The following is a 115343-nucleotide window of genomic DNA, read 5'->3' as shown; positions in this document are numbered from 1 at the left end:
GGAGAAGCCGTACTCGACATGGTAGCTGCCAACCGTCTTCGGACGCCATACGCGCTGCAGGTCGCCCGGCAGGGAGCCCGATGCACCGACGATGATGCCGTTCGGATCCATGTGCTCTTCGAGCAGACCGAGGACGCGCGTCTGCGGCAGCGTCTCGCCGACTGCCTCTTTATAGGCTTTCTCTGCAGCCTTGTAATCGAAATCATCGTCGACTTCCGGCACGAAGTTGTCGCCGAACTGGATGTGGAAGACACGCTCGACTTCCTTCGTGTAGGCTGCCTTTGCGGCTTTGATGTCCGCGGCGTAAGCATCTGATACATGGTAGCCCGTCTTGCCGAGTGCCTCGTCGAGCATCTCGAGTGCCGCACCGGCATCGCCGACGACCTGGATGCCGTCGAGCTTGTAGGCGTGGAAACGGGAGACGTTGATGTTGACGTACTGGACGTTCGGGTTCTGGAAGATCCACTTGGAGGACGTCGTGAAGTCCGTGTAGCGCGTGCCGACGCCGATGACGACATCTGCATCTTTTGCAAGCGTGTTGGCTGCGAGGCCGCCCGTCTCACCAACACCGCCCATGTTGAGCTCGTGCTCCCACGTGATCGTGCCCTTGCCGGCCTGCGTCTCGCCGAACGGGATGCCGTACTTCTCAGCGAATTTCTGGAAGACAGCCTCTGCCTCGGAGTACTTGACGCCGCCGCCGAAGATCATCAGCGGGCGCTCAGCCTTCGCGATGGCCTTGACAGCCTCTTCAATGGCGCGCTCCGTCGGTTTTACGCGGTCGATGTGATGAACGCGCTTCTGGAAGAAGTAATCCGGGTAATCCCAGGCCTCGCCTTCGACATCCTGCGGCAGAGCGATGCAGACAGCACCCGTCTCAGCCGGATCCGTCAGGACGCGCATCGCATTGATGCAGGCCGTCATGAGGATTTCAGGACGCGTGACGCGGTCCCAGTATTTGCAGACAGCGCGGAAGGCGTCGTTCGTCGTCGTCGTCAGGCTTACCGTCTGCTCCATCTGCTGGAGTACCGGATCCGGCTGGCGGTCAGCGTACGTGTCACCCGGCAGGAACAGGACTGGGATGCAGTTTGCCGTAGCCGTAGCAGCTGCCGTGACCATGTTGGCAGCGCCCGGGCCGACGGAAGACGTGCAGGCGTACATCTGCTTGCGGCGCTTCTGCTTGGCAAAGCCCATCGCTGCATGTGCCATGCCCTGCTCATTGCGGCCCATGCGCATGATCAGATGGCCCGGATCCTCTTCGAGAGCCTGGCCGATGCCGATGACATTGCCGTGGCCGAAGATGCCGAAGATGCCTTCGAACATCGGCACTTCCTTGCCGTCAAATTCTACATACTGATTATTGAGGAACTTCACGAGAGCCTGTGCTACCGTGAGTCTGATTGTCTTAGCCATTGGAATCCCCTCCACTATGCCACGTTTCACCACGTCGCGGATACGCTATCACTTCTTGTGCGGCTGCCAGATCTTCGAATCGGCATCCGGCTCGAGCAGCCAGGTGTGCTCCGGCAGGTCATTGCGCGTCTTCTTCCACGGATCGCCGTCGAGATGACGAATCATCCAGCTGTACCAGATGGCGTAGCCAGGAGCTGCGCACTGCGGATGCATGTAGCCGCCCGAGATCTCCGACCAGGTGTTGTCCTCGATCTTGAAGACGTTGTCGCCGATGAACGCACAGCCAAAGCCCTGCGGACGGTCGACTTTGTAGGTATAGACTTCCGGCTGCGGATGATTGTGCGGCGTGTAGCCCGTCCAGCAGCCCGGCGTCATGATGACTTCGCCGTTGACCATGTTGGAGTACGGCGCATTGTCGTAATCGAAGATCGTGCGGACCGTGCGCTCTGCCGTGCCCTGCCATACGCCGCCGCCGAAAACGTCAGCCTGGACATCTTTCGGACGGTAGAAGACCGGCTCAAAGTCGCGGTCGTTGAGCGTCTTCTGGATCAGGAGCTCCGATTTCTTCAGGGCCTTGACGACGACCTTGACGCCGTGCGGCACGTGCAGGCAGTACGGGTTCTCGTCGAGCAGCGACTCGCGATGCATGAGCTCTTTCTTGCCATTCCAGCAGATCTCCACATCGCCCGTCGTGATGACGAAGGCCGTCTCCTGAAGGGGATCTTCGAACTCGACGATCTCGTTCTCATCCATCTCCTGGTAACCGATATCCATGAGCATATCGCTCTCGCGCGTCGTCATTGCATTGTAGCCGTGCTTGAGCTGACCTAAGCGACCGAATCTCATAATGCTGCCTCCCAATCCAATTCCGTGATGACTTTCTCGTCTTTATGTTCCTGCATGAAAGCGTCAATCTGCTCGACCGTCTGCATGGCATCCGAGCAGCTGTGGCTTGCGACGACCATAGCGGCGTGTGCCGTGCCGTGCTGCAGAGCCTGCGGCACCGTCCAGCCTGCGAGCAGGCCATAGACAAAGGCGCTGCCATACGCATCGCCGCCGCCGAACGACTTCAGCAGCTTGATGTGGTACGACTCAACCTTGTAGGCCTTCTTGTCGGCCGTGTAAGCGATCGAGCCCTTCTTGCCGTGCTTGATGATGACAATCTTGGCACCCTGCTCGATGTACTTCTCAGCGATGACGTGATCTGCCGGCTCCGTTGCCTCCTCATCGAGACCTTCCGTGAGGTTGACCTCATCGCGCGAACCGATGATGACATCGGCCATGCTCGCGAGCAGCGAGTAGTAGATCTGGATGTCCTTCTTGCTGCGCCAGCTGTACGGGCGATAGTCGATATCGAAGATGACGCGCGTGCCATGTTTCTTGGCATACTGGACAGCCAGCAGGCATGCCTCACGCGACGGGCTCTTCGAGAGCGCCGTACCGGAGACAATCAGGATCTTGCTGTCAGCGATGTACTGCTCATCGACATCTTCCGGCGCAATCTCGAGGTCAGCGACCTGGTCGCGGTACATCAGGATGCTCGACTCCGTCGGGCTCTTGATCTCCGTGAACGTCAGGCCCATGCGCTCGCCGTTCTTGGCGCGCGTCATCTGGGACGTGTCAATGCCACGCTCATTGAAGTAATTGAGAACGAAGTCGCCGAACTGGTCGTCAGATACACAGCCGATGAAGCCGACGTTCTTGCCCAACTTGTTGATGCCGACAGCCATGTTTCCCGGCGAACCGCCGAGGTACATGGAGAAAGTCTTGACCTTGTCCAGCGTGCGGTTCAGTTCATTCGGATTGAAATCCAGCGTGACGCGGCCAATCAGGACGACATCGCGTTTCTTGTTTTCATCAAAGCTAATGAGTGCCATTTCTTTATCCTCCTCATGCCTTCTGTTCGAGCCCGAAGATGTGCATGTGTTTCTTTACATTCTCGTAGGTGCCCTGTACGATGGCATCGCTGAAATCGAAGTACTTTGCCTGCGGGTTCGCTGCAGCGACTTCCTTTATCTTCGCTGCCGAAGCGTCGTACGACGCCGTGGCGATGTTGATCTTCTGGATGCCGTTGGCAAGGCAAGTCCGGAAATCCTCTTCCGTCAGGCCCGTGCCGCCGTGCAGGACGAGCGGCGTCTTGACGGCCGCATGGATTTCCTTGAGGCGGTCGATGCGGAGCTGCGGCTTCTCCTTGTAGTTGCCATGTGCCGTTCCGATTGCGACGGCCATCGCATCGATGCCGGATTCCTCGGCAAAGCGCTTGGCTTCCTCGACGCTCGTGACGAGGACATCCACGCTCTTGTAGTCGCCCTCCGCGCCGCCGACGCGGCCGATCTCACCTTCGACGTCAGCGCCGTAGCTCCTCGCAAGCTTGACGACTTCCTGCGTGCGGGCGATGTTCTCATCGAGCGGATATTTCGAACCGTCGAACATGACGGACGTGAAGCCGAGGTCGAGCGCAAGCTTGATTGTCTCCATCGTGCTGCCGTGGTCGAGATGAACGGCCGTCGGCATCGAGCACTTCTTGGCGGCCGCGATCATCACGGGGCCAAGCAGGTCGAGCGGCGAGTAGCGCAGGCGGCCTTCTGCAATCTGCAGGATCAGCGGAGCATGGAGCTCTTCTGCCGCCTTGATGGCACCCATGGCCATCTCCATATCCGAGACATTGAACGCGCCAATTGCGTATGTGTTGTCTGGCTTGCTTATGAGGTCTGTCAAATGTACGAGTGGCATGACCACCCCTCCTATTCTATCATGCGGGTTCTTGCGAAATCAGAAGAGTTCCTTGTAGATCTCGATGAGCTGTTCCTTCGTCGGGATGCGCATCGTGTTCTGCGGGCTGCCGCTCTCGAGCGCATCGGAAGCCATCTTGTCGAGCTGTGCGAGGAAGTCTTCCTTCTTGAAGCCGCGCTGCTCGAGCAGGGACTCTGCCGACGGGATGCCGACTTCCTTGCAGAAGCGCGTGACCTCTGCGACGAATGCCTCAGCTGCATCGTGGTCCGGCGTAGCGTCATCCGCAACACCCATGACGCGTGCAATCGTGGCAAAGCGTGCCGTGTTCTCCTCGATGGCGAACTTCATGCAGGCCGGCAGCAGGATGGCATTCGAGACGCCATGTGCGATGTGGAACAGAGCGCCGATCGGGCGGCTCATGCCATGGACGATCGTGACGGAGGCATTGTTGAAGGCGATGCCGGCTTCCGTTGCCGCGATGCTCATCTGCAGGCGGGCTTCGACGTTCTTGCCATCCTTGTAGCAGATCGGCAGGTTCTTGTGGATCTTCTTGATGGCCGAGAGTGCGAACGTATCGGTCAGCGGCTGTGCCTTGCGGCTCGTGTAAGCCTCGATCGAATGGCAGAGCGCATCGATACCCGTTGCAGCCGTGACAGATGGCGGAGCCGTCATCGTGAAGGTCGGATCGACAACAGCGAGAGCCGGGATGATGGACGGGCCGCCGAGCAGCATCTTGACGTTGTTCTCCGTATCAGCGATGATTGTGTTCTTCGTGACCTCAGAGCCCGTGCCAGCCGTCGTCGGGATGGCGACGAGATACGGGACCGGCATGTCGATGTTGACATGCATGAACTCGTTGATCTTCTTGCCTTCCGGCTGTGTCGACATGAACATGATGGCCTTTGCCGTATCCATGGGGCTGCCACCGCCGAGAGCAACGAGGAAGTCGCAGCCTTCTTCACGGTATACCTTCAGGCCGGCATCGACGATCTTGTCCGTCGGCTCCGAATTGGCACCAGCGAAGGTGACGTACGGGATATTCGCCTTGGCGAGTGCATTCTCGACTTTCGCCGCATTGCCAAACTTCACCATGAACTGATCCGTGACGATCAGGGCCTTCGTGCCCTTGCCCTGGATGTGCTGGCCGAGTTCTTCAATGACATTCGTGCCCGAGATGATCTTTGCCGGAACCATAAACGTATAACCCATGTTGTCCACTCTCCTATTCTGATGATAGTATCAACGCTGTTGTTGATAACCTTTTGATTACCTTATGGCTATAATTTAATACTTTTACATCACGTTGTCAATACTGTTTTGAGCTTTTTGGCAAGATTTTGCGGAATTTTATTTTTTCTGATAATCATGAGTAATCATGATTGCTCTATATGATAAGTGTTGCTTAAGACTTGCCGTTCCCGCACCGTCCAGTCCATGAAAAATGGTACTTTTTTCTGTTTTCTCTTGTTTCTTACCGACAATTCGCTTATAATGAAAGTAAACGAACCTACTCATAAATTGGTTATTTCTTGAATGTCTGTTGGCGTATGTTGTGTAATGATTCGACACCCCATGTGCCTCAGGCGCAGAAGCAGGTGATCTCTCATGAAAATCGATCGAATCAACCGCATCCATGAATTGTTGAAGAGTGTGCACAACATATCTATCAACGATCTCTGTGATACGTTCCAGGTCTCTAAGAACACCATACGCCGCGATATCGCAGAGCTCGAACAGCAGGGCCTCATCAAGAAGGTCTACGGCGGCATTGTCCTCGCCGAGCCGTCCGGCAGCCCGGAACCTTTCGCCTCGCGCGAGAGCCGCAATGCCGATGCCAAAAAGCAGATTGCCCGCATGGCAGCAGACTTCGTCCACGACGGCGATGTCATCTACATCGACTCCGGCACGACCACGATGCACATGATCCCGTACCTGACGGAGAAGCACCGCCTGACCATCGTCACGGCGAGTGTCCACGTCATCAATGCTGCATCCAACTACAGCAACCTCAATGTCCTCGCGACGGGCGGTTCGCTCTTCACCCCGTCCAAGGCGTTCGTCGGACCGCAGGTCATCCAGGTCCTGCGCCGCTATAATATATCGAAGGTCTTCCTCGCGAGCACGGGCATCTCGCTCGAGCACGGCGCGACGAACGCCTCGCCGCTCGAATGCGAGATCAAGCGCTGCCTCGTCGAGAAGGACTGCGAGCACTTCCTGCTCGTCGATGATTCAAAATTCGACATCTCCTCCCTGATGAGCTACTGTACGCTCAAGGAGATGCAGTACATCGTGACCAACAAGATGCCGCCTGAAAAGTACATCTCGTACTGCACGGCCAACCACATCCAACTCATCACGCCGGACACGATACGCGAAGAGGAATTCGAGAAGATCGCAACGATGCGTTGATCCACAGCAAAAGCGTTTAGGAGGTATTCCCATGAAAGAACAGCCCTTGTACATCGGCGGTCAGGAAGTCATGACCGAGAAGACCGTCCCTGTCTACAATAAAGAGACGAACGAAACCATTGCCGAGATTGCCGTCGCTGGCGAGGCAGAATGCCGTGCGGCCGTCGACGCAGCCGAGAAGGCCTTCCGCGAGGTCAAGCTCTCTGCCTACGAGCGCTACGAGATCATCCTCAAGGCCGCCAACCTCATGCGCGAGCGCACCGAGGAATTCGCCGCAGCACTGTCGGCTGAAGCGGGCAAGCCCCTGCGCGATGCCCGTGGCGAGATTGGGCGCGCCTACCAGACGCTGATCCTCTCGGCAGAAGAAGCCAAGCGCCTCAAGGGAGAGACGATCCCGCTTGCCGGTGCCCCGGGCTGCCAGAACAAGCTCGCCTTCACCATCCGCCAACCGCTCGGCGTCGTCTGCGCCATCACGCCGTTTAACTTCCCGGTAAATCTCGCTGCCCACAAGATCGGACCGGCGCTCGCGGCCGGCAACACCGTCATCTACAAGCCTGCATCGGCCACGCCTCTGACCGCCGCGCTCCTCTGTGACGTCTTCCGTGAAGCGGGGCTGCCGGCAGGCTGCCTCAACCTGCTGACCGGCCCCGGTGCGCTCGTCGGCAAATACCTGACAAAGGATGCACGCATCCGCATGTTCTCCTTCACCGGCAGCGTCCCCGTCGGCAAATCCCTGCAGGAAGCCGCCGGATTCCGCCGCGTGGCACTCGAGCTCGGCTCGAACTCCGCCAACGTCGTGCACGAGGACGTCAAGGACGTCAAGAAGGTCGCCGAGCTCTGTGCCAAGTACGCCTTCCTCAACGCCGGCCAGGTCTGCATCTCCTGCCAGCGCGTCTACGTCTCGCGCAGCATCTACCAAGAGTTCTGTGACTACGCCGTCGCCTTTGCCAAGAACTTCAAGGGTGGCAAGCTCAGCGACGAATCGACCTGCCTCGGCCCGATGATTGCGGAGAAAGAAGCCGTCCGCATCGAGGGCTGGGTCAAGGATGCCGCAGCAGCCGGCGCCAAGGTACTGACCGGCGGCCACCGCCGCGGTGCTTTCTACGAGCCGACCATCCTTACCGATGTAACGCCCGACATGGATGTCGTCAAGAATGAAGCATTCGCACCGATCTTCTCGATCATCCCCTATGACACGATTGAAGAAGCCATCGCCGGCGTCAACAACTCCCGCTACGGCCTGCAGGCTGGCGTCTTCACGAGCTCGCTCGCCATCGCCCACTACGCAGCCGAGCATATCGAAGCCGGTGGCGTCGTCATCAACGACGGGTCCAGCTTCCGCATGGATAACATGCCCTACGGCGGCGTAAAAGACAGCGGCATGGGCAAAGAAGGCCCGGAATACGCCATCCGCGAGCTCACGGAAGAAAAGACCATCATCATGAATTTTGATTAAGCTGCATATAGCGATCCGGCTGCATGGATTTCCATGCAGCCGGATTTTTTTGTTTGTGCACGTCCTACGGGGCGCGGGGACCTGTTTCGGCTTCGGCGTTCTGCTGGATGCGTCTCAGCACAAAAAAGAGGACAGGAGTTCCTGTCCTCGTAAAAAAGGTGGAAAGGTCTTCAACCATGGATGACGTCGGTGTATTCGGGATAGTCGCGCAGGCGGTCGACCGGCGGGAAGCCGACGGCTCCAGTGAAGCGGCCGCGCTCCCAGTCGGGGCGCGTTGACCAGAACATGTCGGTGAAGTCGCGCCCGTTTTCCGCCACGACCTGATATGAGAGAAGCTCCGGCACGAACGTGCCGTCGGGACCGACTTCTGCCGCGAATTCCGTCACGATGCGCAGATACTGCGCCTCTGGCAGGTTCGAGATGTCGACGTAATTCGTGCCGTCCTTTAGATTGATTGGACGGCTCGCCTTGACCGTCGCCATGTCATCCGACACCTCCACACGCGCGCGCAGGCTGGCCTGCAACGGCAGATGCGTCTTGGCCTTGAGCTGCTTGAAACGCCAATACTTCTTCTGCGTCTTGAAAGCCGGATCGTAGATGGCCGGATGGCGCCACTCTGTCGTGTGCGTACCGACCTTGAGAATGCTGTGGAAGTCGAGCCAGACCGCGAGGTCATCGCGCTCGGGGCCTTCTGCCTCGGGATGCTCGTAAATCTCCCGATTCTCCTCCGCCGTCAGTCCTTTCTTGTAGAAGCGGACCTGGCTGATGCGGCCGGGCAGATGCGTGAAGTACTTCGGCCGGCCGATCTCAGGGATGACATGGCCGATGTAGGAATAGCCGACAAAGATTGGCTGATCGTCCCACTGGCGTATCTCGCTGTCATCCGAGATGCCCGCCACATGCGCCAGCGGCTTGCCGTCACAGTACGAATCGCCGCCTGCCTTCTTGTCGAAGGTCATCGTGTACTGCGCCCATTCGCCGATCTTTGCCTCGCCGCCCTGCCACGAATACTCCGTGATATCATGGCAGATGCCCCATTTGAGACCGCCGGCGCGCTCTACGACCATGCGCAGGCAGTACGTCGCTCCCCAGCCCACGGACTTGCCGCGGACCATCAGCGGGTTGTGGCCCATCTCGCTCGGCCTTGCCAGGCGGTCGATGTCTGCCCAGACCATGCCGGTGAAGCCCTGCGGCGCGCGAAGATCGCGGCTCGCCGGTATCTCGATGTAATCGCCATACTGCTCGAGCGCGACTTCCATGTGGCCGTCGACTTCACGGACCTTCGGCGAGCCGTGCAGCAGGGCCGTATGGCCGTGCCCCGACTTGTCGAGGATGCGCGGGATGATGCGGATGCCGCCTTCAATCGAGACTTCCTTCGGCAGCTGGTCGGCAATGCTGACCTGATATTCGCCGCCCTGCTGGAACTTGTAGTGGAACTCAATATAGCGCTTCTCATGGCCGCGGAAGAACAGGCTCTTCGTCTCGGCGATGCGCTGATTGATGTAGAGCGGTACCGAGACGAAGATCTCGTGGTCGAGGTTGTTCGTCGCCTCAATGCCTGCGATCATGCAGTCAGCAGCCTCGCCCTGTCCGGCGCGCACGCGCATGTGCGCGAAAGAGAGCTGCGTCGGCTCAAAGGCGACGAGCTTCAGTTCCGTCTCGCCGACGCGCAGCGTGTGCTCACCGGGCTGCACGGCCTGATAGACGGCTGCGAGCTTGCGCTTCTCCCCCGGTTCGAGCACGGCGACCTGGCTATTCTCCTCACTGCCGAAGAGATTGATGGCATGCTCACACTTGTTGTCGAGCAGGTGGATGACAGCTTCTGCCATGGCCGTTCCCTTGTTCTCGGCCAGCGCCCGGACTTCGACATTGCCGTTGTTATCCAAGCGGCGCAGCTCGATATCCGTGAACTCGACGTCGGGCTCATCGTGCGTCAGATGGATCGTGTCGACGAGTTTCGTACTGCCATCTTTCTCAAAGCCGTAGAGCCGGTAGTCAAGCGCCTCTTCCGTCACGTCGAGAATGCCGTAATTGCTGCGTCCCGTAGCGGTGATTTCCGGGAATTCGCTGAGCAGGCGCTTATCCTCGCGGGCCGCCGTGTACTCGGCCTCCGGATCCTGCGCACTGCCCTCGCAGACGTATACCGTGCGGGCACCGACTTTCGGGTCGACGGAGACCGACTTGATGTAGTAGTGGAGATGGCCGCCAAGCACGAGCTGTGCCTGGCAGCGCTCCGCAATCGGCACGATGTAGCGGTTGTTGAACGGGTCCGTGTACGGGTGATGCATCATGAGGATGCGCCACTTCGCCTTCTTAGCCGCCGGGCTCGTCAGGTCTTCCTCAATCCACTTGAGTGTATCATCAATGCGCTTGCGCGTCTCCCGGTCAAGCGGCATCTCGGAATTGACGGCATTCATCTCAAAGAGGCCCCAGGGATTGCTGTCAATCATCGTAAAATGTGCAGGCCCGTAATCGAACGAGAATGTGTTGCCGCCGTCGGCCGTGTGGACTGTGCGCCCCTGCGTCGCCGTGAAGAACGCGTCGTAGTAAGGGCCGTCATCGTGATTGCCGTGGATGTAGTAGGCCGGGATGCGCGCGAGGACATCGGGAATCTTGTGGAACCAGTTGTCCTGATACTGATCGTGCTGATAGCCCGTACCGAAAGAAATGTCACCGCCGTGCAGGATGAACTCCGGTGCTTCCTGTACGGCAATCTTCTTGAAGAACGAACTGTTGTGAAAGAGATGCGAGTCTGACAGCGTCAACAGATGAAGGTGCTTTGGTGCCTCTGCCAGCGTCTGAAACGACGCAGCTGAAACCTCGCCGCCGCCCATGACCGTGTATGCATATTCCGTCGCCGGTTCCAGTCCCTTGATGACCGCCGTGTAGACACAGGCCCCTTTCGGGTACTCCTGGCAGGGTTCCTCGCGCTCATACACAACATCGCCGAAGTACTCCGCACCGTCTGCACTGCTCGCCGTCACCTTGAAATCCGTCGGCTCGACGGTCTCCCAAGCGACTGTGATCTGCGTGGCACGCGGGTCCAGAAGATAGGGCCCATTGATGATATTCTTGTTCATAGTATCTTCCTTCCGAGACCTGACGTAATCCTTGCTTCAACTGCAGCCGAAAAACAGGACACCAAGGGACCGCGGTCATATTCGTACTCTGATTTCCTTAATGCAAATCATTCTTTCTCTATATCAGTATAATAGTAGAGAAAGAATGATCCTGCAAATCTTTTGTTATGCTTCTTCGTCTGCTTCTTTGTGCTTCTTAGCCCAGAGCGTCGGCACGATGAGCAGTGTCATGATGACGACCGAGGCAATCCAGAAGTTCGTGATCGTCTCGAAATGATACGTCGTGACACCGTCGACAACGACCTTTGCCGAATCCATCAGGATGCCGTTGACGATATCCTGCAGGGCTGCGCCGCCGTAAGCGAGCAGACCGATGACGCCCATCGCGGCACCAGTTGCCTTGCGCGGGCAGAGGTCAACGGCGAGCAGACCGCCGACGAAGCAGAGGATGACGCCGAGACCGAAGCCGAAGATGGCAACACAGGCAGCTGCGAGCGTCGGATCACCAGCCGGCACGTAGCAGACACCGGTAATGCCGATCAGCATGACAATGCCGAAGACAATCGTCGTGACGGAGTGATGCGAATGGAAGATCTTATCGGAGATGATGCCGGAGAAAAAGGAGCCGACACCGCCGAGAATCGGGGAGAGCGACATGATACTGCCGGCCGTCACGAGGTCAAAGCCCTTCGCTTCCTGCAGGAAGATGACGCCCCAGCTCGAGATGGAATAACGGGAAATGCCGAGGCAGATTGCCGCAGCGGCGAGCAGCCATACGTACGGGTTCTTGATGACCATGAGCTGTGCTTCCTTCGTGGAAACCTGCTGCTCTTTCTTTTCCTGAGCGACCTCGCCCTCAAACTCATTGGCAGACGGCAGGCCGTACGTCTCTGGCCGATCGCGCATGAAGCGGTACATGATGAATGCGAGCACGATGCAGGCGACGCCCGGTACGAAGAAGGCGGCATGCCAGCCGAGAGCAACGATGATCATCGAGGTGCCGAGATACGTAGCACCTTCACCGACGTAATGTGCGATACTGAAGACACCGTAGTATGTAGCGAGCTGACTCTTGGCAAACCATTGTGACAGGGAGACGATACACGGTGCCGAGCCCATGCTCTGGAACACGCCGTTGACCGCCCAGAGCACGATGAAGACCCAGGTCGTATTGCTCATACCGAGGATGGCATTGACGATAGCTGCGCCGAGCAAGCCGAGCGGCACGATTTTCTTGATATTGCAGTGGTCGGCGATAAAGCCGTTTGCGCATTTGCCGATGGCGATGGCGACGAGCATGCCTGCGCCCATCATGCCGAGTTCCGTCGGCGTAAAGCCGTCCTGGAGCATCGGCTTCTTCGCGACGCCCAGCGTCATGCGCATGACATAGTACATGCCATAGCCGAGGATCATGGCCGTGACGGCCTGAATGCGCGCTGTATGATACATCTTCTTGACCACAGCCTTGTCTTGGATGCGAGGCTTATCCGGTCCAGTCAGGAACCATTTCAGCATTTTCTACACCTTACCTTTCTCATGAAAAGCAACTTTGATTATTCCTTTTTCTCCAGGCTCTCCGGAAAAGACTGGATTTTTTGTGATATATCAGTATAATAATAGATATGAAGGTTATATTCTCAAAAGGCAACCATCAAATCATCATCAACTGATTTTTCTGGAATCCATTATACCGAAATGCTGGCATGTATTTCTCCGTTTTCTTGTTCGGCATTTTGCGAAAACTTATAATTTTTGTTTTAAATTCGCATTTATCCGTGTTCTGGCGCAGAAAGGTCGAAAGATATGTCTATCCTACCATTTGGCAGTCCGAAACAATCGCGATTCGAGCTCAGCAGGCGTCCTCACCTCGAGTCCATCGAGAACCTCGCCGCTACCACACCGTTCGGCACCTTGAAATCACATCATGACGTCGCAGAGATCCTCTTCGTCGAGAAGGGGCATTGCCGCATGCGCCTCAAAGAGGGCAGCCAGCAGCTGCGCACTGAAGATCTCGTCTTGATCAACAGCGATACGCTGCACGACTTCAAGACGAGCAGCTCCTTCATGGGCTTCACGATGCGCATCGGTGCGCTGCATCTCTGCGGCCTGGCCCCCGGCCACCTCACCAAACATGACACACCGCTCGTGCTGCATCTCAGCAAAGAAGGGAGGCATGCCTTCTTGCGCGATCTGCTGCGCGAGATGAAACTCCTGGCAGCGCTCAACGGCGAGGACGATGAGCGCCGCGAGATTGGCGCCGCCTTGACGCAGGCCATCGTCGTCGCGGTCACTGCATTGGCCGAGGCAAAGGCGACGAGTGAGGAGAACCCTTCCTACACCATGGGCACGCGCATCAAGGAGTACATCGATGCCCATTACCTCGAGGACCTCAAGCTCCCCGACATCGCCGAGGCGCTCCACATCAACCTCTACTACCTCTCCCACACGTTCAAGGACCTGACGGGTTCTTCGCCGATGCAGTACATCATCCGCAAGCGCATCGAAGAAGCGCAGACGCTGCTGCTCACGACGAACATGACGATTACCGATATCGCCATGCAGTGTGGCTACAACAACTCCAACTACTTCCAGTCCGTCTTCAGCAACATCGTCGGCATGCCGCCCGGCAAGTACCGCAAGACCTGGGCACAATAGAACTGCAAAAACAGAGCCGTCCGCAAAATCGCATGCGGACGGCTTTTTTATGTGTTATACTATAACAAATAACAATTCTCGATAACAGATTGGAGTATCACATGCCTATGGAACATAAATTGCACATCGGCTGCCACCTGTCCTCAGCCAAGGGGTTCCTCGCCATGGGGCGTGAGGCGTCGCGGCTCGATGCGGACACGTTTGCCTTTTTCACGCGCAATCCGCGCGGCGGCCGAGCCAATGAACTCGACCTTGCGGATGTCGAGGCGTTCCTGCACTACAAGGACGAGCACGGTATCGGCACGCTTGTCGCCCATGCTCCCTACACGATGAATGCCTGTGCTGCTAAGGAAAATCTGCGGCGCTTTGCACATGAGGCGATGGCCGATGACCTGCAGCGCCTCGAGCACCTGCCCGGCAATTTCTACAATTTCCACCCTGGCAGTCACGTCGGGCAGAGTGCCGAGAAAGGCATTGAGCTCATCGCGCAACAGCTCAACGATGTGCTCACGCCGGACCAGCAGACGACCGTGCTCTTGGAAACCATGGCGGGCAAGGGCACCGAAGTCGGTCGCACGTTCGAAGAGCTGCGCGCCATCATCGACCGCGTCGAGCTCGATGACAAGCTCGGCGTCTGCCTCGACACCTGCCACGTCTGGGACGGCGGCTACGACATACGCGAGCATCTCGACGAGGTGCTGACGGAGTTCGACCTCGTCATCGGCCTCGCACGCCTCAAGGCCATCCATCTCAACGACAGCCAGAACGAGCGCGGCAGCCACAAGGACCGCCACGCCCGCATCGGCGAAGGCCATATCGGACTCGAGGCGCTCGTGCGCGTCGTCCGTCACCCGGCGCTCAAAGACCTGCCCTTCATCCTCGAGACGCCAAATGATGCTGCAGGCTACGCAAGAGAAATCGCTTTGCTGCGCGAAAAAGCAGCACCGTGACGCTACCCCATCAAAAAAACCTGACCAGAAACGGTCAGGTTTTTTGGCATCCGATCATCAGGGATGGAAACGGAACGTGTAGCGTCCGTGCGTGTTGACGGGTTCATCATAATCATTGCGCGCAGGACTGTAGGTGAAGTTCACGATAGCCGCAAGAGCCGCTGCATCCATCTCCGGATAGCCGGAGGATGCTTCAATCTGCGGGCTCTCGACGCCGCCTGAGGCATTGATGATGTAATTGACGGTGACGGTGCCGACCGCTTTCTTCGCCTGCAGGGAAACCGGGTAGGCCGGCTGCGCGGTGCTGAGCTGCTGTGCGTGCACCTTGACGTGCTTGACGTGAGCCGGATCGCGGGCCGGGCCGGCCTTTGGCTTGTCTGCATCGCCGCCCGGCTTGCCGTTCGGCGAGCCCTTGGCATTCGGCTTCGCATCAGCAGCAGGATGCTTGGCGGACGGATCCGCTGCATCCGCCTGCTTCTTCTCTGGCTGTTCCTTCTCGTCCTTCCGCTCAGTCTCGATTTCCGGAACGGCGACACTCTGGTCGACGACGATCGGATCTGGCTGAGGCGCATCCGGCTCCGATTCGGCCGGCGCCGCCTCTGCCTCTGAATTGTCATCCGACGGCTGCTCATCCTCTGTCACATTGTCGTAAATCTCGACATCGACGGGATGGCTTTCGGATGAAACGGCCTGGAAGAGGCCCGTCGCGGCCACGATCATCAGGATGATGATATGGACACCGCAGGAAATCCCCCAGCCGGCTGCATTCTCTTTATCTTCTCGAAGCATCCTCTGCCTCACTTTCCGCCGGCATCAGCCGCGAGTCCGAACCGGCTGATGCCAGCTTTGCGGAAGTGATCGAGGAGGTCGACAACCTCGCCGTAATCGATGCCCTCATCGGCGCGCACGACAATCGCAAAGTGATTGTTGCTGCGGTTTTCCTGCTGCGCCTGCTTGATGAGCGCCTTCTCTTCGATGGGCTGGTCCTCAAGGTACAGGGTACCGTCCTTCTTGAGCGTGACGAGATACGTCACGTTCATCTGCGTCTGAGCACTGGCCGCCTTCGGCATATTGACGTCAACCGTCTTGAGGTTGACCATGTAAAGCGTGCTGATCATGAAAAAGACCAGCAGGAAGAACATGATGTCGATCATCGGGATGATCATGACTTCCGGCTTCGTAAAGCTCCTTCTGTCCCGAAGTCTCATCAGGCTGCCTCCTCTTTGTTCATGCCATCGCACTCAGCGGCAGCCGTCTCGACCATCGAGAAGCACTGCTCCATATCCGTGACGATGTTCTCGATGCGCTGCGAGAAGTAAGCATGAACCGTGAGCGAGATGATGGCGACGCAGAGGCCCATGGCCGTCGCAATGAGCGCCTCGCCGACGCCACCCGTGATGGCCGTAGCCTGTCCCGATTCCAGATTGAAGACCGAGAAGGAGGTGATCATGCCGCTAATCGTGCCGAGCAGGCCGAGCAGCGGTGCCATCGTGACGATGACGCTGAGGTAGTAGAGGCGCTTGCGCATTTTCGCGAGCGCGATGCCGGACTGGATTTCCATGTAAGCAGACGGATTCTTGCGGGCTTCCGGCTTTTTCGTGATGACCGCGAACAGGATGTCAGCCAGGGCGCCACGCGCATGGTCGGCGAGCTGCTCGGCCTTCTGCCACTTGTTGTTGGCCAGGGCCAGGTAAAAGTCACGGGCAAACGCGCGGCCAGAATCCATGCGCCGGAAGTACATCGCGCGCTCAATGCCGATTGAGAACACAAAAAGCGAACAGAGCAGCAGTACGTACATGACAATGCCGCCCTTCTGGAAAAACGTGATTCCTGTCGTCAAAAGTTCCATTATGATCTCCTTTTATACCTTTCTATACGATTCATGACAGGTCCCCAGGATCTGTCTTCTATCCTTGACCGCTGTCACGGCTGTCCGCCGAGCCAGTCTTTGAGATTGGCGATTGCCAGTTCTTTCGCGATGAGTCCGTGCGCATTCCAGATGACAGAATCGACCTCTAAGAGGTGATTCTCACGGACAGCTGGCAGCGTCTGCCAGAGCGGGTCTTCCCGGAGCTCCTCATACCGCTTTTCCGCCGTTTCTGTGCTGCCAGCGCTGCTCGCACCGTAGCCGCTCGAAAGGACGAGATAATCCGCCTGGAGATCCGGCAGGGATTCCATCGAGATGGCGAGATTGTTCTTCGTGCGGTCGAGCGCTACGACCATCGGGTCCGGCCTGAGGTTGAGCAGTTCATACATGAACCGGTTCGTCGCATTGGCGGAGTACGGATAGAGGCGGATCTCTTTCTGCATGATGCGCAGATACGCCACCGTCGCATCGCCGATATGGTTCTTGATGGCGAGTCTTGCCTGCTTCACCGTATCGTAATAGGCGCGCAGGCGCGCCTCCCCCCTTTCGCTCTGCCCGATGGCCCGCGCTGCAGCGAGCTCTGTGACCTCTTCTTTCTGCAGGTCGAGCGGCACGACGGGAGCGATCTTGGACAGGGCGCGGTACGTATTCCTGTCATAGCTGTCGCGCAGGAGGATGATGTCCGGGCTTGCCTGCTGCACGGCTTCCAGGTTGACCGTCTTCGTCTCCACATTGATGGGGATATTCTCGATGCCCTGCTCCTTCATCGTGTCATAGAGATACGACGAAGGGGCAAGGTGTGCTGCCGCGATGGGGATACCGAGAGACACCGCCGTATCCTCCAGGCCGACGACTACGATGCGCTGCGGATTCTCCGGAAGGACCGTCCTGCCGTATTTATGGGTGATGACGGTGCGGCCATCTTCTTCCGAAAACATCTTATCGGAGGCATTCTTCGTCTGGATAAATCGATTGGCAAGCTCGGCATCAATCGCCTCCGGCGCATCCGACCGCGGCACATCGGGATCAAAGAGCGCCGTGCTCTTGGCACTGCCGGAAGAAGCCTGGCTGCCGCAGCCGGCCAGCACCGCACTCAGCGCAATGAGCAGTGCGAAAAAGCCCGCGCTCAGAAGCCGGTTACGCATAGGCCTTCTCCTCTTTCGATGCGCTGCCTGCCGGGCGCTCACGGTTCACGTAGGGGATGCAGTACGGCCGGCCGGTGCGCGGATCGCGCAGCAGCTCGGCATCGATCCCGAAGACATCGGCGAGCATCTCCCTCGTGAAGACTTCATCCGGCGTCCCCTCATAGAGGAGTGTGCCGTGCCGCATGGCGAGCAGGTAATCGGCAAAGCGCGCCGCTTCATTGATCTCATGGATGACCATGACAATGGTCTTTCCATAAGCCGTATTGAGGTGGCGCACGAGCGTCAGCACATCCATCTGATGTGCCACATCGAGGAAACTCGTCGGTTCATCGAGGAACAGGATCTCTGTGTCCTGCGCGATGGCCATCGCGATCCAGGCGCGCTGGCGCTGGCCGCCCGACAAGGCCTCCACCGGCCGGTCCGCAAAGGCCGTCATATCGGTCTCCTGCAGGGCCCATTCGACCATGCGCTTATCTTCCTGCGTCGTGCGCGCAAAGAAGCGCGAACGATGCGGAGCGCGGCCGTAGTTGACGAGTTCCCGCACCGTGAGCCCCGCAGGGGCCATCGGGTTCTGCGGCAGTATGGCGACCTTTTTGGCCAGTTCCCGGCTGTCTTCCGAGAAGATCGAGCGGCCATCCAGGAGCACCTCGCCGCCGAGCGGCGGCTGAATGCGGCAGAGCGTCTTCAAAAGCGTCGACTTGCCGCAACCATTCGCCCCGATGAGCGCCGTCACCTTGTGCGCCGGCACATCGAGGTTCATGTTTTCTATGATCACATTCTTGTCGTAGCCGGCCTTCAGATGCCTGGCTGAAAGTTCCATGGATTCCATCCTTCCTTTTTAAGTGATTCCACCGTGCCGTCAGCCCCTGCTGCGCACGAGGATGTACAGGAAATACGGCGCGCCGATCAGCGAGACGATCAGGCCGACGAGCATCTCATCCGGCGCGATGATCACACGGGCTGTGTAATCCGCCGCCACGAGCAGCACGCCGCCCAAAAGAGCCGTCACTGGAAGATAGCGCTTGTGCGCCACGCCGACGAGCCGCCTTGCGATATGCGGGCAGATGAGCCCGATAAACCCGATGCTGCCGCCTACAGCTACACAGGATGAGGCCAGCACGACAGCAGCCATCAGGAACAGGAAGCGCGTCCGGTTCACCCGGATGCCCAGGCCCAGCGCGTTCTCCTCGCGCAGGGCCAGGAGGTCGAGTGTCTCATGGCTCGCCAGGAAAAAGAACGTGATGAGGAGCACGACGAGAAACAGGATGTCCACATGCGTCCAGCTGTTGCCGAAAATGCTGCCGATCAGCCAGGTATTGATCTGCTGGAAGCGCGTCGGATCCAGGCCGACGATCAGCAGGATCTGCAGCGCGTGCAGGCCGGCCGTGACGGCAATGCCGTTGAGGACGAGTTTATAGGTAGAGGTCATGCGGCCGCGCTGGTGCGAGAGGAAAAAGACAAGACCCGCAGCCAGGCCGCCGCCGATGACAGCGGCAAGCGGCTGCTCCCAGATGCCGAGGCCCGTCGCCTGGGGCGTCCCGTAGATGAGCAGCATGACGCCCAGCGCAGCACCGGCATTGACGCCCAAGAGGCTCGGGCTCGCCAGCTCATTCTTGGAGATGGTCTGGAATACGGCACCAGAGACGGCCAGCCCCATGCCGATGAGGACGGCCAGGATGGACCGCACCATGCGGAAGTCAAAGACCGTCAGGACCTCCTCCGGTGTTCCGCCTCCCAAAAGCACACCAATCAGATGCGCTTTCGTGAAATAGTGGAATCCTGTCGCCAAGTGCAGGAAGAAGAGCCCCGTGAGCAGTGCTGCCAGTGTGAGTAGCGTGGCGAGATAGCGCCTGTTTCCCATCAGCCCCGCACCTCCTTCCGGTTGGCGAGGTAGAGGAAGAACGGCACGCCGACGAGCGCCGTCACAGCGCCGAGCGGGATCTCAAATGGCGGAAAGACCGTCCTGGCCACGATGTCGGCAACCAGGACGAGCAGTGCGCCAAAGAGCGCCGAGAACGGCACGACGAGGCGGTAGTCAATGCCCACGATGCGCCGCGTGATGTGCGGCACGACGAGTCCGACAAAGCCGACCGGCCCCGCCACCGCCACGGCCGACCCTGCGAGGATCAGCACGGCAAGGCCTGCCCGCAGGCGGATGCGCGAAAGCTTTCCGCCGAGCCCGATGGCCATATCCTCTCCGAAGGAGAGCAGCGTTACCGAGCGGGAGACCGATACGGCAAGGAGGAGTCCCAGGATGGTCCATGGCATGACGCCCAGAATCGAGGCCATCCGGATCCCGCCAATGCCGCCGGCCGTCCAGTAGCTGAGTTCCTGTGCAACGTCAAAGAAGACGACGAGGACCTGCGTGACGGCCATGAATACCGCGCTGACCGCCGTGCCCGCCAGGGCAATGTAGACGGGCGTCAGGCCGTGCTTGAGCGAAGCCAGGACGAGGATAAAGGCGGTCGCGAGCGCCGCGCCGAAAAACGCACTGATGATCGTCACCTGCAGCGAAGCCGCCGGCAGGACGATCATCGCGAGCGCCAGGCCAAAGCTCGCACCGGCGTTGATGCCGAGGATGGACGGGCTGGCCAGCGGATTATTCGTCACGCCCTGCATGAGCGCGCCCGCCACTGCAAAACTCAGACCGCAGACAAGCGCTGCCAGCAGGCGCGGCAGGCGCAGCGTCCAGGCCACGAGGTCAGAAGGATCCTGGCTGCTGCCAGCCTGCAGCGCATGCATGACGCCAGACAGCGGGATTTCCCGCATGCCTGTCGTCAGGAAGAAAAGGGAAAGCACGGCCAGCAGTACAAGCAGAAGGACCGCCAGCAGAGATGCATTCCTTGTGGATGCCATTACGATATCTCCCCTCGTCAGAAGTCTGCCGTCAGGGACAGCATGAACGTTCTCGACTTGCCGAGGAAGATGCCGTTGTTCTGGAGCGCGCGCCAGTAGTTGCGGTTCGTGACGTTGTAGACATCACCGCGCAGCGTGAGCGGCACACCGCCTGACTTGAATTTATAGCGCGCACCGAGATCCCAGGTCGCCCACGGCGAAACGCGGAAGCTGTTGGCTTCATTGATGTACGACGAGCTGTTGTAGGTGAGATTCGTCGTCAGCGTCAGGCCCGGAACCGAAGCGATGTCCTGCTCAAGGCCCATGACAGCATTCCAGCGCGACGTCGCGGCGACGCGGTTGCCGTCGTAGAGGCCGCCTTCCGTATTACGGTACGTCGCGTCGAGGAACATCAGGCCGCCCATGAGGCGCGTGCCCTTGCGCGGCTCACCGAAGACATTCCACTCAAGGCCGCGGTGGCGCACCTCGCCGTTCGGCGAATAGATCTTCGTAGCCGAATTCTCGAGGAGCGTCGGGGATTTGATGTCAAAGGCAGAGAGCGTCGATGCCCATTTGCCGAAGTCGTATTTCACGCCGACCTCATACTGCTTCGTCTTGAACGGCGCAAAGGCTTCGCCGTAATTCGCTGCATCCGTATCTGTGACGAGAGAATCACCGGCATCGAGGCCCTGCATGTAGTTAGCGTAGAGTGAGACGTTCTTCTGCGGCTTGTAGACGAGTGCAAAGGCCGGCGTGAAGACCGACTCATCGTAATGCGTCTTGACCGCGCCCGTCGTCGTATTGTAGGTATCCACCTTGACGCGCTGCTCGCGGCCGCCGAGCACGAACTGCCACTTGTCATTCGGCGTCGTGATCGAGTCCGTCAGAGCCACGCCCGTGAACGTGTTCTCATCATTTTTCGGTGCGGACCAGCTGTACGGATTCTCGGGCGTCTGGAAGACGATATTCCAGATATTCGTCTTGAGGCCCGATGCCACCGTGCGGTTGTTCATGTAGCGCGTGTAGTGGATGCGGTTCGCCGCCACCGTGAGCTCATGCTTGAGGTCGCCCGTGAAGAATTTGCCGCGCACGCCGGCCTCGGCCGAATCCGCCTTGTTGATCTGATTGTTGTACGAGTATTTCATCGTCGCCGCGCCGCTAAGGCCAGAGAGCGAGAAGTTGTTGTAGAAGTACTCCATCTTCGTGTTGCGCAGGCCATAGGAGAAGTATCCCGTCCAGTCCTTGCTGAGGTCGTACTCGCCGTGCAGCATGCCGTACTGCTCGTGGATGGAGCGGTAACCGCCGTCAGCGCCGAACTTCGTGCCGCGCGGCACCTTGAACATACTCGACATCGTCTTGAGTGCGCCGCTGCCGATCGTCACCTGATACTACTGGTCCGATACCTTGTTGTAGACATAGCCGTAATCAAAGCCGAGACGGTAGCGGTCGCCCTTGTAGTCTGCACCGACCGTGATGGAGTCCGTGCGCATATGCTCATCAAACGAAGTGTCGCCGTTGCGGTTCAGGACATTGACGCGCAGGCCGGCCTTGCCGTCATCTGTGCGCCTGCCGAAATCGACCTGCTGCGTGAAGACCCCGCCGTTGCCGTACGAGATCTTGACGCGGTTCAACGGCTCACTGCCGGCACGCTTCGTGATGTAGTTGATCGTGCCGCCCAGGGAACCGTTCGGCGCGATGCCGGCAAGAATGGCACTCGGTCCCTTGAGCACGTCGACGCGGTCCACACCCTCAACGCCGCCGTAAAAGCGCGGCGCGATGCCGTAGAGGCCGTTGAGCTGGACATCCTGCTGCTGTGCCTTGAAGCCGCGGATATTCCAGGCGCTGGAGACGCCCGAGAGCGTCTGGTCGCTGACCGACGGATCGTGGACGATGACATCATCGACAGTCGAGACCTGATTGTCTTCCATCATCTTGTCCGTGTAACCCGTGATGTTGAATGGCACATCGAGCGTCGGGTGGTCGCCGAGCACGCCGAGCTGTACCTCTGTCGCCACCTGGCCGCCCGGATACGCCTTCTCGGGCGCCGGTTCTTCCGTCGATTCCGCTACCGGTTCCACAGATGCTGGAGCTTGTTCCGCTTCTGCAGGCTCCACCGGCTCTGCCGACTTCTCTGCATAGATATCGCTCGAGCCGAAATCGTAGATTTCATCCTGAGCTGCCGCCATGGCCGACTGAGCCACGAACGGGGAAACGATGGCCAGGCTGGCCAGAGCCAGTGCAATCCTGCTGTACAAAATACGTTCCTTCATGCTACACCTCTTGATCCTATCTTCCTCCGGCTATCATTTGATACTCATTCTCTTTGATAAACCTTTTCGTATTGTATAGCCTATGATAGTGATTGTCAATATACATTGCAAAAACTAATCTGTTTCCAACCGGTATCCAATCGGGCGCGGAAAAAGGGTTACAGAACACAAAGAGCCGCAGCTCCAAAGAGGAGCTGCGGCTCTTCACTGTATATCGTAGAGAGAGTTATGAGGGAAAACTAGGTCCAATCACCAGCGACCTGCATCAGTCGGTAATGGCGATCGTATGAGAGGGTTCTGTCTTTTCCGTCTGCTTCGGCAGGCAAACCGTCAGGACGCCGTCCTTATAATCAGCCGTAACCTTTGCCTCATCGACGTTGTCGATGTAGAACGAGCGGCTCATCGAACTCGAGCGGCGCTCGCGGCGGACGTAATTGCCCTTCTCGTCTTTCTCATCATTGTCTTCGGATTTCTTCGTGGCAATCGTCAGGTAATGGTCCTCATACGTCAGGGAGATATCCTCTTTCTTGAGGCCCGGCAGTTCAGCCGTGAGCTCATAGCTCGTACCATTATCCTTGACATCGACCTTGAAGTCCGGAGCCTTGAAGTTCGTCAGGAACGGCTCATCGAAGACATCAAACAGACGATCAAAATCATTTTCTTCTTTTGCGAGATCATGACGCGATGCAAATGGAACCAAACCAAACATAAAGCAAATCCCCTTTCTGCAACTTGCCGGAGTGGCACGCGGACGCGTGTTGCTGTCCGGGAACTTTTGAACAATTCGATGAAGTCTCGGGCGCGCGCCCCTTCAGATCTCTCGATCTCTTCTCCGGGGCTCTCTCCCTCGCTTCAATTATTATTGTACCACTATTGGTCAAAATGTCAATAGGTCAAATGGTAAAAATTAAAATTTATTTTCTGGTGCCTCGCTGGCATCTCCCTTGGAAAACATCTATAATGAAATAAAACTATATGATTTATGTAACATTATGGTAAATAGAAGGGATCATCCTCATGGCATACACACACGATGCACCTTCAGGCAAACATCCAGTGCTCACAGACCTGCCTCCCATGCAAGTCTTCTTTGAGGCTGCCCAGGAGCAGCTCGAGCAGGAATGGGAGCATCTGCATGCACTGCGCTCCTGTCCTGTCTTCTTCAATATCACGAATTTTCATCTCTACAATGCAACCTACGGCATTGAGCAGGGCGACCGCTGCCTGCACCGCATCGCTGAAATCCTCCAGAAGAATTTCCCTGGCAGGCTACTGACGCATCTCGGCGCCGATCACTTTGCCGTGCTCGCCGATACAGCAGATGTGACAAATCGCATCGAAGCAGCCTGCCACGAGGTCCAGGGCTTCATCGCCAACACGAACATCGACCTCAAGGCGGGCATCCGCTACCTGAGCCAGCCGCCTGCCGATGCGCCGCTGAACCTGGCCTTCGACAACGAAGCGGCGCTCGCCTGCAAATCGATCCAGAAAGACGCGACACGCCACTACGCCGTCTACACGAATGAGATGGGCCGCCTGCATCACCTCCAGAACTACGTGCGCGAGAATCTCAACAGTGCGCTCGCGAGCCGTCACATCAAGGTGTACTACCAGCCCATCATCCACGCACTCAGCGGCAAGGTCTGCGGGTTTGAGGCACTGGCGCGCTGGGAGTCGCCCGACTACGGCCTGCTCTCGCCCGCTGTTTTCATCCCTGTACTGGAGGAGGCAAGGCTCATCGACAAGCTCGACCGCTATATCGTCGAACGCGTCGCCGAAAACCTCCACGACCACATCAAACAGGGGCAAAATCTCCTGCCCATCTCCGTCAATCTCTCAAGAATCGACTTCCAGCTCTTCGATCCCGTGGCATTCCTGGAGGACGTCCTGCACCGCTATCAGCTGGCCCGCCATCTCCTCTGCCTGGAGATCACGGAAAATGCACTCGTGCTCCAGGACGATGCCATACGCCAGGGACTGCGCCACCTCCAGCAGGAAGGCTGCAAGGTCTGGCTCGACGACTTCGGCAGCGGCTATTCCTCGCTCAACGTGCTCAAGGACTACCGCTTCCACACGCTCAAGCTCGACATGGCATTCCTCCATCCCTTCACAAAGGAGAGCCGCACCATCGTGACCTCGATCATACGCATGGCCAAGGAACTCGGCATCCACACGCTCGCCGAGGGCGTCGAGACGAAGGAGCAGGCCGAGTTCCTGCGGGATATCGGCTGCGAGAAACTGCAGGGCTTCTACTACGGCCGCCCCCTTCCCGGCAGAGACTGCTACGCATACTGCCGGGAGCGAGGCATGGAGTTCGAGACGATGCAGGAGGTCCTGCTGCTCAGCCAGGCCGGCCTCATCGACGTCAGCCAGCCGACCCCCATCAGCATCATCTACGATGATTCGGTTGACCTGCAGTTCCTGCAGGTCAACCAGGCGTACCTCAAGGCACTGCAGAGCATGGGCACGAAGACAATGACGGACAGCAACCACTTCCTGCAGGCCCCGGATTATCCCATGCACCGGAAGTTCCGCCGCTTTGCCGACCAGGCAATCAAGAGCGGCAGGACCGAGACGATGACGTACGTCGACAACGGCCAGTACATGCGCGTCAATCTCCGAACCATCGCGCGCGTCGGTCACCACTACATCCATCGCGCAGAGCTCTACAACATCAGCCTCGACGAGGCCGTCAAGGACAAGAGCGCTCATCATTTCGACAATATCCTGCGCAACATCCTGCTGATGTTCGAGGGAATCTGGTACCTCGACACGGAGCACGAGACACTGGAAATCATCGAGCCGCTGACGGATGACCGGAGGGAGCGGAGCACAAACAGGGACATCGCCGGAACACTCCATCACTTTGCCGATTACTACGTCCATCCCAAGGACCGCGAGCGCTTCCTGCGCTTCACGGATTACAGGGACTTCCATCAGCGCGCAGCCGAATCGCAGAGCGCAACCATCACAGAGCCCTTCCGGCTGCTGCGCTCCAACGGCAATTTCGACTGGTTCTTCATCACGGGGCTCGCGCTCCTCAAATCGCCCGCCAAGGGCATCCTCTTCTGTATCGCCAGGCCGCGCATCACCACCCCGGAAGAGATCCAGCCGCAGCTCTTCGAGATGCTCGAGAGCTGCGGCATCACCTCAGCGTCGTTTGCTGTCGTACAGGAGGACGTCTCTCATGCCCTCTGGCAGGCTTTCCTGAAACACAGCCATGAGAAAATCATCTGGCAGGACCGCTCGCACTGCATTCTCGGCGTGAGCCAGTCCATTATCGACTGGCTCGGCATCCCGGAAGATGCGCTCATCGGCAAGACGCCGCAGGAGCTCAGCTACTGCGTGGACCGCCAGGAACTATACGCGATGGACGAGCGCGTCATGAGCACGGGAACGACGCTCCGGGACGCCTATCTCCACCTCGTCATCGGCCAGATGCCGCACCTGGCGCGCGCCGAGAAGTTCCCGCTCTACCGGAACGACAGGATTGCGGGCCTCATCACCATCCTGCACGATGTCGACGTGGAACAGCACGAAAAGATGCGCGATGTGAGCGCCTCCGTCACCGACGAAGAGACGGGCTTTCTCAACTACCGCGGCATGGTCATGGTAGGGCTTCGCTATGCCGATGACTTCCGCCTCAACGGCGACGATTACGCGGCGACGCTCATCGATGTGCCGGAATTCGATTCCATCGGCCTGACATACGGCGAGGAATTCCGCTCGCATCTCCTGCAGCAAATCTGTTCGATCCTGCGAACGATGCTGCCGCAGACCGTCACGATCTCTCATATCGGTAGCTGTTGTTTCCTGCTGTTCCAGAAGGCCACCCTCATCGCCTCCCTGCAGAAATCGTATATCGAGATTGCCGATGCCATCCATGCCATCCAGAGCGTCGACGGCTGCCCCTGCACGCTCTACATGCACTACGCTACGGTGCGCGGCTCGGAGGGCCGCAGCCTCGACAGCCTCCTGCAGCTCCTGGTCAAGCGCATGCACGAGTCGGAAGAAGAGCAGTACGGCCAGGCCATCTACACGAGCGACCGCTTCATCTTCGACCGCGAGGCATTCGATCACGCCCAGCTCGGGGTCATCGTCTCTGACCCCGAAACGTACGAACTCCTCTACTGCAACCCTTACATGCGCAAGAAGCTCGGCATCGCGCAGAACGAGACGCTGGCGGGCAGGAAGTGCTACGAGCTGCTCGCGGGCATTTCTACGCCGTGCAGCGACTGCTGCCTGCCGCAGCTGAGCCGCAATCGTTTCATCTCGCGCGTCTTCCACAATCCGGTCGCCGGCGTGGACTTCCTGCTGCACGACACGCTGATCCCCTGGCACGGCAAGAACAGCCACTACTGCTCCTGCCTGGATCTCGACTACTACCTGTCTAGAGACGTCCGCGTCAATGAAATGCTGTTCCAGGAGGCTTCCATCAACGACGCCGTCCGCCTCGGCATGTACGAGACGGACCCCGTACATGGCATCCGCCAGATGATGGCGCGCATCGGCCGGCAGCTCGAAGCCGACCGCATCGTCCTGGCCGAAGAACAGGGCGATTTCCTCCATCTCACCTATCGGTGGAATGCCGAGGGAATCCTGCCGCTCGGCGACGACTTCCAGCCTGTCCCAAGGTCCGACATGCGCCCCGTCTTCGCCCGCTTTGTCAAGGAGAGCAGCTTCAGCATCCCCGACATGGATATCTACTGGCAGGAGAATCCAGATGTCTCCCCGCACATCCCGGGTCTGAAGCGCGTCGCGCTCGCCCGCCTCGCGCTCGACGGCGAACCGCTCGGCTACATCGAAGCCATCAATCCGTCGGACCAAAAATTCCATTACGCATCCGATCTGCTGGCCTCGCTGACGCGCTTCTTCGCAATCCTGCTGCGCAACCGCGACATGATGAAGCGCCTCGACCGCCTGAGCAAATCCGACCAGCTCACAGGGCTGCTGAACCGGCGCGGCTTCAAGGAGTCGCTCGCGTCCCTGCCCGCCGGAAGGTGCATCGCCTTTATCTTCGGCGACCTCAACGGGCTCAAGGAGACGAATGACACGCTCGGCCACGAAGCCGGCGACCAGCTCATCTGCGCCGCAGCCGAAGTCTTCCGCCACGTCGGTCATGAGGGATCCATCTTCCGCATGGGCGGCGATGAATTCCTCATGATGCAGGAAATCGAACGAGAGGAAGATGCCGCACCTCTGCTGGAACGGCTGCAGGCGCACTTCGAGGCGTCAAAGATCAGCATTGCACTCGGCTGTACCACAGCTGTCACGCCGATCGACAACATCGATGATGTGCTGAAGCAGGCCGATGCTCTGATGTACCGCCAGAAACTCGAGCAGCATCGCCAGAAGAACGACTTCTAGAGCGTCCTGCGGGCAAAGCAAAGAGCCGCAATCCTTTTGGATTGCGGCTCTTTTGCTGCCTGAGAGCACCCTTTTGAGCGCCCTCTCTATGCAAGTTTCCCGTCAGCGGGAATTATTTGTTCATTGCTTCCTGTACAGCAACAGCGACAGCGACCGTCATGCCGACCATCGGGTTGTTGCCTGCACCGATGAGGCCCATCATGTCGACGTGTGCCGGAACGGAGGAAGAACCTGCGAACTGAGCATCGCCGTGCATGCGGCCCATCGTATCCGTCATACCATAGGAAGCCGGGCCGGCTGCCATGTTATCCGGATGGAGCGTACGGCCCGTGCCGCCGCCCGAAGCGACCGAGAAGTACTTCTTGCCCTTCTCGATGCAGGCCTTCTTGTAGCAGCCAGCGACCGGATGCTGGAAGCGCGTCGGGTTCGTGGAGTTACCCGTGATGGAGATATCGACATCTTCGTGCTCCATGATGGCAACGCCTTCCTGGACGGAGTCAGCGCCGTAGCACTTGACCTTTGCGCGCTCCGGATCGGAACCGTACTTGATCTCCTCGACGATGTTGAGCTTGCCCGTCTTGAAGTCGTAATCCGTTACGACATACGTGAAGCCGTTGATGCGGCTGATGATCTGAGCAGCATCCTTGCCGAGGCCGTTGAGGATGACGCGCAGCGGGTTCTTGCGGACCTTGTTGGCCGTCTTGGCGATGCCGATAGCACCCTCAGCAGCTGCGAAGGACTCGTGGCCTGCGAGGAATGCGAAGCAGCCAGCATCCTCGGAGAGGAGCATAGCGCCGAGGTTGCCGTGGCCGAGGCCTACCTTGCGGTGGTCAGCAACAGAACCCGGTACGCAGAAAGCCTGGAGGCCTTCGCCGATAGCCTTAGCGGCGTCAGCAGCCTTCGTGCAGCCCTTCTTGATTGCGATTGCAGCGCCGAGCGTGTAAGCCCACTTTGCATTCTCGAATGCGATCGGCTGCAGGTCCTCTACGATCTGATACGGGTTGATGCCCTTCTCGTCGCAGACCTTCTTGGCATCCTCGATGGAAGCAAGACCATACTGTTTGCAGACTTCGTTGATTTGATCAATACGGCGCTCATAGCCTTCGAATAATGACATTCTATTCATTCCTTCCTTTTACCTTGAAACTCGGAAATCATCAAGCGGGGAGATTACTCTTCGCGCGGATCGATGAACTTGACGCCGTCAGCGAAGCGGCCCTTCGTGCTCGTGTTGGCCTTGATTGCCTCATTGGCATCCTTGCCAGCGCGGACAGCTTCGAGGACTTTGCCGACCTGTACGACTTCGTAACCGATGATGCGGCCTTCGTTGTCGAGAGCGAGCTTCGTGACGTAGCCTTCTGCGAGTTCGAGGTAACGCGGGCCCTTCTTGAGCGTGCCGTAGAGCGTACCGACCTGGCTGCGCAGGCCCTTGCCGAGGTCATCGAGACCAGCGCCGACCGGCAGGCCGTTGTCGGAGAATGCCGTCTGGCTGCGGCCGTAAGCGATCTGCAGGAAGAGCTCACGCATAGCCGTGTTGATGGCATCGCAGACGAGGTCCGTGTTGAGTGCTTCGAGGACCGTCAGGCCCGGAAGGATTTCGGCAGCCATAGCAGCGGAATGCGTCATGCCCGAGCAGCCGATCGTCTCAACGAGGGCTTCCTGGATGATGCCGTCTTTGACGTTGAGCGTCAGCTTGCAGGCACCCTGCTGCGGAGCGCACCAGCCAACACCGTGCGTCAGGCCGCTGATGTCCTGGACGTTCTTGGATTTTACCCATTTGCCTTCTTCAGGAATCGGGGCAGCACCGTGATGTACTTCCTGTGCTACGCATGCCATATCTTCCACTTTCTGTGAATAAGCAATCATTGTTCGTATTCCTCTCTTTTCTAAAATATAATACTGAGGTGCATTCTCTCTGGGGCCAGCATTGAGGGCAGTGGCCCCTGCCCTTCCTTGCTCAAGGGAATGCTGCCTCTATCTCGCTATCAAAGCTCTACGAGGTTCTTGCCCGTCATTTCTTCCGGGATGTCAAGACCAGCGAGCGTCAGGAGCGTCGGTGCGATGTCACAGAGAGCGCCGTCCTTGACGGATTTGACGCGGTCCGAAACGACGATGAACGGCACAGCGTTCGTCGTGTGCTTCGTGAACGGCTGGTTGTTGACGTAGTCCATCATCTTATCGGCATTGCCGTGATCTGCCGTGATGCAGACCTCGCCGCCGACTTCCTTGATGGCTGCAACGAAGCGGCCGACGCAGGAGTCAACCGTCTCAACGGCCTTGACGACTGCCGGGAAGACACCCGTATGGCCGACCATGTCGCAGTTCGCGTAGTTGAGGATGATGAAGTCGTACTTCTCGGAGCGGATAGCCTCGCAGACCTTGTCCGTGACTTCAACCGCACTCATCTCCGGCTTGAGGTCGTAAGTAGCGACTTTCGGGCTCGGGACGAGGATGCGATCCTCGCCCTTGTACGGCTCCTCGACACCACCGTTGAAGAAGAACGTGACGTGCGCGTACTTCTCCGTCTCTGCGATGCGGAGCTGCGTGAGGCCGTGATCCTGGATGATCTCGCCGAGCGTCTTGTCGATGTGCTCCGGCGGAAAGGCGACAGCTGCATTCATGCCGTCTTCATACTGGGAGAACGTGGCGAACGGGACCTTGAGGTTCTCGTCGCGCTCAAAGCCGTCGAATTTCTCATCGACGAATGCATGCGTGAGCTGGCGCGCGCGGTCCGGGCGGAAGTTGAAGAAGATGGCGCCGTCGCCGTTCTTCATGCCCTCGTAGCCCTTGACGACGAACGGCACGACGAACTCGTCGTTGACGCCATTCTCGTAGCTTGCCTTGAGGCCTGCTACCGGGTCATCTGCTACGACGCCCTCTGCATGGGCGATGGCCTCATAGGCCTTCTGCTCGCGGTCCCAGCGGTTGTCGCGGTCCATGGCGTAGTAGCGGCCAGCAACCGTCGCGATCGTGCCGACGCCGATCTCCTTGCACTTCGCCTCGAGCTCCTCGAGGTACGGCTGTGCGCTCTGCGGCGGCACATCACGGCCATCGAGGAAGGCGTGGACGTAAACGTCCTTGACGCCCTGCTGCTTTGCCATCTCGAGAAGTGCGTAGAGGTGGCCCTGGTGGCTGTGTACGCCGCCCGGGGAAACGAGGCCGAGCAGGTGGACTGCACCGCCATTTGCCTTGGCATCCTGCATGATCTTGACGAGGACTTCGTTCTTGAAGAAGTCGCCGTTCTTGATGTCACGCGTGATGCGCGTGAGCTGCTGGTAGACGAGGCGGCCGGCGCCGATATTCGTGTGACCGACTTCCGAGTTGCCCATCTGACCGTCCGGCAGGCCGACGAATTCGCCAGAAGCCTGCAGGTGGCTCGTGTTGTAGTTTGCCATGAGGCCGTCGAGGACAGGCGTCTTCGCAGCTTCTACGGCATTGCTCTTGTCGAGCTTGCCACCGAGACCGCAGCCATCCATGATGATGAGTGCGACCGGTGCGTGTTTGATCTTTGCCATTGTGGATTATTACTCCTTCTAACTCCGAAAGGATGAAGAATCAATCAGAAGTTGACGATCTCGCTGAAGTCCTTAGCCTTGAGCGATGCGCCGCCAACGAGAGCGCCGTCGACATTCGGCTGCTTCATGAGGTCTTTGATCGTAGCCGGCTTGACGCTGCCGCCGTACTGGATGCGGATGCCGTCAGCTGCTTCCTGGCCGAATTCTGCAGCAACCGTCTTGCGGATGTGCGAGCAGACTTCCTCAGCCTGCTCGAAGGAAGCCGTCTTGCCCGTGCCGATAGCCCAGATCGGCTCGTAAGCGATGACGAGCTTTGCTACCTCTTCCGGCTGGAAGCCAGCGAGGGCAGCCTTGACCTGGCCTGCGACGAAGTCGAGGTAAACGCCAGCTTCGCGCTGCTCGAGGGACTCACCGCAGCAGATGATCGGCGTGATGCCAGCAGCGAAAGCAGCATGAGCGCGCTTGTTGACGCCCTCATCCGTCTCGCCAAAGTAGCCGCGGCGCTCGCTGTGACCGAGTACGCAGTAATCTACGCCGATCTCGTTGAGCATGCCCGTGGAGATCTCGCCCGTGAAGGCACCATGGCTTTCCCAATGGACGTTCTGTGCACCGACGTGGATGTTCGTGCCGAGTGCTGCGTCAGCGACAGCTGCGAGAGCCGTAGCCGTCGGGCAGACGACAACCGTCACCTTGGCATCCTTGACGAGCGGAGCCAGGCCACGGACGAGGTTCTTGCCCTCGACGATCGTGTTGTTCATCTTCCAGTTGCCTGCAATGATTGGAGTTCTTGCCATTTTTGAAATACCCCCTGAATTCTTATCTGCACTTCCGAAGGCCCGCTTCGCGCAGGCCCCGGAATAAAAACCGTCTTATTTGTCAGCCAGAGCTGCGATGCCCGGCATCTCTTTGCCTTCGAGGAACTCGAGCGTAGCACCGCCGCCCGTCGAGACGTGCGAGATCTTGTCCGTCAGGCCCGTCTTCTTGAGGGCTGCAACGGAATCGCCGCCGCCGACGATAGAGATAGCACCGTTGTCCGTAGCCTTGGCAACAGCCTCAGCGACAGCCAGCGTGCCATGTGCGAACTTGTCGAACTCGAATACGCCCATCGGTCCGTTCCAGATGACCGTCTTAGCGCCTTCGAGAGCCTTCTGGTACTCTTTCGACGTCTTCACGCCGGAGTCGAGGGCCATCCAGCCATCCGGTACCTTGTCGACGTCGACCGTCTGCGTGTTGGCATCAGCAGCAAACTTGTCGGCGATGACGAGATCGACCGGCAGGACAACCTTGACGCCCTTGTCAGCAGCCTTCTTGAGCAGCTCGCGGGCGAGGTCGTACTTGTCCGGCTCGCAGAGGGACGTGCCGATTGGCAGGCCCTTGGCTGCGTCGAACGTGTGAGCCATGCCGCCGCCGATGATGATCGTGTCAACCTTGTCGATCATGTTGCTGATGACGCCGATCTTATCGGAGACCTTTGCGCCGCCGATGATGGCAACGAACGGATGCTGCGGGTTCTCAAGCGTCTTGCCGATGTAGTTGATTTCCTTTTCCATCAGGAAGCCTGCGACCGTCTCGATGTACTTCGGAACACCTGCGTTCGAAGCATGAGCGCGGTGAGAAACGCCGAATGCATCATCGACTGCGAGGTCGCAGCCGGAAGCGAGCTGTTTTGCGAACTCAGGATCGTTCTTCTTCTCTTCCTTGTGGTAGCGGAGGTTCTCAAGCAGCAGGACATCGCCCGGCTTCAGCGCAGCTTTTGCAGCATCTGCCTCTGCGCCGACGCAGTCGGAAGCCCACTTGACATCGCGGCCGAGCAGCTCGGAGAGGTGCTTGACGAGGTACTTCGTAGAGAACTTGTCCTCGCGAGCCTCGGTCGGACGGCCGATGTGGCAGGCGATGACGAGAGCTGCACCGTGGTCGAGCAGGTAGTTCAGAGTCGGCAGCGTGCGGACCATGCGCGTGTCGTTCGTGATGTTCATCTTGTCGTCGAACGGGACGTTGTAGTCGACGCGGACAAATACCTTTTTGCCGTTGACGTCAACATCTTTGATGGTTTTCTTGTTCATCGTAAAACCTCCAAGGTCATTTTCTCATAAAAAATGAGGCCCGGCCCAAACAAACGGCCGGACCTCAAGAGATCTTCTACTGTATTCAGTTGAGAACTCTTAATTCAATTACTTTACTTCCTCAGCGAAGTACTTGATCGTGCGAACCATCTGGCTCGTGTAGGAGTTCTCGTTGTCGTACCAGGAAACAACCTGTACGAGGGAGTTGCCGTCGCCCGTGTGGGAAACCATCGTCTGCGTAGCATCGAACAGGGAGCCATAACGCATGCCGACGATATCCTTCGAAACGATCTCGTCTTCGTTGTAGCCGAAGGACTCCGTAGCAGCAGCCTTCATAGCAGCGTTGATGCCCTCAACCGTGACTTCACCCTCAACAACAGCGTAGAGCAGCGTCGTGGAGCCCGTCGGGGTCGGAACGCGCTGTGCAGCACCGATGAGCTTGCCGTTCAGGTCCGGCAGAACGAGGCCGATAGCTTTAGCAGCACCCGAGGAAGCCGGAACGATGTTCTCGGAAGCAGCACGGCTGCGGCGGAGGTTACCCTTGCGCTGCGGGCCATCGAGGACCATCTGGTCGCCCGTGAAAGCGTGGATCGTCTGCATGATGCCGCTCTTGATCGGAGCGAACTTGTTCAGAGCGTCAGCCATCGGAGCGAGGCAGTTCGTCGTGCAGGATGCAGCGGAGATAACTTTCGTGCCAGCCGGGATCGTCTTGTGGTTCGTGTTGAAAACGATCGTCGGGAGGTCGTTACCAGCCGGAGCGGAGATAACAACTTTCTTAGCGCCTGCTGCGAGGTGAGCGGAAGCCTTCTCCTTGGACGTGTAGAAGCCCGTGCACTCGAGAACGACATCTACATCGTGCTTAGCCCAAGGAATGTCTTTTGCATCGCGCTCAGCATAGATCTTGATCGTCTTGCCTTTGACCGTGATCGTGCCAGCTTCGTCATCAGCGGAGACCGTGTCAGCATACTCGTATCTGCCCTGGGAAGAATCGTACTTCAGCAGGTATGCGAGCATGGACGGCTTCGTGAGATCGTTGATTGCAACGACTTCATAACCCTCAGCATCGAACATCTGACGGAATGCGAGACGACCGATACGGCCAAAACCATTGATAGCAACTTTTACTGCCATTTGAAAATTACCCCCTAAATAGTCTTAGAAGTTTCAGTTCTTACAGCTCTAATGATACAATAAACGCCGTCCAAATGTCAATGGTTTTGTCATAAATTGAAGCAATTACAGTCGCGGTAAAAATGTATATTGTCAGAATATTTTGCTCTTAATTTCCAACAAGAATTTTCTCCCTTGTGACGGTCGAGAACACTGATAAACAATAGGAAGTCAACCCTTTCCATAGAAAAGCTGACAAGCATTTTTGCTTGTCAGCTTTTCTATTATACATAAATTATATTAATACTTCAGGGAAATATCATTCCCCATCCGCAGTCGTCTGCTCCTCTTTCTCCATCTTCTCGAGGGCCAGCAATGCCTGCACGAGGATGGCGCACTCGAGGCGCTTTTTCTGGATCTCGCAGCCGACTTCGTACGGCTTGCGGATATCGCCGTGGAAGAGGTCGGCATTGGCGTGGCAGCCGCCCGAACAGAAGAAGCGCGCCCAGCAGTCGCGGCACTTCTCTTTGTTGAGCACGTGGCTCTCGCGGAAGTACTGAGGAAGCTCCGTGTTCGTGATGCCCTCGTAGATGTCGCCGAGCTTGTAGCCCTCGCGGCCGACGAACTGGTGGCACGGGTAGAGGTCGCCGTTTTCGGACACGGCGACGTACTCATGGCCGGCGCCGCAGCCCGAGAGGCGCTTGGCGACACACGGCCCGTTCGAGAGGTCCATGTTGAAGTGGAAGAACCAGAAGCCCCTGCCCTCGCGGTGGCGCTTCATGTAGGCCTCCGTCAGGCGGTCGTACTCCTCGCGGATGCGCGGCAGGTCCTCCTCCGTGAAGCCGAGCGGGCTGTCCTTCATGACGACCGGCTCGACCGAGAGGATGTTGAAGCCCTCGTCGACCATCGAGAGGACATCCTTCGTGAAGTCCATGTTGTTGTGGGTGTAGGTGCCGCGCAGATACGTGTAGACGCCGCGGTAATCCCAGTCGCCGCCCTTGCGGCTCGCGATGCACTTCTTGAAGTTCTTGACAATGCGGTCGTAAGTGCCGTGGCCGCCCGCGTCCGGGCGCATGGCATCGTTGACTTCCTTGCGGCCGTCGAGCGAGAGCACGAGCGAGAAGTCGTTGTCGTTGAGCCACTTGATGTTCTCGTCGTTCAGCAGCATGCCGTTCGTCGTCATCGTGAGCTTGAACTTCTTGCCCGTCTCCTTCTCGCGCTGGCGGGCGTACTCCGTCACAGCCTTGACTGTCTTCATGTTCATCAGCGGCTCGCCGCCGAAGAAGTCGACCTCGCAGTGCTTGCGCGGGCCGCAGCTCTCGATGAGGAAGTCGATGGCGCGCTTGCCGACCTCCGGCGTCATGACGGCGCGCTCCTGGCCGTAGCTGCCGCCGTCGCCGAAGCAATACTTGCAGCGCAGGTTGCAGTCCTGGGCGACCATGAGGCAGATGGACTTGATGAGTCCCTTCTGCTTGAACGTCGGCGGCACATCGATGTCCGGCGCGAAGAGCTCGCCCATCTCCATGAGCTCATGGAGTTCCCCGAGCGCCTCGCGCAGATCCGCTTCCGGATACGCATCCTTGAGGGCCGCCACGACTGCCTCGTCATTCGCGCCGTCGAACGTGTCCATCATGTCGTAGATCATCTTGTCGATGACGTGGACGGCTCCGCTGTTGATGTCGAGCAGGATGTAGTGGCCGCCCTGCTCGAATTTATGGATTTTCGCTTTCATCAGTTACTCCTTGATAGAAAAAAGCCTTCCCAGATGGGAAGGCTCTTCACGAAACATTATTTCTCGCAAACCTGGTTGCCTACCGTGCAGGAAGTCTTGCAAGCAGACTGGCAGGATGCCTGGCACTCGCCGCAGCCGCCCGTCTTGAGCGAAGCCTGCATCGAAGGTTTGTTGACCGTCTTGATGTGTTTCATCGTCAGCCCTCCTAACTAGATAAAATCATATCTTCTTTTATTTTATCTGTTTTCGCCTGTATTCGCAAGAATTTATTTTGTGCAGGGCACCATGCGGCGCTCGGCAAACGTCACGAGCCCGAGGCCGACCATCGCGGCGAGCTCCTCGGCCGCGCCGAAGTTCGCGGCGATGGCATCGGCCGTGTGCGCGTCCGAGCCGAGTGTCACATAGCGGCCGCCGAGCTCCCGGTAGCGCGTGTAGACGGGCACGAGTTCCTTGCAGGCCGTGCGGCTCCCGAGGCGGCGCGTATTGAGCTCGAGGACGGTGTCCGTCTCGACGGCCGCGCGCAGGATCCTGTCGATATCCTCCTGGAATGCCCCGTAGGAGACTTCTGGATCATCATAGGGTGCATAGCGCGAGATGTAATCGATATGACCGAGCACATCGATGTGGGCGCCGTAGCGGCGGACGTTCTCTGCCATGAGCTCGTAATAACGATGAAACGCTGCTTCTTTGCTCTTGCCCTCGTAATAGGCCGGGTAGTAGATGTCCTGGCCGTCAACGATGTGCTGGGAGCCGATGACGAGGTCGAAGGGCTCCTGCTCGAGGAAGTGCAGGTTGCCCTCGAGGATGGCCTCATTCATGCCGATCTCGATGCCGAGGCGCAGATTGTCGCCGCGGTACGGCTCATAGGCCTGCCAGTACGCCTGCGGGTCAAAGGAAAAATCCATCTCGCCCGGGTAGTCGAGGTCGAGGTGCTCGGTGAAGACAAGCCCTACGCCGGCCTTCTCGGCCATCGCAATGGCGTCAGCCGCCTTCATCTCGGAGTCGGCCGAGAAGGCCGTGTGGCTGTGACTGTCAAAGATCATGGTCCATCAGCCTTTCTCTTCTTCGATAGCCGGGACCTTCACGCGGATGATGACCATCGCGATGGCCAGGCAGATGATGCCCGTCAAGAGGCCGAGCCAGCCGTTCTCCGTCAGGCCGTCCACGATGTAGCCGAAGAAGCTGCAGGTCGCGACGACGCCGACGTACGGCAGCTGCGTGCTGACGTGGTCGATGTGGTGGCACTGTGCGCCGGCCGACGCGAGGATCGTCGTGTCAGAGATTGGCGAGGCGTGGTCGCCGCAGACAGCGCCCGAGAGGACGGCCGCCACGCAGACGACGAGCATGCTCGGGTCATTCATGCCGAGCACGGCAATGGCGATCGGGATCAAGATGCCGAACGTGCCCCACGACGTGCCCGTCGCAAAGGCAAGGCCCGCCGCCACGAGGAAGAAGATCGGCGGCAGGAACATGATGATGGAGGCATGGGCGCTGACGATTGCGCCGACGAAGCCGCCGAGGTTCAGGTAGTCCTTGCTGCAGATGCCCGAGAGCGTCCAGGCGAGGCAGAGGATGAAGATGGCCGGCGTCATCGCCTTGAAGCCCCAGCCAAAGCTGTCGCAGAAGGCGTTGAACGTGATGATGCGGCGCGGCAGGTAGAGGACGCCCGTGAAGACGAAGGCGATGAAGGAGCCGAGCACGAGCGACTTGGCCGAATCGCAGTTCGCAAATGCCTCCGCAATCGTCTTGCCCTCGTGGATGCCGCCCGTGTAGAGCATGCCGTAGACGCAAGCTGCGATGAGCACGAGGAGCGGCAGGATGAGGTCGATGATCTTGCCGTGGCCGAGCTCCATGTCGGCCGACTTCTGCTCGGCGTCAGCGTACTCCTTCGGGATGACAAACTTCTTGCTGTTCGCGCGGATGCTCTCACCCATCGCCGCGAAGTCGCGGGCCGTCCAGATGATGAAGAGCATGAAGAGGATCGTCAGCCAAGCGTAGAGGTTAAACGGGATCGTCTGCAGGAAGAGACTGAAGCCATCAATCGTGCTGTCTTCCGGCAGCGAGGAACCGACGGCGGCGGCCCAGCTCGAGACTGGCGCGATGATGCAGATTGGCGCCGCCGTCGCATCGATGATGTAGGCGAGCTTCGTGCGCGCGACCTTGAGCTTGTCCGTGACCGGGCGCATGACGGTGCCGACAGTCAGGCAGTTGAAGTAATCGTCGATGAAGATGACGATGCCTAAGAGTGCCGTCAAGAGGAGCGCACTGCGCTGTCCCTTGATGGTCTTCGAGGCCCATTCACCGTAGGCGCGCGTCGCGCCCGAGCGGCTGATGGCCGCGACGAGGATGCCGAGGATGACGAGGAATACGAGGATGTTGACGTTGCTGCCGACTTTGTCGGACATGACGGTGAACATCGTGAGGATGGATTCGAGGATGTTGCCGCCCGTGAACAGCAGGGCACCGGAGAAGATGCCGATGATCAGGGACATGTACACCTCTTTTGTCCAGAGAGCCAGCACGATCGTGATGATCGGCGGCAGGACGGACCAGGCTGTTGCTGCCATTATCATACCTACTTTCTTATATATGGTTTGCTTATTGATACAGACATATTCTATAACAAGATTGTCATAGTAGCAAATACTTTATGCATTTTCCTGCACAGAAAAGGCGTCGGCAAGGCGACCGAATTCTTCAAGCGTCAAGGTCTCGCCGCGGCGCGTCGGATCGATGCCCGACTTCTCGAGCGCATCGCGCACGGCCTCCTTCTGGAAGCCGCCGCCCTTCAGGGCGTTCATGAGCGTCTTGCGGCGCTGGCCGAAGGCAGCCTTGACGACGCGGAAGAAGAGCTTCTCGTCCCGCACGGCCACGGCCGGCTCCTTGCGCACGCGGCACGAGACGACGACACTCATGACCTCCGGTGCGGGGATGAAGGAGCGCGGCGGCACGTCGAGCACGATCTCGGGCTCCGTGTAGTACTGGACGGCGACCGAGAGCGCGCCGTAGATGCGCGAGCCCGGCTTGGCCGTCATGCGCTCCGCCACTTCCTTCTGGACCATCGTGACCATGTGCGTAATGGGCAGATGGCGCTCGAGGAGCGCCATGAGAATCGGCGTTGTGATGTAGTACGGCAGATTGGCCGCGACCTTGAACGGCGCCTCGCCCATGATCTCGGGGATATTGACCTTGAGGATGTCGCCCGGCACGATGCGCACGTTGTCGTACGCCTTGAGCGTCTCCTTGAGAACGGCCGGCAGCTTCTTGTCGAGCTCGACGGCCGTGACATCGGCGCCGGCCTCGGCGAGGCCCTGCGTCAGCGTGCCAATGCCGGGGCCGATCTCCAGGACGCGGTCGCCCGGCTTGACCTCAGCGGCATCGACGATGCCCTGCACGATGCGCGCATCGATGAGGAAGTTCTGGCCGAGCTTCTTGCTCATGCGCAGGCCGAACGCCTTGAGAATGTGCATCGTGACCTCGCGGCTCGCGATCTTCGGCTGCAGTACCTTCTCGTCTTCTTTATTCATGACTCTCCTCCTGCTCTCTGTTCTCACGCTCCATATCCTCGAGGGCGCGGTCAAATTCTTCTCGCGACACGCCGTAGTGGTTGAGGCGCGTCAGGAACGTCTTGGCGTTGGCAAAGCCGAGTCCGAGCTTCTCGCCGAGGCGCGCGCGGCGCACCGAGGCATCCGCAGCGCCTGAAAGGCCGTGGATGATGAGGTCGGCACCCGTGAACGTCTTCTTGGGCTCCCAGTCCAGCGTGCGGACCTTGGCGAGCGCCTTGCGGATGGCGTCAGGCTTCGCCTGTTCGATGCCGATGTCGTCGTTATCCGTCGCCTCTTCGACGGGCACGAAAGCGTGCTTGGCCTCGGGGAAGCGGCGCGAGAGGTACTTGCGGATGCGCTCGCCGGCCGAATCGGGGTCCGTCATGATGATGATGCCGCGCTTCTTGTAGGCCTGCTCGATATTCTTGAGCGCCTGCGGCTTGAGGTTGAATCCCTCCGTGATGATGCAGTCGGCCTCGACTGCCTTGTCGATGGCGACGACATCCATCTTGCCCTCGACCACCAGAACTTCTTTGATCATAGTATTCCTTTCTCGGGCCCTTCCATATCCGGGCCTTGTCCTCTCTTCATTCCATACCTTCGAGCAGCGGCATAATGGCCGCGTAGACATCGGCGTGGATGGCCTCGACGGCGCGCGGCTCGCCGTGCTCGCTGCAGGCGACGCGTGTCCAGCCGTATTTCTTGGCCAGCTCCTCGTAAGCCGCATGGCAGCGGTGCAGGTATTCTTTGTCGCGCTCGTGGATGTCCCTCTCCTGCGCCTGCGCCGCGGCTCGCGCCGCAATCAGTTGGTCGGCCACCTCAGGATCCATGTCGAGGAAGACGACCTTGTCGGGCACCGGAAGGCCGAGCTTGTTGAACTCGAAGTCCCAGAGCCAGTCGAGGAACGATTCGCGCTCCTCCCTGTCCGTCAGCTTGACGGCCTGATGGACCATGTTCGACGTCGTGTAGCGGTCGGCGAGGATGATCGCGCCTGCCTCGTACGCCTTCTTCCACTTCATGCGGTACGAGGCGTAGCGGTCGACGGCGAAGAATGTCGAGGCCGCATAGGCGTTGACATCCTCCGCATGGCCGCCGAAGTCGCCGCGCAAGTACATGCGCACGAGCATCGAGGAATCCGCCGCGTAGTCGGGGAACTCGACGCGGTGCACGCGGTAGCCCTCGCGGCAGAGGTGCTCGTAAAGCGCCTTCGTCTGCGTGGCCTTGCCTGAGCCGTCGCCAGCCTCGATGATGATGAGTTTGCCTTTTTTCTCCATGTGCGTTTCCCCCTCTGCTCACTTGACGACCTGAATACGCCCGAGCGATGCGTCGCGCGGGCCGACGACCTTGAGGCCGAGCGCCTGCATCGCCTCGATGTAGCGCAGGCTCGCCGCATCGATGACATCGCCGGGGCACAGGATCGGGATGCCTGGCGGGTAGAACATGACCTGTTCCGCCGCGATATGCCCCTCTGCCTCGGAAAAGGCCACACTGCCCTTCGGTGCAAAGAACGCCTCGCGCGGCGTCATGCCCTGCGCGGGGACGGCGGGCAGGGCCATTTGGGTGGCCTTGTCTGCCGCATGCTCCCTGCGGTGATCCTTCGCCAGCTGCCGCAACGCCTCCAGCAGGTAGTCCGCCTGCTCTTCTGTGTCTGCATACGAGAGGATGAAGAGCAGGTTGCGCGCATCGGAGAGCTCGCACTGGACCTTATACCGATGGCGCAGGATGGACTCAGCTTCGACGCCGCTGAGGCCGAGCCCCGTGACCTGCACGGTGATCTTCGTCGCATCGAGCCCTGTCGCACCAGGATAACATGTGTATTCCGGGCCAAACGACCAGAGGCCATCAATCGCGTTGATGGCACTGCGCAGCCTGCCCGCGAGGCGCACGGCCCGGCCGACCGTCTCGCGGCCATTCTCCGCCATCTGCAGCCGCGCGATGTCGAGCGACGCCAGCAGAAGCTGGTTCGGACTCGTCGACTGCAACAGGCTCGCGGCCTCGCGCACGCGCTCGCGGTCGACGCGCACTCCGTTGACGAGCAGCATCGAAGCCTGCGTCATCGCGCCGAGTATCTTGTGGGTGCTCTGCGCCGCCATGTCGGCGCCGCAGTCGATGGCCTGCGGCGGCAGGGCCTCCGAGAAGCGCAGGTGCGGGCCGTGCGCCTCGTCGACGAGCAGCAGCATATCGCGCGCATGGACGAGCGCTGCGATGCGCGCAAGGTCAAAGGTCACGCCGTAGTACGTCGGGTAGACGCAGGCCAGTGCCTTGGCCTCAGGATGCGCTGCAATGGCCCGGGCCACTGTCTCCTCCGTCAAGCCCATCGCGATGCCGAGGCGCTCGTCGACCTCCGGCTGCAAAAAGACGGGGTGCGCGCCCGCGAGGATGATGCCGCCGATCATCGAGCGGTGCGCATTGCGCGGCACGAGCACCGCATCGCCCGGGCGCAGCGCGCCCATGAGCATCGTGTGGATAGCCCCCGTCGTGCCGTTGATCATGAAGTACGCCTGATTGGCGCCGTAGAGCGCGGCCGCCATTTCCTGCGCCTCCTTGATGCACATCGTCGGCTCGTGCAGGTCGTCGAGCTCCTCCATCAGCGAGACTTCCTCGCGAAGGCCTTCTTCCGTCACGAGCGCCTTCAAGAGAGGATGCGCGCCGAGTCCCTGCTTGTGGCCCGGCGTATGATAGGCACGCGCGCCGTCCGCCGCATAGGCACGCATGGCCTCGGCAATCGGTGCCCGCAGGATGTCATCCCTGTGCTGCTCCATATCATTCTTTCCCCTTTCGATCACTTATCCACCGTCCCTGTTAAAAATGTGCATAAAAATGTGGATAACTACGCCAAAAAACGCCAAGTTATCCACAGACTGCATCCTTATCGTTATCGTTTTTTCTGCCGCCGCGCGAACAGGATGGCCAGGAAGATGACCACCGCGCCGATGACGATAGCGATGTCATTCTTGCCGAAGAGAGCCTCCGAGCCGCTATCCTCTACCTTTGCGCAGAATGCCAGTCCGACGAGCACGACGACGAGGAGATTCGATACCTTCCTGAGTGTTGAACGGTTCATTTCTTGCCCTTGCGCTCCTTGGCACGCTCCTTCGCAGCCTTCTCCTTCGCCTTGACCTTGTCGTCGAGCTTCTTCTGCTGCTGGTGCTTCGCGTAGTCGACGCCCATGCTCGCCAGCTTGTGCTTGACGCTCATCATCGGATGACGCAGGAACATGCGCTTGCTCGTCGAGTCCATGATCTTGAGGAACTCCTGCGTCTGCTTCGCGCCGAAGCACGGGCGCTCGCAGCGGTCGCAGATCGGCTTCGTGATGCCGTACGGGCAGCGGTTCATCTTCGTCATGACCGTCGCCAGGAGTGCCGTGCACTTCGGGCAGAGCTTGTCGCCCGACGTGCCGTGATGGCTGTGGCAGTAGATGCCGAACGCCTTGCGGATATTCGCCTTCTCCTTCGGGATATTATTCTTGATCTCTACTGGTTTCTTCTTCGGCAGGAAACGCGAGAAAATACTCATGTCAATCACCCTTCACTGTGGTTTCAAAAGATAAATACTACTCTATTGTAAGGTCAACGGCAAAGAAAAGCAAGGCCGCACTCACTTGAAGAGCTCGAAGAGCTGCTTGCCGATGAGCACCGTCGTCATGACGATGAAGAGCGGACGCACATAGCCCGCGCCCTTCGAGAGCGCCACTCGCGCACCGCACCAGGCACCGACGATCATCGCGAGGCCCATCGGAATGGCGTGTGCGAAATCGACGATGCCGAAGTAGCTGAAAAGGACAGCTGCCGAGATATTGCTCGCAAAGTTCAGCGCGCGCGCATTGGCCGCAGCACCGAGGAAGTCGAAGCCGACCATCAGGAAAGCGAAGAGCAGGAAGGAGCCCGTGCCCGGACCGAAGAAGCCGTCGTAGAAGCCGAAGGTGAAGGCCACGAGACACGAGAGCGCGAGCAGCTTTGCGCTCATGCCCTGATACGTCGACTCCTTGCCCCAGTCCTTCTTGCAGATGCTGTAGATCAACACGAGGACCAGCATGACGACGACGAGCGGCCGCAAAAACTCCGACGGGATCAGGCGCACCGTCACGACGCCGACACCAGAGCCGATCAGGGAGATCGGAAAGAGCCGGCGGATGAGCCAGCCGTCGACCTTGCCGGAACGTACGAACGTCACGAAGCTCGTGAAGGCCCCCATGACGGCCGCTACCTTGTTGGTGCCGAGCACTGTGAGAGGCGGCAGACCCGTCCACATCAGCGCGGGGATTGAGATGAGGCCGCCACCGCCGACGACGGAGTCGATGAACGCCGCCATGAAACCGAAGAATACGAGGAATGCGAGTGTGTTCACATCCAATAATTCCATAAAATAACGCCCTTTCTTGCATGATATCTCTCATCATTATAGCATAAATCCGCACACAACAAGAAAAAAGAAAAGCCCCGCAGCAGTGCTGCAGGACTTTCGAGTCAATCCTTATTCTTCGAATTGCGAGCCGAGTGCGCGCAGACGCGCAATCGAGCGGCGCAGTGCGAGTTCGGCGCGGTCGATATCGACGTCCTTGCCCTCAGGCGTGCCCTGATGGAAGGCGGCGATGCGGGCCTTGGCGCGGGCCATGGCCTCCTTCGCGCGGTTGATGTCGATGTCGATTGGCTGCTCAGCAGCCGTCGCGAGGACCGTGATCTTCTCCGGCGTGACTTCCATGAAGCCGCCCGCAACCGCGATGAGCTGCTCATCGCGGTCTGCGCCGAGGCGGATGCGCATGGCATGCGGCACGAGACCCGCGACGAGCGGGGCATGGTGCGGCAGGATGCCGAGCTCACCGCCCGTCGAGCGGACGATCAGCATGCTGATGTCATTCTCGTAGACCACTTTATCCGGTGAGACAATCTCCAGCTTGATAGTCGCCATCGATTATCCCTCCTCTTCTTTGATCTTCCGTGCTTTCTCCACTGCCTCATCGATCGTGCCGACCATGTAGAAGGCATTCTCCGGCAGGTCATCGTACTTGCCCTCGAGGATCTCCTTGAAGCCGCGTACCGTCTCCTTGAGCGGCACGTACTTGCCCGGCGAACCCGTGAACACCTCTGCGACGAAGAACGGCTGCGAGAGGAAGCGCTGGATCTTGCGCGCACGCGAGACAGTCAGCTTATCCTCATCGGAGAGCTCTTCCATGCCGAGGATGGCGATGATGTCCTGGAGTTCCTTGTACTTCTGGAGCACGGCCTGGACACCACGGGCAACTTCGTAATGCTCCTCGCCGAGGACTTCGGCGTTGAGGATGCGGCTCGTCGAATCGAGCGGATCGACGGCCGGGTAGATGCCGAGCTCGGCAATCTGACGCGAGAGGACCGTCGTGGCATCGAGGTGCGTGAACGTACCAGCCGGTGCCGGGTCCGTCAGGTCATCGGCCGGGACATAGACTGCCTGAACCGACGTGATGGAACCATTCTTCGTCGAGGTGATGCGCTCCTGCAGAGCACCGATATCCGTGGACAGCGTCGGCTGATAACCGACGGCCGACGGCATGCGGCCGAGCAGTGCCGAAACCTCAGAACCAGCCTGGATGAAGCGGAAGATGTTGTCGATGAAGAGCAGCACGTCCTGATGCTGGACATCGCGGAAGTACTCTGCCATCGTCAGGCCCGTCAGGGCGACGCGCATACGTGCTCCTGGCGGCTCGTTCATCTGGCCGTAGACGAGTGCCGTCTTGTCGATGACGCCCGACTCAGTCATCTCGCCCCAGAGGTCGTTGCCCTCACGGGTGCGCTCGCCGACGCCGGCGAAGACGGAGTAACCGCCGTGCTCCGTCGCGATGTTGTGGATGAGCTCCATGATGAGGACCGTCTTGCCGACGCCTGCGCCGCCGAAGAGGCCCGTCTTGCCGCCCTTGGAGTACGGAGCGATGAGGTCAACGACCTTGATGCCCGTCTCGAGGACCTGCGCGCTCGTCTCCTGCTCGTCGAACTTCGGAGCCGGGCGATGAATCGGCCAGGACTCCTTGTTGCCGACAGGAGCCGGGTTGTGGTCAACCGTCTGACCGAGTACGTTGAAGACGCGGCCGAGGCACTCCGTGCCGACCGGGACCATGATCGGGTTGCCCGTGTCGACTGCTTCCATGCCGCGCGTCAGACCGTCCGTCGAGCTCATGGCGATGCAGCGCGTGACGCTGTCGCCAAGATGCTGCATGACCTCGACGACGAGGTCGATGTCAATGCTCGTCTTGCCCTTGATGGTGACGGCATTGAGGATTGCCGGCAGCTCGCCCGCCGGGAATTCAATATCTACGACAGGTCCGATGACCTGTACGACTTTACCTTTTGCCAATGGTAAACCTCCTTATATGCCCTCACTTAAGGGCTTCGGCGCCGCCGACAATCTCAGTGATCTCACGGGTAATGCCAGCCTGACGTACTTTGTTGTAATGCAGATTGAGTTTATCCATGAGGTCTTCTGCGTTGTCCGTCGCGTTGCTCATCGCGTTCATGCGCGAGGAGAGCTCGCTGGCTGCCGACTGCAGAAGCGCTGCATAAACGACCGTGAAGAGATACTGCGGCAGTATGAAACCGAGCACCGTAGCGGCATCTGGCTCATAGATGTACTCGACGTTCAGGTCGTCCTGGTCCTCTGCCTTCAGCGGGGCGAACGGGAGCAGCGCCCCCGATTTCGGCTCGCAGCTGATGGCCGAGACGAACTTCGTGTAGACCATGTCGATCTCGCGGTACTCGCCCGTCTTGTAGAGCCGGATGAGCTCGAGAGCGATGTCCCGCGCCGCCTCAGAAGACGGGTGCTCGCTGATGCCGATGAACTCCTTGATGACCTTGTGGCCGCGGGTCTTGAAGTGGCCCACGCCCTTGCGGCCGACGATGACGAAGTCCGTATCGTCCGCTTTCTCGATGAGGGCCTCTGCCGCCTTGCAGGCATTCGACGAATACGCACCTGCCAGTCCCTTGTCCGAGGTGATCAGGAAGACGAGCTTCCTGCCATCCTCGTGCTTCTCGAGCAGTGGGTGCGAGAAGTCCATGCCTGCATTCTTGGCGATGGCGTGGACGACCTCGCTGACCTTCTGTGCATAGGGACGGTTCGCGGTTGCAGCCTCTTTGGCATGGCGCAGACGGCTCGTAGCGACCATGTTCATGGCACTCGTGATCTGCTTGGTACTCTTTACGCTCTTGATGCGATGGCGAATATCCTGTAAACTAGCCAAAAAGAATCACCTCGCCTTACGCCATTTTATACGGTACAGTTTCCTTGAACTCCACGATCGCGTTCTTGAGCTCCGTCTCCAGAGCATCATCGAGTTTCTTCTGGTCAATGATCTTCTGTGCGACTTCCGGATGCTGCGTGCGCATGAACTTCAGGAAGTCCGTCTGGAACTCGACGACCTTCTCGACCGGGATATCAACGAGATAGCCCTTGGCGGCCGTGTAGATGACCATGACCTGTTCCTGGACGAGCAGCGGGCTGTACTGCGGCTGCTTCAGCGTCTCGACCATGCGGATACCGCGGTCGAGCTGTGCCTTCGTCTCCTTGTCGAGGTCCGAGGCGAACTGCGAGAACGCTGCGAGCTCGCGGTACTGCGCGAGGTCGAGGCGCAGGGTACCTGCTACCTGCTTCATGGCCTTGATCTGAGCCGAACCGCCGACACGCGATACGGAGAGGCCGACGTTGATGGCCGGGCGGATACCAGAATAGAAGGAGTCCGTCTCGAGCATGATCTGGCCGTCCGTGATGGAGATGACGTTCGTCGGGATGTAGGCCGAGAGGTCGCCGGCCTGCGTCTCGATGATCGGCAGAGCCGTGATGGAGCCGCCGCCGAGCTCATCGTTGAGCTTCGCTGCGCGCTCGAGCAGGCGGGAATGCAAGTAGAAGACATCGCCCGGATATGCTTCACGTCCTGGCGGTCTGCGGAGCAGCAGGGACATGGCGCGGTAAGCAGCTGCGTGCTTCGTGAGGTCATCGTAGACGCAGAGGCAGGCCTTGCCCTGATACATGAAGTGCTCAGCCATAGCGACACCGGCATACGGTGCGAGGTACTGCAGCGGCGAGCTGTCAGCAGCCGTAGCAGCGACGACGATCGTGTAGTCCATGGCGCCGCGCTCTTCGAGCGTCTTGACGACGCGCGCGACCGTCGAGGCCTTCTGGCCGATGGCGACGTAGACGCAGATGCAGTTCTGGTCGTGCTGGTTGAGGATCGTGTCGATGGCGATGGCCGTCTTGCCGATGCCGCGGTCACCGATGATGAGCTCGCGCTGGCCGCGGCCGATCGGTACGAGGGCGTCGATGGCCTTGATGCCCGTCTGCAGCGGCTCCTTGACCGGCTTGCGGTCTGCGATGCCCGGTGCCGGGTACTCGACCGGACGCGTCTCCGTCGTCTCGATCTTGCCCTTGCCGTCGATTGGACGGCCGAGGGCATCGACGACGCGGCCGATCATGGCCTCACCGACAGGAACCTGCATGATGCGGCCCGTGCGCTTGACCTGCGAGCCCTCTTTGATTTTCGTCTCGCCGCCTAAGATAACGGCACCGACGTTGTCCTGCTCAAGGTTCAGGACCAGACCATAAATATCATTGCCGAAATCGAGCAGCTCGCCCGCCATAGCCTTATCGAGGCCATGGATATGCGCGATGCCGTCACCGATCTCGATAACGGAACCAACATCATCAACATTGAGGTCCACATCGTAATTCTTGATCTGGTCCTTGATGATGGCCGTTATTTCTTCCGGATTCATTTTCATAACTTCGCTGTCACCCCAGTTTCATCACTCGTTAGCCAGTAATTTTCTCTTCATCGTCTCGAGACGGCCAGCGACACTGCCATCGATGCGGCGGTCACCGATCTTGACGACGACGCCGCCGATAAGGGACTTGTCCTCGTGGAGGCGGAGCTCCACCTTCTTGCCCGTTATCTGTTCCAATTTGTCTGCGATGGCCTTCTGCTGCTTCTTCGAGGCAGGCGCGACCGTCGTCACGTCCGCGATCAGGATGCCCCTGGCTTCATTCGAGAGCACGCGGTACTCATCCACTATTGCCGGGAACAGCACGAAGCGGTGCTTGTCGACCAGCAGCAGCAGGAAATGGTACACGTTCTTCGAGAGCTCTTTCTTGAAGCATTTCTGCAGGAGCTCCTTCTTCTGCTTCGGATCAACCTGCGGATTGGAGAAGAACTCCATCGCCTGCGGCACGGACTCGATGCCCTCGCGCGCAGCCTTGAGTTCATCGCCATACTCCACGAGCTTTTCCTCTTCCTGCGCAATCTCGAAGATTGCCTTGGCGTATTTCCGTACAAGCTGTAAGTTTAGCATGGCAGATCACCAATCTTGTCCTTGTCGAGTTCCTTGACGAAATCCGAGATCAGCGCTTCGTTCTCGGACTTGTCCATGTTCTTAGCAACGATCTTACCGGCGGCTGCCATGGACAGCGTAATCATCTCGGTGCGCAGCTGCTGGACCGCATGCTCGCGCTCACGGTCGATCTCAGCCTTTGCTGCCTTGCGCATCTGTTCAATCTCGCGCTTGACTTCAGCGCGCTTTGCCTCGCGCTCCTCACTTGCACGCTTCTCGGCCATCAGGACGATGTTCTCCGCCTTGACGTTCGCCTCCGCAAGTTTTGCCTTGTACTCAGCCAGGAGCTTGTCGGCTTCCTCAGCATCTGCATCCGCCTTGTCGAGGCTTTCCTGGATGCGGTCCTGACGAGCTTTGAGCATCCGCACGACCGGTTTATAGGCAACAGCACGAAGGAGACCAGCCAAGATCAAGAAGTTCAAGATCTGAGCGATCAATGTGGCATTGATATCTATCAATTGCTATGCCCCCCTTTTACGTTCTTCATCAAAATGGAATTATTTGATGAGCGGGTTCGCATAGAGCATGATCAGGGCAACGACCGTTGCGATGATTGCCATGGACTCGATGAGGCCGACGGAGATCAGCGTATTCGTGAAGAGCTTGCTCTGTGCTTCCGGCTGACGCGTGATACCTTCGATAAAGCGGCTCGTGACAAGACCATCACCGAGGCCAGCGCCGACTGCAGCCAAACCCATGCAAAGACCTGCACCTACGAGAGCTGCTGCGACCATGATTGCGTTTTCCATGAAAAGATCCTCCTTGATTCAACAATTAAAAACAGAATACGGAATGAACAATGCTTTTTTACACCATGCGACAGACATCACGACTCTTCTTCATCTTCCTTGACTGCATTCGCAAGGTAAGCCATCGACAGCATCGTGAAGATGAACGCCTGGACTCCGCCGACAAAGATACTGAATGCCAGCCAGATGACTGACGGGATCGGCATCCAGATCGGCATCAGCTTGAGCAGGATGATGATCAAGATCTCACCTGCCAGGATGTTGCCGAATAGACGGAACGACAGCGTGATTGGCTTGGCAATCTCTTCGATCGCGTTGATGATGACAAATACCGGCGTCGGCTTGAAGAAATGCGCGATATAATGACCGCCCTTCATGTGGACACCCAGTACGTGTACCAGTACGACGACGAGCAGCGCCAGCCCCAAGGTGGTGTTCAAGTCATTCGTCGGCGAAGACAACGTCGGGATGAGTCCCAGCCAGTTTGACGTCAGCAGGAACATGAACAGCGACATGATGAACGGCGCCAGGAACAGTCCCCGCTTGCCCATCATGGAGCTCACCTGCGTGTCGAGCCACGAGACGAGGATCTCCACCACATTCTGCCAGCCCGTCGGAATCATCTTGAGGTTCCGCGTTGCCAGCCATGAGATCAGGATGACGATCGCCATCGTGAGCCAAGTCATGCAAAGGGTCTCCCAGTTGAATGTCAACCCGGCGAAATGCACTACTTCGCGAACACCAATTTCATGCATAACCTATACCTCCCTCCTAGGTAAAACCCAAATTATTTTTTACCGAGGTTCATGTGGATCAGCAGGAACAGGGCGAGTCCATAGCAGACGAGAAAACCGAGCGCCGTGACGAGGAATACCGGTACGGAGATCGTCACCGCGACGAGCAGGACGAGGAAGAGCACGAGCATCCGGAGCACCATGCCCCAGAGCATCTGCCTCTTGCCGCCACTCTGCATGTACGTCAGGCGCCAGAGGCGCCAGGCCATGTTCCAGACAAATACCAGCGCCGCGAAATAGCCGAGGAAGAGTGCGCCGATGAGCTGCCCTTCTCCTCTCGCGAGCAGAAGGCTGCCGATCATCAGCGCCGCAAGCCCAAGGACAATCGCGAGGCGCTTCATGAAGACCGATAAAATCTGTTTCATATTCCTCCTCTGACGACGGCAGGCGCCGTCTTTGATGAATATCATGTGGATGCGAGGAAGCCAAGGTCTCCTCTTTCTTCTTCCAATTCGACATGCGTGACAAGAATCCTGCCATCTGCAAAAAGAAAGCATCGATGTTTTCTATTATCACGGACAATATCGATAAGAAGTATTTATAGTAGGATAAATCATCGGTATTGTTTACTATTGATTTATCGCAATGACTATTATATGCGATAGGCACCCAGATGGCAAGCTTTTTTTCACCAAACAAAAAAGTCTTGCGATTGCGACAGTAAGATGCCTGACTTCCCTCAGACAATCCCGTTCTGCTTGAGCTGACGGAACAGGGTGTAGAAGGCGCCGGGGAAGCCGACGAGGATGCCCGTGAGCTTGCCTGCATAGCCGCCGCCCAAGAGATACGTGTCCGCCAGATTCCCGAGGAACAGACAGATGCCGACGAAGACGGCGAGGTAGATGCCGACGCCACTCAAGACAGCGAAAGCCTTGATGGCCTGGCGCAGGCCCGTGCGCAGCATCTCATGCGTCGTGTCCTTGTTTTTCTCGTCCATTTGAACCCCTCTTTTCATTCTACCATGCACCTTGCAGATTCGATAAAAACCGACAGGCACATAAAAGAATTTCATCGTACTGCAAAATCGGATTTATGGTGCGCTTGTACCAAAAAAGCCCTCCCATAGGGAGGGCTTATATCGCTTAGCCTTCAAAGACATCCGGTCGGCCGTCTGCCAGTCCGTAGTGGTAGAGGATGGCCTGGATGATGCGCGCGGCTGCCTTGCCGTCGCCGTACGGATTGACCGATTCAGCCATGCGGCTGTACTCCGCCTCGTCCGTCAAGAGCTTCTTCGCCTCTTCGTAGACGCGCTCGCGGTCCGTGCCGATGAGCTTGACCGTACCGGCATCGACTGCCTCCGGGCGCTCCGTCGTATCACGCAGCACGAGGACCGGCTTACCGAGCGCCGGCGCCTCCTCCTGGACGCCGCCCGAATCCGTGAGGATCAGGTGCGCCTTGTGCATGAGGTTGGCAAACGGCTCGTAGTCGAGCGGATCGATGAGGTGGACCTTCGCGAGCCCGCCGAGTTCTTCGTTGACGACTTCGCGGACCTTCGGGTTCTTGTGGACGGGGAAGACGACCTCGACGTCGTCGAACTCCTCCGTCAGCTGCTTGAGCGCCTTGTAGACATGGCGCATCGGCTCGCCGAGGTTCTCGCGGCGGTGCGTCGTGACGAGGATGATGCGCTTGTTTTGGAAGTCGACGTCCTTGAGGGCTTCCTCCTGGAAGTCAAAGTCATCGCGCACCGTGTGGTGCAACGCATCGATGACTGTGTTGCCCGTGACGAAGATGGACTCGGGCGGCACATTCTCTGCGAGCAGATTAGCCTCCGACGTGCTCGTCGGCGCGAAGTTGAGGTCGGCGATGCAGCCTGTCAGTCGGCGGTTCATCTCCTCGGGGAACGGCGAGTACTTGTTGTGGGTGCGCAAGCCCGCCTCGACGTGGCCGACGGCCGTCTGATGGTAATAGGCAGCGAGTGCGCCGGCGAATGTCGTCGTCGTGTCGCCGTGGACGAGCACGATGTCCGGCTTCTCCTCCGTCAGGACCTTGTCGAGGCCCATCATGGCTCGCGTCGTGATGTCAAAAAGTGTCTGGCCGGCCGCCATGATGTTGAGATCATGGTCCGGTTTGATCTGGAAGAGATTGAGTACCTGATCGAGCATCTCGCGATGCTGTGCCGTGACGGCCACGACCGGCAGGATGGTGTCCGGATGCTTCTGGAGCTCGAGCACGATTGGTGCCATCTTGATTGCCTCCGGGCGCGTGCCGAAGACCGTCATGACCTTGATCTTCTTCTTTTCCACTGCAAGACCTCCTCTTTTCAGTGCTGGTGTGCAGAATCCTTCATATGGAAGATCCCGAGTTTCTTGGCGCCGATGAGCACGACGGCCACAACGACGCAGACAATCGCGATGGCGATCTGGCTGCTGACTTCCGTCAGGGCCACAGCGCTGAGACCCAAGAGCGCGCTGATGACGTACATCAGCAGGACGGCCTGGCGCTGCGAGAAACCGAGATCGAGCAGACGGTGATGGAGATGTCCCTTATCCGGCTTGAAGATCGGCACGCCGCCGCGGTAGCGGCGCACGATGGCGAACGTCGTGTCGAGGATCGGCAGGCCGAGCGCCAGGATTGGCACGATCAGCGCGATCGTCGCGGCGCTCTTGACGGCGCCGATGACCGAGATGCCCGCGAGCATGAAGCCGAGGAACTGGCTGCCCGAATCGCCCATGAAGATCTTAGCCGGATTGAAGTTGTAGTACAGAAAGCCGAACGCTGCGCCGGCAAGCGCGGCCGTCAGCACGGCGACGAGGATGATGCCCTGCTGCAGTGCCACGAGGAAGATCGTGATGGACGCGATCGTCGAGACGCCTGCGGCGAGGCCGTCGAGGCCGTCGATGAGGTTGACCGTATTCGTCAGGCCGACGAGCCAGAAGATCGTCGCCGGGATGGCGAGGAACTCGAGGTAGATGTAGTCGCCGAACGGATCCGTGATGAAATCGATGCGGACATCAAAGGCAAAGACGAGCACGCAGGCCGCGATGATCTGGCCCAGGAGCTTCACCTTGGCCGGCAGGTTGACGTAGTCGTCGATGAGGCCGACGATGAAGATGATCGAGCCGCCGACCAGGAGGCCAATGATCTCATAGAGCACCTCCGGCGAAACCTCGGTGAACGCCAGGACGCTGAGGATTGCCACCATGAAGGCGACGTAGATGCCGATACCGCCGATGCGCGGGATTGGCTTCTTGTGGACCTTTCTCGCATCCGGGGCATCCATGGCTCCCGTCTTCCCCGCAAGGCAGATGACACCAGGCGTCACCAGCAGTGCCACACCGGCAGCGATGATGAACGCCAACATATAGACTGGCATACAAGCGCACTCCTTTTTCTCGAATACACAGCTGCACTCCTGCGATGCCGCAGGGCATCCAGGGTGCCATCCATTATAACAAACCTATTTTAACGCAAGGCCATGACACTGTCAATCATTTGTCAGTCGTGGATCTCGTCGGGGCGGCAGCTCACGATGCTGCCATCCGTCTCGTAGTAGACAACCCTGGCAAGCTTCGCATTGCGCAGCATGCGGCGGCAGAGCAGGCACGGCTTGCCCGACGCGAGGCTGCCGTCGGCGTTGACGCCGACGATGTAGATCGTCGCGCCCTCCATCGCGGCGGAATCGGCGTTGATGATGGCATTCTGCTCGGCATGGACAGCGACGCAGAGCTCGTAGTTCTGCCCCTTCGGCACGTGGAGGCGCTCGCGCTCGCAGTTGCCCGTATCGATGCAGTTGGCCTCACCGCGCGGCGCGCCATTGTAGCCCGTGCTGATGATGATCTTGTCCTTGACGATGATTGCGCCGTAACGGCGTCGCAGGCAGGTCGCGCGGCGGCCGACGGCCTTGGCGATGTCGAGGAAGTATTCCGTCCAGTCGGGACGCTGCTGTTTCTCATTCATGATGGTAGTCTCCTTTTTGTTCGATGCTTTCTATATAGCGTGATGCGAGGATGACGGCGACGAAGTCGTCGACAGGCTCTGGCGGTACCTGCATGGTCACCGGCAGCAGCCGCCTCCAACCGCGCGGCGGCTTGGCCCTCCAGTACGCCTTCTTGGCGAGGTCCGTCGTCCGGTACTCGTCGATAACCTCGATGCGAAGGTCTGGCAGGGCCTCCTTGAGGCGCGCGCGCGCCTCGCGGCTCGTCGTGCCATTGCCCTCGACAAGCACAGAGAAGCCGTACGACTGCTGCGCCGCCCTGACTTCCTGCTCGAGCTTCGCCGTCTCGATGACGCGCTGCAGGAGGACGCTGCCGTCCAGCGTGAGCACAGCAAAGCCGCACTTCTCGCGTCCGGGATCGAGTGCCGCGATCCGTTCCCGTTCCATGGTGTCCATCGTATCTACAGTATCCACGGTGCATTTCCTTTCTTGATTCTCTCTGCTCTTGCTGCCTCGACTGTGCGCCGGACAGCAAAAGGGGCCCTGCACAGGCTGTCGGCCTTGCAGAGCCCTGCTTATCTTCACGGCTGATCTGGCATCTGTTCTTCCTTGATGATCAGGCGCAGCGGTCCGAGCGCGTCCGTATCGCCCTTAGCGTAGGCGGAGAGCACGACCGTGCCGTGCATGCCGTTGATGGCGTTGACGACCTCGTAGAACTGCGCGCCGTCCATGACGCCGATGGAGCCGCGGATCGGATCGGGCAGGATACCCTTGGCCGATGCCGCCGCATTGACCTCCTTGAGGAAGCTCATGACAGCCTGCTCAGCGCCACCGCTGCCGGTGCCCTTGAGCGCGATTGGACGCGCGAGGATGAACTCGCGGTCCTTGTAGATGATGCTGTTCTTGTAGAGCTCGAGCGAGGCGCGCACTTCCTCGCCGCGCACGAGGTTGCCGGCCGCCACGATGCGCACGACCATGTCCTGCGGACTGCTCGCGATGGCCTGTACGGCCGAATTGTACTCCGGCTTGTAGATCCAGACGTCCTTGTCGGAGACATTGCGGCCAAGGCGCGACGAGACATTGCGGCTCGCAAGCTGCGCCAGTGACTGGAGGTCCTTGTCGACCTCGGCTGCCGGGCGGTTGCCGCGGATGACGCCGCTCGCGATGACCTCGCCGGCGCGGAAGACGATGTCGCCCTCGCGGATCGTCAAGAGTCCGTTGCGCAGATCCTGGTTGCGCGTCTCGAGGTCCTTGTTGTCGGCCGTCAGGCTCGCGTTCTTGCCCGTGAGCTCCTCATTCTTGCCGGTCAGCAGCGAATTCTGGCCCTGCAGTGCGGTGTTGGCAGAAGAAAGTGAGCTGTTCTGCTGCCCGAGCTGGTCGTTCTGCGCGACGAGCGCGTCGTTGCGCTGCATGAGTTCAGCCTTTGCGAGCTCCAGGAGGCGATTGCCCTCCTGCAGGCGCTGCGACTCTGCCTCGAGCTCCTGCTGCTGTGCCTTGAGCGTCTCGACATCCTTGCGCGACTGGTCGAGCGCGTCGTTCGCTTCCTGCTGCTGCTGCTGTGCCGCCTGCAGGTCCTCCGTGGCCTGGTTGAGGCTTGCCTGCGTCGTCTTCATCTTCTGGTTGAGCTTCTCCATGCCGAAGAGCGCCGTGCGCACATTCTGCGAAGCAGCCGCCATGACGCCGAAGGTCAGGGTCGTGATGCATACCCCCGTGAAGATTGTCACGATGATGGATGTATGCCGCGGGCGCAGGCCAAAGATCGACAGCTTCTTCTTGCCAACCTTCGAGCCCAGGCGGTCGCCGATGAAGGCGATGGCTCCGCCCGTGATGATGAGTACGACGATGAGTAGGACACCATACATCCTGTATTTACCACCTTTCCTTGATCTTGGAGCTTGATGATGCGCTTTGGGTCAGCGCGAAGCCCTGCGTATGAGGATGAAGCCCGCGATGAGCCCGACGATGTTCGGGATCCAGACGGCGAGCATCGGCGCGACGGCGCCGCTGCGTGCCAGAGCATTGCCCATCGTCATCAGCGCGTAGTAGAAGAAGATGATGATGACGCTCATCGCGAAGCCCGCCGACGAGCTGTTGCGCGTCGGCTGCAGCCCGAGCGGCACGCCGATGAGGGCGAAGATCAGGCTGGCCATCGGCACGGTGATGCGCTGGTAGAGCTCAGCCTCGAGCTTGTTGGTGTCGACGTACTGCGTCTTCATGATGTTGATCTGCGCGCGCAGCTCCTTCATCGTGAGCTCCTCTGGATCCTTCTGCTCGCGCACGATCTGCTTTGGGTTGGCCTTGATGGGCAGGACCTGCGTGTCAAAGCGCATGCTGTGCTCGCTCTGGCCCTCCGAGATGTCGTAGAGCATGCCGTTGTGCATGATCCACTTGTTCATGCTGTACTCAGCGTACTCCGCGTTCTCGACGTGGCTGACCTTGCCATCTTCATTGAAGTCCTGCATGGTCACGCCCTGCAAGGTCTGCGTGTCGCCGTCATAGCGGCGCGCGTAGACGAGGCGCTGGATCTTGCCGTCCTGGATATCCTTGAGGATGATGTGCTCCTGCGACTTCATGCCGTTGTTGCCCTGGATCTCGTAGTAGAGCACGTTGCGGTAGGCCGTGTTGGCCCACGGCACGACGTACTCGTTGAAGGCGATCGCGCAGATGCTGACGATGAGGCCCATGAGCACGGCCGGTGCCGCGATGCGGTAAAAGCCGATGCCGCACGACTTCATCGCCGTGATCTCGCTCGAGCTCGAGAGGCGCCCGAACGTCAAGAGCGTCGCTAGCAGCATGGACATTGGGAAGGTCCACATGATGACCGACGGCAGGCCGAAGATGAAAATCTTGATGACGGCCGAAAGAGATGCGCCGTAGTCTGTGATGTACTTGGCGATCTTGAAGAGCGTACCCGAACCGATGAAGACAGCAGAGAATGCGCAGATGCCGAAGATGAAGGCCTTGAAGACCTCCCGGAATATGTATTTGTCTAAGATTCTGATGTGCATTTGCTGACTCCCCGTTACAGTGTGAAATTATCGCCGAGGTAGAACTTCTTGGCAACCGGGCTGTTCGCGATCGTCTGGCTGTCGCCCTCCAAGAGGATCTTGCCGCTATTGAGGATGTAGGCACGGTCGACGATCTGCAGCGTCTCGCGGACGTTGTGGTCGGTGATCAGGATGCCCATGCCGCGTTCCTTGAGGTACTGGACGATCTCCTGGATGTCGGCGACGGCCAGCGGGTCGACGCCGGCGAACGGCTCGTCGAGCAGGATGAACTGCGGCTCGAGCGCCAGGCAGCGCGCGATTTCCACACGGCGGCGCTCGCCGCCTGAGAGCTCCGTCCCCTTGCGCTCGCGCACGTGGCCGATGTGGAACTCCTCGAGCAGTTCCTCGAACTTGTCCTTCTGCTCGGCCTTCGAGAGCTTCGTCGTCTCGAGGATGGCCATGATGTTCTCCTCGACCGTGAGCTTGCGGAAGATCGAGGCCTCCTGCGTGAGGTAGCTGATGCCGAGCGCGGCCCGGTGGTACATCGGCTCATCCGTGATGTTGATGTCCGAGAGGAACACCTCGCCGGACGTCGGGCGCTCGAGTCCGACGATCATGTAGAACGTCGTCGTCTTGCCCGCGCCGTTCGGCCCGAGCAGGCCGACGATCTCCCCCTTGTCCACGCGCAGGGAAACGCGGTCGACGACCGTGCGCTTCTTGAATGTCTTTACCAGATTCCTTGCCTCGATATGCAAAATCGTGCCCTCCAACATACTGCAGCCAGGCGCCGCAGCATCCTCGCTCATCGCTCTATCTTCTCTTGTACCTTTATTTACCTTTATTGCCTTATTTTACCTTAGCTGACCCGTCGTCGGCAAGATAAATCGTCATGCGGTTGCTACGCATCGTGTTATTTTCCTGTACGGCCCAGGCATTGCCCGTGATGACGGCCTTGCCCTGCTCCTTGCCGTAGTAGTCCATCTGGTCGCCGCCGGCCTCCATCGCGCGCGACGGGCTCACGACATGCGCATTGCCCTCGCCGATGTAGTGCTCGTCCTTGAGCCAGCCGTAGATGCGGTCCGCCGTGAACGTGTCGTCACCGCTCGTGAGCTGGCCGCCGCGGTCGATGACGATGTAGTCATTCTGCTGCGGGAAATAGTCGACCTGCTCACCGGAGAACGTCTTGTCGTCGCGCGAGCCGCGGACATTGCCCTGGGCCATCATGTGCTCCTGGCCGTCCGACATCAAATAGTCGCAGGTCAGACGCGTGCCCTGATAGACGGCGATGACATTGCCCTCGACCGTCGCGGCCTGCGTCTTCGAGTTGTAGGTCGCGCGATTGCCCGTGACGTGCGAGTCGCCGCGCGTCAGGAGCACGTAGCCCGTCGCCGTGGCCTCGCCCGTGCGCATGTCGTATTCGAGCGTGTCGGCATCGAGCGATGCAGGCACTCCCTCTGCTGCGTAGAGCGTGCCCATGTGCAGGGACAGGATGGCTGCAACTGCTGCGAGCATGCCCTTCATTTTCTTGTTCTTCATTTCTGTTCTGCCCCCTCCATGAGTTTCTCGATGTGTGCCTTGCCGGAGATCTTGATCTTGTTGAAGCCGTCCGTGCTGTCGATGCGCTCGCCCCAGGCACGGATCGTGTCATTCGACACCTTCGCCTGGCCGATGGCCGAGAGCATGCCCTGCTCTGCTGTCCATAAGAGCTCATCGCTCGTCAGCTCCGCGCCGTCGCTCGTCGTGATCTGGACGTTGCCGTCGATCTTGATGTCCTTCGTCTCATTGTCGTACGAGCCGTGGTCAGCCTTGACCTCAGCCGAGCGGCCATCTTTCTGGTAGAAGTGGCCCGTCAGGCCTGTCAGCTCTGCATTGCGCGAGTCGATGTCGACATCGATGTGGTCCGCCGTGAGGTCCCAGATCTTGACGCCGTCCTTCTCCTCGCTGATCGTGTTGTTGTCGTACGACATGATGCGCGGCTGATCGTCATCGGAATGGTCGATCTTCGGCGTCTCCGGCACCGTCCGCACGGCCCAGATGACCACGCAGGCAAAGAACAGGATGCCGAGTGCGACCAATGTCTTCTGCTTGCCATTCATTTCTGCTCGTCCTGCCCCCTTACCGTGTGATGCTTGCCCGTCTTCTGCTGCTCAGGCTTCGTGTTCCAGCGCTTCTGGAACCAGAGCCACTGTGTCGGATTGTCGCGGATGATCTGCTCGACGACCTTCGTCATGCGGGCGGTGAAGTCGAAGAGATCCTTGTCCGTGTCGCCCGTGTCCTCATAGCGCATGACCTCGCCGACGACGACCTTATGCTTGCCGTTCGGCTGGCGCAGGATGAAGGCCGGCACGACGGGGGAATTGAACTTGCGCGCGAATACAGCCGGGCCCATCGGCGTCGCCGCGATGCGGCCGAGGAACGGCAGGAATGCGCCGCCCGGGCCGGCATCCTGGTCGACGAGGAAGCCGAGGATCTTGCCGCTCTTCAAAGCGCGTGCCGCCGCGATGAGCTCACTCGTGCCGCGCGAGAAAATCTCGACGTGGATTGTCTTGCGCAGGTCGTTGAGCGCGTACGTGTACTGCATGTTCGGCTGCGGCTTGGCGATGGCCGTGACCGGCAGGCCGTTCAATGTGAAGGCGGCCGACAGCCACTCCCACGTGCCGATGTGGCCCGTGACGATGGCAACGCCGTGCCCCTCTGCCAGCGCGTCCGTCAGCCGCTCAAGATGGTCGATCTCGATGTACTCGCCGAAATTCTTCTCGCTCAGATGCGGCATGTAGAGGATTTCCAAGACATTGCGGGCAAGGTTGATGAAGGACAGCCGCACGAGATGGCGGGCTTCCGGCTCCTCGATGCCGAGCGCTGGCATCATCTGCGATACGGCGCGTTCGCGCTCCTTCTTGATCAGGAGATAGTAGAGATTGCCGAGCACCCAGCCGACGGCCATCAGCAGCCGGTATGGCGTGTGGCAGGCCACTTTGCTCAAGAACATCACGAGTTTATACTGCATGAAAAAATGCCTCCAATGCCTTCTGTCTTATGTCTTCGTCTTCGCATACTCACTGGGCAAGGCCGTCCATGCTCGTCTTCGCCTGGAAACCTCTGACCAAACCTTGCCACTTGCCCTGCGCCTTGAGGATGAACTCGATGAGCTGGCGCACGGCACCGTGCCCACCCGGATAGTCCGACTGCAGGACGGCGGCCTCGCGCACTTCCTGCACGGCGTCGCCGACAGCTGCGGGGAAACCGACCTGCCCCATGATGGGCAGGTCGACGAGGTCGTCGCCGAAATACGCGATCTCCTCGTCCGCAAGCCCCAGCTTCGCCTTGAGGTCTCTGTAGGCCTCGCGCTTGTCGAGATTGCCCTGGTAGACCTCGGTGATGTGCAGCTCCTTGGCGCGGTAGCGGAGGTGCTCCGACTGGCGCCCCGTGATGATGGCCGTCTTCAGGCCCGCGCGGCGCGCGAGCGTGATGCCCAGGCCATCGCGGCAGAAGAAGGGCTTGAAGAGCTCGCCATCAGCTCCGATGTAGATGCCGCCGTCCGTCAGGACACCGTCGACATCGAAGATGATGAGCTTGACTCGTTTTGCGCGCTCCAGCGCGTCTTCTTGAAATTCCATATCAGACTACTCCCTGGCGCAGGAGGTCGGTCAGGTGGACGATGCCGACTGGTGCGCCCTTCTCATCGATGACCGGCAGGACCGTGACAGGGCGTGGCTTGTGCTTCTCCATGACAGAGAGCGCGGCGGCCGCCATCTGCTGCGGTGCGATCGTCAGCGGCTCCGTGAACATGATCTTCTCCACAGCCTCATCGAGGAACTTGTAGTCCTTCGCGAGGGCGCGGCGGATGATGCCGTCGGTGATGAGCCCGACGAATTTGCCCGAATCGTCGACAACCGAGACGGCGCCGAGTCCCTTGTCCGTCATGACGAACAGCGCGTCCTTGACCGTCTTGCCGCAGTGGATCAGCGGGTTGTCCTTGCCTGTGTGCATGACGTTCTCGACCTTCAGCAGCAGGCGGCGTCCGAGCGCTCCGCCCGGATGGAACATCGCAAAATCCTGGCTCGTGAAGTTGCGCTCCGCCATCAGGGCCATGGCGATGGCATCGCCCATGGCGAGCGTCGCCGTCGTGCTGGCCGTCGGCGCGAGCCCCAGAGGGCACGCCTCGCGCTCGACACTGATGTCGATGAAGTGGTCGCTGAACTTGCCGAGCTGCGACTCGCGGCGGCCGCACATCGCGACGATCGTCGCGCCGATGCGGCGGATGATCGGCAGGATGTTGACGATCTCCGTCGACTCGCCGCTGTTGGAGATGGCGATGACGACGTCGTTCTCCGTCACCATGCCGAGATCACCGTGGAACGCCTCGGCCGGGTGCAGGAAGAAGGCGGGCGTGCCGGTGCTCGCGAGCGTCGCCGCGATCTTGCGGCCGACATGGCCCGATTTGCCCATGCCCGTGACGACGACGCGCGCCGGGCAGTTGAGGATGCAGTTAACAACGGCGACGAACTCATCGCCGATACGGTCCTTGAGTGCGAGGACCGCCTTGCCCTCGATATCCAATGTCTCGATTGCTGTCTCTTTGATCTTGCTCACGCTATTTCCTCCTCATGCCTGGCGATGGACAATCTTGTGGATGGCCAGGGCATCCGTCAGCAGGCCCTCAAGCTTGTCGAGGTAGACCATGTTGGCGCCGTCCGACAGCGCTTCCTCCGGGTTGTCGTGGACCTCGAGGAAGAGTGCGTCGATGCCGGCACCTGCGGCCGCGCGCACGAGGTACTCGACGTACTCGCGGTTGCCAGAGGACGTCGTGCCATTGCCGCCCGGCAGCTGGACACTGTGCGTGCCGTCAAAGACGACAGGATAGCCGAGGCTGCGCATGATCGGCAGGCTGCGCATGTCGACGACGAGGTTGTGGTAGCCAAACGAAGCGCCGCGCTCCGTCAAGAGCATCTGCTCACAGCCGCACTCGTGCAGCTTGTCGACGACATTGCGCATGTCCTCCGGCGCGAGGAACTGGCCCTTCTTGACGTTGACGACGCGGCCCGTCTGGGCAGCGGCGTGCAGTAGGTCCGTCTGGCGGCAGAGGAAGGCCGGGATCTGCAAGATGTCGGCCACCTTAGAGACAGGCTCTGCCTGCGTCGTCTCGTGGATGTCCGTCACGATGGGCACATCGAGCGTCTCCTTGATCTCCTGCAGCATCTCGAGTCCCTTCTTGAGTCCGGGGCCGCGGAAGCTGTGGTACGAGGAGCGGTTTGCCTTATCGAACGAAGCCTTGAACACGTAGTTGATGCCGAGACGGCCGCAGATTTCCTTGATCGTGCGCCCGATCAGCAGGCAGCGATCCATGCCCTCAAGGACACAGGGACCTGCGAGCAGTGCGAGGGGCTCTCCCTCGCCGATCATGAAATTTCCAACCTTGACCTTATTCATGCGTTTCACCTTCCACTTTCTGTTCTGATTGCCATGTGTAAAAGTTCCATACCGGCAGGCATTATCCCTGCATCATCTGGCGATAGATTGCATTGACCTTCTCGAGGTCCTCCGCCGTGTCCACGCCGACAAAGCGGTACGGCGTCTTGATGACCTTGATGCGATAGCCGTTCTCGAGGGCGCGCAGCTGCTCGAGGCTCTCCGCGTGCTCCAAGGGCGTCTCCGCCATCTTGGCATACGCGAGCAAGAAGTCACGCTTGTAGGCGTAGATGCCGATGTGCTTGTAGACGGGCGTGCCCTCGTGACGCGGGTACGGCAGCAACGAGCGCGAGAAGTAGAGCGCATAGCCCTGCTTGTCCATGACGACCTTGACGTTGTTGGGATTCTGCTGCTCGGACTCATCCGTGATCTCAGTGCAGACCGTCGCCATCTGCAGGTCCGCGTCCCCGTCAAAGGCAGCGGCCAGCTCATCAATGAGCTTAGGCTCGATGAGCGGCTCGTCGCCCTGAACGTTGATGATGAGGTCGACGTCCTGGTACTTCTCGGCGACTTCGGCGAGGCGGTCCGTGCCCGTCGGATGATCCTTGCGCGTCATGACGGCCTTGCCGCCATGCTGCAGGACAGCGTCGTAGATGCGGCTGTCGTCCGTAGCGACGATGGCTGCCGCGACGCGCGAAGCCTTGGCGGCGCGCTCGTAGACGCGGCAGATCATGGGTTTGCCGGCAATGTCTTTGAGCGGCTTGCCGGGCAGGCGCGTCGATGCGTAGCGCGCCGGGATGACACAGAGAACATTCATGGGTTTCCTGTCCTTTCTTCTAGTGCACAAGCAGAGATCAGTGGCCAAGGCGCTCGGCCAGGCGCTTCTTCAAGAGATCCGCGAGGCCTTCGCTGCCCTTCTGGAAGTTGACTTCCACGCAGATGACGTAGATCGGGATGGACCACTTCTCGCGGGCCACATCCGCCGGGATCTTGACGGCATCCTTCTCCGTGATGACGATGGCCTCCGCGCCGGCATTCTCAGCCTGCTGGAAGATGTCCGTCATCTCGGACATCGCGTAGTCGTGATGGTCCGGATAGCGCAGGCTCTCGATGATCACCGCACCGAGGTCGGAAAGCGTCTGCTCGAAGGAGGCGGGGTTGCCGATGGCCGAGACGGCCATGATGCGCTTGCCGCGCATCTGCGCGATGTCGATGCCTTGGCTCGCGATGTTGACGTACCACTCCGTCAGCGGGATGAAGCAGCGCGGCTGATGGATGCTCTCGACGATGCGCGCCTCCGGATTGTAGCGGTGCACCGTCTCGCGGATGTAGTCGCAGGAGCCGGCCGCCGCCTGGTCGACCTTCGTCATCAGGCAGATGTCGGCGCGGCTGATGTGCGAGATCGGCTCGCGCAAGGTGCCGCGCGGCAGGATGTAGCCGTTGCCGAAGACGTTGACGGCATCGACGAGCAGGATGTCGAGATCGCGCTCGAGTTGCCAATGCTGGTAGCCGTCGTCGAGGATGGCTACCTCCGCCCCGAAGTGCTCCATCGCGTAGCGGCCCGTCTTGGCGCGCTCCGCGCCGATGAGCACGGGGACCTCCGGCAGGTGCTTGGCGAGCATGTACGCCTCATCGCCGGCCTCCGCCGCATCCATGTGCAGGCGCTTGCCGTCGGAGACGATGCCGACCTCCCCGTGCCACTTGGCGCGGTAGCCGCGGTTGAGGATGACGACGCGGTAGCCCATGTCGCGGATGTCACGCGCGAGGCGCTGCGCCGTTGGCGTCTTGCCCGTGCCGCCGACCGTCACGTTGCCGAGGCTGATGACGAAGCAGTCGAGCTTCTGTTTCTGGAAGATGCCGTACTTGTAGCCGGCCAGCTTGATGTTGACGAGCAGGCCGTAGATCAGCGAGAAGATGTAGAGGATGCCCATGATGAGGTGCGGGAAGAGCCCGTCCACCTCTTTACTATGGACAAGGTCGATGAAATAGGTCTGGAAGTTCGTGATCTTCTGGGTAGAGCGCACGTGATGGCGGTTCTCGGGACTGCTCTCATAGCTCTCGAGCATCTGGTGGAGCAGGATGGCCGACTTGCGCGAAGCGCCCTTGTTCTCGCGCACGATGGCGCGCGTCTCTTCCTCCATGCGGTGGCGGTGCTCCGGCTCGTCGAAGAGGCGCGTGACCTGCTTCGCGAGTTCCTCGCCGTTCTTCACGGTCAGGCAGGCGTCGCGGTTCTTGAAGAGCGCGTAGGTGTCCTTGAAGTTGAACATGTGCGAGCCGACGATGATGGCTTTGCCGTGCGCGGCCGGCTCGAGGATGTTGTGGCCGCCGTGCGGCACGAGGCTGCCGCCGACGAAGACGACATCGCCGATGCTGTAGACCTTGCCGAGCTCACCGATCGTGTCGAGGATGACGATGTCCTCATCCTGCGGCGCTTCGTTCTGGAGCTTCGTGCGCGTCGTGACCGAAAAGCCTGCCTTGCGGCAGAGGTGGACGACCTCCATCGTGCGCAGGAGCTCGCGCGGCGCGATGACGAGGCGTGCGTGCGGATGCGTCTCGCGCACGGCCTTGAATGCCTGCAGCACGGCCTCCTCCTCGCCGCGGTGCGTCGAGCCGGCGAGGAAGATGCCATCGTTCTTGGAAAGGCCCATTTCCTCGATAATCTTCTGCTTCTCCTCGGGACTGACATCGGTGTACGTCTGGTCGAACTTCGTGTTGCCCGTGACAGTCACGAGCTCCTGCGGTGCGCCGAGGCGCATGATGTACTCCGCATCGATAGGCGACTGCATCGCGAAGAGCTTGACCGTCCCAATCATGTTGCGCAGCAGGCTGTGCAGGTGCTTGTACTGCTTGACGCTCTTGTCACTGATGCGGCCGTTGACCATCATGACCGGCACGTGGATCTTGCGCGCCGTGCGCAGGAAGTTCGGCCAGAGCTCCGTCTCGACCGGCAGGAAGACGCGCGGGCGGATGCGCCGCAGCACGTGGCCGGCCAGCCACGGCAGGTCGAGCGGGAAGTAGATGATCGCATCAGCATCCTTGATGATGCGGTTGGCCATCTCGTAACCGCTCGTCGTGACGACAGAGACGAGGATGGGGCTCTTCGGGAACTCCTTGCGGAACTCCTTGATGAGCGGACTCGTCGCGACGATCTCGCCGACAGAGGCCGCATGAACCCAGATGCAGTCCTTCTTCTCCACCTTGTCGAGAGCGTGTTCGGGGAAGAAGCCCAGGCTCTGCCGGATGCGTTCGACAAAGCCTTTCTCACGCACCGAGCGGACCATGAACATCGGGATGATCAGGATCACGATGATGATGGCCGCTATATTATAGAGTAGTTGCATATCCTCTTCCCCTTCTTACGCGTTTTTCTTGTTGAACTGGATATTGTAGAGATAACTGTAGAGGCCACCCATCTTGAGCAGTTCCTCGTGAGTGCCGTGCTCCTTGATGTGACCGTTGTCGATGACGTAAATCTGGTCGGCGTTGAAGATCGTCGAGAGGCGGTGTGCGATGACGAAGGAAGTGCGGCCGACCATGAGCTTGTCGAGGGCCGCCTGCACGATCTTCTCGCTCTCCGTGTCGAGCGCCGACGTCGCCTCGTCGAGGATCAGGATCTGCGGGTTCTTGAGGATGGCGCGCGCGATGGCCATGCGCTGGCGCTGGCCGCCCGAGAGGTTGAGGCCGCGCTCGCCGATCTTCGTGTCGTAGCCGTTCGGCAGTTCGCGGATGAAGCCGTCGGCATTGGCGGCCTTCGCCGCTTGCTCGACTTCCTCGTCCGTCGCATCGAGGCGGCCGTAGCGGATGTTCTCGCGCACCGTCGTCGAGAAGAGCATTGTCTCCTGCGGCACGATGCCGATCTGCCCGCGCAGCGACGAGACGGTGACATCGCGAATGTCAAAGCCGTCGATGGAGATACTGCCTGACGTCACTTCGTAAAAGCGCGGGATCAGGTTGGCGATCGTCGACTTGCCGGCGCCGCTCGGGCCGACAAAGGCAATCATCTGGCCGGGCTTCACTTCGAGGCTGACGTCGGAGAGTGCCGGCACGCCCTTCTTGTACTCGAAAGAGACGTGGTCGAAGACGACGTGCCCCTTGACCTTCGGCAGTTCCTTGGCGTCCGGCTTGTCCGCGATCGTCTCCTTGAGGTCGATGACGGCGAAGACGCGGTCGACGGCGGCCATCGCGCGCTGCAGGTTGCCGTAGACGCGCGAGAGGCGCTTGACCGGGTTTGCGAGGTTGACAGCGTACGTCAGGAAGGCGACGAGTGCACCGGCCGTCATCTCGCCGTTGACGACCTCGTAGCCGCCGAACCAGATGATGACCGTGACCGAGATGGCCGCGAGGAACTCGACGGACGGCGTCAAGAGGCTCGTGAGCTGGACGTTCTTCATCGCCGCCTGGAAGTTGAGCTCATTCTGGCGGCAGAAGCGCTTGATCTCGTAGTTCTCGCGCACGAACGACTTGACGACGCGGATAGACGAGACGCTCTCCTGCAGGAGCGAGGTGATGTCGGCCATGCGCTCCTGGATGACCGTGCCGTTGCGCTTGATCTTGCGCCCGAAGATCTTCATGGCCTGGCCGACGAGCGGGATGATGACGAGCGTCAGGATGGAGAGCTTCCAGTCGAGCACGATCATCATGACGAGCGAGCCGATGAGGATGGATCCCTCCGTGACCATCTCGATGAGCTGGTCGACGAGTGCCGACTGGATGGCCGCGACATCGTTCGTGATGTAGCTCATGACCTCGCCCGTCTGATGGCGGTCGAAGTAGGCCATCGGCATGCGCTGGAACTTGCGGAACATGACCTCGCGCACATCGATGATGACCTTCTGGCCGATGAACGAGACGAGGTACGACTGCCCGTAGAAGAAGATGCCGCGCAGGAGGAAGACGACGATGATGCCGACGCAGATGATGTTGAGCATCACCATGTCCTTCTCGGCCAGCACCTTATCGATCATGTCCTTGATGATCCAGGGCAGGTAGAGGTTGGCCGCCGCCGCCATGATGATGCAGAAGATGGCCAGTATGAGCTGCTTGACATATGGCCGCATGTATTGGAGCAGCCGCTTGTAATTCTTCATGTTATTCTCCTGAATGTCGTTTGTCGTGTGCCGCCTCGAGTATCTTCGCCGCCACGCGGCCCGCAGCGCCCGGCGGGCCGAGCCGCTTGCAGGCCTCGATCAGCTTTGCGCATGTCTTCTCCCTGGCGCTCTCGCCGCGGTAAAGGCGCGAGAGCTCGCGGGCGATGCGGTGCGGCTCTACTTCATCCTGCAGGAGCTCCGGCTGGATCGTCTCGCCGAGCAGGATGTTCGGCAGAGTGAAGTGATCGACGTGGACGAGCATGCGCCCGATCATGTAGTTGAGCGGCGCGAGCCGGTAGAGCGAGACGCACGGCAGGCCCATGAGGGCTGCCTCCATGACGACCGTGCCCGAGGCCGCTGCCGCCACATCCGCAAGCCCCATGAGCGCATAGCGGTTCTCGTGCGTGAGCTGGACTTCTGCGCCGTGCTCTGCCACGAGCTGCTCGATGAGCGGCTCATACGAGGCGGCCGCGACAGGCAGGAAGAATTTCGTCCCGGGGCGCTTGGCCGCGAGCAGTTTCGCCGCCTCGAGCATGGCGGGCAGCAGCATCTCGATCTCCTGGCGGCGGCTGCCCGGCATCAGGAGCACGGCGTGGTCACCCGGCGCGATGCCAAAGAATGCGCGCGCCTCCGCCTCGGGGATCTCTGCCTTGACCGTATCGACGAGCGGGTTCCCGAGGAACGAGATGTTGGCGCCGGCTGCCTCGTAGACGGGCAGCTCGTGTGGGAAGATCGCGACGAAGGTGTCGGCGAGCGCCGCGCACTTCTTCGCGCGGCCCTTGCGCCAGGCCCAGGCCGACGGCGGGATGTACGAGAAGACGGGGATGCCGAGCTTCTTGGCGCGCTTCGCGAGGCGCCAGTTGAAGTCCGGGTAATCGATGAGGACGAGGAGGTCCGGGCGCTCCTCCTCCATGTACGCCGTCAGGTCGTCGAGGAGCCTGAGGATGCGCCTGAGGTTCTTGATGACCTCCCAGACGCCCATGACATTGTAGTCCGCGAAATTGCGGAAGAGCTTCACACCCGCGCGCTCCATGCGCGCTCCGCCAAAGCCGATGAGCTCGGTATCGGGTGCCTGCTCGAGCACGGCGCGCGCGAGGCGCTCCCCGTGCAGGTCGCCCGACACCTCGCCGGCTGACATCATGATCTTCATCCACAAACCTCCTCAGTCCCACACCCATAAGAAAAGCCGAAAAGACGCGAGGATACCAGCATTCCTGGTTCCGCCGCGTCTCACAATCACACACTTAGATGGCTGCAATCGTTATGTTATTGGCCTCTGCCAGTGCGAGCATCTCCTCACGCTCGACGAGGAGCGTCTTGTCGGCCTCGATTGCCAGAGCCGTCGCCCCGACATCCACCATGCTCTGGATGGTCGCGAGTCCGACAGTCGGCACATCGAAGCGGTCATCCTGCTGCGGCTTGGCGACCTTGGCAACGACTGCGCCGCCGCGCGCGAGCTGACCGCCGCGGTGGATGCAGGCATCCGTGCCTTCGATGGCCTCGAGCGCCATGACGGCCATGTTCTTGACTACGGCCGTCTGGCCGACATCGAGGCGGCCGATCTCCTTGGCCATGCGGAAGCCGAACTCCATGTCCTTGCGTTCCTCAGCCGTCGGCTCGCGCTTCGTGATGACGCCGCGGTGCGGCATCAGGCGGCGTATGAGCGCCGTCTGGTCAAAGGCCTGGATGCCGGCCTTGGCGAGTTCCCGCACGAACATCATCATGATCGTGTCGTCCTTGCGGTCCGGCAGCTCCATGATGAGCTTCAGCATGCGAGCGTCCGGCTGCACCTTGCCCGAGAACAGCAGCTCCTTCGTGACCTTGCCGATCATCGTGACCTTGCTGACCTGGTGTTCCTTGAGATAGTTCAGCACGGCATCGAGATGCGCGATGCTGATGGACTGGCAGTCCGCCGTGCATTCCTTGAGCTCTGCGTCCGTCTCCGGCAGCAGAGCGACGGCATAGACCTCATAACCGAGGAGCTTTGCCGCCTTCGCACACTCAACTGGCAGTTTGCCGGCGCCGGCCAGCAATCCGATTCTTTCCATAACGATTCCCCCGAAATTCCTACTCCCTCATCTCAGTCCTGAGCGCTTTCAGTCGCGCTCTCTGCGCTCGCGGCAGATGCCGCGCTCTGCATTGCGCAGGAAGCGCAGGAAATGCTCGACCTCTTCGCAGGAATCGACTTCCTGCTCGATGACGGCGATTGCCTGCTGCAAGCTCAGGCCCGAGCGATAGAGCAGCTTGTATGCCTTCTTGATGTTGCGGCGCGCCTCTAACTGGATGCCGGCGCGCGAGATGCCGACGGCGTTGAGGCCGACAACCTTGGCCGGCTGGCCATCGACGATCGTGTACGGCACGACATCCTGCGTGAGCTTTGACATGCCTCCGACCATCGCATTGCGGCCGATCTTGACGAACTGGTGGACACCAGCCATGCCGCCGATGACAGCGCGGTCCTCGACGACAGCGTGGCCCGCGAGGCTCGCGAGGTTCGACATGATGACGTGGTTGCCGACGACGCAGTTGTGCGCAACATGCGTGAGCGCCATGAGCAGACAGTCGTTGCCGACGCGCGTCTCCTCACCCTCACCCGTCGCGCGGTGGATTGTCGCACCCTCGCGGATCGTCGTGCGGTCGCCGATGACCGTGTAGCTCTTCTCCCCGCGGAACTTGAGGTCCTGCGGCTCCTCGCCGATGGACGCTCCCTGGAAGATGCGGCAGTCCCTGCCGATCTGGGTCCAGCCGTGGATGACGACGTGCGGGCCGATCTTCGTGCCCTCGCCGATCTCGACATTCTCGCCGATGACCGAGTAAGGCCCGATCTCGACATTCTCTGCGATCTTTGCACCTGGCGCGACCACAGCTGTTGTGTGTATATTTGCAGTGACCTTGTTGTCCGTATTCATCTGCTCCAACTCCTTAACCTTCCTCCAATGCCGGTCCTGGCCGGCCAGTTTGCTCTGTCCTTTTCTATATACTCCTGAATACCCTCATCATTCCTGTATCTCATTTGACTGCAAATCTGGGCGTTTTTCGAGTTGAACAAAGACTACATGCGTTTAGGCAATTGATAGAGGCAGAAATCAAAGATCTACGCCCTTTTTCAATGCAAACTTGAAATCTGCCGAAGCAGCGAGTTCGCCGTCGACATAGCCATCGCAGTGGAGCAGGCCGAAGTCACCGCGCGTGCGCACGAGCTGTGCCTTCGTGACGAGCTGGTCGCCCGGCACGACCTGGCGCTTGAACTTGACGTGCTCCATGCCGCCGAACAGCGCGATCTTGCCGCGGTGCTCTTCTGGATAGAGCATGGCGACGCCGCCGACCTGTGCCATCGCTTCGAGGATCAGGACGCCCGGCATGATCGGGTGGCCCGGGAAGTGGCCCAGGAAGTGCGGCTCATTCATCGTGACATTCTTGATGCCCGTCGCCGACTTGAACGGCTCGAGCTCGATGATGCGGTCGACGAGCAGCATCGGCGGGCGATGCGGCAGGATCTTCTGGATCTCGTTGATATCTAATTCCATGATTTCTCCCTCTTCCTTTAAAACGTTGTCAGGATGTGTTTCTTACCGATTTGCATAAGCAGCGGCGATCTTCTTCGCCAGCTGTGTGTTGAGCGCGTGGCCCGATGCCGCGGCGATCACATGGCCGCGGATGATGCCGGCGAGGCGCAGGTCACCGATGACGTCGAGGATCTTGTGGCGCACGAGCTCATCCTCGAAGTGGAGCGGATTGAGCCAGCCCTCATCGTTGTAGACGATGACGTTCTCGAGCGAGCCGCCGAGGCCGAGGCCCATCTCGCGCAGCGCCTGGATCTCCTTCTCGTAGGCGATCGTGCGGGCCGGGGCGATCTCCTTGTGGTAGACCGCCTCATCGATGTGGAAATCCTCGTACTGGACACCGATCAGTTTGTGCGGGTTCAGGGATGTGAAGCTCACACGGAAGCCGTCGTACGGCAGGACCATGACGAAGCGGCCCGTCTTCTCGTCGTCGATGCGGTAGACCTTGTCGATGACGATCTCCTTGCGGTCCTTCGCCTGCTCTGCGATGCCGGCCTTTGCCATGAGCTCGAAGAAGACAAGCGAGGCACCGTCAGCCACCGGGGGCTCTTCCGAGTCGAGCTCGACATAGGCATTGTCGATGCGGTGCGCGTGGAAGGCGCTCATGAGGTGCTCGATCGTGAATACCTTGTGGCCGTCCTCCTCCACCGTCGTCGCGCGCAGCGTCGACGTGACATTCTCCGCCTTCGCGTGGATCTGCGGTGCCCCCGGAAGGTCCGTGCGCACGAAGACAATGCCCGTGTCCTCCGGTGCCGGCTTCAGCGTCGCATGGACCTCACGGCCGGAATGCAGCCCGATGCCCGTATAAGAGATTTCCGTCTTCAATGTTCTCTGTTTCTGCAAAATCATACCTCCTGCCGTAATGTGCCTCTTTATATTGTACAAAACAATTGTCTGCGATGCAAGTCACGATGCAGGTCAGTATTCTTCCCGCATGGACTTCCAGCGGTCGTGCAGCCAGAACCATTCCTCCGGGTAGCGGCGCACATGGTCCTCGATGCACTTCGTCAGGACCTGCGTCGTCCTGCGGATGTCCTCGCGCTTGTCCTTCGTCTTCTCGACAAAGACGGGGTCCTGCACGATCAGTGTGTGGAAGCCGTGCTCGTCGCGGTGCATGAAGGCCGGGAAGATCGGCACGCCCTGGAAGCGCGCCATCGAGGCAGCCCCCGGCACACAGTTCGTCGGCTTGCCGAAGAAGTCAAGCACGATGCCGCTGCGGCGGTTCGTGTCCTGGTCCATGATGAGGCCGATGGCCCAGCCCTTCTGCAGCATCGCGAACATCTCGCGCACGCCCGTCTTGTAGGTGATGTGCATGCCGATGAGCGTGCGATACTCGTTGATGAAGCGGTCGGCACCCGTCGACTTCTGTTTCATCGCGACGCCGACGAGCGGGATGCCGGCCTGCGCGAAGGCGCCGCCCATGAGTTCCCAGTTGCCGCTGTGCGCCGCTGCGATAATGCAGCCCTTGCCGAGAGCGAGGCCGCGCTCGAGCTTGTCGAGGCCCTCGATGCGCACGTAGTCCGCGATGTGCTTGCGGATGACAGGGAAGCGCAGGACCTCCATGAGCATCGGGCCGAAGCGGACGCTGCTCGCCTTTGCGAGGCGCTCCGCCTCCTGCTCGCCGACGCCGAGGCACATCATGATCTGGTCCTTCGCGAGCTTCTTGCGACGCTTCGGCACGAAAATCCAGGCAAAGGCGCCCAGGGCCCGGCCGATGGTCTCACAGGCTCCGCGCGGCAGCAGGCAGCAGATCTTGCTCGCCGCCTTCAACAGATAATATGACAACATCCTTTTCCCCTCTTTCAGCAAGAAAGCCTTCCCTGTCCCGGAAAGGCTTTCTTCGCGCACGATGCGTTATTTCGACTCATACTTGGCCAGCTTCTTCTCGAGCTGGCGGAACTTCTTGTACATCTCCGGCAGGTGCTTCATCGAAGCCTGCATGCGCAGCCACTCCGCATGGCTCTGGACCGGGAAGCCGGCGCAGAAGACACCCTCCGGCATATCGCCGATGATGCCCGAGCGCGCGGCGTAGATCGAGTTGGCCCCGATATTGATGTGGCCGACCGTGCCGACCTGGCCGCCGAACGTGACGTTGTGGCCGACCGTCGTCGAGCCCGAGATGCCCGTCTGCGCGACAATCAGGCAGTTCGGCCCGATCTTGCAGTTGTGGCCGATGTGCACGAGGTTATCGATCTTCGTGCCGTGGCCGATGACCGTCGAGCCCATGGCCGCGCGGTCGATTCCGTCGTGTGCGCCGATCTCGACATCATCCTCGAGGACGACGTTGCCGACCTGCGGCACCTTCGTGTGCACGCCCTCGTGCGTCGTGAAGCCGAAGCCGTCCGAGCCGATGACAGCGGAGCAGTGGATGACGCAGCGCTTGCCGACGTGGCAGTGCTCGCGGACCGTCGCGCTCGAGTAGATGACCGTGTTCTCCTCGATCTCCGCGTACTGGCCGATGTAGGTGTGCGGGTAGAGCGTCACGCGGTCCCCGATGACAGCGTGGTCATCGACGACGGCGAACGGCATGATGACGACATCCTTGCCGAGCTTGACATCCTTGCCGATGTGCGCCTGCTCGCTGACGCCCGCGGGGAACTGGAGCTTCGGCGTGAAGAGCTCGAGGAGGCGCGCAAAGGCTGCGCGCGGCTCCTCGACGTAGAGTGCCGTCTTCGGGAAGTCCGCGACGCCCTCCGGCAGCATGACGGCTGCCGCACGGCACGTCTTGGCCTCCTCGATATGCGGATCGACGGCAAACGTCAAATCGTGCTCACCGGCACCCTCGATGTTGTCGAGGCCGCTGATGACGATCGATGCATCGCCAACGATGCGGCCGCCCACGTATTCTGCAATTTCCTGCAAGGTCTTTTTCATGTCAAATCACATCCTTACTGCAGCTTGGCAATGACGTCATCCGTCACATCGACACAGCCCATCAGAGCCGTCGGCTGCTCCTTCTCGCTGTCCACGACGACATCGAGCTTTTTCTCCTTCGCGATGTCCTGCAGGGCCGCGCTGACCTTCTGCTGCAGCTGCATCTGGTACGACTGGTTCAGGCTGGCCATCTTGCGCTGTGCATCGGCCTGTGCCTTCTGCGCGTCCTCCTGGCTCATGTCCGGGTTGTCCTGCAGCGACTTCTGTGCTTCCTCGCGGGCCTCGTTGATCTTCTGGTTGCCTTCTTCGACGAGAGACTTGACCTGCGGCGCTTCCTGCATGACGCGGGAACCTTCGATGTAGCCGATCTTGACCTGGCCGCAGCCACTCATGAGCATCGTCGCAGCAAAGGCGGCTGCCAGAAGACCTACGGTTTTCTTACGTAATTTCATATCGTGATTCGCTTCTTTCTGTGATTGGTTGGGTGATGGATAAGATGATATCTATGAATCCTCAGACGAGCCGTCCGCATCGTCTTTGCTCTCTAACGTGCTGACTTCGCTGACGAGCTCGTCCGTGACATCCTCGGTGTCACTGCCGACAACAGGCATGAAGCGCTCCGGCTTCATACTCGCGGGCAGGTCCATGGGCAGCTTGAACGCGAGGTCCTCGGCGGGATTCGCGAGGACCATCGTGAAGTGATGCAGGATGGCAATCTTGGCCGCCTTGCCCGCAATGTCGTTGCGGATGTGCGTGTCGAGTGCCTGGATCTCCTCGGCCTTCTGCGCCATCATCTCCTTGATCTGAGCGCGCTGCTGGAGCCGCTCGGCCGCCGTCATCTGCATCTCCTGCTGCATCGCCGCGGTGTCGCGCTGCTGCACTTCCGACTGCTTGCGCACAGATTCCGACTTCTGCTGGTCGAGCGCCGTCTTGGCCTGCTCGTGCCACTTGGCGAGCTTCGGCCCCATGACGGACTGCACGTATGCGTTCACCTCGCGCTCCCAGGCCTTGGCGAGCTCCTGCTGGCGCATGCCGCGCTCTTCCTTGAGAAGCTCGCGCTGGTTCTCCCAGCCCGCCTTCTCCTCATCGAGCTCCTGCTGCTTCGTCCAAGGGTGATGCATGGCCTTCTGGTTGTCGATCTTGATGTTGAGGTTGAGGATCGCGTTCTGGTAATCCTCGTCGACAGCCTTGCGGCGGCTCTCATACTCGGCCTCGTGGGCCTCGCGGTACGCCTTCTCGACCTTCTTGGCCTCGCGCTCGAGTTCCGAGCGGCCGCCGATGACGGTCTGGGCATTCTTCTGCCAGACGGAATCGTCGAACGGCTTTGCATCGACAGTCGGCGGCTCCACCTTCATCTCGGGCAACTTCTCTGTGTCCTTGAGCGAGAGCTCCAGGCTCTTGTACTCCTTCTGGAGCGTCTCAAGCTTCTCGTAGTCGGGGTGTGCCTCCATGACCTTCTGCATGTCGACGAGGCCGATGCTCGCGGCCGCCGTCTGTTTGACGGGTTCATGCCCCGGCATCAGCGCGCGGATGCCCCAGGCCCCGAGGAAGACGAGGCCGAGCGCGATGGCGCTGCCCATGAGTATCTCCTTGCGCTTCTTCTGCCAGAGGCTCTTCCCTCCAGGAGCAGCGCCCGGCTTCTCTGGCGTTCTATCGGGATTGTCCAACGGCCCTGCCCTCCTTACAAGTAGTACCGAGCGTAAAATCCGCTCGGTACTCGACGCTCCATATGACCCTCAGAGGATTACTTGCTGAGCTTTTTGATGACATCCTGCGTGATATCCTGGCCGCCGTAGACAACCGAGCTCTTCTCGAGGACGACAGACAGGCCCTTAGCCTCTGCTACGCTCTTGACGGAATCCTCGATGCTCTTCTGGAACGGCTCCATGAGTTCCTGATTCTTCTGGGCAAGGCGCTGCTGCGTCTGCTGATAGTAGTCGTTCTTCTCCTGGTCGCTCATGTTTGCGGACTTCTCCTCAAACTCCTTCTGGGCGTCCTGGACTTCTTTCTGCATCTGGGACTGGATATCCTGGAGCTGCGAGCTCTGCTGTGCGATCTGGCGGTAGTCGACGACGCCGACATTCGAGCTTGCTGCGCTTGCGATACCCGAGCCAGACTGCGTCAAGGCGAGGGCGACAACAGAACCGACAAAGACGAGTGCGATGAGGACACTGATGATCTTGACCTGTTTTTTCTGTAATGTAACCATTTTATCTTCTCCTTCTTGGATTCCAAAGAAACACGTTTATTATAGCAGACTTCGCAGGGGTCTACAAGGATTTCCCCTGCGGAGCATTCAGAAATTCCCGATGAGGCGGAGCCAGCCCTGCGTCTTGTCGAGGACGTACTCGACCCCGAGGAAATCGTGGACCTGATAGAGGAGCCCTGCCTCGCCGAGATGGTCGGTGAAGCGGTATTCGTAGCGGAGCTGCCAGCGCGGCGCGAGCGCCTGCCTGGCGCCGAACACGAAGCGCTTCTCGCGCATGTCGTAGCGGATCTCTGGCCGCGTGCCCATGCCGATGCGGTGGTTATAGCCCATCGCCCAGCCCCAGTCGACCTTCTGCGGCATGAAGTCGACCTGCGCGAAGAGCTCGTCGCGCGCCGTCATCATGCACCCGGTGTGGAGCCTCATGCGCAGGCTGTCCACCTCGCGCTCATACTTGCGCTCCTTGCGCCCCATGTCGACCCAGCCCGTCAGCCGCGCGCGGTAGCGCGAGGAGTCCGAGCGGCTCATGACCGTCATGCGCTCTTGCGGCGCGATCGTCACGGTCGTCTTCATGCGAAGCGCCCGGAAGTCGCGCTGCGCGTCGAGGCGCTCCGAGAAGAGGTGCTCGAAGTCGTGCTGATGGCGCGCGACAAAGGCGACGGGAACCCCGACGAGCATATCGGCCTGCTCCTGCATGAGCTCGCGGTGGTTGAGCAGCGTGAGGTTCGGAATGGTGCTCGAGCGCATCGAGAGGTCCGCCGTGCGGACGACGGGCAGGCGCGGGTAGACCGTCAGGCTGACTTCCGCCGCGCTGCCATCCGTCTCGACCTCGAAGTCGCCGCGGAACTCCGGCAGGTGCTCCGCGAGATAAGCTTCGAGATGGTGCTTGAGGACGCCGTTCGTCCAGTCGGTCGCCGCGACCGGCAGGCCGTAGAGCGCATCCGAGAAGACGGCGCTGACATCCGCGAGGTCCTCGCGCACGAGGCGCTCCACCTCAGGCGGCATGCCCTCGACATGCGTCTCGACCGAGATTGTGCGGATCTGGTCGGCCCACGGCGAGAGCTCGACCGTGACCTCGGCCGTATCGCCGAGCTGGAGACTGACATCGCGCACAGTATAGCCGACAAGGACCTTGTCGAAGACCTGGCGGATAATCTCGCTCTTCGCTGCAGCATCTGCGGCGTGCAGGTCATCGCCGAGCAACAGCTGCTCAGAGATGACCTGCACGCTCGTCTCCATGCGCTGCTGCACGAGCGGCGGCAGGCCGTCAGGTGCAGTGACATGAGCCGTCACTGCCTCGACCCGCCCGGCGGCCTGCGCCGCAGAGCAGGCAAAGACGCCGATAGCGGCGAGTGATAGGAGGCAGGCCAGGAATACCTGCCCGACGGCTCCCCGCCCAAGCTGTATCGTCAATAAGCATCCCTTCTTTTCTCAGGCAACTCTTCTCGCCACGCGCCCATCAGAACGAGCTGCCGACGCTGAAGTGGACGCGGCCGCCGTCATCGCCCCAGCCGTAGTCGAAGCGCAGCGGACCGATCGGCGTCGTCAGCGAGATGCCGACACCGATGCTGCCGTGCAGGTCATCGGGCGTCAGGCCGCTGTCCCAGGCACCGCCCCAATCCGTGAAGATGGCGCCCTGCACCTTCTTCACGACGGGGAAGCGGTACTCGATCGTGCCGAGGAACTCGCGGTCGCCGCGGAACTGGTCCTCACGGTAGCCGCGCAGCGAGCCCTGGCCGCCGATACGGTACTGGTTGAACTCCGAGATGTCGCCCGTGCCAACGCCGTAGCGGCCGCGCAGCGCGAAGACCTGCGAGCGGCCGGCGCGGATGTAGTGCTGGCCGTCGAACGTGTACTTCTGGAAGTCGAAGTCGCCGCCAAAGCCGGCGAACTCGCTCGAGAAGCTCACGCGGCTGCCGCTCATCGGGTTGTAGACATTGTCGCGCGTATCCGTGACGTGCTCGAGCGTGATGCTGCGCGTCGTGCCGAAGTTGTCGTCGAGCCACTTCGTATCATGGCTGCGGTCGCCCATATTGCCGTCATCGACATGGCGCACATACGAGTCCTTGCGGTTGCGCAGCGTCACGTAGTTCGTCGTGTACTCCGTGACAGGGCGGCCAAACGTCAGCTCTCCGCCGGTATACTTGCGCATGTACGTCTCCTTGAGGTCGCCGTCCGTGTCGTAATCGTCGTACTCGTACGTGCGGTTGTAGATGCGGAACGTGCCGACCGTCTCCTTGCTGTCGAGCCACGGGCGGCGGTAGGAGAAGGTGTAGCCGTGCGCATCCGTGTCGTCGCCGCTCTTCTCATACGTCAGGCTGATCGCATCGCCCGTGCCGCGGAAGTTCGTGTCGCCGATCGAGACCATGCCGAGGACGCCGTCCTCGCTCGAGTAGCCGGCACCGATGCCGAACGAGCCCGTGCGCTTCTCCGTGACATCGAGCTCCATGACGACAGCATTCGGGTCGACGCCCGGATTCATCTTGATGTTGACATCCTCGAAGAAGCCGAGGTTGTAGACGCGCTGCATGCTGCGGCGCGCGAGCTTCGAGTTGAACGGCTCGCCCGGCTTCTGGCGCATCTCGCGCAGGATGACGCGCTCCTTCGTCTTCGTGTTGCCCTTGACCTTGTAGCCCTCGAGGATGCCCTCGTTGACCTTGAGGTTCAAGATGCCGTTCTTGTCGATGTTCATGTCCGTGATCTTCGCGAGGATGTAGCCGTCGCGGCGGTACTGCTCCTGGATGGCCATGACATCCTTGTTGAGCTCGCGGCTGTTGAGGATCTCGCCCGTCTTCATGGTGATGAGCCCCTGGAGCGTCTCTGTGCTCTCGACCGTGTTGCCGCTGAGGTTGACGCCTTTCAAGATCGGGTTCTCCAGCACGTGGTACGTGACGACGACGCCCTCCGGCACCTTCTCGAAGCTCGGGTAGATGTCGTAGAAGTAGCCCGTGTTGTAGATCTTGTCGCGGTCGGCATCGAGGCCCTTGACGGTGAACATGTCACCGGCCTTCATCGAGATGGCGGCCTTCGCCGTGCCCTCCGTCAGGGAAGAAGTGCCGTCAAACACCGTCTCGACGACAGTCTGCCCCTCGTACTTCTTCATGCTGTCCGCGATGGCCGTCTCCTGCGGGCGCACCTTGGCCCAGTTCTGCGTGCGCTCGTCCACCGTGCTCGTCGCAACGGCATCCGCCTGTGCGGCAGCCGAATGGTCAGCGGCAGTATCTTTCGTCTCAGCGGCCTTTTCCTCTGCCGGAGCAGCTGCGGCATCCGCCTTGACATTGGCAGCTTCCGGAACTGCCGGAGCCGCGGAAGAAGACGTGGGCTGCGCACTTGCAGCAGGCGCCTCAGCTGCCCAGGACGTGCCCGGCACAGCCGCACAGCTGACGGCAATTGCCACAGCGTAAGCGAGGGATCTGTAGTTCTGTTTCTTCAAAGGTCAAACCTCCTATGCAATACCTTCCTGATGCGGAGGGGATATCTATCATTTCCGCAGCGCCTTGCCTGCGGTCTGCATCAATTTCTGCATCCCGTCATCGGGGACGCGCGGTGCGGACTCTCGCGGAGGCGCAGCCGGCTGCGCCTCCGAGGGCGCTGCCGCCTGCGCAGGTACCGGCTCAGGCGAAGGCGCCGGAGCAGCCTGAGCGGGCGCTGCCGCCGGCTGTGCCTGCTCGGGGATCTCGATTGGGGCCAGCGGCGGCTCGTCGGCAGTCTCTGCGGGCAGGGCGGGCGAAGGCTCAGGCGCCTCCGTCTCCACCGGGGCAGGCACCGCTGCATTGTGCGGCAGCTGCGCCTGCCAGAGCGCATAGCCGCCGCCCGCGAGGAAGATCGCCGCAAGTGCCGGCAGGATGCGCATGGACCACTTCTTGACAAAGCGATGGCCCGGCGTGCCTTCCACCCGGGCCAGTTCTGCCTTGGCCAACATGACCTTGAGCTCACCGCGGACTCTGTGGTTCTCCGCGAGTGAGTGCTCCGCCTCCCCGAGCCACTGCCTTGCCGCCCGGATGTGACGGCGCTGTTTCTGATTCCGTTCCTTCATGACACACCCCCTGCCCGATTTCAAAGACTTTTTCAAAGACTTATTCCTATAATCCGAGGCGGTCACTCCGTATCGGCATGCCGTATCGCGCGATATGCGCAGATGCCATGCGACCATCTGCTGTTTTCCAGTGTTTTCTGGCCATTTTCACTCAATTGCTCGCCTTTCACCAGTAATGCATGAAACGCGAGAGCATGCCGCGGATGCGGCGGATGCCCGTCTTCTGCAGGCGGTAGATGTGCGAGGAGCTGACGTGCAGGGCATCGGCCATGCCCGCTGCGTCCTCGCGGCAGAGGTACATGCCCTCGAGCACAGCCCGCTCCTTGTCCGGCAGCCGCGCCATCGCCTGGTGGAGATGGCGCGCGAGCTCGTGGCTCTCCGCCTGCTCCGGCACCGACGCCGCCGTGTCGACGAGGTTCTCCTTGAGGCTGCCGCCCTCGAGATTCTCCTCTAGGCAGGCGACGTCGACCTGTCCCTCGCGCCGCAGGAAATCCATCATGCGGCCGCGGATGCGGTGCACGGCAAACAGGCTGAAGGCTACTCCGCGCGTGTGGTCGTAGCGTTCTGCGGCCTCGATGAGGCCAACCGTGCCCTCCTGGATGAGGTCGAGCACGCAGTCGAGCTGCGCAAATGGCGCCGCCTGCTTGAAGACGAGCGGCTGATACGATTCGATGAGCCGCTGGCGCGCCTCTTCGTCGCCGCGTTCCTTGAACGCGGCCCAGAGCTTTGCTTCCTGCGCGCGATCGAGTGTCTTGACCTTGCGCAGTTCCTTCATGTACTCACTGAGCTGCATGCGGCTCACCTCCTCTCATTGCTGCGATCATTGCTCAGAGGACTGCTATCAGAAATGGATGCGGGCTTCGAGGCCCACAATGAACCTCTGAGCTTCCTTCTCCAGCGACAGTCCGAAGCGGTCGTTCATGTCGTACTGCAGGCCGAAGCGGTGCGTGTCGTCGCCGCCGATCTGCTGCGTGTACTTGAACATGACCTTGTCTGAGATGTACTTGCCCATCTCGACGTGATAGACATCGATGGCCTTGTTCGACTCCTCGTCGTGCGTGTCAAAGGCAGAGCCGCTGCCGCGCGCAATCGTGAAGCGGTCAAGCCAGAGCATGTTGCGCATGACGTCCTCGACCTCCGACAGGAAGCTCATCTGCAGGCCGACAATCAGGAGGTCGCCGGCATCGAGGTTGGCCTGTCCGGCCTTGTAGGCGTCGCGCAGTGTCAGCAGTCGGATGATCTCCGACTGGCTCATCTCCGGCGTCGACTTCAGCGTAAACGTCATGTTGTCGAGCGGGCCCGTGATGGAGAGGAATACCTTGGCCTGCGTCAGGCGCGTGTCCGCCAGGAACGTGATGCTCGGCAGGAACGAATCGACCTGGTTGAAGTAGGCCGTGCCCTCACGGACATTGAACTCCGTCTTGAGGTAGTTGATCGTGCCGCCGCGCTTGACCGACACCGAGCCCGACGTCTTCGGATGGCGCGTCGTGCCGCCGAAGTGGACATTCCCTGTCAGGTACATGTCGTAGAGGTACGAGCTGTAGGCATGGACCCTGTCGCCGACATTGACGTCAGCGTCGAGGATGATGTCCGGCAGCTCGCCATCGCTGTCGGGGATGGCCGGCACAGAGATTGTGCAGTCCGCAAGGTCGATCTGACCCGAGATCTTCGGCAGTTCCAAGCCAAAGAACTTGTCGTTGTTGACGCGCAGCTGACCGCTCAGAGGCCCCTTGAAGAAGTCACTCTCGATGTCGAGCTTGTCCGCCGTCAGCGAGAAATCGTACGAAGCAGGTGTCAGTCCGTTCATCTTGAGCGTGCCCTGCCCCGCATACGTACCTTCGCCCATTTTACCAGAAAAATCGCGGACTGTCATGGTGTCGCCATTAAAATCGACCTGGGCCGCCATGGCCGTGACGGGCACAGTGAGCGGCTTGAACTTGACCGCACCATCCGACAGCGAGACGCTGCCCTTGACGAGCGGGTGCGCCGGCGTACCCGTGATCTCGAGCTTGCCCTTCGTCGGGCCGAGCGCCCAGTCAATCTGGTCGGAGACAAACGGCAGGATGGAGAGGTCGGCCTGGTCGAGGCTGACTGTGAGCTTGATGCGCTCGTAGTCATTGAGCTCTTCTTCCCGATTGGCAAAAAGCGCCTTTAAAGGCACGATGCCCTTGGCCGAAGCCATGTAATCCTTGCCGTTGATGGACTTTTCCACCGAAAAGTCCTTGACATCGACGAGGCCATTCTTGAGGTGGAACTCACCATCCAGCGCATCAAAGGTCGAGCCCTGGAAGCCGCCGTTGTTGGCCGCGATCGTGACATCGGCAGACGGATTGCCCGTCGTGCCGCCAAACGCGGCCTCGATGTTGGCCGTGCCGTGCACCTTGCGCTCGAGGCCGGCCGACTTCGTGAACATGCCGAGCGCGAGTTTCTGCGCCGAGAAGTGTGCGGCAATCGGGCCGCCGATCGTCACCGTGCCGCCCGCTTCGAAGCTGCCGTCCGTGCCCTGCTGGCCCATGAGCTTGTCGATGTAGATGACGTGGTCCAGGAGGTGGAGGTTGATATCGACATCGTGGACATCATAGCCAGAGATCTTGCCGGCGTCCAGCCGGCCGATGACGGTGAGCTCCGGGTTGTCGTATGTGCCGCCGACCTGGATGTCGCTGCTGAGCTTGCCGGTGACGATGTCGTTCTTGAAGTTGCCGATTGCCGTGATGGCATTGATGTCGCCGTCCTGGACCTTGATGGTGCCATCCGCGTCGTGCGTGTCGACGTTGATGGAGAGCGCCGCCTGATAGCTGCCGCCGCCCTGGCGGAAGCCGAACTGACTAACGCTGACGACGCTGTCTTCGTAATCGACCATGCCGCGGATGTCCGTGATCGTCTGGTCGTTGAGCGTGATGGAGGGAGACGTCAGGATGCCGTGGAACGTCGGGGCCATCAGTGTGCCGCCGATCTCGCCGGCGAAGGTGCCCTTGCCGCTGACCGGGTACGGGAACTTGTTTGCAAAGCGCTCCATGTTGATCTCGTGGACGCTCGCGACCATGTCGAGGTTCCAGTTGCGGTCGACCGTGCCGTTGAGGTCCATGTCGACCATCGGTGAGAAGACGTGGAAGTCCTGCAGGCGCGTGAAGCCGTCCTCCATGAAGTAGTCGCCGTCCATGCCCGAGAGCAGGATACCGTTGTAGCTGCCGCGGTAGAAGTGGATGTAGCCGACGGCATTCGGGTGGTCGAGCGTGCCCGTGATCTTGATCGTATTGTCGACGTTGCCTGTGATCGGCTGGTCGGGGAAAGCAAAGGCCGCGATGTCCTCCATGCGCGCGCCGACCGTGTCGATGCGCATGTCGATGCGCCGCTCGCCCGTCAGGCCGACGGAGCCGTCGACGTACCAGGTCTGCTTGCCATCCTTGACGAGCGAGAACTCCTCAATCGTCACGCCGTCGAGGCTGCCGCCGGCGTTGAACTTCAGGCTGTCGTACGGCTGCTTGAAGAGGCTGCCGTTCATCGCCGTGAACTTGAAGTTCACGGCCGGATCTGTGATGTCGCCCTGTACCGTGCCCTCGAAATCGCCGAAGCCCGTGACATCGGCCTCAGGGATCAATGTCCGCACGAGCGAGAGGTCGACATGGCCGCCGTAGAACGCGAGGTCGAGACTGCTGCCATCCTTCACCTTGCCCTCGATGCCGAGAGTCGAGCGGTGCGGCAGATTGAGGCTCGCGTAGTCTATCGTGATGTCCTTGCCCTGCGCGAAGAACGAGGCCGCGAGGCTCTCAATGGGCAGGTCCTTGTAGGAGCCATTCTTCAGCTCCGCACTGCCGTACGCCTGCAAATCGCTCGTGTCCGAGCCCTTGCCGGAGATGCCCATGTTGCAGGAGATGCGGCCCGTGAGGTCCGCGAGCTCCGGGACGTAGGCAGCTGCCTGCTGCACATCGATGTCACTGGCCGCGAGGTGTGCCGTGTACGTGAGGTCTGCCGGCGAGAAGACGCCCTCGCCGCGCGCCGTGCCGCCAAAGGCATTGAGCGCAACATCCTGAAGCGAGACGCGGTCGTCCTCGTAGCGGACGTGCGCGCGCGCATTCGCGAACGGGATGCCCGCCGCCGTGCCGGAAGCGACACGGACCGTGCCGTCGACGACAGGGTCAGCCGCCGTGCCCGTGACATGCGCCTTGACCGCTGCCGCGCCCTCGTAGGGGATGTCCTTGAGGACCTTTGAAGGATCAAAGGAATCCGAAGCGACGTGAAGGTCGAGATACGGCGCCCCCGTGTCGTAGCGGACCTTGCCGTTGACATGGGCCTGCTGGCCGGCCGCCTCTGCATCGGCAGAGAACAGCGCCTCCGCATCCGTGAAGGAAATAAAGCCGTGGATGTCGTCGACCTGCGTCTCCTTGACCTTGACGGAGCCGCCCTCGTACTCAGCCTGCCCCGAGAAGGAGAGCTGGCTGCCCATGTACTGGCCCGCGACCTTGGCCTTCGTCACCGTGCCGCCGAGGACCTCGATGCCGTCCGGCAGCGTGCCGTCCGGCAGCAGCGGCAGGACGTTCATGACGTCGAGCCCCGAGAGCTCCGCGTTGAAGATCTGGCGCTCCTTGCGGTAGGTGCCCGAGACTTCTACAGAAGAACCGAGGCAGTTCGCCTTGGCTGAGAGCTTCAGCACGGGGTAATCCGAGAAGTCAAGCGAGCCCTCGATGGCGCTGGCTGTGACCTCGCGGCCCTGCGCTGTGACCGTTGCCTCGCCGTCCTCCACCTTGACCGTGCCGAAGAACGAGCCCTCGCCCGAACTCTTCGTCTCGATGTCCTCGACATTCCAAGTGCCGTCCTCACGCTGGACGAGGCTGGCCTTGACATGTGAGAGCGTGACCGACTGGACGGCGTGCGCGGGGTCGCGATATGCAGAAAGCAGGCGCAGCTCCACCCGGGCCGTGTCGGCCTGGGCGATGCATTCCGCCTGCTTATCATAGATGGCAAGGTCATGGATCTCGAGATCATGAAGCGAATTCACCTTGATGGAGCCGACGGAGACGGGCACGCCGAGCGCCTCACTGGCAGCAGTGGCAGCCGTGCTCTCTACCTTGTCCATGAACGCACTGGTCTGTATGTAATACCAGATGCCGCCCAGTACCAGCATCAGCACGCCCATGAGCACGCCGACACCTATCCCGATGGTTTTCCGTTTCATGACAATCTCCCCAAAATTCACTTCCGAAACTCTTGCGACTTCTTGCTATGGAATTGATGTATGGACTTTGGTCCGAGGCTCAGTGCGCCATATCCGAGGCGACGGCCTCACTCGTGACCGTCGCGGCCGAAGGATGCTCTGCCGCATCGGCCGACTTCTGAACGGTCTGAGCCGCCTGATCCGTATCCTGCACCGTAGCGGCCTCAGCGGCTGCGTTGGCCTGCTCGAGCTTCTGCAGCTGCTCCATCTCAAAGATGGCATCATCCTTGAGCTTGGCCGCCTCGCGGGCCTTCGGAGCCGTCGCGCCCGCCTGCTCTGCTTCCGTGTACTTGACGACATCGAGGTCAACAGGGATGCCCATCGCCTTGTCGAGCGATGCCTTGCTCGTATTGTAGTTGTAGAGGGCCGTGTAGTAGTTCGTGCGGGCCGTCGTCAGCTTCTCGTTGGCGTCCATGACGTCGAGGTTCGTGCCGACACCGGCGCTGTAGCGGACCTGGGCGATCTTGTAGTCTTCCTCGGCGCGCGTCACGGCGACGGACGTCGTCTGGATGTTCTTCTCGGCTGCCTGCAGGCCGAGATAGGCCTTGCGCACGTCGAGGCGGATCTGGTCATCCGTCTGAGCCGCCTCTTCCTGTGCCTTGGCGAGCGCCATGTTGGCCGACTTGACGGAAGCCTGCGTCAGGCCGTTGTCAAAGACATTCCAGGAGGCATTGACGCCAGCCGACCAGCTGTCACTACTCGTATGGTCATGACGGAACGGTTTCTCGCCGCCGATGGACTTGTTGACGACAGCATTGACTGTCGGCTGATAGCCGGCCTTGGCCGTCTCGACGCTGGCTTCTGCGGCCTTGACGGCATAGCGCGCCGCTGCGCCGTCCGCGCGGTTGTCGAGCGCGTAATTCGTGCAGTCATCCTGCGTCAAGTCGTACTTCGTGTACTTGAGCTGGTCGCGGATGTCGAGCACCGTGTCCGTCGGCAGGCCGATGACGTTGTTGAGCGTCGAGACGGCGATGTCGTAGTTGTTCTGTGCCGTCACGAGGGCCTGCTGCGCATTGGCGAGCTGGACCTGCGAGGCGAGCACGTCCGACTTGGCGACCGTGCCGACGCGGTACTGCGCATTGACGTTGTCGAGGTGCTCCTGCAGCGTGTTGACCGACTCCTGCTCGACATCGATGAGGTTGCGGCACTGCAGGATGTTGTAGTAGTCCGACGTCGCCTGCAGGCGGATGGCCTGCTTCGTCTCCTCGAGCGCGAGGTCCTGCGCATTGAGGCCATAGCGCGCCTGCTTGATCTGGCCCTTGACCGAGCCATTGTAGAGCGGCATCACGCCCTGTGCCGTATTCGTCCAAGAATAATCATAGGCCGACCCCTTGCCAAGCGCATGTGCAGTATGAGCCGTATCCAGCGAATCACCGCCGATGCGGTTTGCACCAGAAGTCCAGGTCACGGTCGGACCCATCGTGCGGCGCGCTTTCGAAAGCGTCCACTTGGCCGTGTCGACGTCCGTCAGGACCTGGCGGATCGTGCGGTTGTTCTCGAGCGCCATCTGCACGCTGTCGTGCAGGTCGAGCTGAACGGTGTCAGCGGCGAGAGCCGTGCCTGAGACAGCGGCCGTCATCAGCCCCGTGGCGATGAGGGCAGTCAGTTTCTTGTAGAAGCGGTTTTTCTTATTCACAGTCAGTTCCTCCTCAGAGAAAATGTAGCATGTCTTTCTTAAATCTTCATTCGAGCATCATTACAAAGAATGTGTACCCGTATGTCAGAACGACTGGCGCAAGCCGACGTAGGCGGCGCGCTTGTCGCTGTCGTTGACATCATTCCACTGGCCCATGAGCCAGGTGCCGGCGTCATTGAGCTCGTACTGCGCACCGAGGCGCAGCGACGGGTCATTCGGGTCCATGGCGTCGACCGAGAAGACGAAGCGCTTGCCGGCATAGGCGTCGAGGCCGACTCCGACATCGCCGTTGATGACGCCGCCGCGCACGGCATAGCGCTCCGAGCGGCGGCCTACTTCGAAGTTCCCGCGGTTGCCGTCCCCGATGTCATCGAGTCCGGCCCGCAGAAAATTTCCCGTCTCTGGCCCCAGATCCACGTTGAAGTTCGCCTGCCAGTCATCCTTCGCCCCGCTGTAGAGCAGGTCGGCCGATGGCTTGACTTTGATATCTTCGAGCTTGCCCATCATATTTCCTGCTTTCTCGGACATCTGCCGCGCATTGCGGATCGTCGTCTTGATGTCCTCAGCCGTCTGCGGGTCGCCGACGGCGCCGTCCATATTCTCGGCGATGTGCGCGATGCGGTCGCTCGTGTCCTTGATGTTCGCGAGCGTCAGGCGCAAATTCTCCGCCGTCTGCGGGTCAGCGCCGACCGTGGCGAGATTCGTCATCATCGCCTCGACCTGGTTCATCGTGCGGTTGAGGCCGGCAGATGCCGCATTGAGATTCGAGAGCATGCCCGTGATGTTGCCCTGATTCTCGCGCATCGTCTGCTCCATCGCCGCGACGAGGCCGTCCATGTGCGCCGTCATGTCGCGTATGTTGACGGCCATCTGCAGGAAGTTCTTCTGGAAGTCCGGATTGCCCATGACCTGGTTCATCGAGTCGAGCAGTGCTTGGACCTGGTCCAGCACGCCGCCCGCCTTATCCATCAGGGAATCGAGCCCCTCTTCCTCCTGGCCAATCAGGTAGTCGCCGTCGCCGAGGTAGATGCCCTGGTCCTTGCTCGGCAGGATGTTGATGAACTTCTCACCCATGACACCCGCCGAGGCGACTGTGACGGCAGAGCCCTTCGGAATCTTGGCATTCCCGTCGATGTCGAGGGAGACAGTCACGCCGCCGCCGTCGTTGCGGATGCTCTTGACCTTGCCGACCGGCACGCCAGAGAGGCGCACGACCGACTGCGGCTCGACGCCGATGACCTGCTTGAAGCCCGCGTAGAGCGTATAGCCCTTATGTCCCGACAGGGAAACGCCGGAGAGCAGCATGGCCACCGCCACGAAGAGCACGACACCCACAACGGTGAACGCGCCTACTTTTGCCTCTGTCGTCATATTTTATCCTCCTTTTCGGTCTTGACGGTGCGCAGCGTGCGGAAGAATGCCTGCACGCGCGCATCCTGTATCTTCTTGAAACGCTCGACTGTGTCGATGGCGATGAGCTCGCCCTCGTAGATCATCGCAATGCGGTCCGAGATGCGGCAGGCGCTGGCCATGTCGTGCGTGACGACAATGCTCGTCACCGAAAGAGCCTTCTGTGTGTTGATGATGAGCTCGTCGATCTTCTCGGTCATCAGCGGGTCGAGGCCTGAGCTCGGCTCATCGTAGCAGATGATCGAGGGCTCGACCGCGATGGCCCGCGCGAGGCTCACGCGCTTCTTCATGCCGCCCGAGAGTTCGTTCGGCATCATGTTCTCGACGCCGTCGAGCCCGACGAGGTGCAGCTTCTCGCGGACGATCTCTTTGATGTCCGCGTCGCTGAGCTTCGTGTGCTCGCGCAGGCCGAAGGCGACGTTCTCACCGACGGTCATCGAGTCGAAGAGCGCCGAATACTGGAAGACCATGCCCATCTTGAGACGTACCTTGTTGAGTTCCGCCTCGCTCATCGGCACGATGTTCTGCCCGTCGATGAGGATCTGGCCACTTGTTGGCTTGATGAGGCCGATGAGCAGGCGCAGGAATGTGCTCTTGCCAGAGCCGGAGCCGCCGATGACGGCGAGCGTCTCGCCGTCCTGTATCGTCAGGCTGATGTGCTTGAGCGCTTCCTTATCGTCGAAGCGCATGCACACGTCTTTGAATTCAATCATACTCCATCCTCCCCATCAGTACAGCAGGAACGTCAGCACGGCGTTCAAGAGGAAGATGACGATGATCGAGGCGACGACCGTCTTCGTCGTCGCCCGGCCGACACCCTCCGCGCCGTCGGGGCAGTGCAGGCCGTAGTAGCAGCCGAGCACCGCGATGACATTGCCGAAGAAGATGGCCTTGATGACGCCGCCCGTCATGTCAAAGAGTTCCGCAAAGATGTGGATGGAATTCATGTAACTGTACGTCGTCAGCCCCTTGTAGAACACGGCGATGAGCCAGCCGCCGAAGACGCCGATGACGTCGCCGAAGACCGTGAGGATCGGCACGACGATCATGCAGGCGAGCATGCGCGGCACCAAGAGGTAGTCGACAGGGCTCACGGCCATGACGCGCAGCGCGTCGATCTGTTCCGTGACCTTCATCGTCGCGATCTCCGCCGTGATGGCAGAGCCGACGCGGCCGGCGCAGACGACGGCGACGAGCACCGGGCCGAGCTCGCGGCCAATCGCGATCGTGACGATGCCGCCGAGCGTGCCCTGCGCGCCGAAGCGTATGAGGACGTCGGCCGTCTGCAGTGAGATGACGACGCCCGTGAAGAGCAGTGTCAGGCTGACGATCATCAGCGAATCGACGCCGAGATGCGACATCTGTGCGAGGATGTGGCGCAGGCGCGGCTTGTGGCGCAGCGCGCGGATCGTCTCGCCGTAGAGCATGATGATCGTGCCGAGCTCCTCAAAGCGCCGCAGCACAAAAGCGCCGATGGCGCTGAGTATGCGAAGCAGCATGAAGCTCCCCCTTCCTTTCTCATTTCTTCTTTCCCTGTGGAGTACTTGTGCATAAAGCTCCATAATTACGATTGTAGCAAGCAATCCAGAAATAGTAAAGAAAAGTTTACTATTTGAACGGCAAAATTTTGATTCTTTTCTATGCAAAAATCTCTTATAATAAAAGAAATCACCGATTGGGAGGACATCATGCAGAAAAAAGTATATGCCGTACGTGTCGGCCGCACCTGCGGGCTCTTCACGAACTGGCCGGAATGTCAGAAACAGGTGGCAGGATTCCCCGGGGCCCGCTACAAGAGCTTCACGAGTGCACAGGAAGCGCTCGCCTGGCTTGCAGGCAGCGATGTCCCGCATAAAGAGCCGGCGCATCCGGCACGGCCTCTCGTCAAGCCGACCTGCCCGCGCCCTGCGGCCGTCCAGATGCCGCTCCGCCCCGACAGCGAACAGGACTTCGTCATCTACACCGACGGCTCCTGCCTGCGCAACCCCGACGGCCCCGGCGGCTGGGCCGCCGTCATCCGCGAGGTCGCGACCGGCAAGGTCACGGAGCTCCACGAGGGCAGCCCCGCGACGACGAACAACCGCATGGAGCTCTCAGCTGCCATTGCGGCTCTTGCCTTCCCCAAGACCCCCGCGAAGGTCGCGCTCTACACCGACAGCCAGTACCTAAAGAACGGCATCACGAAGTGGATGGCGGGCTGGAAGCGCCGCGGCTGGAAGAAGGCCGACGGCCAGCCCGTGCTCAACCAGGACCTCTGGCAGGAGCTCGACGCGCTCTACAGCCGCCACGACGTGACCTTCCACTGGGTCAAGGGCCACGTCGGCGTCGAGCTCAACGAGCGCTGCGACCGGCTCGCCAAGCGCGAGGCCATGCATTACCGCTGAACCAAAAAATGCTGCACGCATCGCGTGCAGCATTTTGCTATCTCATTCCGGCTTCTTGATGACTTCGACGCCGCCCATGTACGGTACGAGGACCTTCGGGATGCGGACGGAGCCGTCTTCCTGCTGGTAGTTCTCGAGGATCGCGGCGACCGTGCGGCCGACAGCGAGACCCGAGCCGTTGAGCGTGTGGACGAATTCCGGCTTGCTCTTGGCATCGCGGCGGAACTTGATGTTCGCGCGGCGCGCCTGGTAGTCCGTGCAGTTCGAGCACGAGGAAATCTCGCGGTACTTGTTCTGCGCCGGGAACCAGACTTCAAGGTCGTACGTCGTCGCCGACGTGAAGCTCATGTCGCCCGTGCAGAGCTTGACGACGTGGTACGGCAGCTCCAGGAGGCGCAGGACGTCCTCAGCAGCGTCGACCATCGTGTCGAGTTCATGCCAGCTCGTCTCCGGCTTGACGAACTTGATGAGCTCGACCTTGTTGAACTGGTGCTGGCGGATCAGGCCGCGCGTGTCGCGGCCGGCGCTGCCAGCCTCGGCGCGGAAGCACGCCGTGTAGCAGCTGTAGTACTCCGGCAGCTTGCTGCCGTCGAGGATCTCATCGCGGTGGTAGTTCGTCGTCGGCACCTCAGCCGTCGGCACGAGGTAGTAGTCGAGGCCCTCGAGCTTGAACATGTCATCGGCAAACTTCGGCAGCTGGCCCGTACCCGTCATGCTCGCCTTGTTGGCGATGTACGGTGCGAGCATCTCCGTGTAGCCGTGCTTGTTGGCGTGCAGGTCCATCATGAAGTTGATGCAGGCGCGCTCGAGGCGGGCGCCGAGTCCCTTGTAGAACGTGAAGCGCGCGCCCGTGACCTTGGCAGCGCGGTCGGCATCGAGGATGTCGAGCTCCGTGCCGAGGTCCCAGTGCGCCTTCGGCTCGAAGTCGAACTTCGTCGGCTCCCCCCACTTGCGGACCTCCGGGTTCTCCGTGTCGTCCTTGCCGATTGGCACGTCTTCGCGCGGCATGTTCGGGATGTGGAGCATGATGTCGCGGAGCTGGGCCTCGACGTCCTTGAGCTCCTTGTCGAGCTCCGAGATCTTGGCGCCGACGGCGCGCATCTCGAGGATCTTCGCCTCGGCATCTTCCTTGTTCTTCTTCATGACACTGATCTCCTTCGAGACCGTGTTGCGCTGGCTCTTGAGCGCCTCAGACTCCTGCAGGAGATCGCGGCGCTTCTTGTCGAGGCCTTCAAAATCATCGAGGTTCAGCGGGTTGCAGCGGTTCTTGAGCATCTGACGGACTTCGTCGAGATGTTCGCGCACAAATTTGATATCCAACAATGTTCTCACACTCCATTATGATTCCAACGACGGCACCGACCGGCCCGGCGCAGGTTTTCGTGATTCATGATTTCTTCTAAAGTATCATTATATCAGCTTTCGGAAAGCGTGACAAATCTCCGCCACCAAAAAAAGGTTCCCGAAGGAACCTCTTTCCGTTTGTCATGCCCTCATGTCACGCCTTGTGCGGCAGATGCGAGATGACCTTGGCGCCGGCCTTCTGCACAGCAGCCTCGGCGAGCACTTCCGTCGCATCGATGAAATTGCCCTCAAGGTGATACATCTCCACGGCCACCGGCACTTCCGTGCAGCCGAGCACGAAGGCCTCGCAGCCATCCTTCGCCATCTGGGCGAGCGCCTCACGCACCGCCGTCGTGTCGAAGTCCGGATTGCTCGCCTTGACGCCGTCGTAGATCATCGCATGGACGGCCTCTTCGGCCGCGCCCTGGGGCTGTACCGCCTCGACGCCGGCCTCGGCGAGCGCACGCTGGTAGATGCCCGACTTGCAGGTGCCGGCCGATGCGAGCAGGCCGACCTTCTTGAAGCCCTCGCGCGCACAGAAGGACGCCGTCTCCTCGATCATGTTGACGAACGGCACCTTGAGGTGCGGCATCATGCGCGGCAGGAAGTAATGCGCCGTGTTGCAGCCCATGATCAGGAAGTCCGCGCCGCCCGCCGTCAGGCGGTCCGCCGACTTTAAAAGCTCCGGCAGCGGGTCTTCTCCCTCACCGAGGATGGCCGCCGTGCGATCGGGGATATTCGTATTGTTGTCGACGAGGATGGGGATGTGCTCCTGGTCCTCGCGTGCATCCGTCGCCAGGATGACCTTCTTCATGAGATCCACCGTCGCCATCGGGCCCATGCCGCCGATAATACCGATTGTCTTCTTCATCGTGACCACTCCTCTATGCTGCAGCGCCCTCGCGCCCGCTCGTCTTAAACGTTTCTTCTTGTGAATAGCATAGCATTGTGGTAGCCTATAAACAAATACATATAAGTGTATATTACCTATTCAAATATTTTATGGTATATTAGGGAGTTTGATTCACATGCAAGGAATGGATTACGTCTACGCAGTCTGGCAGGAAAAGAGCTTCTCCGCAGCCGCCCGCAAGCTCTTCGTGTCGCAGCCCGCCCTCTCGGCCTCCGTGCGCAAGGTCGAGCGCGAGCTCGGCCTGCCGATCTTCAACCGCAGCACCACGCCGCTGCAGCTGACAGATGCCGGCCGCGCCTACATCGACGCGGCCGAGCGGATCTTCCGCATCAAGCGGGACCTCAAGAGCTACTGCGATGACCTCGCCGGACTCGAGAGCGGCACCCTGCGGCTCGGCGGGACGAACTTCTTCGCGTCCTGCTTCCTGCCGCCGATGATCGAGGCCTTCAGCAGCCGCCATCCGCACATCGCGCTCTCCGTCACCGAATCCGATTCCGCCGACCTCTTCAACAAGCTCGCAACCGAAGAACTCGACATCATCGTCGACAGCGGCATCTACGACGCGGCGCTCTACGAGGCCATCCCTTTCTACCAGGATCACCTGCTGCTGTCCGTGCCGGCCTTCCTGCCCATCAACAGGGAATTCGCCTCGTATCTGCTGACGCAGCAGGACATCATGCTCGGCCGCCACCTGCGCCCCGACGTGCCGGCCGTACCCCTCTCAGCCTTCCAGGACACGGACTTCCTGATCCTCGGCAAGGGGAACGACATGTTCCGGCGCTCGCGCAAGCTCTTCCAGAACAACAGCATGACGCCGCACGTCCGCCTCTACCTCAATCAGCTCATGACAGCCTACCACATGGCACGCCAGGGCCTCGGCGCGACCTTCCTGACGGATACGCTCGTGCGCCTGTCTGCGCCCAACGAGGCGCTCGTCTACTACAAGCTCGACGACCCGAACGCCCAACGCCAGATCTTTCTCGCCCTGCAGCGCAGGGGCTACCGCACCAATGCCATGCAGGGCTTCATCAAGAGCAGCCTCAATCTCTACCAGGATGCACCCGCCTGACAAGCTGCCGCCAGCTCAAAGCAAGAACGCTGCCGTACCAGACAAAAATCTGGCGCAGCAGCGTTCTTGCTATATGATGGATGCGATGTGAATCGGGCTCAGAGCAGATGAGCGCGCAGCTCTTCTCCACTCTGCTCACAAAGATAAGCCGGAGCGATATCAAGAACCGTACGGCATCCCGTCTGGCCTTCCTTTGCCAGACGATAGGCAGCCCGTGCGTAAGCAACGAGGACACTCGTCGTGAATTCCGGATTGGAATCGAGCTTCAGCGAGAACTCGATGATATGGTTATGCTCCTTCTCATGGCCCGTGCGTCCCGAACGGATGACGAACCCGCCGTGAGCCAGGCCGCTGTGGTTCTTCTTGAGTTCTTCCTCACTGATGAAATGTACCGTCGTATCGTACTCATCGAAGTAGTTCGGCATCGTCTTGATGGCGTTCTCGACATAGGCGGCATCAGCGCCGTCCTCGAGCACGACGAAGCACTCACGCGTGTGCTTCTCCCGCGTCGTGAGCTCCGGGTTTGCGCCCGAACGGACGGCCTCGAGAGCACTCTCAACCGGCACAGTGTACTGCTTTGCGTCCTTGACGCCCTTGATGCGGCGGATGGCGTCGCTGTGGCCCTGGCTGACGCCCTTGCCCCAGAACGTGTAGTCCTTGCCGTCCGGCAGGATCGCATTGCTGTAGACGCGCGCGAGCGAGAACAGGCCCGGGTCCCAGCCGACCGAGATGATGCCGAGGTGGCCGCTCTCCTTCGCCGCCTTGTCGACGTCGGCGAAGTGCTCCGGGATGCGCGCATGCGTGTCAAAGCTGTCGATGACGTTGAAGTACTTCGCGTACTCCGGCGTCTGCTTCGGCAGGTCCGTCGCGCTGCCGCCGCAGAGGATCATGACATCGATCTTGTCCTGCCACGCTGCCACATCCTTGACATTGACGACCGGCACGCCCTGCGACCAGATCTTGACGGAAGAGGGATCGCGGCGCGTGAAGACTGCGACGAGCTCCATATCCGGATTCTCTTCGACTGCACACTCAACGCCGCGGCCCAGATTGCCGTAACCAAGGATACCAATGCGAATGCTCATAGAAACACCTTCCTGTTCAAACTAGATGAAATCCTTAAAACCTTCCACATCCTAGTATACTACGCGAGCAATCGCGCCGCAAACAGAACAGAGTCCGATGGAACGGATTCGCCAACAGGGCTCAAAGGTCATCAACAAGTGCCGTGCTCTTGGCGTAGGCCGTGCTGCGGCCCTCGATGAAATCCGTCTTGATGAAGTTCGGGTTGGCGTACTGACTGACCCAGCGCATCGAGGACGGCTCTTCCTCATAGCCCTCGTAGAGCGCGCCGAGGCCGATGCTCTCCGCGCGCGCATTGCCGAGGTAGCGCACGTAGTCCTCGATCATCTTCTCGTTGAGGCCCTCGACCTCGTTGCCGATGGCGTACTTGCCCCAGGCGATTTCCTGGCGCACGCCCTCGCGGATCATCTCGCGCATCATCTCCTCGTTCTCCGCCGTGAAGAGGGCCGGCTCCTCCGCGCGCAGGTCGCGCAGGATGTTGCGGAACAGCCAGAGGTGCGTGTTCTCGTCGCGGTTGATGTAGCGGATCTCCTGCACCGAGCCCGGCATGCGGCCGATGCGGCCGAGGTTGTAGAAGAACATGAATCCCGAGTAGAAGTAGATGCCCTCGAGGATGTAATTGGCGACGAGCACGCGCAGGAAGTTCTCGCGCGACTGCTCCTGCTGGAACTCGTTGTAGAGGTCGCCGATGAAGGTGTTGCGCGCGAGCAGGTGCTCGTCATCCTTCCACTGGAAGATGATCTCCTGGCGCTCGTCGGGGCTCGCGATCGTGTCGAGCATGTAGCTGTAGCTCTGCGAGTGCACGCACTCCTGGAACGACTGGATCGTCAGGCAAAGGTCGACCTCGTTGGCCGTGATGTAGGCCGAGATGTTCGGCAGGTTCGCGCTCTGCACGGAGTCGAGGAAGACGAGGAACGAGAGGATCTTGTCGTAGGCGCGCCGCTCCGCCTCCGGCAGCTGCCGGTAGTCCTTGACGTCCTGGCCGAGGTTGATCTCCTCGGGAATCCAGAAGTTGTTCATCGCCTGGCGGTACCAGTCCGAAGTCCACGTGTACTTGAGGTTGTTGAAGTCATTCATGTTCGTCGTGTTGCCGCCGATGAGGCGGCGCTGCGTGACGTCGATATCGCCCTCGGGGTTGAAGAGAGGGCGCTTTCTGAGTGATGCCATATTGCATATCCTTTCTAGCTCTAGCGGTCTGACAGAGGTCTGTGGCAGATGCCATCACGAGGAGCAGCTCTCGCACTCCTCGACCTCGAGCGACTTGCTGCGCACGTAGTAGATGGTCTTGACGCCCTCCTCGTAGGCCTTGATGTAGAGGGCCAGCACCTGGCGGAAGGTGAAGTCGTTCGTGATGTAGAGGTTGACGCTCTGCGCCTGGTCGATATGGCGCTGGCGCACGCCGGCCGCGCGCACCGACCAGTTCTGGTCGACCGTATGCGCGCTCTTGTAGTACCAGAACGTCTTCATGGAAAGGTCCGGCGCGATGCGCGGCAGGATGGCGCCCTTCTTCTCCTCGAGGAAGAAGCGCTTCATGATGGGGTCAACGCCGGCCGTCGTGCCGACGAGGATGGACGTCGAACTCGTCGGCGCCACGGCGAGGAGATACGCATTGCGCATGCCCTGCGCGCGGACCTTCGCGGCGAGTTCCTGCCACGCTTCCGACCCGTAGCCGCGCTTCCTGAAGTAGTCACCCGTCTGCCAGTCGCTGCCCGCAAAGCAGCCGTACGAGCCCTTCTCCGCCGCAAGGTCGCTGCTCGCCTCGATGGCCGCGTAGTTGATGCGGGAGAATACGTCATCGACGAAGGCGAGGTGTTCCTCGCTCTCCCAGCGGACGGCGTTCTTGGCGAGCATGTGGTGGTAGCCCGAGACGCCGAGGCCGATGCTCCTGTACTTTCCGTTCGTCAGGCGCGCGTAGGCGAGCGGCGCCTCATTGAGATCGATGACATTGTCGAGCGCGCGCACCGCCGTGCGCACGACAGAGCGCAGTTCCTCGTGCGACGTCACGTCGATGCGGCCGAGATTGAGGCTCGCGAGATTGCAGACGACGAAATCGCCCGGCCGCGTCGTGACCTGCACGACCGTGTCGCCCGCCTCCGTCTTGATCTCCGTGCGGACCGACTCGACAGCCGACATGTTCTGCGCGATCTCCGTGCAGAGATTCGAGCAGTAGATCATGCCGGCCTGCGGATTGGGGTTGAGGCGGTTGACCGTGTCGCGGTAGAAGGCAAACGGCGTGCCCGTCTCGACGACGGACTTCAGGATCAGGCGGACGATCTCCTTGACCGAGATCACGCGCTTGTCGATGCGCGGCTCGGCGACACAGGCGCGGTAGCGCTTCTCCCACTCCTCACCCCAGAAGTCCTCGAGCGCGTAGCCCATGACCATCTCGATCTCGTGCGGGTCCATGAGGAACCACGGCGCGTCAAGATCCTCCTTCGCGAGTTTCCAGAAGAGGTCCGGGTAGCAGACGGCCGGGAAGATGTCATGCGCCTTCATGCGGTCGTCGCCATTGTTGGTGCGCAGCTGCAGGAACTCCGGCAGGTCCTTGTGCCAGGCATCGAGGTAGACGGCGCAGGCCCCCTGGCGCACGCCGAGCTGGTCGACGGCCACAGCCGTGTCATTGACGAGGCGGATCCAGCGGATGACACCGCCCGCCGCGCCCTCGAAGCCGCGGATGGCCGCGCCTGTCGCGCGGACCTTGCCGAAGTAGAGGCCCATGCCGCCGCCCCACTTGCTGACCTTGGCAAACGAGTCGAGGCTGCGGTAGATGCCGTCGAGAGAGTCCGGCACCGTGTCGATGAAGCAGCTCGAGAGCTGGTGATACGGCTTTCTCGCGTTGGCGAGTGTCGGCGTCGCCATCGTGACCTGCTGCAGGCTCAGCATGTCGTAGAAGCGGCGCACCCAGTCCATGCGCACCGAAGGCTCCTCGAGCATCGCGAGGTGCAGTGCGATGCCGAGGTACATCTCCTGCGGGGACTCGAGCGCCACGCCGTGATGCGTGTGGATGACGTAGCGCGAGAGCAGGAGGTCGAGGCCCGCGTACGAGTAGAGGTGATTGCGCTCCGCCACGATGAAGCGTGAAGCCGCGCGGAGCTCCTGCTCCGTGTAGTTCTCGAGGATGTAACTGCCGTAGAGCTCCTTGGCCGTCAGGTAGCGCAGCTTGGCCACGAAGTTCGTGATGCCGCGCTTCGCCTCCGACTCCGCCAGATGGCGCGCAAAGTCAAGATAGCGCAGGCGCGCCGCGATCTTGTCCCAGTGCGGCGCCTCCGCCGAGGCGAGTTCCACCGCCGCACGGATGAGCGCCTGCAGCTTCTCATCCAGGTCAAGCGAGGGCTTGCCGAACACCTCATATTTCTCGGCAAGCGCTGGGAAGTCCCCCGTATGCTCGCCAAAGTCACGTTCCACACCGGCCAGGCAGGCAGCGAGGCCCGGCACAGGACAAGCCTGCAGCAAATGCTGCAGAACCGGCGATTTGACAGTACGATCCATCTTTTTACTCCTAGATACAGTAGATTATTTCAAGAAAAGTTATCTCTAACCACTACATATTGATTACTGAACCAGTATAGCAAATGGAAAGAAGGGCTGTCAACGAATCACGTCCCATTCAAAAAAACTTGCTTTTCCATTACTTTCCACTATAATAAAGATAAGAGGATTCATATATCGAAAAGGAAGGACAACACGATATGATCACGAAAGAACTCATCGCCCGCATCAATGAGCTTTCCCGCAAGAAACGCAGCAGCGGCCTCAGTGAAGATGAGCGCATCGAGCAGCAGGCACTGCGCCGTGAATACCTCGCCGGCATCCGCGAGCAGGTCCGCAACATGCTGGAACAAGTCGAGATCATCGACACACCGCTCGAGCAAGAGAGCACCATGCATGTCAAAGAAGTTGCTTTCTCGCTGCGTCCGAGCCACAAGCTCCATTGATCGATCCCTATCATCCGCAATCATCACCGCACGAGAATCACGCCATCATAAAGGCCCCGGCATCTGCCGGGGCCCTTTTGTCGTATTCATTTCGCACTTGTCTCGCTGCAAAAATCCTCTTTCTCTATGTAATGTGCACGCCATTCCGACGGAAACAGCAGTCCGCATCTTCCTCTGAGTGTACGCACCAAAGATAAACACGCGGTAAACAGCGCCTAAAAAACAGTACAAGAAAGCCGCCAGCTCAGAGCTGGCGGCTTTTGCCATACGGCTCGGCTCAATAGTGTGGATGTAAGCGAACATACTCGACCGGGCGGCTCCAGTCAACGCTGACGTTCGTCGCGCCCCAGAGGCGGGTCAGAGCAGTCTGCAGGCTCTTGAGGTCGGCCAGCGGGTCGATCGTCTCATGCGTGAAGTCCATGAGCGTCTCGTGCGGGATGTTGATCTCGTGCGTCGTATTGAGGTAATCCTCGACTTTCTTCTTGCCCTCTTCGTTGGCCAGGTTGACGACAGCCGTCTTGGCCGCTTCGTCATAATCAATCCAGCCGAGGTCGTTCTTGTAACTGATTGCTACGCTGTAGGTAATTGCCATTCTTTTATCCCCTTTGAATGATATCGGCGCAATCTGCGCGCCCGCGCGGTGCGGGTCATCTATCGTTTTTCCTCAACTTACAGGGTACCCCCTATCTTTTCATTATAAGGGATTTCTATCTTTTCCACAACCTGCCTTCTTTATTGATTTGTCAAGACTTGCACGCGTGTTTTTTTTATGCTATGATACACGTAAAGAAGGACAAGCCTGGGATGTACGTGAGCTTTAGAAGTGTCTAACCTACATTTTTCCTAGGGAGCTTGATTTGATTCCGGCAGATGCCCGCCTCGGCGACTGCAGAAACCGGACTTAAGGCACCCACCTGCTAGCCGCAGGTTTTAGGCATTTAAAGCGAACGGCACCCTGGACCCCTGCTTTGAAGAGGGATTGCTGCGTTAGGTCTGCAGTCCCTCTTCGCGTATACAAAATGAAGAATCCCTGTCTGAAACATCTGTTTCGGACAGGGATTTTTTTACGGTCAATCCCGCATCGCTCAGCCGCTCAGGAAATCCTGAGGCTGTGGAAGGCGCTGGCTTTGTGCAGGCGGTTCATGATGGCGAGGCCAAGCCCCTTCTCCGTCGTTCCTTCGCCGAGCAGCGCGTCGGCCTCTGTGTCGTTGAAGGCGATGAGTTCCTCGTAGATATGGGCGGCGATTGCCAAGAGGTCGCCCTGCGGGCCGTAGTCCTTCAGGAGCTCTGCAGGCACGAGGCCCTGCAGGGCCTCGCAGACCTCATGGCTGGCGAGCACGCCGACCGTACGGCCCTCGCCCTGCAGGCGGCGGACCTGGCGGTGGAAGGCAGCGGCCATCTTCGAAGGCTCGCCCTCGAGCAGTGTCAAGGGGGCCTTCGGCGCGTAGTGCTTGTATTTCATGCCCGGCGCGCGCGGCACAGTGTCCGCGCCGACGAGCGCGGGGTCGAGCTTGCAGCCGCCGAGCACTTCGGTGAGCATCTCGCGCGTGATGGCCCCCGGGCGCAGGATGACGGCCACAGGGCCCGTGCAGTCGACGATGGTCGACTCGACGCCGAAGCGGCAGGGGCCGCCGTCGAGGATCAAGGGGATGCGCCCTTTCATGTCGCGCAGGACAGAGGCCGCCGTCGTCGGGCTCGGACGGCCCGAGATGTTGGCAGACGGCGCCGCGACCGGCACGCCGGCCGCGCGGATCATCGCGCGGGCCACAGGATGCTCCGGCATGCGGATGCCGACTGTGTCGAGGCCGCCCGTGATGCGGTCCGGCACGATGGCCTTGCGGTGCAGGATCAGCGTGATGGGCCCCGGCATGAACGCCGCGAGGAGTTTCTCCGCCATCGGTGTGACCTCCGCCGCCACCATCTCGACCATCGCGCGGTCTGAGACATGCAGGATCAGCGGATTGTCCGACGGGCGCCCCTTCGCCTCGTAGATGCGCGCACAGGCATCCGCATCGAGCCCGTTCGCGCCGAGCCCGTAGACCGTCTCCGTCGGAAAGGCCACCAGCCCCCCGCCGCGCAGCACCTTCCCCGCGCGCGCGAGATCTGCCTGCTGCGCCTTCACATCGGTTATCGTGATAATCTCTGTCTGCATGTGTTACTACCTCTCTATATAATAGCGATACATCCCGTCAGGTCTTCCTCCACCCCACGACGACGCGGTCGATGCCGGCGTAGTCGGGCAGGATCTCGGTGCGGGCGATCAGGGGATTGGCCTTGGCGAGTGCGGCGACGGGCTCGGCCTGATGGATGCCGACTTCAAAGGCCATGAAGCCGCCGGGCACGAGCATGGCGGGGGCTTCTTTTGCCAGGCGGCGGTAGAAGTCGAGCCCGTCCCTGCCGCCAGAGAGCGCTGTGTGCGGCTCCTTGAGGCGCACTTCCGGCGCGAGCCCTGCGATGTCGGCCTCCGGGATGTAGGGCGGATTCGACAGGATAGCGGCAAACGTCATGCCGCGCAGCGGCTGTAAAAGGTCCCCCGTGTGGAATGTGACGCGGTCCGCGAGGCCGAGGCTTGCGGCATTCTCCTCTGCGACGGCGCGCGCCTCAGGCGAGATGTCGACCGTGTCGGCCGCGGTGTCCGCCAGATAGTGCAGCACCGAAAGGCAGATGGCGCCCGAGCCCGTGCCGATATCGGCAATGCGCAGCGGCTCCTGACTCACATCGACCGCCGCCTCATCTCGATTGGCAGCCGATGAAGCTTCTTCTCCATCTGCAAGAACTTCATCCTCAGGCGTCTTTGCCTCGCCCTTCATCGCCTTCAGCCGCTCGACAGCGGCCTGCACGAGGATTTCGGTGTCGGGGCGCGGCACGAGCGTGTCGGCCGTGACCTTGAAGGTCAGCCCCATGAACTCTTTCTCGCCGAGAATCTGCGCGACAGGCACGCGCAGGACGCGCTGCTTGATCATCTCGCGGTAAGCGGCGAGCTCAGCAGGCTGCAGCGGCTCGTCAAAGTGCACGTAGAGGTAGATGCGCTGCTTCTCGAGCACGTGCGCGAGCAGCACTTCCGCGTCGAGGCGCGGCGATTCGATGCCCTTGTCCTTGAAGTACTGCTCCGTCCACTTCAGGATGCGGCCGATAGTCCAGATCTTGTCGTTCATTTCGCGTCCACCTTCTTCAGTCGTTCTGCCTGGTCCGCCGTTATGAGCGCGGCGAGCAGTTCATCGAGATCGCCGTCGAGGATGGCGTCGATCTTGTGCAGCGTCAGGCCGATGCGGTGGTCCGTCACACGGCCCTGTGGGAAATTGTAGGTGCGGATGCGCTCGCTGCGGTCGCCCGAGCCGACCTGGCTCCGGCGGTCGGCTGCGACAGCCGCCTCCTGCTCCTGGCGAGCCTTGTCGAGAATGCGCGCGCGCAGGACCTTCATGGCCTTTTCCTTGTTCTTGAGCTGCGACTTCTCGTCCTGGCACTGCACGACAATGCCCGTCGGCAGGTGCGTGATGCGGATGGCCGTCTCCGTGCGGTTGACGTACTGGCCGCCCGCACCAGACGCGCAGTACGTGTCGATGCGCAGGTCCGCAGGATTGATGGCGACATCGACGTCCTCAGCCTCCGGCAGCACGGCGACAGTCGCCGCCGACGTGTGGATGCGGCCGCCCGACTCCGTCACCGGCACGCGCTGGACGCGGTGCGTGCCGCTCTCGTACTTGAGATACGAATACGCGCCAGAGCCCGTGACCATGAAGGTGACTTCCTTGAAGCCGCCGATCTCCGTCGGATTTGCGTCCATGAGCTCGACCTTCCAGCCCTTCTTCTCCGCATAGCGCGAGTACATGCGGAAGAGATCGCCCGCAAAGAGCGCCGCCTCTTCGCCGCCGACACCGCCGCGAATCTCGACGATGACATTCTTCTCGTCATTCGGGTCCTTCGGCAGGAGGAGGATCGGCAGCTCCTTGTCGAGCTGCCCCTTCTTCTCCATGAGGTCCGCGAGCTCTCCTTCGACAAAGGCATGCATCTCATGGTCAAGCGATTCGCCGAGCATCGACTTGGCCTCCTCGATGCCCTTGACGACCTCTTTATAGCGCCGGAATTTCGTGACGATCGGCGTCAGCGCGGCGTGTTCCTTCGTGTACGCCTGCCACTTCGCCATGTCCGCCATGGTCTCGGGGTCGCTGATCAGCGACTCGAGCTCCCGGTATTTATCTTCGACGGCTTGGAGCTTCTCCAGCACAGATTTCACCTCTCAACAGTAATGTATCCCATGCCTGCGGCATGCGTCAGGGGACGAGTTCGACAGGCTTTGGCTGCGGCGCTGCCGCATGGCGGTAGTCCGCTGTCCCCGGGGCAATCTCCTCCTCCGGCAGCACAGCCTTGAGCGACTCGATGGCCACGGCCACCATATCGTCCTCCGGCGGGCGCGTCGTCAGGTACTGCAGCCAGAGGCCCGGCTTGATGGCCGTCTGGATGATCTTGTTCTCGCTGCGGCCCGCGAGGCGGATGATCTCATACGAGATGCCGGCGACGACCGGCAGCAGCACGATGCGCGAGGCGATGCGCTCGCCGAGGCTCGGCCAACCGAGGAAGGCAAAGACGAAGATCGAGACGAGCATGACGATCAAGAGGAAATTCGTGCCGCAGCGCGGGTGAAGGCGCGAGAATTTCTGCACGTTCTCGACCGTCAGCGGCAGCCCCGCCTCATAGCAGTGGATCGTCTTGTGCTCCGCCCCGTGGTACTGGAAGACGCGGCGGATATCCTTCATGCGCGAAATGCCCCAGATGTAGCCGAGGAAGATCGCGAGGCGCAGGAAGCCTTCCATGAGATTGAGGAAGAACGGGTCTTCCGTGATGAAGTGGAAGAGACGTGCCGCGCCCGTCGGGATGGCGATGAAGAGGATGCTCGCGAGTACGAGCGCGAAGACAATCGTGCCGGCCATCTCCCTGTCGGTGAGCTGCTCGTCTTCTTCACCGGCCATCTTGGCCGAATACGAGAGCGAGCGGATGCCGATGACGAGTGACTCCACGAGCGATACCGAGCCGCGCAGCAGCGGCTTCTTGAGGATGGGATAGCGGTCTGAGATGGAATGCACGTCCTTCGTCTCGACCTGGATCTGGCCGTTCGGATCGCGCACCGCCGTCGCCGTGAGTTTCGGCCCGCGCATCATGACACCCTCGATGACGGCCTGGCCGCCCACCATCAAATGTAAATGATTGCCCATAATGGGACCTCCTATTATATGTAAGACAAAATTTCCTTCTGCAACTATAGCCTACGGCAGTCTGCTGTATTTTGTCTGGAACCTTTCCTATACAAAATAAAGCAGAGCGAGATTGCTCTGCTCTGCTTCATCATGCTGCATCTTATTTCTTGCCGTAGCGCTTGTTGAACTTCTCGATGCGGCCGCCTGCCTGTACGTCACGCTGACGACCCGTGAAGAACGGATGGCACTTGGAGCAGACATCGACGCGGAGTTCCGGCTTCGTGGAACCCGTCTTGAACGTGTTGCCGCAGCCGCAAGTTACCGTAGCTTCGTAGTACTTCGGATGAATACCCTGCTTCATTATCGATACACCTCACTTTCCCCCCAGGAACTGGGAATGGATACAAGCTCACTATGCGCGAACTTGGTTTAGACCTAGCTCCCCTTCTTCGGGGGAAAGCCAGTCAATTTTTGGCTTGGAAACAGACGTCAATACGTCCATTACCGGTCTATTATAGCACAGAGCCCCCGCGCTTGCAAGGAAGCTATACAAAATCTGCTTGAAAAAAACGGCACGATAGAGGATAATGTTGTTTACAGGGATAATCCAGAACGAATCATCTGCCGCACATACATCACACAGAAAGGATGTTTCTACATGGCAAACGATAAAAAAGACGAACACGTCATAAAACAGCGCTGCAGCTTCTGCAAGCGCGAAGTCGAGATTCACGACTCACTTGACATGCCGATCTACGACCCGGCCACGGGCTTCGGCATCTGCAAGAACTGCATCAAGGAGCTAGCCCACTACATCGAGCTCCACGAAGAGGACACGGCTAAACAGCAGGCGCCGGACTTCGCCGCCCAGCTCGACGAGATCCTCAAGAAAAACAAGCCGCACATCATCAAGCAGTACCTCGATGAGTACATCATCAACCAGGACCGCGCGAAGAAGATCCTCTCCGTCGCCGTCTACAACCACTACAAGCGCATGAAGTACGGCTACACGAACGACGACGGCACGGAAATCGAGAAGTCGAACGTCATCATGCTCGGCCCGTCCGGCTGCGGCAAGACGGCGCTGCTCTCCCACCTCTCGAAGCTCCTCGACGTGCCATTCGCCGTCACGGATGCCTCGAGCCTCACGGAGGCCGGCTTCGTCGGCGCCGATGTCGAAGTCGCCGTCCGCAACCTCTACTACGCGGCCGACAAGGACATCCAGAAGGCCGAGCACGGCATCATCTACCTCGATGAGTTCGACAAAATCGCCCGCAAGTCCGGTGCCAACAACTCCATCACGGCCGACCCGGGCCACGAGGGCGTCCAGCAGGCTCTCCTCAAGATGCTCGAGGGCAACGTCGTCGAGTTCACGGCGCGCGGCCAGCGCAAGCACCCGGAGGCCCCGACCATCAAGGTCGACACGAAGAACATCCTCTTCATCGTCGGCGGCGCCTTCGTCGGCATCGACGATGTCATCGCCAAGCGCCTCCAGAAAGCCGACTCGTCGATCGGCTTCGGCGCCGAGGTCACGAGCAAAAGCGAGAAGCCGACTTTCGACGAGCTCATCCACCAGGTCCGCCCGGAAGACCTCATGCAGTACGGCATCATCCCCGAGATCATCGGCCGCCTGCCCATCATCTGCACGCTCGAGACGCTCGACGAGGACGCCCTGCTACGCATCCTGACCGAGCCGAAGAACGCCCCGGTCAAGCAGTACGAGAAGCTGCTCGCCATGGACAACGTCAAGCTCGAGTTCGCTGAGGACGCGCTGCGCGCCGTCGCCAAGAAGGCCATCGAGCGCAAGACCGGCGCCCGTTCCCTCAAGGGCATCATCGAGGACGTCATGCTCGACGTCATGTACGACATCCCGAAGTCAGACGAGCCACGCAAGGTCATCATCACGAAGGCCTGCATCGACGAAGGCAAGAAGCCAGAAGTCATCGCACTCGACAAGTAAGACCATAAAAAAGGCATCTGTCATCGACAGATGCCTTTTTTGCATGCTTGTGAAGCCTATTCAGGGGTTGGCCCGCACGACAGGGAAGCTGCCGAGGTCCTTGAGCCACTTGCTCTTCCTCGCGACCGCCGCCACCGCCTCACGCAGGGCCGCTTCATTGTCCGCGACCTCGAGGTCGAAGAAGAAGATGTAGGCGCCGAGCTCCGTGCGCGCGGGGCGCGACTCGATGCGCGTCATGTTGACGCCGCGGTCTGCGAACTCCTTGAGCACATCGTAGAGCGCGCCGGCCTTCTGGCCGTCGATCTCGCAGATGACGAGCATCTTCTCAGCAGGGCCGACGGGCTTGTGCGGCGCCGCCGTCACACGGCAGAGCTCGAAGAAGCGCGTCGCATTCGCCATGTTGTCCTGGATCTCCTTCGCAACCGTGACGAGGCCGTTGAGCTCGCCACCGCGCTCCGTGCAGATGGCTGCCGCGCCCATACCGCGCGGCTCCTTGGCGACAATCTCTGCTGCCCGCGCCGTGCTCGCCACCTTGATGAGCTCCGCCTCCGGATAGTGCTGCTGCAGATAGCCGCGGCACTGCGAGATCGGCTGCGGGTGCGAGTAGATGCGGCAGATCTTCTGCGTGCCCGGCCTTGCCATGAGCTGGTTGTGTACCGGCCAGATCAGCTCGCTCGCGACGAAGAGGTCATCGCTGCGCGCGAGCGTGTCGAGCGTGATGTTGATCGCGCCCTCGAGCGAGTTCTCCACCGGCACGAGGCAGCTGTCCACCTCACCGTCCTCCACGGCCTGGATCACCGCAAAGATATCCGGATAAACGAGAAGCTCCGGCCTTTCCGGCAGGAGCCTCGAAAGATACTGTGCGGCAGCTTCGCTGTGTGTTCCCAAAGGGCCAAGAACGCCCATTTTCTTCATATTCGACATCCTTTCCCTCAGAGGTCCTTCTGGAGTTTCGCGAGCTCCGGGCAGAGATCCCCGATAGAGCTTGCGAGATCGTCCTTCGGCTGCAGGATCTCGAGCACCGGCTTCATCGTCTCCTTGAACTTTGCATCGTCCTGCATGAGCGTCAGGATGGCGCTCGTGTTGATCGCATCCGCCAGCGCCGTGTGCTGCGTGCCCTCGAACTTGTGGTCCATCGCCCCGAGCGCATGCTTGAGCGCGAGGCTGTTGTGCAGGCCCAGGCGATCATCGAATTCCTGCTGCAGGTCGACCCAGCGCGCGTTGAGCCATTCGATGTCAAAATCCGGCAGCTTGTAGCGGCACTCGCTGCGCAGCTGCTTGATGTCCGACATGCTCCACGAGTAAATCTTCGTCTCTTCCTCGCCAACCCAGTCCACAAAATCCTGGAAGCACGCGGCATACGTCTTCTTGTCGGCGACCATCGCCTGCGTGATGCCCGTCAGACTCGTGATGTGCTTCTTGATGGGGCCGTACTCCGGCTTCACGTAACACTGAAACTCCGCTTCCTGCTGGAAATTCTCGTCGAGGCGCACGGCACCGATCTCGATGACTTCCTCATTGAGCTTGCGGCGCACCTCGCGGAACTCCCGGCTGACCGGATTCATCTCCAGGTCTACGACGACATGTTTCATCTATTTTCAACTTCCCTTCATTCGAAGATAGCCTTACCTTTCTATTCTACGGTATCTGCACATTTTCTTCAACAAAAATATATGCTATCATAAACATAGTACTGCAGATTCGCGCCAAATGTCCATCCGGGCATCATGCGCATCCGCACAAGCCGTTACAAGCCATTCATGAAAGGAGCGCCACCCTTGGATTACCGCCTCTACCTCTTCGATTTCGACTACACGCTCGTCAATTCCGAGCCCGCCATCGTCAAGTGCTTCCACATCACCTTGCAGAAGCTCGGCTATCCCGATGTGCCCGACGAGCGCATCAAGAAGACCATCGGCCTGCCCATGGTCGAGGCCGTCAAGCGCATCGTCGGCACCGCGGACGACGCCGAGGCCGAGCGCTTCGTCGACGCCTACCGCCCCGAGGCCGACCGCTACATGACGCCCGGCACGACCTTCTTCCCCGGTGCCGTCGAGACCCTGCGCGCCATCAAGGCCACAGGCGCCAAAGTCGGCATCATCTCCAACAAGACGCACCGCCGCATCCAGGAGAAATTCGACGTCGACCACGTGCCCGAGCTCATCGACCTCATCATCGGCAGCAACGACGTCAAGAGCCACAAGCCAGAGCCCACAGGCCTGCTGCGCGCCATCGACCACTTCCACATGGCCAAAGACGACGTCCTCTACACCGGCGACAGCTACATCGACGCCGAGACCGCCCGCAATGCCGGAGTCGACTTCCTCGCCATCACCACCGGCACCACCAGCGCCGAGACCTTCGCCCGCTATCCCCACATCGCCATCCTGCCCGCCATCGCCGCGCTCAAAGACGAACTTGCAAAAAACCGCGAATAATGGTAAAATAATTGAGTCAGCGGTGACGCGGGCATAGTTCATCGGTAGAATGGAAGCTTCCCAAGCTTTAGAGGGCGGTTCGATTCCGCTTGCCCGCTCCATAAGAAACACAACGGCTGCCAGAATCCCAGATTCCGGCAGCCGTTTTTTATTTTGCATGTTTCTCAGCCCGCCAGATGGCGCCAGAGGTTGCTCAGGGCGATCATCAAGCGGTGCGGCAGGATGGACGTGACGACGCGGTGCAGGGTCGAGACGAGGTCCGGCGTAAAGACGGTGAAGCCGTGCTCCGCGGCCCAGAGGGAACGGCGGGCGACGGTCTTCTGATCCGTCGCGAGCGGAAAGCCCCGGAAGAGGCCGCGCCGGTCCGTCTTCTTGGCCTCGTGGATGAACTCCGTGTCGCGGATCCAGTACGGGCAGATAGCCGTGACCGTGATGCCGCGCGCTGCGACCTCCGCTGCCAGCGCGCGGCTGTAGCGCAGGAGGAAGGCTTTCGTCGCCGCATACGCCGCGAGGTACGGGATGGGCTGGAATGCCGCGCACGAGGCGATCTCGAGCACCTGGCTGCCCCGCTCCATGTACGGCAGCACCCGCTCCGTGAGCTCCGCCGCCGCGCGGCAGTTCAGCGCAATCATGCGCCCCGTCGTCGCCGCCCCGATGTCCGCCGCCATACCAATGCGGCCAAAACCAGCCGCATTGACGAGCCATCGCACCGTCACCGGCTCCGCCGAAAGCGCCGCCGAGAGCGCCTCCAGCGACGATTCCTGCGTCAAGTCCAGCGCAAAGACGCGGCACGGCAAAACCACCTCCGCCGCCAGCTCCTGCAGCCGCTCCTCACGCCGCGCCACGAGCCAGAGCTCATCGACCGCCTCATGCGCCAGGAGCCGTGCAAACTCCCGTCCCAACCCGCTCGAAGCACCCGTGACGAGTGCTATGCGCTTTTTATCCGGCATCCCTATCACCTCTCTTCTTACCGCGAGAACAGCTTCATCCATGGCTGTGACAGACCGTATTGGCGCAAGTCATGCATCTCAGTCCTTATAGTAGTCCTTATACCATGCCGCGAACTTGCCCAACCCCTCTTCAATCGTCGTCGCCGGCTTGAAGTCAAAGTCGCGCTCCAATTCGCTCACATCGGCATACGTCTGGTAGACATCGCCCGGCTGCATGGGCAGGAACTCCTTCTTCGCCGTCTTACCGATGGCCTGTTCCAGCACCTCAATGAAGTGCATGAGCTTCTCCGGCTTGTTGTTGCCGATGTTGTAGACCTTGTAGCGGTCGCCGAACTCATTCGCCTTCGGCGGATTGCAGAGCATGTGCTCGATGCCCGTGACGATGTCGTCGACATAGGTGAAGTCGCGGTACATATCGCCGTTATTGTAGATCTGGATGGCCTCGCCCCTGCGGATCTTGTTGGTGAACTTGAAATACGCCATATCCGGGCGGCCGAAGGGCCCGTAAACCGTGAAGAAGCGCAATCCCGTCGCCGGAATCCCGTAGAGATGGCTGTAGGTGTACGCCATGAGCTCATCCGACTTCTTCGTCGCCGCATAGAGGCTGATCGGATGGTCGACATTGTCCGTCGTCGAGAACGGCGTCTTCTGCTGGTTGCCGTAGACCGACGAGCTCGAAGCAAAGAGCAGATGCTCCACCTCATGATGGCGGCACGCCTCGAGAATGTTGAAGAAGCCGATGATGTTCGAGTCGATATACGAGCGCGGATGGTCGATGCTGTACCGCACGCCAGCCTGCGCCGCGAGATTGACGACAATGTCCGGCTGATACTTCTCGAACAGCGCCGTGACCGCCGCCTCATCCGCCAAGTCACCCTTGATAAACGTGAATGCCGGATACTGACGCAGGATCTCCAACCGGCTCTCCTTCAAGCGGACATCGTAGTAGTCATTGACATTATCAAAGCCGATCACCGTCGCCCCAAGCCCCAGCAGCCGCTTCGACAAATGAAAGCCGATAAATCCCGCAGCACCGGTGATTAAGACCTTTTTCGTCGCATCAAATGGTAAATAAGACATATCCGTCCATCCTTTCTGCATTTCAGATTCAGTCGCGGTCAAAGAGATCGCGTGTGTAGACCTTTTCCTTGACATCCGCCAAAACGTCATCCCAACGATTCGTGATGATGACATCGCTGACACGCTTGAACTCAGCCAAATCGCGGATGACGCGCGAACGATAGAAGTCCGGCTGATCCAGCGTCGGCTCATAGACCACAACGGGTATGCCCTTCGCCTTGATGCGCTTCATGATGCCCTGGATGGCAGAGGCGCGGAAGTTATCCGAGTTGCTCTTCATCGTCAGGCGGTAGACACCGACGACCTTCGGGTTCTTCTCAATGATCATGTCCGAGATGTGGTCCTTGCGCGTGCGGTTCGCCTCAACAATCGCCGAAATCAGATTCTGCGGCACATCATGGTAGTTCGCCAGCAGCTGCTTCGTATCCTTCGGCAGGCAATAGCCACCATAGCCAAAGGAAGGATTGTTGTAGAAATCGCCGATACGCGGGTCAAGGCAGACACCCTTGATGATGTCGCCTGTATTGAGCCCGCGAATCTCAGCATACGAGTCGAGCTCATTGAAGTACGCCACGCGCAGCGCCAGATACGTATTCGCAAAGAGCTTGATGGCCTCCGCTTCCGTCGAGCCCGTGAAAATCATCGGGATATCCTTCTTGACCGCGCCCTCTGCCAACAGATTGGCAAAGACATGTGCCCGCTCCGACTTCTCGCCGACCACGATGCGCGACGGATGCAGGTTGTCGTAGAGAGCCTTGCCCTCACGCAGAAATTCCGGTGAGAACATGATCTGCTCCGTATGGTACTTCTCCTTCACATGCTCCGTATACCCGACCGGCACCGTCGACTTGATGACCATCACCGCCTGCGGATTGATGGCCAGCACCTCCTCAATGACCGTCTCCACCGACGAAGTATCAAAGAAATTCTTCTTCGGATCATAGTTCGTCGGCGTCGAGATGATGACAAAATCAGCATCCGAGAAGGCTTCCTTGGCATCCAGCGTCGCCTTGAAGTGGATGTCATCACGCTGCAGGAAAGAAGAGATATCCGCATCAACAATAGGAGATACCCCCTTATTGAGCATCTCCACCTTCTCCGGAACAATATCCAAAGCTATAACTTGATTATGCTGTGCCAGGAGCATGCCATTTGACAAGCCCACATATCCTGTACCCGCAACTGCGATATTCATATTAATATTCCCCTCCAACTTCAAATATCTGTTTTAGTATACCATAAAATGGTTAACATTTTTATGGATGGATTTACAATCTAAGTGCAACAGCTCCTAGACAACCAAATTAAAATGACACATAGACTTCTTTGCTATAATGGTGTTTGAAGAGAACTACCTATAACAAAAGGAGAGCCTATGTGCCACTACACACATCTTACACCATTTGAGCGAGAAAAGATACTCTTTTTTCTTGCTGAGGGCAAATCCATCACGGAGATTGCCCATCTGCTGAACCGGAGCAAGTCGACCATCTCGCGTGAGCTTCTCCGCAATGCGGCCCCTGCGGACCAGCCTATGTCGTACTGCCCGTTGACCGCGCAAGCGCTCTACAAGCAGCGCAGGAAAGCCTGTCGTCCGCATAAGCGGCTGGAGTATGCACCACTTCATTCCTACATCCAGATTTGTATCCTGGCGTACCACTGGTCGCCAGAGGAGATTGTCGGACGGATCCAGTTGGAGCATGGCTGCCGTCTCGTCAGCGTTCCGACGATCTACCGCGCTATCCACGCAGGACTGCTGAACCCGCCAGGAGCTTCAGCGAAGTTCGTACTTCGGAAACTACGGCATCATGGGAAACGGCGTCACAAGAAAGGCAACGAAGAACATCGTGGCAAGTTCGTCATATCGCACCCCATCGAGGATCGTCCTGCCAGTGCGACGAACCGTTCCGTCCGTGGTCACTGGGAAGCGGATACGGTGGTGGGTAAGCAAGGAAAGGCCTGCCTCGTCACGCTGGTGGACCGGAAGAGCCGGTACTTGCTTGGTGGAAAGGCCGCGAGCAAGACTGCCGCTGCCGTCAACAAGGTGATGTGTGAAGCACTCTCGGGGCAGCCGCATCTTTCGGTCACGCCAGATCGCGGAAAGGAATTCTCGAAACATGCTCAACTCAGCAAGGAACTGAAGCGTGTGACGTTCTACTTTCCTGCTCCGCACCATCCATGGGAGCGCGGGACCAACGAGAATACCAATGGGCTTCTGCGGGAGTTCTTCCCGAAAGGCAAGGACATCACGGATACGCCAGAGGATTACATCCAACGGAAGTACCATGAGTTGAACCTGCGCCCTAGGAAGTGCCTTGGCTACAAAACACCATATGAGGTCTATTTCTCAAAGGTGTTGCACTTAGCTTGACAATTCGCCTGCATGATAAATTATTTTCAGCAACATCTTGCATTATACTTAAAGAAGTATTAGACTATTACAAGCTAAGTGTTTACCGATGTTACATTTTAGGTGATGTATATATGAAAAAACGGCTTATTTGTAAGCTCCCTGTTTCTTTACCCGCTAAAGATTGTGTATTAAAAAGTCTATATCACTCATTGGGGATTTTTACTGCTTTACTTCTGATTTTTATCTTATTCTTTAAAAGCCCAATTCTTGATATAGGTCATATGACAGTCCTTCGACTCATACGCAGCATGATTTTCACTTGGATTGTCTGTGGTTTTTTATATACTATACTAGGAACTAGAAAACTCAAAGATTCTACTTTAAGAAGTAAGTGGGTAGCTTGCTTGTCTTGGACCGGAATCTGGGCCGGAATTTATACTATTGTTTTTTCACAAGTTCCTGATTTATTACAACATGATATTGGTAACTACTATCTCGTTCCATGTTTGTTTTTTTCGGTTTCTCTTATTGTAACAATCAGTATATCCCAAATCCATAATTTTATCCGAAAAGTTTTATCTTTTGCTTATTCCGTATTTATTTTTCTTATGTTGTTATCCCCGATATTTTATGCATTTTATTTTATGATATACGGGCAAGAATTTGATGAATATGCATTATTATCGGTTATAGCAACGAATCCAGATGAAATTATAAACTATTTAACAGCTACTTTTTCAAGCATTCAACTCATTCTTATATTGATTTCCCTATTTTTACTATTTACAGTAATATACATAATCACATTAAAAACAACAGCTAGGCGTCACTCATTAGATTTCAAAAATAGAACAACTATTATTTTTACTATACTATCTTTCTTTTTCTTTTTCAATTATATTATAACAGTTTTCCCTATTGATCAAGCACTACATCTACGTCGTCTAAATGGCCCTATGAATGCCTTTATACAGTTACAAAACAATATTGAACAAAACAACAATAACTTAATAATTGAAACACCTAATACTCTAGCTAGTAAAAAAACTCCTGGCTCTATAATCATTGTGATTGGTGAAAGTGCTAATCGAGACATGATGTCGGCTTTCACGCCTTCATACAACAAAAATACAACACCTTGGGAAAAATCAGTACGTGATGATCAGAACTTCATATTTTTTGATAACTCATTTGCTAGTTTCCCAAATACAGTCATGGCTGTTACACAAGCACTGACTTCATCTAACCAGTATAACAATATTCCATTAAAGGATTCTATCGACCTCTTAGATGTAGCACGTAAGGCTGGCTATCATACT

At 59.6% G+C, this 115343-nt stretch carries 107 protein-coding genes, 1 tRNA gene and 1 other RNA gene (2 of these 109 cut by a window edge); 14 read left to right on the top strand and 95 right to left on the bottom strand.

Annotated features, from left to right (window positions below; all coding sequences use genetic code 11):
• The 5 genes in view from iolD to QDI87_RS08535 are tightly spaced (at most 48 nt apart) and all read right to left on the bottom strand, a layout consistent with a single transcriptional unit that may run on beyond the window.
• Positions 1-1410, bottom strand: the 5' portion of a protein-coding gene (gene iolD, locus QDI87_RS08555) for a 3D-(3,5/4)-trihydroxycyclohexane-1,2-dione acylhydrolase (decyclizing) (protein WP_036375837.1). The gene continues 540 nt to the left of window position 1, outside the view; only the first 1410 of its 1950 coding nucleotides appear in the window; it begins with the start codon at positions 1408-1410; its stop codon lies off the left edge, out of view.
• A 48-nt stretch (positions 1411-1458) separates the two neighbouring features.
• Entirely contained in the window at positions 1459-2256 is a 798-nt protein-coding gene (locus tag QDI87_RS08550; protein WP_036375835.1) for a 5-deoxy-glucuronate isomerase, read from the bottom strand.
• On the bottom strand, positions 2253-3287 hold the full coding sequence (gene iolC, locus QDI87_RS08545) for a 5-dehydro-2-deoxygluconokinase (RefSeq protein WP_036375833.1): 1035 nt from the start codon (positions 3285-3287) through the stop codon (positions 2253-2255). Before iolC ends, QDI87_RS08550 begins: the two co-directional genes overlap by 4 nt.
• 13 nt (positions 3288-3300) lie before the next feature.
• A complete protein-coding gene (locus QDI87_RS08540) occupies positions 3301-4143 on the bottom strand; it encodes a class II fructose-bisphosphate aldolase (RefSeq protein WP_036375830.1) in 843 nt (280 codons plus the stop codon).
• A gap of 39 nt (positions 4144-4182) precedes the next feature.
• A complete protein-coding gene (locus QDI87_RS08535; protein ID WP_036375828.1) occupies positions 4183-5352 on the bottom strand; it encodes an iron-containing alcohol dehydrogenase in 1170 nt (389 codons plus the stop codon).
• Between the two features lie 396 nt (positions 5353-5748).
• Here QDI87_RS08535 and QDI87_RS08530 point away from each other — a divergent pair, with 396 nt between their 5' ends.
• Together QDI87_RS08530 and QDI87_RS08525 are read left to right on the top strand one after the other, a co-directional pair.
• Positions 5749-6552 (top strand): DeoR/GlpR family DNA-binding transcription regulator, encoded by an 804-nt coding sequence (locus QDI87_RS08530; RefSeq protein WP_055161144.1) that lies wholly within the window; start codon positions 5749-5751, stop codon positions 6550-6552.
• A 31-nt stretch (positions 6553-6583) separates the two neighbouring features.
• The gene (locus QDI87_RS08525) at positions 6584-8008 is read left to right on the top strand and encodes an aldehyde dehydrogenase family protein (RefSeq protein WP_278742933.1); all 1425 of its coding nucleotides are present in this window, start codon (positions 6584-6586) and stop codon (positions 8006-8008) included.
• A gap of 170 nt (positions 8009-8178) precedes the next feature.
• On the opposite strand, the gene QDI87_RS08520 is transcribed toward QDI87_RS08525, so the two are convergent.
• The gene (locus tag QDI87_RS08520; protein WP_278742931.1) at positions 8179-11088 is read right to left on the bottom strand and encodes a metallophosphoesterase; all 2910 of its coding nucleotides are present in this window, start codon (positions 11086-11088) and stop codon (positions 8179-8181) included.
• Positions 11089-11253: 165 nt separating this feature from the next.
• On the bottom strand, positions 11254-12603 hold the full coding sequence (locus tag QDI87_RS08515) for an MFS transporter (RefSeq protein WP_055161153.1): 1350 nt from the start codon (positions 12601-12603) through the stop codon (positions 11254-11256).
• 288 nt (positions 12604-12891) lie between these two features.
• Between QDI87_RS08515 and QDI87_RS08510 the strand changes: the two genes are divergently transcribed.
• Positions 12892-13743 carry a helix-turn-helix transcriptional regulator gene (locus QDI87_RS08510; RefSeq protein ID WP_072003569.1) on the top strand — a complete coding sequence of 284 codons (852 nt, stop codon included), beginning with the start codon at positions 12892-12894 and terminating at the stop codon, positions 13741-13743.
• A 107-nt stretch (positions 13744-13850) separates the two neighbouring features.
• Positions 13851-14693 (top strand): deoxyribonuclease IV, encoded by an 843-nt coding sequence (locus QDI87_RS08505; protein ID WP_070099897.1) that lies wholly within the window; start codon positions 13851-13853, stop codon positions 14691-14693.
• Between the two features lie 57 nt (positions 14694-14750).
• On the opposite strand, the gene QDI87_RS08500 is transcribed toward QDI87_RS08505, so the two are convergent.
• The 10 genes from QDI87_RS08500 to QDI87_RS08455 all read right to left on the bottom strand — a co-directional run bounded on the left by QDI87_RS08500 (position 14751) and on the right by QDI87_RS08455 (position 23519).
• Entirely contained in the window at positions 14751-15482 is a 732-nt protein-coding gene (locus QDI87_RS08500; RefSeq protein WP_051652193.1) for an energy transducer TonB, read from the bottom strand.
• An 8-nt stretch (positions 15483-15490) separates the two neighbouring features.
• Positions 15491-15901 carry an ExbD/TolR family protein gene (locus QDI87_RS08495; protein WP_055161159.1) on the bottom strand — a complete coding sequence of 137 codons (411 nt, stop codon included), beginning with the start codon at positions 15899-15901 and terminating at the stop codon, positions 15491-15493.
• The gene (locus tag QDI87_RS08490) at positions 15901-16542 is read right to left on the bottom strand and encodes a MotA/TolQ/ExbB proton channel family protein (protein WP_055161162.1); all 642 of its coding nucleotides are present in this window, start codon (positions 16540-16542) and stop codon (positions 15901-15903) included. The genes QDI87_RS08495 and QDI87_RS08490 overlap by 1 nt, the downstream gene beginning before the upstream one ends.
• A gap of 74 nt (positions 16543-16616) precedes the next feature.
• Positions 16617-17705: an ABC transporter substrate-binding protein gene (locus QDI87_RS08485; protein WP_036375808.1), complete on the bottom strand. Its 1089-nt coding sequence runs from the start codon at positions 17703-17705 to the stop codon at positions 16617-16619.
• A complete protein-coding gene (locus tag QDI87_RS08480; protein ID WP_036375805.1) occupies positions 17698-18525 on the bottom strand; it encodes an ABC transporter ATP-binding protein in 828 nt (275 codons plus the stop codon). Before QDI87_RS08480 ends, QDI87_RS08485 begins: the two co-directional genes overlap by 8 nt.
• A 39-nt stretch (positions 18526-18564) precedes the next feature.
• Entirely contained in the window at positions 18565-19566 is a 1002-nt protein-coding gene (locus QDI87_RS08475; protein ID WP_036375802.1) for a FecCD family ABC transporter permease, read from the bottom strand.
• Positions 19566-20561 (bottom strand): FecCD family ABC transporter permease, encoded by a 996-nt coding sequence (locus tag QDI87_RS08470; RefSeq protein ID WP_055161165.1) that lies wholly within the window; start codon positions 20559-20561, stop codon positions 19566-19568. The genes QDI87_RS08475 and QDI87_RS08470 overlap by 1 nt, the downstream gene beginning before the upstream one ends.
• A 17-nt stretch (positions 20562-20578) precedes the next feature.
• A complete protein-coding gene (locus tag QDI87_RS08465) occupies positions 20579-21922 on the bottom strand; it encodes a TonB-dependent receptor (protein ID WP_278742926.1) in 1344 nt (447 codons plus the stop codon).
• 6 nt (positions 21923-21928) lie between these two features.
• The gene (locus QDI87_RS08460; RefSeq protein ID WP_278742924.1) at positions 21929-22810 is read right to left on the bottom strand and encodes a TonB-dependent receptor plug domain-containing protein; all 882 of its coding nucleotides are present in this window, start codon (positions 22808-22810) and stop codon (positions 21929-21931) included.
• Between the two features lie 265 nt (positions 22811-23075).
• Positions 23076-23519 carry an Hsp20/alpha crystallin family protein gene (locus QDI87_RS08455; RefSeq protein ID WP_036375793.1) on the bottom strand — a complete coding sequence of 148 codons (444 nt, stop codon included), beginning with the start codon at positions 23517-23519 and terminating at the stop codon, positions 23076-23078.
• Positions 23520-23827: 308 nt separating this feature from the next.
• Here QDI87_RS08455 and QDI87_RS08450 point away from each other — a divergent pair, with 308 nt between their 5' ends.
• Positions 23828-28177: an EAL domain-containing protein gene (locus QDI87_RS08450; RefSeq protein WP_278742923.1), complete on the top strand. Its 4350-nt coding sequence runs from the start codon at positions 23828-23830 to the stop codon at positions 28175-28177.
• 112 nt (positions 28178-28289) lie between these two features.
• Here the strand turns inward: QDI87_RS08450 and QDI87_RS08445 are convergent, their stop codons facing one another.
• The 62 genes from QDI87_RS08445 to QDI87_RS08140 all read right to left on the bottom strand — a co-directional run bounded on the left by QDI87_RS08445 (position 28290) and on the right by QDI87_RS08140 (position 90819).
• Entirely contained in the window at positions 28290-29294 is a 1005-nt protein-coding gene (locus QDI87_RS08445) for a GGGtGRT protein (protein WP_036375790.1), read from the bottom strand.
• A 53-nt stretch (positions 29295-29347) separates the two neighbouring features.
• Positions 29348-30040 carry an iron-sulfur cluster assembly scaffold protein gene (locus tag QDI87_RS08440; protein WP_172674678.1) on the bottom strand — a complete coding sequence of 231 codons (693 nt, stop codon included), beginning with the start codon at positions 30038-30040 and terminating at the stop codon, positions 29348-29350.
• Between the two features lie 122 nt (positions 30041-30162).
• Positions 30163-31692 carry a 2,3-bisphosphoglycerate-independent phosphoglycerate mutase gene (gpmI, locus tag QDI87_RS08435; RefSeq protein ID WP_036375784.1) on the bottom strand — a complete coding sequence of 510 codons (1530 nt, stop codon included), beginning with the start codon at positions 31690-31692 and terminating at the stop codon, positions 30163-30165.
• 44 nt (positions 31693-31736) lie between these two features.
• Complete coding sequence (gene tpiA, locus QDI87_RS08430) at positions 31737-32486, bottom strand: triose-phosphate isomerase (RefSeq protein ID WP_036375781.1); 750 nt, start codon at positions 32484-32486, stop codon at positions 31737-31739.
• A 75-nt stretch (positions 32487-32561) separates the two neighbouring features.
• Entirely contained in the window at positions 32562-33755 is a 1194-nt protein-coding gene (locus QDI87_RS08425; protein ID WP_036375778.1) for a phosphoglycerate kinase, read from the bottom strand.
• A gap of 108 nt (positions 33756-33863) precedes the next feature.
• On the bottom strand, positions 33864-34886 hold the full coding sequence (gap, locus tag QDI87_RS08420) for a type I glyceraldehyde-3-phosphate dehydrogenase (RefSeq protein WP_005841058.1): 1023 nt from the start codon (positions 34884-34886) through the stop codon (positions 33864-33866).
• A gap of 298 nt (positions 34887-35184) precedes the next feature.
• Positions 35185-36597, bottom strand: a complete 1413-nt coding sequence (gene scfB, locus QDI87_RS08415; RefSeq protein WP_055161177.1) for a thioether cross-link-forming SCIFF peptide maturase — start codon at positions 36595-36597, stop codon at positions 35185-35187.
• A 56-nt stretch (positions 36598-36653) separates the two neighbouring features.
• Positions 36654-36791, bottom strand: coding sequence for a six-cysteine ranthipeptide SCIFF (gene scfA, locus QDI87_RS08410; RefSeq protein WP_005841055.1), 138 nt, complete (start codon positions 36789-36791; stop codon positions 36654-36656).
• 72 nt (positions 36792-36863) lie between these two features.
• The gene (locus tag QDI87_RS08405; RefSeq protein ID WP_278742919.1) at positions 36864-37640 is read right to left on the bottom strand and encodes a histidinol-phosphatase HisJ family protein; all 777 of its coding nucleotides are present in this window, start codon (positions 37638-37640) and stop codon (positions 36864-36866) included.
• A gap of 6 nt (positions 37641-37646) precedes the next feature.
• The gene (locus tag QDI87_RS08400) at positions 37647-39164 is read right to left on the bottom strand and encodes a Na+/H+ antiporter NhaC family protein (protein ID WP_226866828.1); all 1518 of its coding nucleotides are present in this window, start codon (positions 39162-39164) and stop codon (positions 37647-37649) included.
• 81 nt (positions 39165-39245) lie between these two features.
• The gene (gene rsmA / locus QDI87_RS08395; RefSeq protein ID WP_278742915.1) at positions 39246-40124 is read right to left on the bottom strand and encodes a 16S rRNA (adenine(1518)-N(6)/adenine(1519)-N(6))-dimethyltransferase RsmA; all 879 of its coding nucleotides are present in this window, start codon (positions 40122-40124) and stop codon (positions 39246-39248) included.
• Positions 40117-40683: a ribonuclease M5 gene (gene rnmV, locus QDI87_RS08390; protein ID WP_278742912.1), complete on the bottom strand. Its 567-nt coding sequence runs from the start codon at positions 40681-40683 to the stop codon at positions 40117-40119. The genes rsmA and rnmV overlap by 8 nt, the downstream gene beginning before the upstream one ends.
• A 46-nt stretch (positions 40684-40729) precedes the next feature.
• Positions 40730-41416, bottom strand: a complete 687-nt coding sequence (locus QDI87_RS08385) for a dTMP kinase (RefSeq protein ID WP_278742910.1) — start codon at positions 41414-41416, stop codon at positions 40730-40732.
• An 18-nt stretch (positions 41417-41434) separates the two neighbouring features.
• Complete coding sequence (locus QDI87_RS08380) at positions 41435-42904, bottom strand: aminotransferase class I/II-fold pyridoxal phosphate-dependent enzyme (protein WP_278742909.1); 1470 nt, start codon at positions 42902-42904, stop codon at positions 41435-41437.
• Between the two features lie 113 nt (positions 42905-43017).
• Positions 43018-43206 (bottom strand): hypothetical protein, encoded by a 189-nt coding sequence (locus QDI87_RS08375; protein WP_036375759.1) that lies wholly within the window; start codon positions 43204-43206, stop codon positions 43018-43020.
• Complete coding sequence (locus QDI87_RS08370; RefSeq protein ID WP_278742907.1) at positions 43203-43658, bottom strand: nitrous oxide-stimulated promoter family protein; 456 nt, start codon at positions 43656-43658, stop codon at positions 43203-43205. The genes QDI87_RS08375 and QDI87_RS08370 overlap by 4 nt, the downstream gene beginning before the upstream one ends.
• Before the next feature lie 81 nt (positions 43659-43739).
• Positions 43740-44504: a TSUP family transporter gene (locus tag QDI87_RS08365; RefSeq protein WP_036375752.1), complete on the bottom strand. Its 765-nt coding sequence runs from the start codon at positions 44502-44504 to the stop codon at positions 43740-43742.
• 111 nt (positions 44505-44615) lie between these two features.
• Complete coding sequence (gene atpC / locus QDI87_RS08360) at positions 44616-45050, bottom strand: ATP synthase F1 subunit epsilon (RefSeq protein WP_036375749.1); 435 nt, start codon at positions 45048-45050, stop codon at positions 44616-44618.
• Between the two features lie 3 nt (positions 45051-45053).
• Complete coding sequence (gene atpD, locus QDI87_RS08355) at positions 45054-46466, bottom strand: F0F1 ATP synthase subunit beta (protein ID WP_036375746.1); 1413 nt, start codon at positions 46464-46466, stop codon at positions 45054-45056.
• 22 nt (positions 46467-46488) lie between these two features.
• Positions 46489-47346 (bottom strand): ATP synthase F1 subunit gamma, encoded by an 858-nt coding sequence (atpG, locus tag QDI87_RS08350; protein WP_036375743.1) that lies wholly within the window; start codon positions 47344-47346, stop codon positions 46489-46491.
• 16 nt (positions 47347-47362) lie between these two features.
• Entirely contained in the window at positions 47363-48880 is a 1518-nt protein-coding gene (gene atpA, locus QDI87_RS08345) for a F0F1 ATP synthase subunit alpha (protein WP_036375740.1), read from the bottom strand.
• A gap of 24 nt (positions 48881-48904) precedes the next feature.
• The gene (gene atpH / locus QDI87_RS08340; RefSeq protein ID WP_036375738.1) at positions 48905-49447 is read right to left on the bottom strand and encodes an ATP synthase F1 subunit delta; all 543 of its coding nucleotides are present in this window, start codon (positions 49445-49447) and stop codon (positions 48905-48907) included.
• Complete coding sequence (atpF, locus tag QDI87_RS08335) at positions 49441-49944, bottom strand: F0F1 ATP synthase subunit B (protein ID WP_036375735.1); 504 nt, start codon at positions 49942-49944, stop codon at positions 49441-49443. Before atpF ends, atpH begins: the two co-directional genes overlap by 7 nt.
• 39 nt (positions 49945-49983) lie before the next feature.
• Positions 49984-50235 (bottom strand): F0F1 ATP synthase subunit C, encoded by a 252-nt coding sequence (atpE, locus tag QDI87_RS08330; protein WP_036375732.1) that lies wholly within the window; start codon positions 50233-50235, stop codon positions 49984-49986.
• Between the two features lie 77 nt (positions 50236-50312).
• Entirely contained in the window at positions 50313-50990 is a 678-nt protein-coding gene (atpB, locus tag QDI87_RS08325) for a F0F1 ATP synthase subunit A (protein WP_036375730.1), read from the bottom strand.
• Between the two features lie 32 nt (positions 50991-51022).
• Positions 51023-51394 carry a hypothetical protein gene (locus tag QDI87_RS08320; protein ID WP_278742902.1) on the bottom strand — a complete coding sequence of 124 codons (372 nt, stop codon included), beginning with the start codon at positions 51392-51394 and terminating at the stop codon, positions 51023-51025.
• Positions 51395-51708: 314 nt separating this feature from the next.
• Positions 51709-51966: an AtpZ/AtpI family protein gene (locus QDI87_RS08315; protein WP_036375726.1), complete on the bottom strand. Its 258-nt coding sequence runs from the start codon at positions 51964-51966 to the stop codon at positions 51709-51711.
• A gap of 145 nt (positions 51967-52111) precedes the next feature.
• Positions 52112-53248: a non-hydrolyzing UDP-N-acetylglucosamine 2-epimerase gene (wecB, locus tag QDI87_RS08310; RefSeq protein ID WP_036375885.1), complete on the bottom strand. Its 1137-nt coding sequence runs from the start codon at positions 53246-53248 to the stop codon at positions 52112-52114.
• A 41-nt stretch (positions 53249-53289) separates the two neighbouring features.
• Entirely contained in the window at positions 53290-54342 is a 1053-nt protein-coding gene (locus tag QDI87_RS08305) for an MraY family glycosyltransferase (protein WP_036375723.1), read from the bottom strand.
• Between the two features lie 122 nt (positions 54343-54464).
• Positions 54465-54926 (bottom strand): deoxycytidylate deaminase, encoded by a 462-nt coding sequence (locus QDI87_RS08300; RefSeq protein WP_036375721.1) that lies wholly within the window; start codon positions 54924-54926, stop codon positions 54465-54467.
• The gene (locus QDI87_RS08295) at positions 54919-55350 is read right to left on the bottom strand and encodes a pre-16S rRNA-processing nuclease YqgF (protein WP_255240724.1); all 432 of its coding nucleotides are present in this window, start codon (positions 55348-55350) and stop codon (positions 54919-54921) included. The genes QDI87_RS08300 and QDI87_RS08295 overlap by 8 nt, the downstream gene beginning before the upstream one ends.
• Positions 55351-55484: 134 nt before the next feature.
• Entirely contained in the window at positions 55485-56765 is a 1281-nt protein-coding gene (locus QDI87_RS08290; RefSeq protein ID WP_255240725.1) for a DUF3084 domain-containing protein, read from the bottom strand.
• Between the two features lie 51 nt (positions 56766-56816).
• The gene (lptG, locus tag QDI87_RS08285; RefSeq protein WP_036375718.1) at positions 56817-57911 is read right to left on the bottom strand and encodes an LPS export ABC transporter permease LptG; all 1095 of its coding nucleotides are present in this window, start codon (positions 57909-57911) and stop codon (positions 56817-56819) included.
• A gap of 14 nt (positions 57912-57925) precedes the next feature.
• Positions 57926-58645: an LPS export ABC transporter ATP-binding protein gene (gene lptB / locus QDI87_RS08280; protein ID WP_036375879.1), complete on the bottom strand. Its 720-nt coding sequence runs from the start codon at positions 58643-58645 to the stop codon at positions 57926-57928.
• Positions 58646-58736: 91 nt separating this feature from the next.
• Positions 58737-59426, bottom strand: coding sequence for an LptA/OstA family protein (locus QDI87_RS08275; RefSeq protein ID WP_055161208.1), 690 nt, complete (start codon positions 59424-59426; stop codon positions 58737-58739).
• The gene (gene lptC / locus QDI87_RS08270) at positions 59423-59986 is read right to left on the bottom strand and encodes an LPS export ABC transporter periplasmic protein LptC (protein WP_055161211.1); all 564 of its coding nucleotides are present in this window, start codon (positions 59984-59986) and stop codon (positions 59423-59425) included. The genes QDI87_RS08275 and lptC overlap by 4 nt, the downstream gene beginning before the upstream one ends.
• The gene (locus QDI87_RS08265; protein WP_036375709.1) at positions 59983-60897 is read right to left on the bottom strand and encodes a lysophospholipid acyltransferase family protein; all 915 of its coding nucleotides are present in this window, start codon (positions 60895-60897) and stop codon (positions 59983-59985) included. The genes lptC and QDI87_RS08265 overlap by 4 nt, the downstream gene beginning before the upstream one ends.
• 49 nt (positions 60898-60946) lie before the next feature.
• Positions 60947-61507: a KdsC family phosphatase gene (locus QDI87_RS08260; RefSeq protein ID WP_278742897.1), complete on the bottom strand. Its 561-nt coding sequence runs from the start codon at positions 61505-61507 to the stop codon at positions 60947-60949.
• Between the two features lies 1 nt (position 61508).
• Entirely contained in the window at positions 61509-62483 is a 975-nt protein-coding gene (locus QDI87_RS08255) for a KpsF/GutQ family sugar-phosphate isomerase (protein ID WP_036375703.1), read from the bottom strand.
• Between the two features lie 12 nt (positions 62484-62495).
• Positions 62496-63320, bottom strand: a complete 825-nt coding sequence (gene kdsA, locus QDI87_RS08250; RefSeq protein ID WP_036375701.1) for a 3-deoxy-8-phosphooctulonate synthase — start codon at positions 63318-63320, stop codon at positions 62496-62498.
• A 61-nt stretch (positions 63321-63381) separates the two neighbouring features.
• Positions 63382-64116 (bottom strand): 3-deoxy-manno-octulosonate cytidylyltransferase, encoded by a 735-nt coding sequence (kdsB, locus tag QDI87_RS08245; protein WP_036375698.1) that lies wholly within the window; start codon positions 64114-64116, stop codon positions 63382-63384.
• 37 nt (positions 64117-64153) lie between these two features.
• Entirely contained in the window at positions 64154-66640 is a 2487-nt protein-coding gene (gene lpxK / locus QDI87_RS08240; RefSeq protein ID WP_036375695.1) for a tetraacyldisaccharide 4'-kinase, read from the bottom strand.
• A 15-nt stretch (positions 66641-66655) separates the two neighbouring features.
• The gene (gene msbA, locus QDI87_RS08235) at positions 66656-68386 is read right to left on the bottom strand and encodes a lipid A export permease/ATP-binding protein MsbA (protein WP_255240731.1); all 1731 of its coding nucleotides are present in this window, start codon (positions 68384-68386) and stop codon (positions 66656-66658) included.
• Position 68387: 1 nt separating this feature from the next.
• The gene (gene lpxB / locus QDI87_RS08230; RefSeq protein ID WP_255240732.1) at positions 68388-69536 is read right to left on the bottom strand and encodes a lipid-A-disaccharide synthase; all 1149 of its coding nucleotides are present in this window, start codon (positions 69534-69536) and stop codon (positions 68388-68390) included.
• A gap of 94 nt (positions 69537-69630) precedes the next feature.
• Positions 69631-70434, bottom strand: coding sequence for an LpxI family protein (locus QDI87_RS08225; protein ID WP_036375674.1), 804 nt, complete (start codon positions 70432-70434; stop codon positions 69631-69633).
• Between the two features lie 48 nt (positions 70435-70482).
• A complete protein-coding gene (gene lpxA, locus QDI87_RS08220; protein WP_226866805.1) occupies positions 70483-71295 on the bottom strand; it encodes an acyl-ACP--UDP-N-acetylglucosamine O-acyltransferase in 813 nt (270 codons plus the stop codon).
• A 177-nt stretch (positions 71296-71472) separates the two neighbouring features.
• Positions 71473-71913 (bottom strand): 3-hydroxyacyl-ACP dehydratase FabZ, encoded by a 441-nt coding sequence (fabZ, locus tag QDI87_RS08215; protein ID WP_226866804.1) that lies wholly within the window; start codon positions 71911-71913, stop codon positions 71473-71475.
• 42 nt (positions 71914-71955) lie between these two features.
• A complete protein-coding gene (lpxC, locus tag QDI87_RS08210) occupies positions 71956-72792 on the bottom strand; it encodes a UDP-3-O-acyl-N-acetylglucosamine deacetylase (RefSeq protein WP_036375669.1) in 837 nt (278 codons plus the stop codon).
• Positions 72793-72867: 75 nt separating this feature from the next.
• Positions 72868-73737 (bottom strand): lysophospholipid acyltransferase family protein, encoded by an 870-nt coding sequence (locus QDI87_RS08205; protein WP_036375666.1) that lies wholly within the window; start codon positions 73735-73737, stop codon positions 72868-72870.
• Positions 73738-73803: 66 nt separating this feature from the next.
• Positions 73804-74823: a UDP-3-O-(3-hydroxymyristoyl)glucosamine N-acyltransferase gene (gene lpxD, locus QDI87_RS08200; RefSeq protein ID WP_036375663.1), complete on the bottom strand. Its 1020-nt coding sequence runs from the start codon at positions 74821-74823 to the stop codon at positions 73804-73806.
• A 14-nt stretch (positions 74824-74837) separates the two neighbouring features.
• Positions 74838-75275, bottom strand: a complete 438-nt coding sequence (locus tag QDI87_RS08195; RefSeq protein ID WP_036375661.1) for an OmpH family outer membrane protein — start codon at positions 75273-75275, stop codon at positions 74838-74840.
• A 51-nt stretch (positions 75276-75326) separates the two neighbouring features.
• Positions 75327-76490, bottom strand: coding sequence for a hypothetical protein (locus QDI87_RS08190; protein WP_051652191.1), 1164 nt, complete (start codon positions 76488-76490; stop codon positions 75327-75329).
• Positions 76491-76567: 77 nt separating this feature from the next.
• Positions 76568-77032 (bottom strand): OmpH family outer membrane protein, encoded by a 465-nt coding sequence (locus QDI87_RS08185; RefSeq protein WP_036375640.1) that lies wholly within the window; start codon positions 77030-77032, stop codon positions 76568-76570.
• An 87-nt stretch (positions 77033-77119) separates the two neighbouring features.
• Positions 77120-78442 carry an acylphosphatase gene (locus QDI87_RS08180; protein ID WP_051652190.1) on the bottom strand — a complete coding sequence of 441 codons (1323 nt, stop codon included), beginning with the start codon at positions 78440-78442 and terminating at the stop codon, positions 77120-77122.
• A 46-nt stretch (positions 78443-78488) separates the two neighbouring features.
• The gene (locus QDI87_RS08175) at positions 78489-80462 is read right to left on the bottom strand and encodes a BamA/OMP85 family outer membrane protein (protein WP_036375620.1); all 1974 of its coding nucleotides are present in this window, start codon (positions 80460-80462) and stop codon (positions 78489-78491) included.
• A 48-nt stretch (positions 80463-80510) separates the two neighbouring features.
• Positions 80511-81065: a hypothetical protein gene (locus QDI87_RS08170; protein ID WP_036375608.1), complete on the bottom strand. Its 555-nt coding sequence runs from the start codon at positions 81063-81065 to the stop codon at positions 80511-80513.
• 166 nt (positions 81066-81231) lie between these two features.
• Positions 81232-81858 carry a sigma-70 family RNA polymerase sigma factor gene (locus QDI87_RS08165; RefSeq protein ID WP_036375589.1) on the bottom strand — a complete coding sequence of 209 codons (627 nt, stop codon included), beginning with the start codon at positions 81856-81858 and terminating at the stop codon, positions 81232-81234.
• Between the two features lie 48 nt (positions 81859-81906).
• Positions 81907-86238 carry a translocation/assembly module TamB domain-containing protein gene (locus tag QDI87_RS08160; protein WP_036375586.1) on the bottom strand — a complete coding sequence of 1444 codons (4332 nt, stop codon included), beginning with the start codon at positions 86236-86238 and terminating at the stop codon, positions 81907-81909.
• A gap of 79 nt (positions 86239-86317) precedes the next feature.
• A complete protein-coding gene (locus QDI87_RS08155) occupies positions 86318-87913 on the bottom strand; it encodes a TolC family protein (protein ID WP_036375584.1) in 1596 nt (531 codons plus the stop codon).
• Positions 87914-87997: 84 nt separating this feature from the next.
• On the bottom strand, positions 87998-89284 hold the full coding sequence (locus QDI87_RS08150; RefSeq protein WP_036375582.1) for an MlaD family protein: 1287 nt from the start codon (positions 89282-89284) through the stop codon (positions 87998-88000).
• Positions 89281-90036: an ABC transporter ATP-binding protein gene (locus QDI87_RS08145; protein WP_036375579.1), complete on the bottom strand. Its 756-nt coding sequence runs from the start codon at positions 90034-90036 to the stop codon at positions 89281-89283. The genes QDI87_RS08150 and QDI87_RS08145 overlap by 4 nt, the downstream gene beginning before the upstream one ends.
• Before the next feature lie 15 nt (positions 90037-90051).
• Positions 90052-90819, bottom strand: coding sequence for an MlaE family ABC transporter permease (locus tag QDI87_RS08140; protein WP_148485457.1), 768 nt, complete (start codon positions 90817-90819; stop codon positions 90052-90054).
• A 192-nt stretch (positions 90820-91011) separates the two neighbouring features.
• Here QDI87_RS08140 and rnhA point away from each other — a divergent pair, with 192 nt between their 5' ends.
• Positions 91012-91707, top strand: a complete 696-nt coding sequence (rnhA, locus tag QDI87_RS08135; RefSeq protein WP_036375573.1) for a ribonuclease HI — start codon at positions 91012-91014, stop codon at positions 91705-91707.
• A 42-nt stretch (positions 91708-91749) separates the two neighbouring features.
• Here rnhA and serS read toward each other — a convergent pair whose 3' ends face one another.
• Positions 91750-93030: a serine--tRNA ligase gene (gene serS / locus QDI87_RS08130; protein ID WP_036375570.1), complete on the bottom strand. Its 1281-nt coding sequence runs from the start codon at positions 93028-93030 to the stop codon at positions 91750-91752.
• A gap of 175 nt (positions 93031-93205) precedes the next feature.
• A complete protein-coding gene (locus tag QDI87_RS08125) occupies positions 93206-93922 on the bottom strand; it encodes an aspartate/glutamate racemase family protein (protein ID WP_278742875.1) in 717 nt (238 codons plus the stop codon).
• A gap of 157 nt (positions 93923-94079) precedes the next feature.
• On the opposite strand from QDI87_RS08125, the gene QDI87_RS08120 reads away from it, so the two are divergent.
• Entirely contained in the window at positions 94080-95033 is a 954-nt protein-coding gene (locus QDI87_RS08120) for a LysR family transcriptional regulator (RefSeq protein ID WP_255240737.1), read from the top strand.
• 98 nt (positions 95034-95131) lie between these two features.
• On the opposite strand, the gene QDI87_RS08115 is transcribed toward QDI87_RS08120, so the two are convergent.
• The 3 genes from QDI87_RS08115 to QDI87_RS08105 form a co-directional block, all read right to left on the bottom strand.
• Positions 95132-96118 (bottom strand): diaminopimelate dehydrogenase, encoded by a 987-nt coding sequence (locus QDI87_RS08115; protein WP_255240738.1) that lies wholly within the window; start codon positions 96116-96118, stop codon positions 95132-95134.
• Between the two features lie 121 nt (positions 96119-96239).
• Positions 96240-97283 carry a ribonucleotide-diphosphate reductase subunit beta gene (locus QDI87_RS08110; RefSeq protein ID WP_255240739.1) on the bottom strand — a complete coding sequence of 348 codons (1044 nt, stop codon included), beginning with the start codon at positions 97281-97283 and terminating at the stop codon, positions 96240-96242.
• A 54-nt stretch (positions 97284-97337) separates the two neighbouring features.
• On the bottom strand, positions 97338-99605 hold the full coding sequence (locus tag QDI87_RS08105; RefSeq protein WP_278519862.1) for a ribonucleoside-diphosphate reductase subunit alpha: 2268 nt from the start codon (positions 99603-99605) through the stop codon (positions 97338-97340).
• 200 nt (positions 99606-99805) lie between these two features.
• On the opposite strand from QDI87_RS08105, the gene QDI87_RS08100 reads away from it, so the two are divergent.
• Positions 99806-100051 carry a DUF896 domain-containing protein gene (locus tag QDI87_RS08100; RefSeq protein ID WP_036375553.1) on the top strand — a complete coding sequence of 82 codons (246 nt, stop codon included), beginning with the start codon at positions 99806-99808 and terminating at the stop codon, positions 100049-100051.
• A gap of 277 nt (positions 100052-100328) precedes the next feature.
• On the opposite strand, the gene QDI87_RS08095 is transcribed toward QDI87_RS08100, so the two are convergent.
• A complete protein-coding gene (locus QDI87_RS08095; RefSeq protein ID WP_036375547.1) occupies positions 100329-100643 on the bottom strand; it encodes a hypothetical protein in 315 nt (104 codons plus the stop codon).
• A gap of 201 nt (positions 100644-100844) precedes the next feature.
• Between QDI87_RS08095 and ssrS the strand changes: the two genes are divergently transcribed.
• Positions 100845-101017, top strand: a non-coding RNA gene (ssrS, locus tag QDI87_RS08090) — 6S RNA.
• Between the two features lie 127 nt (positions 101018-101144).
• Here the strand turns inward: ssrS and QDI87_RS08085 are convergent.
• From QDI87_RS08085 to rpmE, 5 genes are all read right to left on the bottom strand, one after another.
• Complete coding sequence (locus QDI87_RS08085) at positions 101145-102203, bottom strand: L-threonylcarbamoyladenylate synthase (protein ID WP_278742869.1); 1059 nt, start codon at positions 102201-102203, stop codon at positions 101145-101147.
• A gap of 37 nt (positions 102204-102240) precedes the next feature.
• The gene (gene prmC / locus QDI87_RS08080) at positions 102241-103206 is read right to left on the bottom strand and encodes a peptide chain release factor N(5)-glutamine methyltransferase (RefSeq protein WP_278742866.1); all 966 of its coding nucleotides are present in this window, start codon (positions 103204-103206) and stop codon (positions 102241-102243) included.
• A complete protein-coding gene (prfA, locus tag QDI87_RS08075) occupies positions 103203-104276 on the bottom strand; it encodes a peptide chain release factor 1 (protein ID WP_036375539.1) in 1074 nt (357 codons plus the stop codon). Before prfA ends, prmC begins: the two co-directional genes overlap by 4 nt.
• 46 nt (positions 104277-104322) lie before the next feature.
• Positions 104323-105261 carry a DUF1385 domain-containing protein gene (locus QDI87_RS08070; protein WP_051652188.1) on the bottom strand — a complete coding sequence of 313 codons (939 nt, stop codon included), beginning with the start codon at positions 105259-105261 and terminating at the stop codon, positions 104323-104325.
• Between the two features lie 142 nt (positions 105262-105403).
• The gene (gene rpmE / locus QDI87_RS08065; protein ID WP_036375534.1) at positions 105404-105604 is read right to left on the bottom strand and encodes a 50S ribosomal protein L31; all 201 of its coding nucleotides are present in this window, start codon (positions 105602-105604) and stop codon (positions 105404-105406) included.
• A 297-nt stretch (positions 105605-105901) separates the two neighbouring features.
• On the opposite strand from rpmE, the gene clpX reads away from it, so the two are divergent.
• The gene (clpX, locus tag QDI87_RS08060) at positions 105902-107203 is read left to right on the top strand and encodes an ATP-dependent Clp protease ATP-binding subunit ClpX (protein ID WP_036375531.1); all 1302 of its coding nucleotides are present in this window, start codon (positions 105902-105904) and stop codon (positions 107201-107203) included.
• Between the two features lie 60 nt (positions 107204-107263).
• Here the strand turns inward: clpX and pheA are convergent, their stop codons facing one another.
• Both pheA and QDI87_RS08050 read right to left on the bottom strand, forming a co-directional pair.
• The gene (gene pheA, locus QDI87_RS08055) at positions 107264-108127 is read right to left on the bottom strand and encodes a prephenate dehydratase (protein WP_036375527.1); all 864 of its coding nucleotides are present in this window, start codon (positions 108125-108127) and stop codon (positions 107264-107266) included.
• 8 nt (positions 108128-108135) lie between these two features.
• A complete protein-coding gene (locus tag QDI87_RS08050; protein ID WP_036375524.1) occupies positions 108136-108795 on the bottom strand; it encodes a 3'-5' exonuclease in 660 nt (219 codons plus the stop codon).
• Positions 108796-108981: 186 nt separating this feature from the next.
• On the opposite strand from QDI87_RS08050, the gene QDI87_RS08045 reads away from it, so the two are divergent.
• Positions 108982-109641 carry an HAD family hydrolase gene (locus tag QDI87_RS08045; RefSeq protein WP_051652187.1) on the top strand — a complete coding sequence of 220 codons (660 nt, stop codon included), beginning with the start codon at positions 108982-108984 and terminating at the stop codon, positions 109639-109641.
• A gap of 27 nt (positions 109642-109668) precedes the next feature.
• A tRNA-Gly gene (locus QDI87_RS08040) sits at positions 109669-109742 on the top strand.
• A 63-nt stretch (positions 109743-109805) separates the two neighbouring features.
• Here the strand turns inward: QDI87_RS08040 and QDI87_RS08035 are convergent.
• The 3 genes from QDI87_RS08035 to QDI87_RS08025 form a co-directional block, all read right to left on the bottom strand.
• Positions 109806-110591, bottom strand: a complete 786-nt coding sequence (locus QDI87_RS08035) for an SDR family NAD(P)-dependent oxidoreductase (RefSeq protein ID WP_055161292.1) — start codon at positions 110589-110591, stop codon at positions 109806-109808.
• Between the two features lie 78 nt (positions 110592-110669).
• Complete coding sequence (locus tag QDI87_RS08030) at positions 110670-111671, bottom strand: NAD-dependent epimerase (RefSeq protein ID WP_172674677.1); 1002 nt, start codon at positions 111669-111671, stop codon at positions 110670-110672.
• Positions 111672-111699: 28 nt separating this feature from the next.
• Positions 111700-112866 carry a nucleotide sugar dehydrogenase gene (locus tag QDI87_RS08025; RefSeq protein ID WP_036375518.1) on the bottom strand — a complete coding sequence of 389 codons (1167 nt, stop codon included), beginning with the start codon at positions 112864-112866 and terminating at the stop codon, positions 111700-111702.
• A gap of 180 nt (positions 112867-113046) precedes the next feature.
• Here QDI87_RS08025 and QDI87_RS08020 point away from each other — a divergent pair, with 180 nt between their 5' ends.
• Positions 113047-114042 (top strand): IS30 family transposase, encoded by a 996-nt coding sequence (locus QDI87_RS08020; RefSeq protein WP_055159828.1) that lies wholly within the window; start codon positions 113047-113049, stop codon positions 114040-114042.
• Between the two features lie 113 nt (positions 114043-114155).
• Positions 114156-115343 carry the 5' portion of a phosphoethanolamine transferase gene (locus tag QDI87_RS08015; protein ID WP_081828500.1) on the top strand. It continues 660 nt past the right edge of the window, so only the first 1188 of its 1848 coding nucleotides appear in the window; the start codon lies at positions 114156-114158; its stop codon lies beyond the right edge, outside the window.

The sequence above is a fragment of the Mitsuokella jalaludinii genome (genome assembly GCF_928722185.1).
GTDB classification, from domain to species: Bacteria; Bacillota; Negativicutes; order Selenomonadales; family Selenomonadaceae; genus Mitsuokella; species Mitsuokella jalaludinii.
This window is presented reverse-complemented; position numbering and strand designations above follow the sequence as displayed.

What these genes read in the sequence shown, in the direction of transcription:
- QDI87_RS08550 (WP_036375835.1), bottom strand. Translation starts at nt 2,256, where the DNA reads ATGAGATTCGGTCGCTTAGGTCAGCTCAAGCACGGCTACAATGCAATG.
- iolC (WP_036375833.1), bottom strand. Translation starts at nt 3,287, where the DNA reads ATGGCACTCATTAGCTTTGATGAAAACAAGAAACGCGATGTCGTCCTG.
- QDI87_RS08540 (WP_036375830.1), bottom strand. Translation starts at nt 4,143, where the DNA reads ATGCCACTCGTACATTTGACAGACCTCATAAGCAAGCCAGACAACACA.
- QDI87_RS08535 (WP_036375828.1), bottom strand. Translation starts at nt 5,352, where the DNA reads ATGGGTTATACGTTTATGGTTCCGGCAAAGATCATCTCGGGCACGAAT.
- QDI87_RS08530 (WP_055161144.1), top strand. Translation starts at nt 5,749, where the DNA reads ATGAAAATCGATCGAATCAACCGCATCCATGAATTGTTGAAGAGTGTG.
- QDI87_RS08525 (WP_278742933.1), top strand. Translation starts at nt 6,584, where the DNA reads ATGAAAGAACAGCCCTTGTACATCGGCGGTCAGGAAGTCATGACCGAG.
- QDI87_RS08520 (WP_278742931.1), bottom strand. Translation starts at nt 11,088, where the DNA reads ATGAACAAGAATATCATCAATGGGCCCTATCTTCTGGACCCGCGTGCC.
- QDI87_RS08515 (WP_055161153.1), bottom strand. Translation starts at nt 12,603, where the DNA reads ATGCTGAAATGGTTCCTGACTGGACCGGATAAGCCTCGCATCCAAGAC.
- QDI87_RS08510 (WP_072003569.1), top strand. Translation starts at nt 12,892, where the DNA reads ATGTCTATCCTACCATTTGGCAGTCCGAAACAATCGCGATTCGAGCTC.
- QDI87_RS08505 (WP_070099897.1), top strand. Translation starts at nt 13,851, where the DNA reads ATGGAACATAAATTGCACATCGGCTGCCACCTGTCCTCAGCCAAGGGG.
- QDI87_RS08500 (WP_051652193.1), bottom strand. Translation starts at nt 15,482, where the DNA reads ATGCTTCGAGAAGATAAAGAGAATGCAGCCGGCTGGGGGATTTCCTGC.
- QDI87_RS08495 (WP_055161159.1), bottom strand. Translation starts at nt 15,901, where the DNA reads ATGAGACTTCGGGACAGAAGGAGCTTTACGAAGCCGGAAGTCATGATC.
- QDI87_RS08490 (WP_055161162.1), bottom strand. Translation starts at nt 16,542, where the DNA reads ATGGAACTTTTGACGACAGGAATCACGTTTTTCCAGAAGGGCGGCATT.
- QDI87_RS08485 (WP_036375808.1), bottom strand. Translation starts at nt 17,705, where the DNA reads ATGCGTAACCGGCTTCTGAGCGCGGGCTTTTTCGCACTGCTCATTGCG.
- QDI87_RS08480 (WP_036375805.1), bottom strand. Translation starts at nt 18,525, where the DNA reads ATGGAACTTTCAGCCAGGCATCTGAAGGCCGGCTACGACAAGAATGTG.
- QDI87_RS08475 (WP_036375802.1), bottom strand. Translation starts at nt 19,566, where the DNA reads ATGGGAAACAGGCGCTATCTCGCCACGCTACTCACACTGGCAGCACTG.
- QDI87_RS08470 (WP_055161165.1), bottom strand. Translation starts at nt 20,561, where the DNA reads ATGGCATCCACAAGGAATGCATCTCTGCTGGCGGTCCTTCTGCTTGTA.
- QDI87_RS08460 (WP_278742924.1), bottom strand. Translation starts at nt 22,810, where the DNA reads ATGAAGGAACGTATTTTGTACAGCAGGATTGCACTGGCTCTGGCCAGC.
- QDI87_RS08455 (WP_036375793.1), bottom strand. Translation starts at nt 23,519, where the DNA reads ATGTTTGGTTTGGTTCCATTTGCATCGCGTCATGATCTCGCAAAAGAA.
- QDI87_RS08450 (WP_278742923.1), top strand. Translation starts at nt 23,828, where the DNA reads ATGGCATACACACACGATGCACCTTCAGGCAAACATCCAGTGCTCACA.
- QDI87_RS08445 (WP_036375790.1), bottom strand. Translation starts at nt 29,294, where the DNA reads ATGTCATTATTCGAAGGCTATGAGCGCCGTATTGATCAAATCAACGAA.
- gpmI (WP_036375784.1), bottom strand. Translation starts at nt 31,692, where the DNA reads ATGGCAAAGATCAAACACGCACCGGTCGCACTCATCATCATGGATGGC.
- tpiA (WP_036375781.1), bottom strand. Translation starts at nt 32,486, where the DNA reads ATGGCAAGAACTCCAATCATTGCAGGCAACTGGAAGATGAACAACACG.
- QDI87_RS08425 (WP_036375778.1), bottom strand. Translation starts at nt 33,755, where the DNA reads ATGAACAAGAAAACCATCAAAGATGTTGACGTCAACGGCAAAAAGGTA.
- gap (WP_005841058.1), bottom strand. Translation starts at nt 34,886, where the DNA reads ATGGCAGTAAAAGTTGCTATCAATGGTTTTGGCCGTATCGGTCGTCTC.
- scfB (WP_055161177.1), bottom strand. Translation starts at nt 36,597, where the DNA reads ATGAAAGCGAAAATCCATAAATTCGAGCAGGGCGGCCACTACATCCTG.
- scfA (WP_005841055.1), bottom strand. Translation starts at nt 36,791, where the DNA reads ATGAAACACATCAAGACGGTCAACAAACCTTCGATGCAGGCTTCGCTC.
- QDI87_RS08405 (WP_278742919.1), bottom strand. Translation starts at nt 37,640, where the DNA reads ATGATCTTTGACAGTCACAGCCACACGGCCTTCTCGGCCGACTCCGAG.
- QDI87_RS08400 (WP_226866828.1), bottom strand. Translation starts at nt 39,164, where the DNA reads ATGGCAGCAACAGCCTGGTCCGTCCTGCCGCCGATCATCACGATCGTG.
- rsmA (WP_278742915.1), bottom strand. Translation starts at nt 40,124, where the DNA reads ATGAATAAAGAAGACGAGAAGGTACTGCAGCCGAAGATCGCGAGCCGC.
- rnmV (WP_278742912.1), bottom strand. Translation starts at nt 40,683, where the DNA reads ATGATCAAAGAAGTTCTGGTGGTCGAGGGCAAGATGGATGTCGTCGCC.
- QDI87_RS08385 (WP_278742910.1), bottom strand. Translation starts at nt 41,416, where the DNA reads ATGGAGAAAAAAGGCAAACTCATCATCATCGAGGCTGGCGACGGCTCA.
- QDI87_RS08380 (WP_278742909.1), bottom strand. Translation starts at nt 42,904, where the DNA reads ATGGAGCAGCACAGGGATGACATCCTGCGGGCACCGATTGCCGAGGCC.
- QDI87_RS08375 (WP_036375759.1), bottom strand. Translation starts at nt 43,206, where the DNA reads ATGAACCGTTCAACACTCAGGAAGGTATCGAATCTCCTCGTCGTCGTG.
- QDI87_RS08370 (WP_278742907.1), bottom strand. Translation starts at nt 43,658, where the DNA reads ATGAGTATTTTCTCGCGTTTCCTGCCGAAGAAGAAACCAGTAGAGATC.
- QDI87_RS08365 (WP_036375752.1), bottom strand. Translation starts at nt 44,504, where the DNA reads ATGGAATTATTGGATGTGAACACACTCGCATTCCTCGTATTCTTCGGT.
- atpC (WP_036375749.1), bottom strand. Translation starts at nt 45,050, where the DNA reads ATGGCGACTATCAAGCTGGAGATTGTCTCACCGGATAAAGTGGTCTAC.
- atpA (WP_036375740.1), bottom strand. Translation starts at nt 48,880, where the DNA reads ATGAAAATGAATCCGGAAGAAATAACGGCCATCATCAAGGACCAGATC.
- atpH (WP_036375738.1), bottom strand. Translation starts at nt 49,447, where the DNA reads ATGCTAAACTTACAGCTTGTACGGAAATACGCCAAGGCAATCTTCGAG.
- atpE (WP_036375732.1), bottom strand. Translation starts at nt 50,235, where the DNA reads ATGGAAAACGCAATCATGGTCGCAGCAGCTCTCGTAGGTGCAGGTCTT.
- atpB (WP_036375730.1), bottom strand. Translation starts at nt 50,990, where the DNA reads ATGCATGAAATTGGTGTTCGCGAAGTAGTGCATTTCGCCGGGTTGACA.
- QDI87_RS08320 (WP_278742902.1), bottom strand. Translation starts at nt 51,394, where the DNA reads ATGAAACAGATTTTATCGGTCTTCATGAAGCGCCTCGCGATTGTCCTT.
- QDI87_RS08315 (WP_036375726.1), bottom strand. Translation starts at nt 51,966, where the DNA reads ATGGACGAGAAAAACAAGGACACGACGCATGAGATGCTGCGCACGGGC.
- wecB (WP_036375885.1), bottom strand. Translation starts at nt 53,248, where the DNA reads ATGACGGTCTTCGGCACGCGCCCGGAGGCAATCAAGATGGCACCAATC.
- QDI87_RS08305 (WP_036375723.1), bottom strand. Translation starts at nt 54,342, where the DNA reads ATGCCAGTCTATATGTTGGCGTTCATCATCGCTGCCGGTGTGGCACTG.
- QDI87_RS08300 (WP_036375721.1), bottom strand. Translation starts at nt 54,926, where the DNA reads ATGAATGAGAAACAGCAGCGTCCCGACTGGACGGAATACTTCCTCGAC.
- QDI87_RS08295 (WP_255240724.1), bottom strand. Translation starts at nt 55,350, where the DNA reads ATGGAACGGGAACGGATCGCGGCACTCGATCCCGGACGCGAGAAGTGC.
- QDI87_RS08290 (WP_255240725.1), bottom strand. Translation starts at nt 56,765, where the DNA reads ATGTATGGTGTCCTACTCATCGTCGTACTCATCATCACGGGCGGAGCC.
- lptG (WP_036375718.1), bottom strand. Translation starts at nt 57,911, where the DNA reads ATGCACATCAGAATCTTAGACAAATACATATTCCGGGAGGTCTTCAAG.
- QDI87_RS08275 (WP_055161208.1), bottom strand. Translation starts at nt 59,426, where the DNA reads ATGAAGAACAAGAAAATGAAGGGCATGCTCGCAGCAGTTGCAGCCATC.
- lptC (WP_055161211.1), bottom strand. Translation starts at nt 59,986, where the DNA reads ATGAATGGCAAGCAGAAGACATTGGTCGCACTCGGCATCCTGTTCTTT.
- QDI87_RS08265 (WP_036375709.1), bottom strand. Translation starts at nt 60,897, where the DNA reads ATGCAGTATAAACTCGTGATGTTCTTGAGCAAAGTGGCCTGCCACACG.
- QDI87_RS08260 (WP_278742897.1), bottom strand. Translation starts at nt 61,507, where the DNA reads ATGGAATTTCAAGAAGACGCGCTGGAGCGCGCAAAACGAGTCAAGCTC.
- kdsA (WP_036375701.1), bottom strand. Translation starts at nt 63,320, where the DNA reads ATGAATAAGGTCAAGGTTGGAAATTTCATGATCGGCGAGGGAGAGCCC.
- kdsB (WP_036375698.1), bottom strand. Translation starts at nt 64,116, where the DNA reads ATGAATGTTCTCTGTGTCATCCCGGCGCGCTACGCATCGACGCGCCTG.
- lpxK (WP_036375695.1), bottom strand. Translation starts at nt 66,640, where the DNA reads ATGCAACTACTCTATAATATAGCGGCCATCATCATCGTGATCCTGATC.
- msbA (WP_255240731.1), bottom strand. Translation starts at nt 68,386, where the DNA reads ATGAAGAATTACAAGCGGCTGCTCCAATACATGCGGCCATATGTCAAG.
- lpxB (WP_255240732.1), bottom strand. Translation starts at nt 69,536, where the DNA reads ATGAAGATCATGATGTCAGCCGGCGAGGTGTCGGGCGACCTGCACGGG.
- QDI87_RS08225 (WP_036375674.1), bottom strand. Translation starts at nt 70,434, where the DNA reads ATGGAAAGAATCGGATTGCTGGCCGGCGCCGGCAAACTGCCAGTTGAG.
- lpxA (WP_226866805.1), bottom strand. Translation starts at nt 71,295, where the DNA reads ATGAATACGGACAACAAGGTCACTGCAAATATACACACAACAGCTGTG.
- fabZ (WP_226866804.1), bottom strand. Translation starts at nt 71,913, where the DNA reads ATGGAATTAGATATCAACGAGATCCAGAAGATCCTGCCGCATCGCCCG.
- QDI87_RS08205 (WP_036375666.1), bottom strand. Translation starts at nt 73,737, where the DNA reads ATGTTGTCATATTATCTGTTGAAGGCGGCGAGCAAGATCTGCTGCCTG.
- lpxD (WP_036375663.1), bottom strand. Translation starts at nt 74,823, where the DNA reads ATGAAAAAGACCTTGCAGGAAATTGCAGAATACGTGGGCGGCCGCATC.
- QDI87_RS08195 (WP_036375661.1), bottom strand. Translation starts at nt 75,275, where the DNA reads ATGAAATTACGTAAGAAAACCGTAGGTCTTCTGGCAGCCGCCTTTGCT.
- QDI87_RS08185 (WP_036375640.1), bottom strand. Translation starts at nt 77,032, where the DNA reads ATGGTTACATTACAGAAAAAACAGGTCAAGATCATCAGTGTCCTCATC.
- QDI87_RS08170 (WP_036375608.1), bottom strand. Translation starts at nt 81,065, where the DNA reads ATGAAGGAACGGAATCAGAAACAGCGCCGTCACATCCGGGCGGCAAGG.
- QDI87_RS08165 (WP_036375589.1), bottom strand. Translation starts at nt 81,858, where the DNA reads ATGCAGCTCAGTGAGTACATGAAGGAACTGCGCAAGGTCAAGACACTC.
- QDI87_RS08160 (WP_036375586.1), bottom strand. Translation starts at nt 86,238, where the DNA reads ATGAAACGGAAAACCATCGGGATAGGTGTCGGCGTGCTCATGGGCGTG.
- QDI87_RS08150 (WP_036375582.1), bottom strand. Translation starts at nt 89,284, where the DNA reads ATGACGACAGAGGCAAAAGTAGGCGCGTTCACCGTTGTGGGTGTCGTG.
- QDI87_RS08145 (WP_036375579.1), bottom strand. Translation starts at nt 90,036, where the DNA reads ATGATTGAATTCAAAGACGTGTGCATGCGCTTCGACGATAAGGAAGCG.
- rnhA (WP_036375573.1), top strand. Translation starts at nt 91,012, where the DNA reads ATGCAGAAAAAAGTATATGCCGTACGTGTCGGCCGCACCTGCGGGCTC.
- QDI87_RS08125 (WP_278742875.1), bottom strand. Translation starts at nt 93,922, where the DNA reads ATGAAGAAGACAATCGGTATTATCGGCGGCATGGGCCCGATGGCGACG.
- QDI87_RS08120 (WP_255240737.1), top strand. Translation starts at nt 94,080, where the DNA reads ATGCAAGGAATGGATTACGTCTACGCAGTCTGGCAGGAAAAGAGCTTC.
- QDI87_RS08115 (WP_255240738.1), bottom strand. Translation starts at nt 96,118, where the DNA reads ATGAGCATTCGCATTGGTATCCTTGGTTACGGCAATCTGGGCCGCGGC.
- QDI87_RS08110 (WP_255240739.1), bottom strand. Translation starts at nt 97,283, where the DNA reads ATGGCATCACTCAGAAAGCGCCCTCTCTTCAACCCCGAGGGCGATATC.
- QDI87_RS08105 (WP_278519862.1), bottom strand. Translation starts at nt 99,605, where the DNA reads ATGGATCGTACTGTCAAATCGCCGGTTCTGCAGCATTTGCTGCAGGCT.
- QDI87_RS08100 (WP_036375553.1), top strand. Translation starts at nt 99,806, where the DNA reads ATGATCACGAAAGAACTCATCGCCCGCATCAATGAGCTTTCCCGCAAG.
- QDI87_RS08095 (WP_036375547.1), bottom strand. Translation starts at nt 100,643, where the DNA reads ATGGCAATTACCTACAGCGTAGCAATCAGTTACAAGAACGACCTCGGC.
- QDI87_RS08085 (WP_278742869.1), bottom strand. Translation starts at nt 102,203, where the DNA reads ATGCAGACAGAGATTATCACGATAACCGATGTGAAGGCGCAGCAGGCA.
- prmC (WP_278742866.1), bottom strand. Translation starts at nt 103,206, where the DNA reads ATGAACGACAAGATCTGGACTATCGGCCGCATCCTGAAGTGGACGGAG.
- QDI87_RS08070 (WP_051652188.1), bottom strand. Translation starts at nt 105,261, where the DNA reads ATGGGCAATCATTTACATTTGATGGTGGGCGGCCAGGCCGTCATCGAG.
- rpmE (WP_036375534.1), bottom strand. Translation starts at nt 105,604, where the DNA reads ATGAAGCAGGGTATTCATCCGAAGTACTACGAAGCTACGGTAACTTGC.
- clpX (WP_036375531.1), top strand. Translation starts at nt 105,902, where the DNA reads ATGGCAAACGATAAAAAAGACGAACACGTCATAAAACAGCGCTGCAGC.
- pheA (WP_036375527.1), bottom strand. Translation starts at nt 108,127, where the DNA reads ATGTCGAATATGAAGAAAATGGGCGTTCTTGGCCCTTTGGGAACACAC.
- QDI87_RS08050 (WP_036375524.1), bottom strand. Translation starts at nt 108,795, where the DNA reads ATGAAACATGTCGTCGTAGACCTGGAGATGAATCCGGTCAGCCGGGAG.
- QDI87_RS08035 (WP_055161292.1), bottom strand. Translation starts at nt 110,591, where the DNA reads ATGCCGGATAAAAAGCGCATAGCACTCGTCACGGGTGCTTCGAGCGGG.
- QDI87_RS08030 (WP_172674677.1), bottom strand. Translation starts at nt 111,671, where the DNA reads ATGTCTTATTTACCATTTGATGCGACGAAAAAGGTCTTAATCACCGGT.
- QDI87_RS08025 (WP_036375518.1), bottom strand. Translation starts at nt 112,866, where the DNA reads ATGAATATCGCAGTTGCGGGTACAGGATATGTGGGCTTGTCAAATGGC.
- QDI87_RS08020 (WP_055159828.1), top strand. Translation starts at nt 113,047, where the DNA reads ATGTGCCACTACACACATCTTACACCATTTGAGCGAGAAAAGATACTC.